The following is a 113,237-nucleotide window of genomic DNA, read 5'->3' as shown; positions in this document are numbered from 1 at the left end:
GCCCACCGCGTGACCGCGGCCGAGTAACCCCCACCTCCATACGGCGCCGGGTTGGGCGGGCGATCCGCTCCGCCCGACCCGGCGCCCACCAGCCCCCGGAGTCCCCTCATGGACCAGAGCCTGATCACCGCCCTGCTCGACGACCTGTGCGGCCTCGTCGGCAAGCCCCTCCCCGAACGTTCCGAGATCCGCGTCTGGGGCATGTCCGGCGTCGAACGCGTCACCTTCCCCGACGGCACCACGGCCGTCTTCAAGTACGCCAAGGAGCCCTTCGACCGCGAGGCCCAGGCCCTGCGAATCGCCCATCAGCGCGGGCTGCCGGTCCCCGAGCTCCACGCCACCGCCATGCGGGACAACTGGCTCGGGATGCTCATGGACGATCTCGGCACCCCCGTACGCGGCGCCGATGACCTCGACGGAGTCGCCGCAGCCGTGATGCTCCACGCCGCCCGCCCGGCGGGGGGCCTGCCGCTCCTCGACAGTGCGGGGCTGGCGGCCCTGCCCGGCCGAGCCATCGATCACCTCCAGCGGCTGCGAAAGGCGGATCGGTGGACGGACTGCGACGACATCGAGACCGGACTGGGGAAGATCTCCGCATCGGCTGAAGCCCGCAGCCAGGGGGCGACGCTGGACCCGTTCGGCTGGGTCCACTCCGAGTTCCACCCCACGAGCGTCCACATCGGGGAGCACGGCTGGCACCTCCTCGACTTCGCCCGCGCCTTCACCGGCCCCGGCCTGATCGACCTTGCCTCGTACCACGGCACCACTGACGCACCGAGCCCCGTCCGGCTGCGGGTGTTCTTGGAGCAGTACGTCACTGCAGGCGGCCACGAGGACGCCCTCGCCGCCCGGGGCGGCCTGGCCGCCGAGGCGTGGGCCCTGGGCTGGCATCGCATGTGGGTGGTGGAGTGGTTCATGGAGCAGGCCATCCGCTGGATCAACGACCCGACCAAGGACCCCGCATACATCTCTGTCGTCCGCCGCCACCTGAATGACGTGGTCCAACTCCTGGAGGTCTAGGTGCTCGCCCAGGTCTCCCCCTGGTACGCCCACGCAACCCAGCGCATTGCCGCTTCCCCCGCCCATGCGCTCACCGCGCCGGCCCGGATGGAGTGGAGCACCCACGCGGGCCTCGGTCCTGGAGCTGAGGTTCTGGGGCGGGGCCTACGCGGCAAGCACCTCCTGGAGCTGGGCTGCGGCCCCGGCCACAACGTGGCCCACCTCGCCAAGTACCACCAGGCCCGCGTCACCGGTGTCGATCTGGTCGGCTTCCAGATACGCCGCGCCCGCTCCCACTACGGACACGTTGGCGGCGCCACCTTCGCTGCCAGCCATGCCCTGCACCACTTGCAGGCCACCGGCCAGACCTTCGACGCGATCTACTCCGTCTTCGGCGCCGTCGGCCTCGTCGCCCCCGAGCTGTTGCTCGCAGCCATTTCCCGGCACCTCAAGCCAGGCGGTGTTCTGGCCTTCTCCGTCCCGCACCCGGCACGGGCCGGAAGACATCCATCCACGGACGACCGTCCGCGCGAGGACTACGTCACTATGCCCGACCGCACCCGACTACCCATCGCCCGATGGGAATTTGACGCTCGGCGCTGGGGCGCCCACCTCGCGCGTACAGGCCTGCGCGTCACCTCAGCCCTGGAGCTGCGTCATCCTCGCCGCGACCCGTGGCCGACCACCCTCCTGATCACCGCCCGCAAACGCTGACCCCGGAGGCACCAATGGCACTGCCCTACCTGCTCCTGGACATCGACGGCGTCTTCATACCCTTTCCCGCCGCAGACGGCAGCACCCCACCCACCCACGTCCGCCACAGCGTCCTGCCCGCCGGGCGGCAGCCGGACGATTCCGTCCCCATCTGGCTCGACCCCAGGCACGGCCAGCTGCTCACCGAGCTCCTGGCCAGTGGCCTGGTCACCCCGGTTTGGTGCACGAGCTGGCGCAAGGACGCCACCACGATCATCGGGCCGCTCCTGGGCCTTCCTGACTTTCCCTACCTTGACCTGCCCCGCCCCCAAATCACCACCAGCCACCCCAACGGCTACCTCTGGAAACGCGATCACGTCGATGCCTGGCTCGGCGCGGCCCCAGTCGTCTGGATCGACGACGACTTCACCGCCCTCGACCACACCTGGGCCGCAGATCGGACAGCCCTAGGTTGCGCAACCGTGCTGATCCAGCCAGACCCCTATATCGGTCTCCAAGCCAGAGATCTCGTATGCGTTCAAAACTTGGTAGCGCGATTGTTCGAGAATGCCGCCACTTTCGATGGATGGCTGTGTGGGCAATCTCCGAGTGGCTGCTGCGGTTTTTGTGACGCCTGTTAACTTGTGTGGTTGCAGTTGCGGGCGATGTTGGCTGGAAGTTCAGGTCGAGTAACGCCGCTTCGAGTGGCACACTCGGCACGTGAATTTAACGGCGACTCGGCTCATCCTCTCTCCGGTCATTAGTTTGAGAGCGCTACGCATGATCCAGAAATCGCGCTGGACCATGACGTTCGACGTGGCCTGGCGGACTTCGCGGGTACTGAGATGCCCCGATGAGCTGGTCTTTCGTGCACACGGGCACCGGGCCCATTCAACTCGAGAGTCCGGGCTCCCTGAGGTGGCGCCCCCGCCTCACGAGTCACAATAGTTGCGCGGCGGTGTCGCTCGAAGGTAATCGAGTATGTTTTCGGAGATCGGCTAGGCGTTCACTTCTGGTCCTATTTGAGCCAGGGTTGTTTGAGTTGGCATACGCCTTCGTCCCGTGAAGGTATGAATAGCTCCTTGTCTCGTTTTTGATGTGTTCAAGTCTGCGAGGGTGGGGCTTCATGCTGGATGGTGCGGATTTTTCGATGGTCGCAAGCAGTGCGCTACCGGCGGCGTTCGCGTTCCTCGGGCAGAGGCTGGACGCGGTCCTGTCGCGTCGCCGCTCTGGCGGAACGGTGGAGGCGGAAGCGGACCCGGAGGTACCCGCCGAACTGGTGGGCGAGCTGGAGCTGCCGCTTCGAGCCGACTCGGAGCGGCTTGAGGCCCGGCTTGAGGTGCTGGAGGCTTATGCGCTCGGAATGGCCCAGTATCAGCGCGACTCCTCCCAACTCACTGTCGAGAATGCTGTGCTTATGCGGACCCTCGGGCAGGTGCGTGTGGCCCTAGAAGACGTCTACGGCCAGCGGTTCACCTTCGCGGGCGAGGCTCGTGAACAGACTGGCCCCGTGAGTGCTCAGCACTACGACACGGTGGCCGGTGAGGTGACGGGTATCGAGGCGGAGGACGCCATTCGCGGCTCCGTGACAAGCACTATCAGGGCGAGGAGCGTGGAGGCCGGGGGAAAGGTCATCGGGATGAAGGCGCCCATCATCGACGGCCGCGCGTGAAGGCCCGATCCCGCCTCTGACTTCCCTCCCCGACCAGCTAAGAGGAGTCCGCGCATGTCCGAGCCCGCTACTGAGTACGTGCAGGAACCGAGCGCCGACGGGCGAGGGAAGACACTCGCGCCCGGCTTGAACGGTGGCACTGTGGATGACACTGCCGTCCCCCCTGCGCCCTCGGATTCGGCAGGCTTGGCGGAGGAGCTGGCATCCAGCACCCCTATCCCTGTCGCAGTCGACGACACCGTGGAACTTCCGGCCTCGCCCTCAGCTACCGACGCAACACCGATCCAAGCCGAAGTCGAAGCGGATCCGGTCCCATCGGCGGCGACTCTCCGTAGCGGCCCGTACGCCAGCGTGCACGCGGATGCCAATCACGGCACCATGATCGGTCAGCTCTTCGAGGCAGTGCAGCGCCACAGCGGTGCGCCCCTGCGCGCAGAATCAGTGGCTCGAGAGCTAGCGGACTACCTACCCATTGGGAATGAAGGGGAGGTCGCGGAGGTCCTGAAGGACAACCGCGTCGCGGTGCTCGTCGCGGACCACCTTGGCAGTGGCCGCTGGACTTCGGCACTGCAGCTGCTGACCAACGTTCAAGGTGAGCCCCTGACTCTGCGGCGGGTCCGTCGAGAAGTCGGGGACAGCTTCAGCATGGAGGGTCTCAGAGGAAACAAGCGCACCGGGTGGATCCTGGACCTGCGTGAGACTGAGGAGAGTGTCCCTGCCAGCTGCGACTTTGGCCTGGAGCTACAGCAAGCCGACGACTTACGTGATGATGACTCCTACCTGATCGTTCTGGTGGGCGCAGAGCTATGGGCTCGGATCGGGAACGGTGCCGGCGGCCTCGCGAAGATTCCCGCGGCGCCGGATGCGATCGAGCTCTTCACGAAGTACCTGGAGACGGCAGGGATTACCGACCCGAAGTCTTGGGCTGAAGACCACCGTCTCTGCAAGGACTTGCCTCAGTTGCGCCCAGGTCAGGTGAAGGAATGGGCCCAGACCTTGGTACGCGCCGAGTCCCAGTACAGGTCCGCCACAGGACGCAGCACTGAACAAGGCTCTGACGGGTTCGACAAGGTCGTGCAGGCCGTCGCAAACGCAGTCGCCGGCTGGATGGATGTCCTGTGGAAATGGCACTCCGAGCCCGGCCGAACCAGCTACGACCGCAACTACTTGCTGCTGGCTTCGGTCTACGACGGCGCACCCATCGAGAACGTCCACGACAGGATCACCTCCCTGGGGCATGCGCTTGGTGAGAAGAACGAAGGTCCCCGGCTGACAGGGCAACAGGGACCCGGTCTGATTCAGCTGGCGCGCCAGATCGATGCGATACCTCTGCCTGACGGCAACCTGCGGTTCCCTGGGCCTGGCTTCGCCGAGGCTGTGGTCCGCTACTTCTGGCGGGACCGGCCAGAACTCATCGGGCGGTTCACAAACTGGACGGCCAAACTCTGCTTGGGCCTCCAGCCGGACCAGCAGGCGCGTCTCGCACAGCGTATGGTCCCGTGGGCCCTCCGCCACGCCCAGGCATCCAGGCAGACGAAGTTGCTGTACCGGGTGGCTGAAGACTGGTCGCAGGACGGCGGCCTCGTTGGGCACGCACACGATCTCTTGGTCGCTGCCATTCTCGACCCAGAGGTTGGCCAGCTCACCCGGAACGCAACTACTAGGTGGGCCTCGAGCGAGGAGAGCAGTGCTCACCTCCTGCGGACACTTGCCCGTGTATTTCAGACTCTCGTTCCTGCTCACCCCGGGCTGATGTTGCGCCGATTGGGTGACCTCGCCGTCTCGCAGAAGGACGGCGTTGCGGAGGCCGTCGGGACGGCCCTCAACGCGCTCTGGGAGGAGGACGAGCTGCGTCCCCAAGTGCGTAAGACCCTCGATTCCTGGTTCGCCAGTGATCAGAACGGCCTACAGCGCTCTGCTGCGAGCGCTTTCATGAATCTGGCACTGCAACATGACGATTCTGGTCAACCAGCTCTGCTGAGCTCCCCGGAGGGAGGGGTTGTTCCAGACTGGGTGATCCGTGGCTGGCGAACCGCTCTGGAGGCGGAGGAGCCCACTGCGCTTGGCCGGCGAGCTTGTGCCGTGTGGTTGGACGCCGCTGCGGCAACGGGAGACGACGCAGCAGATCGGATTGCGGCCACGTTCGTGCGTGCAGTTCACGAGACCCAAGGTGATCATCTGCGGGGCCGACGCGTCCTGAACCTCTATCGACTGGCTGAGCACTGGTTGATTCGGGGGGAGGCGCTGGATTGGGAAGGACGCAGTAGGTTCCGTGCTGCACTGGTACGAAGCGTGGAGGCCGCCGATCCGCGTGCGCCGGGCGGGGAAAGGGAGGGAGAACCGGCGAGTGCTTAGATTCTGGGGTCGGCCAACAAGGCGGGGCGTGTTCTCGGTCAGCTTCACTGTCGCGAGCGCAGATGACGGATTCCGCTTTGATGTCTTCATAGAGGGCCGATGGCAGAGAAGCCGAGTCCGTCACCACAATCCGGAGGCCGTTGCAACGTGCCATGTGATCGGCGAGTTCACACGGCTGGCGGCTGACTGCCCCATCCTTGATTACGCAGAACTCCAACATCGCGCGAACGCGCGCTTCGGTAGGGAAGCGGTGCTGCCCGACGAGGGGGTGCGGGTGCAAGGGGCCACCGTACGCGTACATGTTGCCCCTGAGGACCTGCATGCCGCCCAAGCCCAGATGCACCTCAGGGCACGCGCGCGTACGGACTCGGAGATCAAGCAACTGCGGGTGGTCCAGGCGGTGGCGTACCGCGATCAGCTGCGCACGGACCCGACGCTTCTCCTTGCACAGCTGTTGCTCGAGTCACCGGAGACGGTCAACGCGGAGACGATCAAGATCGTCCGCATCGTTGCTGAGCAGGTGGCTTCGTTCGCCCCGGGTGCTACGTGGGTGCAAACAGCACATCTGCTGGAGGAGTGGTACGGGAAGCTGAAGCCCGATGCCAAGCAGTTTGTCATTGGGCGTTTATGTACTGCGTTAACAGAATTCGAGGGCGAGGCTGCAGCTCAGCGTTTGCGAGAGATCCATGGTCTCCCCTCGCCCGGTGTCGAAGAACACACCTAGTCCGTGCTGAGGAAGACCGACTCGAACAGGTCGGCCGCGTCGACGAGGGGCTCGGTGGGTATCCGGAGCTCACCACTGGTCACCGCGTCGTTGCCGTCCTCGGTAAGTTGCCACGAGACCTCCACCGAACTGGCCTGAGGATCCCTCGCGATGATCACGTAGTCGTCTTGGCCGCTCGTCCAAGGTACGTTCGGGCGGAACGACTCGGGAGTGAGCACAACTTCAGCGTCCTCGCCGTGGGTGCTCCAGGTTACGGGATAGCCCTGTGGGAGGGGCCGGATAGTCGAGTAGTCGAATTTTGGTGAGAACGGATCGTATGACCGCAGCACTGGTTCGACGGTCTTCTCGAAGTCGGCGTCGTCCGGGTCGAGGTATTCCAAAACCTCGCAGTTATGGAACGTCAGGATCAGGTGCGGCTTGGCCACGAAACGATGGCGGCTGACCACCTGGACGCCGGCACCCGGCATCCCGACGCCAAGGAAGTGCTCCCGAGCCTCAGCGATGTGTTCGACCTTCTTGCTCTGCCATGCGGCGAGCGCCTGCTCCCGGTCCTCCATCGACAGCGGCTTCGGCCAGCCGAAGACGGTCGGCGTCAATCTGAACGGCATCGAGGCGACGGTGTCTTCAGCCGGTCTAGGCTGCTTAGTGAACTTCTCTTCTTCGTAGCGGCGCAGTCTCTCCAGGATCTCGTCCACGCGGTCGACCCTGCAGATCGGGCCGATCAGTTGTACCTCGAGGTCAATCGGTGGCTTCCCGCCCCGGCGGACGCGCTCGACGAGAGCGAGGACCTCTCCGGAGCGTGCGGGCCGCGTGTTGCTGATGCCTCGCACATAGATCGCGCCGTCCTCGATGTTGTCGCGGCGGTCCTCACCCTGATAGCTCTTGTGACACGGGAAGATCGTCTGACCATCCTCCGGCGGCTGGGCGATGACGAACAGGACCTCGTGGTCGAAGTCGATGCCGATCCGGCCGAACTCGAAGGCAGGAAACTGGGGCCCGAGGTAGGGGCGGAGCCGGTCCTCGAGCTCGTGGGCCTCGGTTCCGCGCGGTACGCCGGGAGCGCCGTTCTTCTGTGCGCCGATGACCAGGACCGCGTAGCCGTGGAAGTGTCGGGCCGCCTCGCCCGGACGCCGGTTCGCTGCGCCCAGGAGAAACTTTGCGATCTTGGCCGCGGTCGCCTTGCTGTTCATGTCGAGAGGGCTCTTCACCTCGAGGTAGGTCGCCTCGGCCTCGTCGCCGACAGCGACCACGTGGTTAAGAACGCCCCGCAGGGCGCGCTCACCAAGGGGGATGACGCTGGTGTCGAGAGCGAAAGTCCTGGCGTCCGAGTCGTTTGAAGGCGAGAGATCCGGCATGGAACGATTCTCCCATTCATGTAGCTGGCCCCGGACGCGAAAGAGCTGTCTTGCCCTGCCTTTGTTGACGACCGTTTGTTCAGGGCTCGATCGCTACGAACGTCGGTTCTGGCCAGGCCGAACGCGCGCCAGACGCTGGGCTTCGGCCGTGACCTCGGCATCGAGTGGGGCCGACGTCCCGGACGTCACTCATCCTCTGGCTCCGCGAGCCCACCAAGATCCAATGTCAGGCAGGGCCCAGGGGGAGCGGCGCCTACTCACGTCAGCTCAAGGGGGCCGTCGCAGCAGCCAATCTTCGGTGTAGTCGGCAGGCAGCACAATCTCTCAGGGGAGTGGGTGGGCTGCTCAAGGGTGGGTCGGCCGCGACCTTCGGACGGGTATCGCTTCTCTGCTGTGCGCGATGGCCACCAGAACCAGTGGAAGCGTTTTGGGACCGTCAATCCTGACCCCGCGGGCTCAGAGCGCCACAGCGCAGAGTCCCGGAGACGGGCCTGCGAGCCGACAGCGGCATTGCTATGAAGGGCGGATACGAAAGCCGAGGCATCCCGCAATTCAGCGGCCGAAATCAAGGGAGGCCGAGGGATCCACCGACATGCCTCTGAGCTGCGACGATGCGCAATGCGTTCCGAGAAGGCGAGCGGAGCGTTTTCGGCAGCTTCCGCAGAGAGGGCCTGACCTGGGCTTTTAAGGTTTCCGTCAAGCCCCACGAAGGCGGGCCTTGGGTGGGGCGTGGCTGGGTGCTCTGCGTGAGAGTCCGGCTTGCCCCGGCAAGGTCCTGGGCCGCCGCGAGGGCAGCCCAGGACAGGGTAGCGGATCAGTGGGGGGCTCCGCGGCTCAGTTTTGGGCCGATGGCGTGCGGCTCTTCCCGGTGGCGCCGAGGGCGAGGCAGGCGGCCACGATCGAGAGCGAGGCCAGGGCCGCGAAGAGGTGGGGGTAGCCGCCGAGCGGGCCCGCGAGGGCGGCGCCCGCCCAGGGGGCCAGGGCTCCCGCGATGTGGGCCGGGGCGCCGAGGAGCCCGGAGAGGCGGCCGTAGTGGGTGGTGCCCCAGCGGTCGGTGACCGCGGTGGCCTGGAGCAGGGTCAGGTTGCCGCGTACGACGCCTGCCAGCACCGAGAGCGCGATGAGCAGCGGTATCGGGCCGGGGGTCAGGGCGAGTGCTGCCGTGGTCGCGCCGCCCAGGGCGAGCAGGGTGACCGTACGGGTGGTGGTCGAGGTACGGGTGGACAGGCCGGCGTAGAGGGTTCGGCCGAGGGTTTGGCCCGCGCCGCCGAGTCCGAGTGCCCAGGCGGCCGTTGTCGCGTCGGCGCCGCGTTCGGTGAGGAGCGGGATGAGGCCCATGACGACGGCGTACATGGCGAAGCCGGAGAGGGTGAAGGCGACGGCCAGGAGGAGGAAGGGGCGGCTTCGGGCGACCGGCGTGCGGTCGGTCGAGAGCGTCGAGGGTGGGGAGAGTGGGGAGGGCGGGGCCGGGGGCCAGGGGGCTCGTAGGGCGAGGGCGTGGGCGGGGATGGTGACGGCGGCGAGGATCGCGGCAAGGGCGGCGTAGGTGGCGCGCCAGCTGAGGTGTTCGGCCAGGGCTGCGGTCAGCGGGGCGAAGACCGTGGAGGCGAGCCCTCCCGCGAGGGTGACGATCGTCAGGGCCCGGACCCGGTCGGGGCCCCACCAGCGGGTGAGGGCGGCGAAGGCGGGCGGGTAGAAGGTGGCGGCCATGGCCACGCCCGCGAGGATCCACCCGCAGGTGAAGACGGTCAGGTTCGGGGCCGCCGCGATGAGGAGGACGGCCAGGGTGCCGATCACGGAGCCGGTGGTCATCACGGCGCGCGGGCCCCGGCGGTCGAGGATCCGGCCGAGGGGGATGCCGGCGACGGCCGAGACGACGAGGGCGAGGGAGAAGGCGGCGGTCGCGGCGTTGAGGGACCAGCCGGTGTCCGCCGTCAGGCGTGGCAGGAGGACGGGGAAGGCGTAGTAGACGATCCCCCAGCTCGTGATCTGGGTGGCGCAGAGGGCCGGGAGGACGCCGCGTGGCCGCGGCCGGACCCCCGTCCCGGTCGCGGCCACGTCGGCCTGGGTGCCGGTCACCTGGGTCAGCAGCCGCCGGAGGAGGCGGGGGCGCCGATGGTGAGGGTGGCGGGGGCCGCGCAGCAGCCTCCGCCGGCTCCTTCGGGGGAGACTGCCTCGGGGGTGGCTGCCGCGGGCTGCTCGAAGAGGCCGGATCCGCCGCAGACTCCGGTTTCGGGGAGGGTGAGTTCGACGCGTTCCGCGGCCTCGTGGTCGCCTGCGAGGGTGGCGGCGATGGAGCGGACCTGCTCGTAGCCGGTCATGGCGAGGAAGGTCGGGGCGCGGCCGTAGGACTTCATGCCGGCCAGGTAGAGGTCCTTCTCCGGGTGGGAGAGCTCGCTCGCGCCGTGCGGGTAGACGGTGCCGCAGGAGTGCTGGTTGGGGTCGATCAGCGGGGCGAGCGCGGTGGGGGCCTGGAGGCGTTCGTCGAGGCCGAGGCGCAGCTCGTCGAGGAACGTGAGGTCGGGGCGGAGGCCGGTCAGGACGACGACCTCGTCGACCGGGTCCAGGCGGCGGCCGTCCTCGCCGACGAGGATGAGGCGGCCGTCGGAGTCGCGTTCGACGGCTTCGGTGCGGAAGCCGGTGACCGCGTCGGCGTGGCCGTCGTCGACGGCGGCCTTGGCGGCGAGGCCGAGGGCGCCGCGGGCGGGGAGCTGGTCGGCGGTGCCGCCGCCGAAGGTGGAGCCGGAGATGCCGCGGCGCAGGATCCAGGCGGCACGGGTGCCGGGCTCCTCCTTCGCGAGGTCGGCGAGGTGGGCGAGCGCGGTGAAGGCGGAGGCTCCGGAGCCGATGACGGCGGTGCGCTTGCCGGCGTGGCGGGCGCGGACGGCGGGGTCCTTGAGGTCCGGGACGCGGTACGTGATGCGGTCGGCCGCGCTCTTCTCGCCGAGGGCGGGCAGGCCGCTGCCGCCGGCCGGGCTCGGGGTGGACCACGTACCGGAGGCGTCGATGACGGCGCGGGCGAAGACGCGGGCCTCGGTGCCGTCGGCCGCGGTGTAGTGGATGACGAAGGGCTGGGCCTCGCGGTCCGCGTCGACGATCCGGTCCCGGCCGGTGCGGGAGACTCCGGTGACGGTCGCGCCGTAGCGGACGCGCTCGCCGAGGGCGTCGGCCAGGGGCTGGAGGTAGAGCTCGGCCCAGTCGCCGCCGGAGGGGTAGGCGGCGGGGTCGGGCTTGACCCAGCCGGTCGGGGCGAGGAGCTTCTCCGCGGCCGGGTCGATGACCTCGCCCCAGGTGGAGAAGAGGCGTACGTGGGCCCACTCACGGACCGCGGACCCCGCGGCGGGGCCCGCCTCCAGCACGAGGGGCTCGATGTCCCGCTCGACGAGCCGAGCCGCGGCCGCGAGGCCGATCGGACCGGCTCCGATCACGACGACGGGCAGGGCTTCGGTGGATGTGTTCATGGCGGGCTCCCCTGGCTACTTCCGACTACGTCCGACTACGTCCGACTACCTCTGGGTACTTCCGAGTACTTCCGACTACGTCCAGCCGCGTCGTCCAGCTACGCCGTCCAACCACGATGTGCGCTGTTTCGACGTTTGTCGATGTCCTGACGCCTCAAGACTGGCACCTCATATCGACGTTCGTCAACATAGACATCCATCTATTTTCTGGGGATGATGAAGGCATGCCCTCCTCGAAGGTCTTGCCCCTGCTGGAACCGGACGCCGCCGCGCCCTGCTGCCCGCCGCTGACGGAGCGCCCGCTGACGGCCGAGGAGGCCGAGCGGACCGCGGTGATGTTCAAGGCGCTGGGTGATCCCGTGCGCCTGCGGCTGTTCTCGGCCGTCGCCTCGCACGAGGGCGGGGAGGCCTGCGTGTGCGACATCTCCGATGTGGGCGTTTCGCAGCCGACGGTCTCGCACCACCTGAAGAAGTTGAAGGACGCCGGCCTGCTCTCCTCCGAGCGGCGCGGCACCTGGGTCTACTACCGCGTGGAGCCCGCCGTCCTCGCGGCCATGGGCGCCCTGCTGACCCGGGCCGGTGGGGTGTGAGCATGCGCATCGTGCCCCTGACCCGGGCGCACGCGGACGAGGTCCTGGCGATCTACCAAGCCGGGATCGACGAGGGCAATGCCACCTTCGAGACCGAGGCCCCCACCTGGGAGGCCTTCGATGCGGGGAGGCTGCCGGATCACCGCTTCGCGGCAGTCGACGCGGACGGGAAACTGCTCGGCTGGTTGGCCGCTTCCAAGGTCTCCGACCGGTGCGCCTACGCGGGCGTGGTCGAGCACTCCGTCTACGTCCACCCCGGCGCCCGGGGCCGCGGCGTGGCCCGCGCCCTGCTCGACGCCCTGATCGCCTCGACCGAGGCGGCGGGCATCTGGACGATCCAGTCCGGGATCTTCCCCGAGAACACCGCGAGCCTGGCCCTGCACCAGAGGGCCGGTTTCCGCGTCATCGGCACCCGCCAGCGCATCGGCCGCCACCACGGCGTGTGGCGTGACGTCGTCCTGCTGGAGCGCCGCAGCCCGCGGATCGACTGACCGCGCCCCTCCTCGTACAGCCCCAAGACTGAACCCACCCCTCACCGACCGGCAGCACGTCCACGCCGGTGGGACGGCACAGCGATGTCTGCAGGGCCCTGAGGTGCACGACCCGTGAACCAAGTCCTCGAAGTCCTCGCGACGTTCGGCATGATCGCCGGTGAACTCGTCTTGCCCTTCGGCACCCTGCTCATCGCGCACGGCATGCACCGCTTCGGCTTCGCCTCGCAGGTCAAGCGCGTACGGGTCGCCGGCGGCCAGGAGGAGGAGGAGTACGTGCCCACCGACCTGATGGCCGCCGTGGCCGGAGACGGCAAGTGGTACGCCATCCCGCTCGCCGCGCTGATCGCCGTCCCCCTCTACATGCGGGCCGAGACCGCCCTGCCCGTCGGCTTCGCCCTGATGGACCGCCTACGGACCACCCCAACGGCAGAGGGTGTCGCGCGTCAGCGGCCCAGCAGCTCCGCGATCTCGCGGGCCGCGTCGCGGGCGGGACGGCCGACGCCGATGAGGGTGGCGGAGGCGGGGCCGGTCCAGTCGCCGTAGCCGAGCAGGTGGAGGCGGGGCTCGTCGGCGGCGCGCGTGCCGGCGGTGGCGATGTGGCCGTGGCTGCCGCGCAGTCGCAGTGGGGCGAAGGGGGCGAGGGCCGGGCGGAAGCCGGTGCACCAGATGATCGCGTCGGCCTCGGCCCGGGTGCCGTCGGCCCATTCGGCACCGGTGGCGGTGAGGCGGCTGAACATCGGCTCCGCCGCCAGGAGTCCGGCGTCGCGGGCCGCGCGGACCGGGGGCACGGCCACGATGTCGCCGAGCGAGGCGACACCGCCGGTGTCGGTACGGCCCGCGCCGAGCGCCTGGCGGCGGGCGGTCGCGGCATCGAAGAGGGCCCGGCCGTCGATGTCGTCGGGCAGGTAGCGCGGCGGGCGCTGGGTGACCCACGTCAGCTCGGCGACGGACGCGAGGTCGGCGGCGACCTGGGCCCCGGAGTTCCCGCCACCCACCACGATGACGCGCTGACCGGCGAACTCGCCGGGACTGCGGTACTGCACCGTGTGGAGCTGGCGGCCCTGGAACTCCCGCCGTCCGGGGACGGCGGGCAGGAAGGGCCGGGTCCACGTCCCGGTCGCGCCGACGACCGCGCGGGCCCGCCACTCCCCGCAATCCGTCTCCACCCGCAGGAAGCCGCCGTCGCGGTGGACGCCTTCGCGGTGGATGCCGTCGCGGTGGACGCCGTCGCGGTGGACGGCGTCGACCCGCACGCCCCGCCGCACGGGGAGCTCGTAGCGCTTCTCGTAGTCCGCGAGGTACGAGACCACGTGCCCGGCGTCCGGATAGAGCTCGCCCTCCTGGGCGGGCATGAACCGGCCGGGCAGCGAGGAGTGGGCGGCCGGGGAGAAGAGGCGCAGGGAGTCCCAGGTGTGCTGCCAGGCCCCGCCCGCACCCTCCTGGGCGTCGAGGATGACGTGCTCGATACCCAGTCGGCGCAGGTGATAGCCGGCGGCGAGCCCGGACTGACCGCCGCCGATCACCACCACGTCCGTGTGCTGCGTCATGCGGAGGGCGCCCCGCCGTCCGTCTTGCCGCGCATGAAGATGACCGCGACCAGGGCCAGGCCCACGACCGCACCCACGAGCTGCACACCCACGAACGCCGGGACCGAGGCGGGGGCGATGCCCGCGAAGGTGTCGGTGAAGGCGCGGCCGATGGTGACGGCCGGGTTGGCGAAGGAGGTGGAGGAGGTGAACCAGTACGCGGCACCGATGTACGAGGCCACGGCGACGGGCGCGAAGCGCAGCCGGTCCGTGCGCGCCAGGCCGAAGATCAGCAGGATCAGCCCGGCGGTGGCCACGAGCTCGCCGAGCAGGAGGTTCCCGGCGGAGCGGTCGTGGGTGGACCACTTCACCAGCGGCTCACCGAACATCGCGTCGGCGAGGATCGCGCCCGCGATGGCGCCGACGATCTGGGCGGGCACGTAGACGGCCAGCTCGCGGGCGGTGAGTCCGCCGCCGGTGCGGCGGGCCGTCCACCACTCGGCGAGGCTGACCACCGGGTTGAAGTGGGCGCCGGAGACCGGGCCGAGGAGGGCGATGAGGACGCCGAGGCCGAAGACGGTGGCGGTGGAGTTGGCCAGGAGCTGCAGGGCCACGTCCTGGGTGAGCTGCGTGGCCTGGATGCCGGACCCGACGACGACCGCGACCAGCGCGGCCGTCCCGACGAGTTCGGCGGCGGCGCGGGCCACCAGCGGAGCGGCGGGCGGGGTCGTGCCCGGTACGGGCTGGGGCACGTCGGCGGGTATTTCGGTGACCGCTGCGGGTGCGGGGCCGACGGGCTCGGTGGCGGACAAGGCAGGTTCTCCTCGGGCAGGTGAGGGGGAGGCCAAGCGGACTACGGGCAGGACCGCTTGAGGTTCGCTTCGGAAGTGGCACGCGCGGCCTGCGCGAGGCCGGCGAACTGGCCGGCGAGGGCCTCGATGACTTCCGGGCGGAGTCTGTAGTAGATGAAGCGGCCGCACGGTTCGGTCTCCACGACCCCGGCCTCTCTGAGCACCTTCAGGTGGTTGGAGAGGTTGGTCTGCTTGGCACCGGTCTCTTCCACGAGGTGCGTGGTGCACAGCGTCTCGCGGGAGAGCAGGGTCACGATCTGAAGCCTGAGGGGGTCTGCCAGGACTCGGATCAGTTCAGTGTCGACTGACGTCATCATGGACTGATACTGTCACATCAGCTGGGGCTGATACCAGTCCGGGCTGAGTCGTTGCCGCCCGGGCGAGATGGGGCGGCCCCGTCGACCCTGCCGATGAAGGAAGAACCGATGCCCTCCACCCCGCTCGCGTCCGTGCTGTTCGTCTGCATCCACAACGCGGGCCGCTCGCAGATGGCGGCCGGGTTCCTGCGCCACCTCGCCGGCGACCGCGTCGAGGTCCGCTCCGCCGGCTCCGTCCCCGGTGAGCGGATCAACCCCTCCGCCGTCGCCGCCATGGCCGAGCTGGGCATCGACATTTCCGACCAGAAGCCGAAGGTGCTGACCCCCGAGGCCGCGCAGGCGTCGGACTACATCATCACGATGGGCTGCGGCGACGCCTGCCCGTACTTCCCCGGCAAGACCTACCTCGACTGGCAGCTGGAAGACCCGGCCGGTCAGGGCGTGGAGGCCGTGCGCCCCATCCGCGACGAGATCAAGGGCCTCATCGAGGGCCTGATCGCCGAGATCGACGCCAAGAGGCAGGTCTGACCCGGTCGGTAGCCGCCCGGCCCCTCCCCGCCCCGCCCCGCCCCGCCGGTCATTTTGTGGCCGACGAACCCATTGCGGAGCTTCGAGATCGCCCTTTCGATTGAGCAATTGCGGTTCTTGACGGGGTGAGGTTCTGCCGTTGCGGGCAAAGCCCGACATCTTGGAGTCAATCGCGCGCCATGGCCCTCACAACTGTCCCTGGGCGCAGGCTGGTTGATCTGCTCTCGGTTTATGGTGGCCGTGATCGCAAGATGTCCCAGGAGGTCTGCTGTGCCGTTTCGACGGGGTTCATCCGTAGTCGCCCCACTGCGAGGGTCGGCCGCTCTCCTGTTTTCCGGCTGCTCGGATGCAAATCCCCCTTCGTTTTCCGGTTCTGTCTCGCAATCCAGGCGGGGCGCGGGAGCGGTCGATCCGGAGCCGGCCGGCTTTTCCTTCTCGGTGCGGAAGTGCGCTGACGTCTACGCGCCGTCGACCGGCGGGCCGAACGCCGAATGAAGGGCGACATACAGGCCCTCGAACCGGCCGCCGAACGTGCGGGACTCGCGGAACTCGCCGGGGGGTCCGGAGGTGCTGAGCCCTCTGTCGGTCTGTCTCGGCGGCGCCGGTGGGTGGCGGCTGTGGCGGTGGGGGCGGTGCTGCTGTCCGTCGCCGGTGTGGCGGCTTCGTTGGTGGTCAAGTCGCCGGCGCAGGCGGCTGCCGAGGCGGGTCCGCCGCCGATGGACGTGCTCGTCGCGCGGGTCGAGAAGCGTGTGCTGCGTGACACCGTCATCGTGCGCGGGACGGTCACTTCCGCTCAGGCGGTTCCGGTGACCCCGACGGTGGCGGGCGGGGAGGGTTCGGGTCCTGCCGTGGTCACCAAGGTCGCTGTTCGTCCGGGTGATGCGGTGCTGGCGGGCAAGGTGTTCCTGGAGGTGTCGGGGCGTCCGGTCTTCGCGCTTCCGGGTGCGCTGCCGGTGTATCGGGACTTGAAGCCGGGTGCCACCGGTGACGATGTGAAGCAGCTCCAGAAGGCCCTGGCCGGGCTGGGCCACGGCGCGGGGTCCGACAAGGCGGGCACGTTCGGGGCCGGGACGAAGGCGGCGCTGGCCTCCTTCTACAAGTCCATCGGCTACGACCCGCTGCCCGCGGTCGCCGACCGCGGCGAGGCCGTGAAGTCCGCCGAGGACGCGGTCACTTCCGCCGAGCGGTCGCTGGAAGACGCCAAGGCCGCCGCCAAGTCCCGTACGGGTTCCACCGGTACGACGACCGGCGGTACGGGTACCACCGACGGCAAGGGAACTTCGGGGACGGCCGGGGCTGCAGGAACCTCGGGCACCGCTGGCGACAAGGGCGCGGTCCAGGAGGCTGCTCGTGCCGTGGCTCGTGCCCAGGAGGATCTGGTCAAGGCCCGTGAGCGTCTGGCCGAGGCGCGTGCGGCGGCCGGTCCCATGGTTCCGGCCGGTGAGGTCGTCTTCCTGGAGTCCTTCCCCGCCCGCGTCGACACGGTCGGTGTCCGCCCCGGCTCGCCGGTCAGCGGCGCGGCGATGACGCTGTCCGCGGGGGCGCTCGTCGTACGCGGTCAGCTTGCCGAGCATCAGAAGGGCCTGGTCCGGGCCGGGCAGAAGGTTGAGATCCTGTCCGAGGTCAGCGGGGTGACGGTGGCTGCCGAGGTGCTGTCGGTCGCGGACACCCAGTCGGCGCCACCCGCAGCGCCGAACGGCGGTCAGGGCGACGGCCAGGGCCAGCAGGCTCCTGCTCCGGGCGGTCCGAGCGGGTACGAGATGCTCGTACGCCCCCTCGCCGCGCTGGACTCCAAACTCGCGGGCCAGGACGTACGGCTGACCGTGGAGGCCGCCGCGACCGACGGCAACGCGCTGGTCGTTCCGGTGACCGCTGTCTCCGCGGGAACCGACGGCCGTACGAGCGTCACCGTCGTGGACGGCACGGGAACCCAGCGCCGCGTCGAGGTCCGGCCCGGCACGACCGGCGACGGTTACGTGGAGATCCGGCCCACCGGGGATGGCGTGATCGCGGATGGCGACTCGGTCGTCATCGGCGTCAACCCGGGCGTCGCGAACAAGCAGACCGGCGACAAGCCCAACGGCGGCACGGGAGGCGCCGGTTCATGACCCGGACCACCGACGAGACCGCGCCTGAGCCCGTCAGCGAGGCGGAGCCGGAGGCCGTGGCCGAGTCCGTGTCTGTGCCCGTGCCCGTGGCCGAGTCCGTGCCCGTGCCCGTGGCCAAGGCTGAGCTCCTGCCCGTGGTCAAGGCCGAGGTCGTGCCCGCGCCCCTGCCCGAGGCCGCGCCGCCCGTGATCGAGTTCCGGCAGGTGGGCCTCACCTACCCGGGCCCGCCTCCGGTGGCCGCCTTCAAGCCGTGTGATCTCACCATCCAGCGAGGCGAGTTCGTCACCGTCGTCGGACCCTCCGGCTCCGGCAAATCGACGTTCCTCAACATCGCCGGCCTGCTCGACGCACCCACTTCGGGCCACTACCTCATCGACGGCATCGACACCGGCGCCCTCGGCGACAGTGACCGGACCGCGCTGCGCGGGCGCCGCATCGGATTCGTCTTCCAGTCCTTCCACCTCCTGCCCCACCGCTCGGCCCTGGAAAACGTCACCCTCGCCATGCTCTACAACAGCGTCCCCCGCAAACAGCGCCCCGCCCGCGCCCGCGAAGCCCTCACCCGCGTCGGACTCGCCCACCGCCTCGACGCACTCCCCTCCCGCCTCTCCGGCGGCGAACGCCAACGCGTCGCCATCGCCCGAGCCCTGGTCGCCCGCCCCTCGCTCCTGCTGTGCGACGAACCCACCGGAAACCTCGACTCCGCCAACGCCGACACCGTCCTGGCCCTCCTCGACGAACTCCACGCCGACGGAATGACCGTCCTGGTCATCACCCACGACCAGGAAGTCGCCGCACACGGCGGCCGAACCGTCACCATCCGCGACGGCATCCTGCGCGAACAGGCCCCCGCATGAACCAGCCCCAACCCCGCCGACTCACACGACTCACACGACTCACACGGCGACGGCCGTCTCGGGCCGCTGTCCGTATCGAACCCTCCCGCTTCACCGCCCGCGACAACGTCTCCGAAGCCTTCGCCGGAATCCTGCAACGCCCGGCCCGCTCGGCGCTGACCGCACTGGGAACCGTCCTCGGCGTCGGCACCTTCGTCGCCGTCCTCGGCCTCACCGCCACCACCTCCTCCCAGATCGACGCCCGCTTCAACCTCCTCACCGCCACCGAAGTGACCATCGAAGACATCGCCCGGAACAAGAACCCCTTCGCCGGACCCGGATTCCCCGCAGACGCCGACGAACGCGTCGAGCGGCTGGGTGGGGTCCAGCACGCCGGCGTCTTCTACACCGTCCGCCTCGACGCCACGGCCGGCAGCGTCCGCTCCGCACCGGTCGGCGGGGCAGGTGGCGGGGGCGACAGCACCGAGGTGGTCGCCGCGTCACCCGGCGCCCTGCAGGCCGCCGTCCCCAAACTGGCCCAGGGCCGCCTCTACGACGCCTACCACTCCGACACCAAACAACGTGTGGCCGTCCTCGGCTCGTCCGTCGCCGCACGCCTCGGCATCACCACCCTCGACACCCGCCCCGCCGTCTTCATCGGCTCCGAGCCCTTCGCCGTGATCGGAATCATCGAGGACGTGGAACGCAAGCCAGACCTCCTCCTCTCGGTCACCGTCCCCCGCACCACCGCCGAGGACATCTGGGGCCCGCCCGAGAGCGACGGCACCAGCATGCTGATCGCCACCGACATCGGCGCCGCCCAGCAGGTCGCCCACCTCGCCCCCACCGCACTGCGCCCCGACCACCCCGAATACCTGAAAGCCGTACCACCACCCGACCCCCGCACCCTGCGCTCCGGGGTCACCTCCGACCTTCAGCAGCTCTTCCTCATCCTGGCCGGGATCTGCCTGATCATCGGAGCCGTAGGCATCGCCAACACCACCCTCGTCGCCGTCCTCGAACGCACCGGCGAAATCGGCCTACGCCGCGCACTCGGCGCCCGCGGCCGCCACATCACCACCCAATTCCTCGCCGAATCAGGCACCCTCGGCGCCCTCGGCGGACTCGTCGGCACCTCCCTGGGCACCCTCACCGTCCTCACCATCGCCGTCCTCCGCGACTGGACCCCCGTCATCCACCCCACCACCGTCGCCACCGCCCCCCTCCTCGGCCTCCTCACCGGACTCCTCGCCGGCCTCTACCCCGCCTGGCGCGCCGCCCGCATCGAACCCGCAGAAGCACTGAGACGCTGAGACGCTGAGGCGTTGAGGCGCTGAGGCGCCGACCGGAGGGGGCAGGGGCAGCTGGGACGGAGGCGGTCATCGCATCGTCAGCAGCGGTAGCCGTGCGGAACCTGGAGGAGGGCCACGAAGATCCACACCATGGCCGCGGTGCCGATCGTGCCGCCCAGGAGGGCGACCGTGAGGTTCCGGCCTCCTGCGTACCCGACGAGCACCCACCAGTAAACCGTCGCGGCCACGGAGAGCAGGGCTCCGTAGAGGACCAGCGCGAACCCGTTGGCCGCGCCGTTCACTCCTGCGTCGCACGCCCGCCAGGCCGCCGCCAGCAGGCCCGACCCGAGCGCGCCGGTCGCCAGTCCGGCCACTGGGGCGACCACACAGCCCCACTGTCCCCGCTCGTCCATCGCGTCGTCGATCCCTTCGGTAGGAGGGCGGGCGACCGTCACGTCGAGGTCGGGCCCGCCGGTGCGGCCGCGCCGTCCCGGCTCACCGGGTGAGGAACCGCTCCCGCAGCCGCTCCGTCGTGGCCGGGGTGATGCCGACCCCGTCCGCGAGGTAGGCGTGGACCGAGCCGTAGCGGGTGGCGAGATCGGCCAGGGTCAGGCGCAGGATCTCGGCGGGCGCGCGGCCGTACGAGGGCCAGCGCATCGTGCGGCCCGGGTGGGCGGCGTGCCAGTCGGCCGTCAGGCGGGCGGTCGCCAGCTCGGTCAGGGCGAAGTCCGCGAGGATCTGCTCCTCGTCCACACCGAGGAGGGTCAGGACGAGCGCGGCGATCAGGCCGGTGCGGTCCTTGCCGGAGGCGCAGTGGAAGACCGCCGGGCCCGGCCCCTCGGCGAGCAGCTCGATCGCGCCGCGGATCTCCGCCACCCCGTCCTCGGCGACCTCGGCGAACCGGTCCGCGAGGAACCGCCACGGGTCGGTGTCCGGGTCGATCTCGGCCTGTTCGTACGGCCGGTGCTCGATGCTGTGGTTGGCGTACGTGAACCGCTCGGGCTCCGGTACCCGGCCCTTCGCCTCGATCTCCCAGGGGTAGCGCAGGTCGATGACCGTCCGCACGTCGAGCTCCAGGAACCGCTCCCAGTCGGCGCCCGCGAGCTTGCCGAGCGAGTCCGCCCGGTAGAGCGCGCCCCACACGACGGTGGAGCCGTCCTCGGTGCGATAGCCGCCCAGATCACGGAAGTTGTGCAGTCGCTCGAACTCGATGTGGCGGGTCATGCGGATCCCCCTGGATACCGTGCCGGTGATCTTCCTGCGTGACGAGAGGCTGCCACAGGCAGGGCTTCCGCGACCAGGGGATCGCCCGGCCCCGCTCCCGCGGCCTCAGCCCATCCGCAGGGCCGCCGCGAAGTCCATCTTGTCCTCCAGCCGGCTCAGGTTGCGCCCGGTCAGTGCCTCAATGCGGCTGATCCGGTAGCGCAGCGAGTTGACGTGCAGGTGCAGTGCCTCTCCGCAGCGCGCCCAGGAGCCGTCGTGTTCCAGGAAGGAGCGCAGGGTGGGCACCAGGTCGGAGCGGTAGCGCCGGTCGTAGTCGGTCAGCGGGGCCAGCAGCCGGCGGCTGAACTCCCGCCGGACGTCGGCCGGGATCAGCGGCAGCAGCGACATGACGTGCGCGGCGAGATCGTCCGGCCCGCAGGCGGCGACCGCTTCCGAAGGGGCGGCGACCTGCCGGGCGTTACGCGCCTGCGCGAGCGCGTGCCGCAACTCCGCGGCCCCGCCCACCGGGTCGCTGACGCCGAAGGCCAGCCGTTCCCCGGCCCGCAGCCCGCGCGGCAGCGAGCCGCCGGCGACCCGTACGACCGCGTCGGGGGTCAGCAGCGCGTCCGCCCCGACGAGCACGAAGGCGACGGCCTCGGCCCCGTCGCCGGCCGCCGTGACGGCCATCCGCGCTCCGGCGTCCGGCCCCAGGCAGCGCGGGTGCAGCAGGACCTCCTCCAGCAGGTCGCGCACGGACGCCGCTACGGGAAACCCGTGCACCCCCTTCGGGTCCAGCCGGGCCGATACGGCCTGCCAGCGCAGCCGGCCGTCCGGGCCGCCGGGGCCGCCCGGGCCTTCCGCGCCGGAAGCCCCCGCGGCCCCCGCGGTCCCCGAGGCCCCCGCCGTGAGCCGGGCCGCCGCTTCCTCTTCCTCGAACAGCGCCTGCCCGCCCTCCCCGGCGGCGGCCGGGCCGACCAGTGCCAGCAGTCGTTCGGCGGCGCGCCGCCGCATCGTGCGGTCGGTGTCGCGGCCGCCGCGCTCCACCGCGACCAGCCGCGCGAGCCGGTCCAGCAGGTCGACGCGTTCGTCGTTCCAGTCGGAGCTGTCGGCCTCGACGGCGATCAGCCAGTCGGTCAGCGCCGCACCGGGAGCGGACTCCCCTTCCCCGGCCCCCGAGCGCACCGGGAACAGGGAGAAGGCCGTCCCGCGCGCGACCGTGTGGTGCGGGGCCCGCTCGCCCGCCCGTTCGGCGGCGAGGAACCTCCCGGCCAGCGCCGAGGCCGTCTTCTCCGGCAGCGGGGGCGCGCCCGCGATCTGCCGGCCGGTGGGGGAGAGGATGTGCGCGCGCAAGTCCAGCTCGGCCAGCAGCAGTTCGAGGAGGGCGTCGGCCCCCGCCCCGGCCTGCCGGTCGGTGCTGAAGCGCCGGTGCCGGTCCACGAGCGCGGCGAGGCCGCCGATCCGCTCCTCGGTCCGGCCGCGCGCCACGTACTCGGTGACCGAGGTGAACGGCACCTCCACGCCCACCGCGAGCAGCGGCAGCCCGTACCGGGCGCAAGCCTCCACCAGGTCGTCGGGGACGTGGCCGAACCGCGCCTCGCCCGCGCCCAGCGCCACGGCGCCCGCCTCCACGAGGACGCGGACGAACGCGTCGGACGGATCGGCCCCCGCGTCCTGGCGGTGCCGCTGGTGCCAGGCCAGTCCGGACAGCACCAGGTCCCCGGGGGACACGAAGCGCCCCGGGTCGGGCAGGTCGATGGTCACCGTGCCCAGTACGGGCCGGTCCAGGTCCCGCTCGCCGCCGGGCAGGCGCAACAGGCGCAGCAGACACGGGTCCGCAGGCGCCTGGGCCTCTTCGGACGACAGCAGATCACGCAGCCTCATGGCCCCAGCCTGCCATGTGCCGCCCTGCTCACGTTTCCGGCCTTCCCCCGCTGAACCGCAGGTCAGGCCTTTACGTTGGGGTAATTCCACGGAAATCGGGGTGAGTCCGAGGGCCCCGGTTCATGGGATCGGTGACTGCCGGACACCCCTGCAGGGGACCGTACGCGCAGCACTACGGCCGATCGGCACTACCAGCTGGTGTCGAACGGCTCTCATCCCTGCCGTCCGCCACTGCCAGCCTGGAGGGAGACAGCGATGTGAAGGAGAGTGCCGGCCATGGGGATCGCGCTTCCGCGGCCCGCCCCGGACGACGACTGGTGGAAGGAGGCGCGGTGCACCTCCGACGAGGAGTGCGCCGAACTCTTCTACTCCGAGGCCTCGGGCTCCGCCGCCCGGGCCAAGAGGATCTGCTTCTCCTGCCCGGTCCGCAGCGCCTGTCTGGAGTACGCCCAGGAGATCGGCGAGAACTCCGGGATCTGGGGCGGACTCACCGGACACGAACGCCGCGCCCGCAGGCGGTACGGCCGTCCCTGACGGGGGTGCCTGCGCCCTGGCGGATGCCCTGGAGGATGTCCTAGAGCCCCATCGGAGCGTGCAGTTCGACGAGGATCTCCACCTCGACGGGGGAGTCCAGCGGGAGCACGCTCACGCCGACCGCGCTGCGTGCGTGGATGCCCGCGTCGCCGAAGGCGGTGCCCAGCAGCTCGCTCGCGCCGTTGAGCACGCCGGGCTGTCCCGTGAAGTGCGGGTCGCTGGCCACGAAGCCGACCACCTTGACCACGCGCTTCACGGCGGAGAGGTCCCCCGCGACGGAGGTGATGGCGGCCAGCGCGTTGAGCGCGCACTGCTGCGCCAGCTCCTTGGCCTGCTCCGGGGTGACCTCGGCGCCGACCTTCCCGGTGAGGGGGAGTGCGCCGTCGACCATCGGAAGCTGGCCGGAGGTGTACACGTAGTGCCCGCTCTGCACGGCGGGCACGTAGACGGCGACCGGCGAGGGCGTGGGCGGCAGCTTCAGGCCGGCGGCGGCGAGGCGCTCTTCGGGGGTGCTGGTCATGGGCGGATCTCCTTGTGGTCGCGGACGCGGACGCGGACGCTGTCCCTGTCTCTGTCCCTGTGTCTGTTTCTGCCGCTCTAGTTCTCGCTGTCGGGCCGCGGGAAGATGATCACCGGCTTGATCATCCCCGGCTCCTTGGCGGCGAGCCGCCCGAAGGCCTCCCCGACCCGGTGGAACGGGAACTCGTGCGTGGTGATCACCGTAGGGTCCACCAGCCCGTCCCCGATCAGGTGCAGCGCCCGCGCGAGCCGCGCCCCGCTGCTCTGCGGCGGCCTGCAGCGGGCGTACGTGATCTTCCCGCTCCCGGACAGGCCCCTGCGGGCGGCCCTCGCGGCGGCGGGCGCGGCCGTCGCCATGATCGCGCGGTCGGCGCCGGCGCCGCCGGTCAGCTCCAGGATCCGCTCGGCGGTGTCCTCGTAGGCCGGGTCGATCACCACGTCGGCCCCGAACCGCAGGGCGAGGCGCTGGCGCTTCATCTCCGGCTCGACCGCGATGACGCGGGCTCCGCGCAGCCGGCCGGCCGCGATGGTCGCGCTGAGCCCGACCGCGCCCTGGCCGAAGACGACGACGCTGCCGCCCGGGGGCGGCCCGGACTCCTCGGCGGCGGCGAAGCCGGTGGGGAGCGCGCCCGCCGCGTAGAGGGCCTGGTGGTCGGAGATGGTGTCGGGGAGCGGGACCAGCCCGGCTCCGGCCGCCGGGGCGCGGAAGAACTCGGCGAGCCGCCCGTGGCCCTCGACGCCGACGCGCCGGCCGACGTAGGAGGGGCAGACCCCGGGGCCGACGGTCTCGACGACGCCGACGGCCTCGTGGCCGAGCCCGGTGGGCGCCCCGGCGGCGGTGTGCCCGTCCCAGGCGCAGATGAGTGCGGCCGTGGTGCGTACGAGGACCTCGCCCGCCCGGGGGTGGGGGACGGGCCGTTCCAGCACGGCGGGCGGCTCGCCGGTACGGCGCAGCGCGAAGGCCTTCACGGGTCTCCTCAACTCGGCGTTGCACGGCTAGTTCCCAACCATGCGGGTACGGATCCGGCCCGGCGGGGGGCCGTAGGTCGCTTGTAGGCGGGCCGAGCGTCAGCACTTGGAGCCGCTGCTCGTCCCGCCCCACCCGCGGAGCACACCGCTCACCGCTCACCGCTCACCGCTCACGGTCTGGTGACCCGGACCTGATAGCTGCCGTTGCGCAGCTCGCCCACGACCGAGACGCTGATGCCCGACTTCTCGTCGGTGAAGGTCTCGCCCGGCCGGAACGGCGCGTCCGAGAGCTCCGCGTGCACGTTGGACCGCCGGGTGCAGCCGCCGCTCGCGGAGGAGCTGTCGGAGACGGCGACGGGTCCGCGGCCGGTGTCCACCTCGGAGTCCACCCTGTAGATGAGCACTCCGGGCTTGCAGACGGCCTCGTCGTTCCCGGCGCGGGTGCGCACCTCCACCGCGTACCCGGCGCTCTCCGAGACGGGGACGAAGGCCAGCTTCGTGCCGCCCTCCACGGCCAGCGGGCTCAGCACGTGGTCGCTGACCCCGGACTTCCCGGCGCAGCTGATCTGGTTGCTGTCGAGCCAGCCCAGCTTCCACTTGTGCCAGCCCAGCAGGTCGTTGTTGGCGCCCCAGTCCTCGCTCATGATGTCCCAGTGCCCCACCGTGCCGCCGCCGTCGGCGGTGTAGAGGTCGGGCAGGCCGAAGACGTGCCCGTTCTCGTGGGGGAGCACCCGGTAGCCGGTCTCCCGGTAGGTGCCGGAGCCGTCGTCCTGGCGGCTGTAGACGAAGGACGTGTTGGCGAGCGGGACGCCGTCGGCCATCGGGGCCTCGCCGTTGCCGGAGAAGGTGACGGAGAGGACGGTGTCGAGGGCGGAGGGGCCGGCGTTCGGAGTGACGAGGATGTTTATCAGGTCGTACCGGGAGAAATCGACCTCGGCGTCGGAGGTTTTGATGATGTGCTCGACGAGCTGGCGGTAGCCGGGCTCGTACGCGGAACCCCGCTCGATCCCGTACGCCGCGAACGGCATCGGCATCCGCAGCCAGTTCTTTATCGGCGCCTCGGCCCGGTAGGTCAGCCGTCCGTAGGAGCTGACGCGAAACCAGTCGGACGTCTGGGGGAAGAACTCCGCCATCCGGTCGGCCGCCGTGCCCTCGCCCTTGGCGTCGGGGAAGTCGATCATCAGGTTCAGCGCCCGGACCTCGCCGGTGGAGCGCGAGTACCCCGGGGCGGTCGGCAGCCCCTCGGACATCTGCACGCCCATCGCGCCGGAGATCCGGCAGGGCGCGAGCATCGACTCGGCGCTGGTCGCGCCCACCGGCCCGGCCGCCGAATGGCTGCGGCTGGATATGCCCGCGCTCGCCGTCGCCGTGATGCCGAGGGCCAGCGCCGTGACGCCGATGAAGACGCTGGTGCGGTTTGGCTTGCGTATCCGGTGGCGCGTCTGCGGCATGGAGATCGGCCTTCGGGTCCGCGGCAGCCGGCCGGGTCCGGACTGCGCTCTGTGGGCTCACCCTCCGACGGCTGGGGCGGGCTCGCGCGCCGGGAGAGGCCAAACGGGATCAAAGGGCCTGGAGTGATGTGACTCAGGTCACACGGGAGAGTGAAATAAGCGGGGACCCTCTCCCCGTTTGAACCAGAGTCCCCGCGAACCGGGGAGCCGCTCCCCGTTTCGACGGGAACGAGCGGCCCACCCGGACGTACGCACCGCTCCGCCACTCACCCCGCCAGGGAGTCGTTCATGAAGAGCCCCGCCACCACCGATCCGGCGGCCCTGCCCGTACCGGGCCCGGAGGCCGACCTCGACCTCGCGGCTCCGGCCGCCGGTGCGGGCGCGGAGGCGGGCACAGGCGCGGGTGCAGGCACAGGCGCGGGCGCGGGTGCGGGCGCGGGTGCGTGCGTGGGTGTGGGCGTGGCCGCGGCCGTGCGTGCGGCCGCGGGCAAGGTCAAGGCGGCGGGCAAGCGGGCCCGTACCGGCGCGGGCGCGGTCCCGAGGCCGCGCGCCGATGCCGTCCGCAACCGGGAACGCATCCTGACCGCCGCCCGCGACGTGCTCGTGGAGTTCGGCCCCGCCGCCCCCCTCGACGAGATCGCCCGCCGGGCCGGCGTGGGCAACGCCACGCTCTACCGGCACTTCCCCGACCGGCCCGCCCTGGTCCACCACGTCGTGCTCTTCGGCATGGACCGGGTGGCCGGCCTGGCCGTCGACTCCCTCGCCGAGGAGCCGGACGCCTTCGCCGCCCTGTGCCGCTTCACGCACGCGGCCGCGGAGGAGCGGATCGGCGCCCTGTGCCCCGTACTCTCCAGCGACTTCGACCACGACCACCCCGAACTGCTCTCCTCCCGCGAGGCCTTGGAGGAAGCCGTCGAGGCCCTGCTGGCCGCCGGCCGATCCTCCGGGCTCGTGCGCGCGGACATCGGCGTCGGCGATCTGATGATCGCGCTGTCCCAGCTCAGCCGCCCGCTCCCGGGCACCGGCTGCTTCGACGCGGACGTGTTCGTCCACCGTCATCTCCAGCTCTTCCTCGACGGGTTGAGGGCCCCGGCCCGGTCCGAACTGCCGGGCTCGGCGACGACGCTGGCGGATCTGAGGCGGAAGACCATGTGACGCCCCCGGAGCGCGCCCCGGCGCTGTAGAGCCGCCCTGATCACACCCTGATCACGCCCTGATCATCCCTTTTCAGTCATCTCGCACCACGAAGTGGGTACCCCCATGTCAAAAACAGCCGCGAACCCGCCGCTGTCCGTCGCCGGCGCCGACCCCAGTCGCTGGAAGGCCCTGGTCTTCATCGCGCTGGCGCAGCTGATGGTCGTCCTCGACGCCACCATCGTGAACATCGCCCTGCCGTCCGCCCAGACCGACCTCGGCATCTCGGACGGCAACCGCCAGTGGGTCATCACCGCGTACGCCCTGGCCTTCGGCGGACTGCTCCTCTTCGGCGGCCGCATCGCCGACAAGTGGGGCCGCAAGAACGCCTTCATCGTCGGTCTCATCGGCTTCGCCCTGGCCTCCGCGCTGGGCGGCGCCGCACAGGGTGAGGCCATGATGCTGGGCGCCCGCGCCCTCCAGGGAGCCTTCGGCGCACTGCTCGCGCCGGCCGCGCTCTCGCTGCTGGCCGTCATGTTCACCGACGCCAAGGAGCGCGCCAAGGCCTTCGGCATCTACGGTGCGATCGCCGGTGGCGGTGGCGCCGTGGGCCTGATCCTCGGCGGCGTCCTCACCGAGTACCTGAACTGGCGCTGGACCTTCTTCGTCAACATCCCGTTCGCGATCATCGCCGCCGTCGGCGCCTGGATGATCATCCGCGAGCCGGCCGGCGGCCGTAACCGCGCACCGCTCGACATCCCCGGCGTCCTGCTGTCCACCACCGGTCTGGTCGCCCTCGTCTACGGATTCACCCGCGCCGAGTCGGCCGGCTGGTCCGACGGCCTCACCGTGGGCATGTTCATCGCCTCCGTGGTGCTGCTCGGCGCGTTCGTCCTCGTCGAGTCCCGTACGAAGAACCCGCTGCTCCCGCTGCGCGTCCTGCTGGAGCGCAACCGCGGCGGCGTCTACCTCTCGCTGGGCCTCGCCGTCATCGCGATGTTCGGCCTGTTCCTCTTCCTCACCTACTACCTGCAGGTCGTCAAGGGCTTCTCGCCCGTCACGACCGGCTTCGCCTTCCTCCCGATGATCGTGGGCATGATCGCCGGCTCCACGCAGATCGGCGCCCGCCTCATGACGCGGGTCCCGCCGCGCCTGCTGATGGGCCCCGGCTTCATGGTCGCCGCCAGCGGCATGCTGCTGCTGACGCAGCTCGAGGTCGGCTCCTCCTACCCGGCGCTGATCCTGCCGGCGCAGCTGCTGCTGGGCCTCGGCATGGGTACCGCGTTCATGCCCGCCATGTCCCTGGCCACGTACGGGGTGAACCCGGCCGACGCCGGCGTCGCCTCCGCGATGGTCAACACCTCGCAGCAGGTGGGCGGCGCGATCGGCACCGCCCTGCTGAACACGATCGCCGCCTCCGCGACGACCGCGTACCTGACCGACCACGCGGCCGAGGCCGCGGCGGGCGGCCCGGCGGCGAAGCTGATCCAGGCCCAGGCCATGGTGGAGGGCTACTCCTCCGCGATCTGGTGGGCGGTCGGCATCCTGGTCGCCAGCTCGCTCATCGCCCTGACCCTCATCACCACGGGCAAGCCGGGTGCGGGCGACCCGGTCGCCGAGGGCTCGGACGCCGACATGAAGATTCCGGTGATCGCCCACTGACCCCCTCTCCGCAAGCGGGGGAAGGCGCCCGCTCCCCGGTACGGGAATGACTGACGACCCCGCATCGTTCAAATTTGAACGATGCGGGGTTAGTCTGTTCGTGGCGCCCCGCCGCGACGATTCCTGGAGCTCCCGATGCCGACGCCCGAAGCCCTGACCCCCACCCGGATGCCGGCGCTGTACCTGAGCCACGGAGCCCCGCCCCTCGCGGACGACCCGCTCTGGCCCGGCGAACTGGCCGCCTGGTCCGCGGACCTCCCCCGCCCCCGCGCGATCCTGATGGTCTCCGCCCACTGGGAGGAGGCCCCGCTCGCCCTCGGAGCCACCGAGCAGGTCCCGCTGGTCTACGACTTCTGGGGCTTCCCCGAGCACTACTACCAGGTCCGCTACGACGCCCCGGGCGCCCCCGAACTGGCCGCGGCGGTCCGCAAACTCCTCAAGGCCCCCGGCACCCCCGTCCAGGACATCCCCGACCGCGGCCTGGACCACGGCGCGTACGTCCCGCTGGTGGAGATGTTCCCCGGGGCCGACATACCGGTGCTCCAGATATCCATGCCGACCCTCGATCCGCGCCGCCTGATGGAGATCGGCCGCAAACTGGCCCCCCTGCGCGACGAGGGCGTCCTCATCGTCGGCAGCGGCTTCTTCACCCACAACCTGGCCGCCCTGCGCCACACCGGCCCCGGCGTCCCGTCGTGGTCCGCCGAATTCGACGCCTGGGGCCACGAGGCGCTGGCCGCCTCCGACATCGACGCCCTGCTGGACTTCGAAGCCAAGTCCCCGGCGGGCCGCCTGGCCCACCCCCGTACGGAGCACTTCGCCCCCCTCTTCGTCACCCTGGGCGCCGCGGAATCCGAGCTCGCCACCGCCAGCACCCCCGTCTCGGGCTTCTGGATGGGCCTCTCGAAGCGGTCCCTGCAATTTGGCTGACCCCGAGCAGCTCTGGTGCCCCAGCGGCTCCGCGTACGCGCCGGAGTCGCTGGTCCTCGCCGCCCGCGAGGGCCTGGACGGCCCCCCGGTCTACCTCCCCACGCCCCGCCCGACGGCGGAGGCCCTGGCAGAGCTCCCGCCGGGCGTGGAACCGCGCCGCCTGCTGCGCCTGGCATCCCACTGCGTCCCGCACTGCCTCAACCGCGCGGGGGAGTCCTGCACCCTGGCCACCCGCCTGACGGCCACCCCCCGGGCCGGATCCCCGCTCCCGCCCTGCCACCTCCGCCCGCGCTGCAAGTGGTGGACCCAGTCGGGCCCACCTGCCTGCCGCGCCTGTCCCGAGGTCTCCAGCCGCCCTGGTTAGGGGACGCGGGGCGGCCCGGTGATGTCCTCGCCGATGGTGAACCCCTTGGCGGGCCCGCTCGGGATGGTGGCCGTGGCGCCGTAGTCCGCCCGGAGCTCGTCGCCGTAGACGGCCTGGTCGGGATCGGGGGCGGTCAGCACGGTCACGATGCCGCGCTCGTCGTGATCGTCGATGAGGACGTAGACGGCAATGCCCGCCCGCGCGTATTCACGCCGCTTGCGGGTGCGGTCGCGTGTCACGCTGTCGCTGCCGGGAGAGACGACTTCGATGATCAATTGGACGGCGGAGGCCTTGATGCCGATCCCGTCCTCGCTGCTGTGGGCTTCCACGTCCTCGGGTGCCACCAGGACATCGGGGATCCAGGCCTTCCGCCCCTCAATGACATTGGTGTCCTGGAACGCCGCGAACTCGCTGCGGTCCAGGAACTTGTCCAAGGCGCGGCGAAGGCGGTTGGCGACCTGGCTGTGCGACAAGCGACCCGTGGGTGACACCTCGATGAGCCCCTCGATGATTTCGGCGTGGTAGCCCTCGGGGAGTTCGATCGCTTGCCATGCCTGCCACAGGACGTCGTCAAGGCCCGACGGGGGGGTCGCGACCTTCGGCATTACGGCCTCCAGCGTCTCGTGGGCGAGAGCGGTCATGTGCAGCACCTCCTCTGAGTGTGGGCGCCGCCGGCCGGAGGGCACAAGCGACTCTCCGATGCTCGGGGAGCGGCCGGTCATGCCACAGGAATATGCCGCACCTTCACTCGGACGGGTAGGCCATCGCAGGCCGAGGCAACCAGAAGCCGGTGAGGGCCGTCTCTTGGGGTAGGAGCGCAGCCGGTGGCAGCGCCGCGACGGGGCGAAAGCAGCCCTGTCAAGTGTGACGGTGGTCTCATCGCCACCCCGTGCGGCGGGCCCGCCGACCCTCCGGGGACGGCCGTAATCCGCGCCCTGACCTGCGGATCTTCGAGTCCGACGGCGTCGCCCATCCCCTCGAATCGGGGGGTGGCGGGGCAGGATACTGCAAGATCTCGAAAAACAGGGAGCAACGTGGGAATTCTGTCCCGATTCCAGTCGTTGTTTCCTTCGGAAGCGGGCACTCGGGAGAGTGTCCGGGCAGCCGCACCAGGGCAGCCGAACCGCACCACCGCGACCGAACTCATCGCAAGGGAGCACGCATGGCAACCCGCGCCGTCGCCCGTCGTCAGTCCACGAGCAGCGCTCGCGCTGTGGGCGGGGAGATCGCAGACCGCGACCTGGTCGGCATGTACCTGGACGAGATCGCGCGCACTCCGCTGCTCGACGCGGCCAAGGAAGTGGAGCTCTCGCAGATCATCGAGGCGGGCGTGTACGCCCAGCAGATCCTCGACGGCGCGATAGAGCGGAAGGGTAAGAAGCCCTCCCGGGAGGAGCTCGAATTCCTGGCCGCCGAGGGTGAGCGCGCCAAGGAAGTCTTCATCCGCTCCAACCTCCGCCTGGTCGTCGCCGTGGCCCGCCGCTACCCGCGCAGCGGACTGCCGCTCCTCGACCTCATCCAGGAGGGCAACGCCGGCCTGGTCCGCGCGGTGGAGAAGTTCGACTATGCCAAGGGCTTCAAGTTCTCCACGTACGCCACCTGGTGGATCCGCCAGGCGATCACCCGCTCCATCGCCGACCAGTCCCGCACCATCCGCCTGCCCGTCCACCTGGTCGAGGAGCTCGGCCGGATCCGCCGGGTCCAGCGCGAGTTCAACCGCGAGAACGGCCGGGACCCGGAGCACGCGGAGATCGCCGCCGAGCTGGACACGACGGAAAAGCGCGTCGGAGACGTCCTGGACTGGGCGCGCGACCCGGTCAGCCTGAACATGGGCGTGGACGAGGACGGCGACACGCAGTTCGGCGACCTGCTGGAAGACACCTCGGCGATTTCACCCGAGCAGTCCGTCCTCTCCCTGCTGCGCAGCGAGGAGCTGGAGGACCTGCTGGGCAAGCTGGACCAGCGAACCGCGTCGATCATCAAGATGCGTTACGGCATTGAAGACGGTCGAGAGCGTACGCTGACGGAAGTGGGCAAGCAGCACGGCCTGACCCGCGAGCGGATTCGTCAGATCGAGAAGCACGCGCTGCTCGAACTGAAGAAGATGGCCCGCGACACCGGCTTCGACGCGGTGGCCTGACCGGCCCCAGTCGCAGCCCCCCATACGAGCCCCCGGCGCCTATCCCCCCCAGGCGCCGGGGGCTCCCCTTTGCCCAAATCCAGCCCCGCCGGCGTTTGCGGCACGGGGTCCGGGCACATCCAGCCCCGCCGGCGTTTGAGGAGCGGGGTCTGGGGCGGAGCCCCAGGGGGGTCCGGGCGCAGCCCGGTACCCCTTCCAGCCCGTCCGGCGTTTGAGGACCGGGGTCCGGGCAGAGCCCGGGGAACGGTGGAAGGGCGGGTAGGGGACAGCCCCGCAGGGCCACCACCCAGGGGCTACGGCCCCGCCGCCTCGGCCAGCCGCGCCCCCAGCGCCCGCGCGGCCTCCACCAGAACCTCCGGCCCGTGCACGGTGAACGGCACCCCGGCCAGCGCCAGCCGCGCCACCAGCCACTCCGGCGAGTCCGCCGACTCGAACCGCACCCGCACCCCGCCGCCGTCCCCGCCCTCACCCCGGGCCAGGGCCCCGCCCTCACCCCCGGGAACCACATGCTCCCGCACCCACTCGGGCAACCCCCCGCCCACCGCGAAGGTGACGTCGACCCGGTACGTGGACGACGCGGACTCCCCGCCCCGCAGCCCCCGCCGCACGAACTCCTCCGCATCCATCGGCAGCTCCCGCGGAGCGAACCGCGCCCCCGTCGCGCCCGGCTCGCTCATCCGGTCCACCCTGAAGGTCCGCCAGTCCCCGCGCTCCATGTCGTAGGCCACGAGGTACCACCGGCTCCCGGTGCTGACCAGCCGGTACGGCTCCACCAGCCGCCGCGAGGCCACCCCGTCCCGCGCCCGGTAGGCGAACCGCAGCCGCTCCGGCCCCGCCACCGCCGAGGCGATCGCGGTCAGCGTCCGCGGATCCACGCTCGCCCCGTCGCCCCGCGCCACCGCGACCGTCGCCGACTGCAGCGCGCCCACCCGCCGCCGCAGCCGCCCCGGCAGGACCTGTTCCAGCTTCGCGAGGGCGCGTACGGAGGCCTCCTCCACGCCCTCGATCGCGTGCCCGGCCCCCGCCCTCAGCCCCACCGCGATCGCGACGGCCTCCTCGTCGTCCAGGACGAGCGGCGGCATCGCGGCGCCCGCGACCAGCCGGTAGCCGCCCTCCGCACCCAGCGTGGCCTCCACCGGGTACCCCAGCTCCCGCAGCCGTTCGATGTCGCGCCGGATCGTACGGGCGCTCACCCGCAGCCGCTCGGCCAGCTCGCTCCCGGGCCACTCGCGCGGGGTCTGGAGCAGGGAGAGGAGGGAGAGGAGGCGGGCCGGGGTATCGGTCATGGCCCAAAGGTTGCCAGCCAAATAGGACACCAACTGACCTAGATGCCGTCTAGGTTTCTCCTCATGAGCACCGAGACGACCCAGTCATCGCCCGAAGGAAAGAACGGGCCCGTACAAGAAGAGCGGAACGACCTTCCCGTAGAGACCACTTCGATCAGCAAGACCGGCGACGCCGACGCACCCGGCGACACCGCCGCGACCGGCGAGCCCGCGGCCCCCGCCGACCGCCGCCGCTGGATCGCCCTCGCCATCGTGATGACCGCCGCCTTCATGGACCTGGTCGACGTCACGATCGTCAACATCGCGATACCCCGGATGCGCGAGGACCTCGGCGCCTCCACCAGCGCCATCCAGTGGATCACCGCCGGCTACGCCCTCGCCTTCGCCGCCGGCCTGATCACCGGCGGCCGTCTCGGTGACATCTACGGCCGCAAGCGCCTGTTCCTCATCGGCATATCCGGGTTCACCGCGGCCTCGCTGCTCTGTGGCCTCGCTCCCAACCCCGACGTGCTCGTCGCCGCCCGCATCCTCCAGGGCGCCATGGCGGCCATGATGGTCCCGCAGGTGCTCGCGATCATCCACGTCACCTTCCCGCCGCACGAGCGCGGCAAGGTCTTCGGCCTCTTCGGCGCGATCATCGGCCTCGGCGCCGTCTCGGGCCCGATGCTCGGCGCACTGCTCACCGAGTGGAACATCGCCGGTCTCGAATGGCGCCCGATCTTCCTGATCAACCTGCCCGTCGGCATCGCGGGCGTGATCCTGGGCCGCAAGTTCATCTCCGAGTCCAAGGCCCCCAAGGCGCTGCGCCTGGACCTGGTGGGCGTCGTGCTCGCGACCCTCGCCCTGGTCATGCTGATCTTCCCGCTCACCCACGGCCGCGAGAACGACTGGCCCGTGTGGGGCTTCGTCTGCATGATCGCCTCGCCGCTCGTCTTCGGCGCCTTCATCGCCTACGAGAAGTACAAGATCCGCAAGGACGGATCCCCGCTCGTCGAGCTCTCCCTCTTCAAGGTCAAGAGCTTCGCGGGCGGTATCGCCGTCCAGCTGACCTTCGGCCTCGCGACCGGCATCTTCTTCCTGGTGTGGACGCTCTACATGCAGATGGGCCTCGGCTGGGGCGCCCTGAAGGCCGGCTCCACGGGCATCCCGTTCTCGATCGCCGTCTCGGCCGCCGCGGGCGTGTCCGTGCAGAAGCTCGTACCGCGCTTCGGCCGCAAGGTGCTCCAGGCAGGCGCGCTGACCATGGCCGCGGGCGTACTCCTCTACATCTGGGAGTCGGACCGCTACGGCATGACCATCACCTCCTGGCAGATGGCCGCCCCGCTGATCGTCATGGGCATCGGCATGGGCCTGATCGTCGCGCCGCTGACCGACACCGTGCTCTCCGAGGTGCCGCGCGAGCACGCCGGTTCGGCGTCCGGGCTGATCAACACCACCGGCCAGATGGGCAACGCGCTGGGCCTCGGCCTGACCTCCGTCGTCTACTTCGGCTTCATCGAGGACGACCGGGTCTTCGGGCCGCCGTACGTCGACGCGTTCCACAACGCCATGTGGTGGGTCGTGGCCGTCATGGTCTTGATCTTCTCCGTGATGTTCATGCTGCCGCGCAAGGCCATCCCCATCGCCGAGCGCGAGGGCGGCGCGGAGCACGCGGGCTAGTCCGCACCCTCCGCACCCCTCCTCACGGGCATGTCCGCTTCTGTTGGCGGACATGCCCGTTTGTTTTGTTTTCAGCCGCAAACGGGCGTACGATCCAAGAGAACCCACAGAGTCGGGCATCGAACGGATCTGAAACCACATGTACGCACCGGAGCGCCAGCAGGAGATCCTCCGCCTCGCCCGCGAGGCGGGCCGGGTCGACGTCCTGTCCCTGGCCGACCAGTTCCAGGTCACGGCCGAGACCGTGCGCCGCGACCTCAAGGCCCTGGACCGGGCCGGGCTCGTACGCCGGGTGCACGGCGGTGCCATACCGGCCGGCCGCCTCGACTTCGAGCCGGACCTCACCGAGCGCGAGGCCACCGCGGCCGACGAGAAGGACCGCATCGCGGCCGCCGCCCTCGCCGAACTCCCCGACGGCGGCAGCATCGTCCTCGACGCGGGCAGCACGGTGGCCCGCCTCGCGGCCGCCATCCCGGTCGACACCGCGCTCACCGTGGTCACCCACGCGCTGCCCGTCGCCGCCCGGCTCGCCGACCACACCGGCATCGACCTCCACCTCGTCGGAGGACGGGTCCGCCACCGCACCCGCGCCGCGGTCGACGCCTGGGCCCTGCGCGCCTACGCCGAGATCCGCGCGGACGTCCTCTTCCTCGCGACGAACGGCTTCACCGCCGAGGGCGGCCTGACCACCCCCGACCTCGCCGAGGCGGCCGTCAAGCGGGCCGCGATGGCGGCCGCGCGCCGCGTCGTCCTCCTCGCCGACTCCGCGAAGGCGGGCCAGGAGCACTTCGCGTGCTTCGGCACCTTCGCCGACGTCGACCTCCTCATCACGGACAAGGGGCTCAGCCCCGCCCACAAGGCGGCGATCGAGGCCGCCGGTACGGAAGTTGTGCTCGTATGATCCTCACCGTCACCCCCAACCCCTCCCTCGACCGGACCTACGAGGTCCCCTCGCTGGACCGCGGTGAGGTACTGCGCGCCACCGCCGACCGGGTCGACCCCGGCGGCAAGGGGGTCAACGTCTCCCGCGCGGTGGCCGCCGCGGGCGTCCGTACGACGGCGGTCCTGCCGCTCGGCGGCACGCCGGGCACGATGATCGCCGAACTCCTCGGCGCCCAGGGCGTGGACGTCACGGCGGTCTCCATCGCCGGCCGGACCCGCTCCAACATCTCCCTCGCCGAACCGGACGGCACCCTCACCAAGATCAACGCCACCGGCCCGGCACTGACCGCGGCGGAATCGGCGCTCCTCCTGGAAACGGTCCGCACCTGCTCGGGCGGCGCCGACTGGATCGCCTGCTGCGGCAGCCTCCCGCGGGGCCTCGCCCCCGAGTGGTACGCCGACATCGTGACCCGGGCCCACGCCGCGGGCACCCGCATCGCCCTGGACACCTCCGGCCCGGCGCTGCTCGCGGCACTGCCGGCCCGCCCGGACGTGATCAAGCCGAACGCCTCGGAGCTCGCGGCGGCGGTGGGGCGGCCCCTGGCCACCCTCGGCGACGTACTCAAGGCCGCGGAGGAGCTGCGCTCGCTGGGCGCGGGCGCGGTCCTGGCCTCCCTCGGCGCGGACGGCCAGCTCCTGGTCTCCGAGGAGGGCACCTACTACGGCACGGCAGCCGTCTCCTCGGTCCGCAGCAACGTCGGCGCGGGCGACGCCTCCCTCGCCGGCTTCCTGATCGCGGGAGGTGCGGGGCCCGCGGCCCTGGCCTCCGCCCTGGCCCACGGCGCAGCCGCGGTCCAGCTCCCCGGCAGCGCCATGCCGGCCCCCTCTGACCTGCGCCCCGATTCCGTCCACATCACCCAGGACCTGCCCCTGGACCTTCCTCTGTCCGAAATGAGCGACGAGCGATGAGCGAGATGACGCAGAGCCCTCTGCTGGCTCAACTGGTTGACCTCGACCTGTCCGCCGAGTCCAAGGAGGGGGCGGCACGTGCCCTCGCCGAACGGATGGTCGCGCTGGGCCGGGTCACCGACCTGGACGGCTTCCTGGCCGACGTGGCCGCGCGCGAGGCCCAGATGCCGACCGGCCTGGAGGGAGGCATAGGCATCCCCCACTGCCGCTCCACCCACGTGACGACCCCCACCCTGGCCTTCGGCCGCTCGGCCTCCGGGATCGACTTCGGCGCCCCGGACGGCCCGGCGGACCTGATCTTCCTGATAGCCGCCCCCGCCGGCGCGGACGACGCCCACCTGACCATCCTCTCCACCCTGGCCCGCCGCCTGATGCGCCCGGACTTCGTAGCCGCGCTCCGCGCGGCAGGGACCCCGGAGGAAGCCGCGGCCCTGGTCGCGGGCGAGCCCGCGGCTGCCGGGTCCGCTGCGCGGAGCTCCTCCCCCACCCCGCCCCTTCCCGAAACTGGGGCTCCGCCCCAGACCCCGGCAGATCCAGCCTCGCCGGCGGTTGAGGCGCGGGGGTTTGGGGGCGGAGCCCCCGAAGGGGTCGCGGCGCAGCCCGCGACCGGGGGCCTGGGGGCGCAGCCCACAGTTTCGGGAAGGGGCGGGGTGGGGGAGAGCCCCGCAGGGCAGCCGTTCCGGATCGTGGCCGTCACGTCCTGCCCCACCGGCATCGCCCACACCTACATGGCAGCCGAGGCACTCCAACAGGCCGCCGCCGAGGCGGGAATCGAGCTCATGGTGGAAACCCAGGGCTCGGCCGGCTTCACGAAGCTGACCCCCGAAACGATCGCCGCTGCCGACGCGGCAGTCTTCGCCCACGACGTCCCGGTCAGGGAAAGGGCCCGCTTCGCCGGAAAGCCCACCGTCGACGTAGGCGTCAAGGCGGGCATCAACCGCCCGGCGGAACTCCTCCAGGAGGCCCGCGCCAAGGCGGAACGCGGCGAGATCATCACCACCCCGACCCCGGTCGAAGAGGCCGGGGAAGAGCAGGACGGCTACGGCGCGAAGCTCCGCACCTGGCTGATGTCCGGCGTCAGCTACATGGTCCCGTTCGTCGCCGCGGGCGGCCTCCTCATCGCCCTGGCCTTCGCCATCGGCGGGTACGAGATCAACACCGCCCCCTCGGTCGCCGAGCACTTCGTGTGGACCGAGGCCGTGAGCTGGGCCGCGCTGCTCTTCCAGACCGGAGGCCTCGCCTTCGGCTTCCTGGTCCCCGTCCTCGCCGGCTACATCGCCTACGGCATGGCCGACCGGCCCGGCCTGGTCCCCGGCTTCGTCGGCGGCGCCGTGGCCCTCACCATCAACGCCGGCTTCCTCGGCGGTCTGATCGCCGGCCTCATCGCGGGCGGCACCGTCCTCGCCGTCCAGAAGGTGAAGATCCCCGTCGCCCTGCGCGGGATCATGCCGGTGGTCGTCCTGCCGCTGATCGGCTCCGCCGTCACCGCGTTCCTGATGTTCCTGGTCGTCGGCAAGCCCGTCGCCTCGCTCCAGCAGGCCCTCACCGACTGGCTGTCGGGCCTCTCCGGCGCCAACGCGATCATCCTCGGCGTCATCCTCGGCCTGATGATGTGCTTCGACCTCGGCGGCCCGCTCAACAAGGTGGCCTACGCCTTCGCCATCGGCGGCCTCGCCACCCCCAACGAGGGCAGCCTCAAGGTCATGGCCGCCGTGATGGCCGCCGGCATGGTGCCGCCGCTGGCGATGGCGCTGGCCACCACGGTCCGCGGCCGGCTCTTCTCCAAGACCGAGCGAGAGAACGGCAAGGCCGCCTGGTTCCTCGGCGCCTCCTTCATCAGCGAGGGCGCCATCCCGTTCGCCGCGGCCGACCCGCTGCGCGTCATCCCGGCCGCCATGGCCGGCGGCGCGGTCACCGGAGCCCTCTCGATGGCCTTCGAGTGCACCCTGCGGGCCCCGCACGGCGGAATCTTCGTCATCCCGCTGATCGGCAACCCGCTGCTCTACCTGATCGCCATCGCCGCCGGTACGGCCACCAGCGCCGGCCTGGTCATCCTCCTCAAGGGGATGCGCAAGCAGGACGGGACCCCGCAGTCGGCCGGGGCGGCCGAAGCGGCTCCCCTGCCGGAACCGGCGAAGGTCACCGTCGCCGCCTGACCGCCGTCCCCGTCCCGGTCCCCGTCACCTCACCCGCGCGCGGAGCTCCATGGCTCCGCGCGCGGCCGATTCGGTCTCGTAGACCTCGCACATGTGCCGCCCGTCCGGCGTCACCGTGTGCTCGACCTCCCACAGGCTGAACTCGCTCCCGTCCAGCAGGACGAAGGAGTGCTCGTACAGGCTGAAGCCCGCGTCCCGCCCGTCCGCCAGGCACTGCCGGGTGCCGAACACCTGCGTGATCTGGTGCGCGTAGGCCGACCGCAGGAGCAGGGCCACCGGCTCGCCCGGCCGGTCCGGGTTCTCCGCGCGGCGCAGCACCCGGCGGGCGTGGTCCGCGGACTCCTCCACCCCGTACTCGCGGTGCCGCTGGGCCGGGGTCGGATTGGTGAACAGCGCGCTCAGCACGGCGATGTCGCTGTCCGGCTCTTCCTCCACCATCACCTCCACGAGGTCCCGCGCCACCTGCGAGGGGACCTCGCCGAAGAGCCGGGCCGCCGTGAGGCAGGTCTCCGCCTTGCTCGCGAAGACCTCGTACCGTATCGAGCGGTCGGGGTCCTGACGGTGCGCCAGCTCCCACAGGACCACGGAGTCGCCGTCGGACAGCAGGTAGGCGTGCCGGTGTATCTCCCGCCACGGTCCCGCCGACGGGCTGCGGCGGGTGGTGTGCAGCGAGGACCTGTGGGCGAGCGCCGTGCGCAGCCGCTCGATCAACTCATCGGACAGGTCGAAGGAGTTGAGGGCGCGGCCCAGGAGTCGATCGAGGTGCGCCTCGGTTGTCTCGTGTGGATCGCTCAAGGTGGGTCTCCAGGCCGTCGCAGCTTGTCACTTCGCGGAAGCTCAACGTAGCCCCTGGGTCTGACATCACGTCCGGGGTTCGGTAAAACGTCCGGGAAGCGCCAGGGGTTCCAGCCACCCCTTCAGGTCAACCTCCATGTCGATGAGCATGGTTGGGCCGGATAGCGGGCACAAGGGCGGGAGCATGACCGTATGGCAACAAATACCGTGGGCGTCCCCCGCCAGCAGGCCCGGCCCCACAACCGCAAGGACACAGAACCGATCGCAGCCCCCCGCGCGCTGGCCTGGCTGCTGCTGCTCACCGGAGCCGCCGGAGTGCTGGCCGCCTGGGTCATCACCCTGGACAAGTTTCTGCTGCTGGAGAACCCGGACTTCAAGCCCGCGTGCAGCCTCAATCCGGTGGTCTCCTGCGGCAGCGTGATGAAGAGCGAGCAGGCGGCGGCCTTCGGCTTCCCGAACCCGATGCTGGGGCTGGTCGCCTACGGGGCGGTCGTGTGCGTCGGCGCCGGCCTGCTGGCCGGGGCCCGCTACCGCGGCTGGTTCTGGCTCGGTCTGAACGCCGGCATGCTCTTCGGCGTCGGATTCTGCTCCTGGCTCATGGTCCAGTCGCTCTACGAGATCAACGCGCTCTGCCTGTGGTGCTGCCTGACCTGGCTGGCCACCCTGCTGATGTTCTGGGCGGTCACCGCCCACACCGTCCGTACGGGGATCCTCCCGGCACCCGCGCCGGTGCGGAACTTCTTCGCCGAATTCGGCTGGGTCCCGCCGGTCCTGCACACCGGCGTGATCGGGATGCTGATCCTGACCCGGTGGTGGGACTTCTGGACCGGCTGAGGGCGCCGGACGACGCACGAGGGCCCCGGCAGCTGGACGCTGCCGGGGCCCTCGTCACTTCACACCGCTTCTTCGAACGCGTCGCTCCACGGGCGCCAAGCGCCCGGACCGTAGATCGGGAGCGGAGATCAGCTGCCGATGGCGCCGTTGCCCGAGAGGACCGGGATGTTGCTGAGGATGTGCGAGAGCGGCTCGTCACCCTTGGCCTGGGTGGAGTTCTCGGTGCACTGCTGGTTCTGCGGGTTGGACAGGACGTTGATGTCCTGGACACCGACGTTGACCAGGGCCAGGATCGACTGGGCGTTGACCTTCGCCGGCAGACCGATGCAGGGCTTGTTCAGGGTGCCCTGGACGACGCCGAGCTGCGGGCTCATGTCACCGTGGGTCTTCTGGTTGCCGTACGCCTGCACGGCACCGTTCCCGTTGACGGTGTTGATCCCGTTGTCGTTGCCGATCGCCATGGCGGGGGCGGCAGCAGCGGCGCCCGCGCCGACGGCGGCGGCGGTGACCGCGGCAGCAGTCATGATCTTCTTGAACATTTTGATCCTTTTGTCGCACGAGTGCCCGCTAGTGGAGCGCCCTGATCAACTGCCTTCGCAGAGCGTTGGTTCCGCTGCTTCACTCAAACGGCCTGTCTGCGGGCAGGTTTTCCCCGGGTGGGGTGAGCCGCCCCCGGACGCGTGCGCGAAGCCCGTACGCACCCCGCAGCGGCGTACGGGCCCCCGCTCTCGTGTTGCGCTCCGTGGAACCCCTTCGCACGGTGGGTAAGGAAGCGGATCGCTCGGGTCCGCTTCTGATCGACCACCAGAAGGAACACCCATGCACCGCACCAAGGCCTCCCGCATCCGCGTCCTCGTCCCGTCGGCCCTGGCGGTCGTCATACTCACCGGCGCGGCAGCTCCCGCGGGCGCCGCGGAAGGTGCCGGATCCGCCGCGAACCGCGTGGCGGCGGCCCAGGAGGAGATCAGCGAGAGGGTGGCGGCGGCGGGTCCCGTCGAAGACGCCCTCGCCGCGGTCTCCAAGATCCTGGCGGAATTGACCAAGAGCCTGGGCACCCTGCTCCCGGGGATCAAGATCCCCGAGATCAAACTGCCCGCGCTCCCGGCCCTGCCGCAGCTCCCCGCCATCCCCGGGCTCCCGGACCTGCAGCTCCCGGCGATCCCGGCGATCCCGGCGATCCCGGCGATCCCGGCGATCCCGGCGATCCCGGCGGTCCCGGCCGTCCCGGCCGTTCCGGAGATTCCCGACGTCCCGATCCCCGACGTCCCGATCCCCGACGTCCCGATCCCCGAGGTGCCGATCCCCGAGGTACCGGCGCTCCCGGTCTCCGAACCCGCGGCCCCGCCCGCAGCTTCGGTGCCGGCCGTGCCGGCCGTGCCGGCCGTGCCGGCGGTACCCGGGGTACCGACGGGCCTCGTCCCGAAGATCCCGTCGTTCGCCGAGTTCCTCCCGTAGGGACCCGGATCCGTACACGGATCCGCACGCGGTTACGACTATTGGGCTGAACAGGTCTGATCGCGTGCGGAACCGTGTCGTCTGGGAAGGTGGACCGTTTCGCTCGATGTGAGCCCCGGAATCGGGGCAGAACATCGAAGAGAAGGTGCACTTCCCATGAACACTGCCAAGAAGGCCGCCCTGGTCCTGGCCACCGCTGGTCTCGCTGCGGCCGGTGCCGCCGGCTCCGCAATGGCCGACTCCAAGGCCGAGGGCGCGGCCGTGGGTTCCCCCGGTGTCCTCTCGGGCAACCTGGGACAGGTCCCGGTCCACGTTCCGGTCAACGTCTGCGGCAACTCCGTGAACGTGATCGGCGCGCTGAACCCGGCGTTCGGCAACGTCTGCGTCAACGACTGACGTTCGACGCAACACATGACTGTGGGCGCCACCGGCGAGGCCGGGGGCGCCCACAGTCGTGTCGGCAGGAGAACGGGCCGGACCGTCAGTGCTTGGAGCCGCCGTTGAGCTTCACTCCGCCGAGCAGCGGAGAGGCCTGGGTGGCCCCGTTGGCGAGGTTCATCACCTCGGCCGGAGCGTCGTTCTTGACCCCGTTGACCTTCTGGACGGTGGTCACGACCTTCTCGACGCTCTCGCCCTGCTCGGCCAGTCCGTTGCCCACGGTCTGCGGCAGCGCCGCCGATACGGGGTTCACCGAGTCGGTGACCGCCGTCAGCCCGCTCGTCAGGCTCATGGGGACGGCCGGCGCCTCGGTGGCGGCGAAGGCGGGAGAGGCGGCGCCGAGGGCGGCGACGGAGCCGACGACGACTGCGGCGACCTTCGAGAGCTTCATTATCAAAATCCTTTTCCATGGGTGACCGGTGACGACCGGTGGCGACCGTCGCGCCACTTTCGACGTGGTTAACGATTCCCCGGCGCCACGGAAACGCGGAACCGAACACGGCAACGGCCGGAGAATCCGACAAGGGACTCTCCGGCCGATATTTCTTCTGATTACCGGTATTGCCGTCAGGCGGCGCTACGGGACCTGCGGTACAGAATGGCGCCGCCCAGGACGAAGGCCGAGGCTAGGGCCGCGGCGCCTGCGGGCGCTCCGGCGCCGGTCGCCGCCAGCTCCTGCCGCGCGGGGGCCGCCGCGACGGGGACGGCCTCGGGGGCGGGCGCCGGTGCGGGCGCGGGCGCGGGAACCGGGGCCGGGGCGGGTGCCGGTGCGGGCAGCGGTGCCGGGGGGAGCTCGACGGGCAGGTCACCGGCGGGGGCGGCCGGCGGCTGGTCGGCCGGGGGCACTACGGGCGCCGGGTGCTCCACGACCTGGCTGCCGTGCGGGGGCATCGGCGCGGGAGCCTCCTCCGCCGGAGCGGGCGCGGGAGCCGGAGCGGGGAGCGTGTGCGGAGCCTCCTCCACTACGGGCGCGGGCGCGGGGGCCGGCGCCGGAAGCGGCTGCGGGGCCTCCTCGACCGGCTCCGGTACGGGCTCCGGCTGGGGCGCGGGTGGCTGCTCCACGGGCGCGGGAGCGGGCGCGGGCGCCGGAGCGGGCGCCGGGTGCTCCGCCTCGGGTGCGGGCAGCGGCTGCGGCGCGGGAGGCGCCGGCGGCGCGTGCTGCGGGGCCGGGGCCGGGGCCGGGGGCTGCTCGGCGTGCGGAGCCGGCTCGTGCTGCGGCCGCGGCTCGGGACTCTCCGGGGCGGGGTGGTCGTCGCACTCCTCCTCGCCGGACTCGCCCGACTCGCCGGAGTCTCCGTAGCCGCCCTGCTGCCCGGACCCGTGGTCCTCGTGGCCGCCCTGCTGCTCGGGTCCGCGCTCTCCGTAGCCGACCTGCTCCTCGCGCTCCTCGTGCTGGTCGCGCTGGTCGACGTAGCGGCGGACCTGCTCGGCCTGCTGCGGGCTGAGGTAGCGCTCGTAGTCGGGCCCGGCGTCGGAGCCGGTCGTGGTGGCGCAGTTGTTGCCCATGGCGGGGTTGAGGCCCGCCCCGGCGTCCACGGTGTTGCCGCACACGTTCGGCGAGAAGGTGATCGGTACCGAGACGCTGTTGCCGGCCAGCACGCCCGGTGAATGGGAGGCCTCGGCCATCGCCCCGGGTTGCGCGTAGGCCGCGCCGGTCGCGATCGACAGCAGACTCGACGCGGCGGCCGCGGTGAGCACCCCCTTGCCCAGTACCTGTCGGCTCAGTACCTGTCGCATGGGTCCTTCCCTGTCTACCGGCCCTGCGGCCGGTGCTGAATCGAAGGTGGCCTCGGAGTGCACCGCCGTGCACTCCGAGGCCACCCCGAGGAGGTCTGCCCTTGCGGGCACAGGCGCTTCGTCAGGCGTTGACGCAGGTGTTGCCGAACGAGGGGTTCAGCAGCGCGATCACGTTGACGGTGTTGCCGCAGACGTTGACCGGGACGTGGACCGGGACCTGGAGCACGTTGCCGGAGAGGACGCCCGGGGAACCGACGGCCTTGCCGTCCGCCGCCGAGTCGGCCATGGCGGGGGAGGCGGCACCGGCGGCCATGAGAATGCCGGCGGCCAGCACCACTGCCTTCTTGTACGTCATTTGTTTTCGTTTCCTTCCCGCAGAGGTCTATCCGCTGCAGAAATAACAACGAGTGGATCAGGGAAAAGAAACCGGGGATTTTTGTGCGGCTCCGGCCAATTCACTCAGATGCTCGTGCGTCCTGAATTGTGGCCGGATTCTTACCGGCCCCCTATTCGGTTCCCGACATGCGGCGGGGCCGCCGCGACCCGAAGGTGCGACGGCCCCACTGGCGCGGTGCTGTGTCAGCTGCCGGCGGAGCCGTTGCCGGACAGGACCGGGATGTTGCTGAGGATGTGCGAGAGAGCCTCGTCGCCCTTGGCCTGGGTGGAGTTCTCGGTGCACTGCTGGTTCTGCGGGCTGGACAGGACGGGGATGTCCTGGACGCCGACGTTGACCAGAGCCAGCACGGACTGGACGTTGGCCTTGGCGGGCAGGGCGATGCAGGGCTTGTTGAACGAGCCCTGGATCAGCGCCATCTGCGGGCTCATGTTGCCGTAGGTGGCCTGGTTGCCGTAGATCTGCGAGGCCCCGTTGCCGTTCACGGTGTTGATGCCGTGGTCGTTGCCGATGGCCATGGCCTGCGGGGCCATGGCGGCACCCAGACCGACGAACGAGGCGGCAACCGCTGCGCCGGCCGCAAACTTCTTGATCATGATGGTCCCTTTTTTGCAGGATTGCCCGGTACTCAAGCACTCGGATCAACGGCGCAACCGCGGTTTGGGTTGCGTGTCTTCACTCGGATGCCGAAGTTTCGGGCGGCACGGTTGACGTCAGGCGTTGACGCAGGTGTTGCCGAACGAGGGGTTCAGCAGGGCGATCACGTTCACGGTGTTGCCGCAGGCGTTCACCGGGACGTGGACCGGGACCTGGAGCAGGTTGCCGCTCAGGACGCCGGGGGACTCACCGGTGAAGCCGTTCGCCGTCGCGCCGTCGCCACCGTGCGCGGAGGCGAGGCCCGCGCCGCCCATCAGCAGCGCGGTGCTCGCGACCGCCAGGGTGGTGCCGCGCACCAGCCTCTTCTTCATCTCGGCTTTTCCTTTCCGTTCGAACAATGGTGCAAGCCATAACGACCCGCCCGTCTCCAGGGTGCGTGTTATCGCCCAAAAGGCCGTATGAGCGAGTCCGGCGTGATTTCCCTCCGGACTTCTGACAAAGTTCACTCCTGTTTTGTCCCCTTGATCGAAAATGGAGACAGGGTCATGGGTTCCTCCCGCAGAATCCTCGGCACGCTCGGTCTGCTGTCCTGCCTCACGCTTTCGGTGAACCTCCCCGCCGCGAGTGCCGCCGCCGCGCCGCCGGGCGCGGGGATTCCGCTGGTCAAGGAGGCGCCCCGGGTTCCGTTCACCCAGCGTTACCAGGCCGTGCAGCACGGCGGCCTGGTCCGGGCCTCGAACTCGTCCATCGGCTGCCGCACGGTGGAGTCCGAGCAGGCCGAGCCGTGCGCCGCGGTCAACAAGGGTGCGGCCGGGACCAACGGCGACTACGAGATGTTCTACGACGAGGTCGACAAGGACCCGGACACCTACAACTCCACCCGGGCCGAGCTCAAGGTCCCGGCCGGCGCGAAGGTCTCGTACGCCCGGCTGTACTGGGGCGGGAACCTGCGGGTCGGCGAGCAGAAGCCGCCGGAGGACAACGGCCGGGTGCTCGTCGCCGAGCCGGGCGGCGCGTACAAGGAAGTGCTGGCCGATACGGCGATCGGGCATCGCAGCGACGCGGCCGGCGATGCCTACCAGGCCTCCGCCGACGTGACCCCGCTGGTCCGCAAGGGCGGCGCCGGGATGTGGACGGTGGCCCAGCTGAACATCGCCATGGGGCACTCGGACATGGGCGCCTGGGGCGGCTGGACGCTGGTGGTGGCCTACGAGCACCCGCAGGAGCCGGTGCGCAGGGTCTCGATCTGGGACGGCTTCGAAGGGCTGGCCGCGGGGGCCGGCGAGGCGGCGGGCGAGACGGTGGAGCTCACCGGTCTGGACGCGGCGCCCGGGGCGCAGGGGCGGGCCGGGGTGGTCGCGTACGACGGCGACCGCGGAACGCTCGGGGATTCACTCACGGTGACCGCCGACAGCGGGCGCCGGGTCAGTCTCAGTGACGGAGAAAATCCTTTTAATGATGTTATGAATTCCACGATCACGGAATTCGGAGATCACTCGTTCGTGCGACAGCCCGAACATATGAATAACCTCGGATATGACGCGGACGTGTTCGATCTGAGCCCCGCCCTGTCCGGTGGCGCCCGCAGCCTGACCTTCGGGTTCACAGGCGAAAACCAGGGTCATTTCCTCGGTGTGCTCTTCGTTCAGACAGACGCGCGCCGCTGAACGCAGGAGACCGCTCCACGTGCCGAAACAGCCTTCTTCACCCTCTCCTTCTCCCTCCCCCTCTCCCTCGCCTTCACGGCCTCCGGTCGTCCTCCACCTCGTCCAGCCGGTCGAGGGCGGGGTCGCCCGCGTCGTCGTCGACCTCGTACGCGCCCAGTCCGCGGCCGGCCTGCGGACCTACGTCGGCTGCCCGCGCGGCGGGCAGCTCGCGGACGCCGCACGCGAGGCCGGGGCCGAGGTGCTCACCTGGCGCGCCGGGCGGGCCCCCGGGCCGGGCCTGGCCGCCGAAGTCCTCGGCGCGCGCCGCCTGATCGGCCGGGTCCGGCCCGACGTCCTGCACGCCCACAGCGCCAAGGCCGGACTCGCCGGGCGGCTCGCCGTGCGCGGGGCCGTCCCGACCGTCTTCCAGCCGCACGCCTGGTCCTTCGACGCCGTGGGCGGGGCCACCGCCGCGCTCGCGCTGCGCTGGGAGCGCTTCGGGGCCCGTTGGGCCGACCGGGTGCTCTGCGTCAGCGAGGCCGAACGCCGCACCGGCGAGTCCGAGGGGATCACCGCCCGCTGGTCGGTGATCCGCAACGGCGTCGACCTCCGCCACTTCCGCCCCGGCGGCCCCGACCCCGTCCAGGACAAGGCCCGGGCCCGCGCCGAACTCCCGCTGCCCGCCGCCTTCCAGGGGGACGGGCCGCTCGCCGTCTGCGTCGGCCGGCTCTGCCAGCAGAAGGGGCAGGACGTCCTGCTCCGTGCCTGGCCGGAGCTGCTCGGAGCCGTTCCCGGAGCCCGTCTCGTGCTCGTCGGGGACGGCCCCGACATGGAACGGCTGCGCCGCGGGGCCCCGCCCTCGGTCCACTTCGCGGGGGCCGCCTTCGACATCCGGCCGTGGCTTCGGGCCGCCGATCTCGTTGTACTGCCGTCGCGGTGGGAAGGCATGGCGCTCGCCCCGCTCGAAGCCATGGCCTGTGGCCGCCCGGTTCTGGTCTCCGACGTCAGCGGTGCCAGGGAGAGCCTCCCGCCCGGCCAGGGACGGCTGTGCCTGGTGGAACCGGAGGACCCGACGGCGCTGGCCAAGGCCCTGGGCGGGCTGCTCTCCGAGCCGCGGCTGCTCGCCGCACTCGGGGAGCAGGCGGAGCGGCACGCGCGGATGGAATTCGACGTGCGGCGCACCACGGACGCGGTCACCGGTCTGTATCACGAACTGCTGGGCAGGCCCCGGCCCTTGAACCAGGAGCGCATCAGCCGATGACGATGGACAGCGCACCCGCCCGGCACACCGGGCCGGGCGGTACAGGGCCCGGCGGCGGCATCAACGGCATCACCAGTACGACCGTGAGCGCCGCCGGCGCCGCCGCCGCGAGCAGTACGGCCACCAGCACCGCCGCCGGCGTCACCGCCGTCCGCCGTTCCGTGACCGCCATCCACCCCCCGCGCGGACCCAAGGCCGACCGCGCCCGGGCCGCCGTACGGCCGGGGCGGGCGCGCCGCCGGGACGGGATCGCCCCGCTGCTGGCCGCCGACGCGTTCGCGGCGGCGGCGACGGTGGCGGCGCTGCCCGGAGCGGAGCTGCCCCTGGCGGCGGCCGCTCCCCTCGCCCTGGCCCTGGTCGCGCTGCACGCGCAGGCCGGGCTGTACCGGCCGCGGCTCGCCCCCTCCGCCCTCCTCGAACTGCCCGCGCTCGCCGGGCGGGCCGCCGCGCTGTGGTGCGCGGCCGCCGCCGTGCTGGCCGCCGCAGCCCCGGGCGAGGCCCTGGGCTGGAGCGTGCTGCTCGGCGCCGTCTGCGTCCAGGTCGTACTGGCGTGCGCGGGGCGCGGAGCCGTCAACCAGCTCCGCCGCCGCACCCGCGCCCGCCGTCCCGCCTCCGCCCTGGTCGTCGGGCCCGGTGCCGGGGCGAGCGCGGTCGCCGCCGCCCTGCACGGGCGCCCCGAGTACGGGCTGCGCCCCGTGGGGCTCGCGGACACCGGGCCCGACGGCGAGGGGGCCGCGGGAGTTCCCGTACTGGCCACCCACGAGGACATCCGGCGGGCCGTCATCCAGAACTCCGTCCGGCACGCCGTCTTCACCCGCCCGCCCGAGGCGGACGAACGCACGGCCTCCCTGGTCCGGCTCTTCCACGACCACGGCTGCCGGCTCTGGCTCGCCGACCCGGCGGGCACCGCCAAGGTCACCGGGATGCGCGTCGCGCAGCCCGCCGACCAGCTCTGGGGGTACGCCGTCCAGCCGCTGCTGCCGCGTCCGGCCCGGCCGGTCGAGCGGTACGTGAAGCGGGTCATCGACTCCTCGCTCGCCGCGATCGCGCTGCTCGCCGCCGCACCCGTGATGGGAGCCTGCGCGCTGGCCGTACGGGTCTCCGACGGGCCCGGGGTGATCTTCCGGCAGGAGCGGGTCGGCCTGTACGGACGCCCCTTCACCCTGCTGAAGTTCCGCACCCTGCGCGCCGACGCGCACGAGTCCGCCACCCGCTGGACGGTGGCCGGCGACTGCCGGATGAGCCCGATCGGCTCCTTCCTGCGCAAGTCCTCGCTGGACGAGCTGCCGCAGCTGTGGAACGTGGTCCGGGGTGACATGAGCCTGGTCGGTCCGCGCCCCGAACGGCCCTTCTTCGTCGCCAAGTTCAGCAGCGTGCACCCCGGCTACGAGGCCCGGCACCGGATGCCGGTCGGCATCACCGGCCTCGCCCAGATCAACGGGCTGCGCGGGGACACCTCCATCGAGGACCGGGCGCGCTTCGACAACCACTACATCGACACCTGGTCGCTGTGGCAGGACCTGTGGATCCTGGCCCGCACCGCGGCCTCCTTCTTCCGCTTCCGGCTGGGGGGCAGCTAAAGCATGAGCCTTGCCGCACCGACGTCCTGGGCCCGCCCGGACACCGCCGATCTGCTGCGCCGGCACTGGCCGCTGCTGCCGCTCGCCGCGACCGTACTGGCCCTGCTGGTCCCCGTACCGGCGGGTGACGCCACCGCCTCGGGGAAGGTCGGTCCGGCCGACGCCGCCTCGCTGCTGCTCGTGTTCGTCTGCGGGATCCAGGCCCTGCGGGGCCGGGTCCGGCCGCTGAGCCCGCTGGGGGTGTTCGTCCTCGGCCTGCCGGCCGTGGGGCTCGCCGTCGCGACGGTCACCGCGGGGGACCCGTACGCGGCCCTGCCCGGGTTCGTGCGCTACCTCCAGGTGTTCGTGCTGGTCCCGGCGGCGATCGTGCTGCTGGTGCGCAGCGCCTCGGAGTTCCGGCTGGCCGCGGGGTGCTTCGTGGTGCTGGCGCTGGTCCAGGGCGCGGTGGGCGTGGTGCAGTTCGCCACCCACACCGGGGCCTCCTACCAGGGCGAGGACATCCGCGCCGTGGGCACCTTCGGACCCGGGGACGTCATGGGCATGGCCACGGTCGTGGCCTACGGCCTCGTCGTCGCGACGGCCGGCGCGCTCGCGCCGGGGCTGCCGGCGCGGGTCCGGCGGGCCTCGGGAGCGGCGGCGCTGGCCCTGGTGCTCCCGCTGGTGCTGTCCTTCAGCCGGGGCGCCTGGATCGCGACCTTCGCCGCGGCCGGGCTGGTGATGGCCCTGGCCGGGATCCGGCGGGCCCTGAAGGTGCTCCTCGCGCTGGCCGCCGCCGGGGTGGTGCTCGTGGGCGGGTTCGGCGTGGGCTCCGCGATGGTCGCGGAGCGGCTGACCTCGATCACGCAGGTCTCCGACGCCCCCGACCAGTCGGTGACCGACCGCTACACGATGTGGGCCGCGGCCGGGTCGATGTGGCGCGAGCGGCCGGCGGTGGGCGTGGGGCTGAAGGGCTTCCCGGCCAACCGGGACTCGCACTCCGGGCTGGCGCTGTCCTCCGGCAGCGACACCGCGGGCGCGGGCCAGGGGTACATCCGCCAGCCGCTGCTGTCCCCGCACAACATGTACCTGCTGGTGCTGAGCGAGCAGGGGCTCATCGGGCTGATCGCCCTGGCGGGCGGCTGGCTGGCCCTGCTGGTGGCGGGCCTGCGGCGGTGCCTGTCGGGAGCCTCCGCGGTGCGGGACTGCGGACTGGTCGCGATCGGCCTGCTCGTGTGGCAGCTCACCGACTTCCTCTACGCGGACATCGGGGGCCCGTCGACCGTCCTGACCGGAGTGATCATCGGTCTCGCGGCCTGGTGGGCGCTTCCCTCCGGCGGCGCGGCGGGTGACCTCGACTCCGGCGGTCGTGTCCGCGGTCGCGGTCGCGGCGCTGTCCGTGCCCGTGGCCGGGGGCGGGCCGCCGTGGCCGCCCCTGCCCGGGCCGCGGTCCCCGAGGGTGCGGCCGGCCGGTGACGGACACGACGCCCTGGCGGCGGCCCGCAGCCGCGGCGACCGAGGTCGCCGCGGCTGCGGGCCGTCCGCCGCACCCGCACGTACCCCCCGCCGCGCCGGTCACGGGACCGGACGGGACCGCGAGCCGCGTGGCCGCCTCGGGCGGGCCGCTGTCCGCCGGACGCGGCGCCGCGCACGTGGGCGTTCCCGTCCCCGCCGGCGACGCCGGAGCGGGCCGTGTGGTGGCCACCGGCCGCCCCGGCCCGGGACTCGACCGGGGCGCCGCCGCTCCGGGGCCGGGCCCTGCCGGGTCCGGGGCCTTCGGGACCGCCTCCCCGGGCGGGGAGCCGGGCACCGCGGAGGCGGTGCGCGGGCCCGTACTGGGCGCCGCGGCGGCCGGGTCCGTACGGACCGGGCCGGGCCGGGATCCCGGTGCCGCGGCCGGGCGGGACGACGGGGCGCACGCGGCGGCGGGGGGCGGACACCGGGGCGGCGGCCCCGAGGCGGCGGCCGACGGGGCCCGTTCGGGTGGCGGCGCGCTCGCCAAGGCGGCCGCCGTCACCGCCGGACTCACCGCGGCCGGGGCGGTGTTCGGGCTGGTCCGCGACCAGACCATCGCGCACCTCTTCGGAGCCGGGCACGACAGCGACGCCTTCCTCATCGCCTGGACCGTCCCCGAGATGGCCTCGACGCTGCTCATCGAGGACGCCATGGCCCTGCTGATGGTGCCCGCCTTCAGCTACGCCCTGGCCCGCCGGGCCTCCAGCAGGGCCGGGCTCACCCGGCAGGAGGCCCGCGCGCAGGATCCCGTACGCCTCCTCGTGGGGGCCACGCTGCCGCGGCTGCTGGTGCTCCTGGCCGCCGTGGCCTCCGTGCTCATCGTCGCCGCGCCGCTCGTCGTGGGCGTGCTCGCGCCGGGGCTGCCCGACCCCGGGCTCGCCGTCGAATGCACCCGGTGGACCGCCCTGACCGTGCTGTCCTTCGGCGTCGCCGGCTACTTCAGCGCCGCCCTCAGGGCGCACCGCTCCTTCGTGCCGCCCGCCGCCATCTACGTGTCGTACAACGTCGGCATCATCGGGACCATGGTCGCCCTGCACGCCCTGTGGGGGGTGCGCGCCGCCGCCGCCGGGGTCGCCGTCGGCGGAGTGCTGATGGCCCTGGTCCAACTGCCCGCCTTCATCCGCAACGTGGGCTTCGGACCGTCCCGGGCCAAGGGCGCCCCGCGCAGCCAGCGCGACCGCGACCGGCCGACGCTGATCGCCTTCGGGGTCATCGCCCCGGTCATCTTCTTCGCCGTGTTCCGGCAGTCCCAGGTGCTCGTCGAGCGGTTCCTCGCCGCCGGACTGCCGCCCGGCGCCATCTCGCACCTCAACTACGCCCAAAAAGTCGCGCAGATGCCGATGGTGCTCTCCCTGATGATCTGCACCGTCACCTTCCCCGTCGTCGCCCAGGCCATGGCCGGCGGGGAGCGGGAGAAGGCCCGCAGGCGGGTCGAGCAGGACCTCGCGCTCGCCTCGCTCGCCGTCCTCATGGGTACCGCACTCGTCATCGGGTACGCCCCGCAGATCATCCAAGTCCTCTTCGAACGCGGGGCGTTCACCCCCGCCGACACCAAGGCCACCGCCTCCGTCATGCGGATCTACGGCCTCGGCCTGCTCGGCCACTGCCTCGTCGGGGCGCTCTCGCGGCCCTTCTTCTCCACCGCCCGCCCCACCTGGTTCCCCGCCCTCGCCATGGGCGCCGGACTCCTCGTCAACATCGTCGCCGGAGCCTTCGCCGTCGGCTGGTGGGGGACCTACGGGATCGCCGCAGCCAACGCCGCCGGCATCACCACCACCGCCGTACTGCTCCTCACCGGCCTCGGCTCGCGGATCATCGCCATCCAGGTCCGCCGGGTCGCCATCAGCATCGGCCGGCTCTCCGTCGCGGCCCTCGCCGCCTGCGCCACCGGCTGGATCGCCGGGCCAATGATCCCCGACCCGCTGGTCAGCGCCGCCCTCGGCTGCCTGCTGGTCCCGGCCATGTTCGGAGCCACCGGCATGGCCATACGGGCCCTGGAGGTCACCGCCCTGCCGGGCCAGCTCGCCCAGCTCACCGCTCACCTCACCTCCCAGCTCACCCAGAGGTTCCGCAATGTCCGCTGACACCGAACGGGCGCGCCCCGCCGCCGCGGCCCCCGCCCGCCGCACCGGCTCGCCGTGGGTCCTGATGTACCACTCCGTCGCCGAGTTCACCGACCCCGCCGAGGACCCGTACGGCATCACCGTCACCCCGCACGCGCTGGAGGCCCAGCTGCTGTGGCTGCGCTCCCGGGGGCTGCGCGGGGTGTCCGTCGGCGAGCTGCTGTCCGCCCGCGCCGCCGGGCGGGGCGCCGGACTGGTCGGGCTCACCTTCGACGACGGCTACACCGACTTCCTGACCCGCGCGCTGCCGCTGCTGCGCCGCTACGACTGCACCGCCACCCTCTTCGTGCTGCCCGGGCGGCTCGGCGTGGACAACGTCTGGGACCCGCTGGGCCCCCGCAAGCCCCTCCTCACCGCCGAAGGCATCCGCGAAGTCGCCGCCGCCGGACAGGAGATCGGCTCGCACGGGCTGCTCCACCAGGACCTCACCGCGGCCCCCGACGACGTACTGGCGCAGGAGCTGCGCGGCAGCCGCGAGCTGATCCGGGAGCTGACCGGGACGCTGCCCGCCGGATTCTGCTACCCGTACGGGCACCTCGACGCGCGGGTCGTCGCCGCGACCCGGGCCGCCGGATACGGGTACGCCTGCGCCATCGACCCCGGCCGGCTCGCCGGACCCCACGCGATGCCCCGTACGCACATCAGCCAGGCCGACGGCGGCCCCCGCCTGCGGATCAAGCAGGTGCGCCACCAGGTGCGCGAGCTGCGGCGGACGGTGCACCTGTGAGCCCCGGGAAGGTGCTGCACGTCATCACCGGACTCGGAGTCGGCGGAGCCGAACAGCAACTGCGGCTGCTGCTGCGGCACATGCCGATGCGCTGCGACGTCCTGACGCTGACCAACCCCGGACCCGTCGCCGAGGGGCTGCGCGCGGACGGGGTCCGGGTCGTCCACCTCGGGATGCGCGGCAACCGCGACCTGGGGGCCGTACCGAAGCTGGCCAAGTTCATCCGCAGGGGCCGCTACGACCTGGTCCACACGCACCTGTACCGGGCGTGCGTGTACGGGCGCCTCGCGGCCCGGCTCGCGGGCGTACGGGTGAGCGTGGCGACCGAACACTCGCTGGGAGCCGCCGAGATGGAGGGGCGGCCGCTGTCGGGCGGGGTGCGCGCCCTGTACCTGGCGAGCGAGCGGCTGGGAGCCGCGACCGTCGCCGTGTCCGACACCGTGGCGGCCCGCCTGGAGGCCTGGGGGGTGCCGGCCGGGCGGGTGCACGTGGTGCCGAACGGGATCGAAGCCGTGCGGTTCCGCTTCGACGAGGGCGTACGGCGGGCCACCCGGACCCGGACCGGGCTGCCCGAGCGGGCCTTCGTGGTCGGCGGCGTCGGCCGGCTGGTGCCGGGCAAGCGGTTCGACGTCCTGGTCCGGGCGGTGGCGGCGCTGCCCGGCGCGCACCTGCTGCTCGCCGGGGACGGGCCGGAGCGGGCGGCACTGCGCCGGCTCGCCGCGGAGCTGGGGGCGCAGAGCCGGATCCACCTGCTGGGGGAGCGGGATCCGCTGGGCGATTCCGCCGACGGGCGGACCCCGGGGATCCCGGCGCTGCTCGCCGCGATGGACGTGTTCGTGTCCCCCTCGAAGGAGGAGGCCTTCGGGCTCGCGGTGATCGAGGCGCTGGCGGCGGGGCTCCCGGTGCTGCACGGCACCTGCCCGGCGATCGACGACCTGCCCGCGGCGCAGGCGCCGGGGGCGCGGCGGATCGGCACCGGCACGGAGGAGCTCGTCGCTGCGCTGCGGGGGCACATGGAGGCCGGCGTGCGGAGGCTGCCGCCGCCCGGGGTGGTGCGGCGCTACGACATCGGCCGGAGCGCGGAGCAGTTGCTTCGGGTGTACGACCTGGCGATGGCCGCTTCGCCGGCCGGGTCCCGGGGTGCGGCGCCGTTGCCGGGGACCAGTCCCCGGACCCCTGCTCCTCAAACGCCGGAGGGGCTGGATTTGGGCTCGGCCGGGCTGGATCTGGCTCCGGCGCGTTCGGGCCGTGCGGCGCCGTTGCCGGGGACCAGTCCCCGGACCCCTGCTCCTCAAACGCCGGAGGGGCTGAGTTTGCCCGTCGCGGGCCGGGATGTGCCCGTCGCCGGTGGCGACATCGGCTGATCCGTACCCGCAGGGGTCCGCACCGGGCCCCGAAGCAAGCACCCGTCCACCAGGAAAGAGGTACGCACATGGCGGACACCGCCGACCAGAAGAAGTCCACCCACCGGCGCCGGGTGCGGCTGCTGTCGCCGCCCGCGTGGTGGCCGCTGCCCGCCGCCGCGTTGCTGGGGCTCGCCGCCGGCGGGGCGTACGGGGTGCTCAAGGCGCCCGAGTACGCCGCCACCAGCTACGTCGTCGCGGTCCCCGACGACACCACCGAGCCGGCCACCGCCCTCGGCTTCGCCCAGGCCTACGCCCGCATCGCCACCAGCAGTTCGACCCTCGCCTACGCCCAGCCCCGCGCGGGCATCGGCGTGGCGAAGCTGCGGACCCAGGTGCGCGCCGAGACCTCCCCGGAGTCCCCGATGATCGCCATCACCGGCACCGCGAAGAGCGCAGGTGAGGCCGCCGACATCGCCAATGCCGTGGCCGACGCCCTGTCGCTGAGCAGCAACCAGGCCGCCAAGAACACCGGCGTGCAACTGCTCCTCTTCAACCAGGCCGTCGCGCCCAGCGACCCCGCCTCCGCGTCCCCCGCCCTCAGCGGTGCGGTCGGGCTGTGCGCCGGCGGGCTGCTGGGCGGGCTGTGGCTGCTGGCCCGGCCGACGGCCGCCCGGCGGCGCGGCGAGGGTCCCGTCGAGGTGAGCGTCACGGAGACCGCCGCGGACAGCGTCGAGGAGTACGCCTCGCTGCCCGCGCAGGGTGAGCCGGCCGCGGCCAAGGAGAAGGAGTCGGTGCGATGACCTCCGGCTCCGCCGGGGCCCTGTCGGTGACGCTGTGCCGCGATCCCCGGCAGTTCGCCGCGCTGGAGGAGCCGTGGAACCGGCTCGCCCGCGCCTGTCCCACCGCCACTCCGTTCCAAAGCCATGCCTGGCTGCACTCCTGGTGGCTGTCCTACGGCAAGGACGGCCGGCTCCGCATCGTCCTGGTGCGGCGCGGGGAGGAGCTGGTCGGCGCGGCCGCGCTGATGCTCGTACACCGGCCGCTGCCGCTGCTCGTGCCCCTCGGCGGGGGCATCACCGACTACTTCGACGTGCTCGTGGCCGCGGAGTACGCCGACCAGGTCGTCCCGGCCCTGGCCAACGGTCTGCACCGGGCCGCCCGGGGCGCGGTCGTCGACCTGCGCGAGGTGCGGCCCGGGGCCGCCGCCGAGGCCGTGTACGCGGCCTGGCCCGGGATCGGCAGCAAGCTCACCGACTCCACCTGCATGGAGCTGCCGGCCATGCCCTTCGACGAGCTGGTCAAGCGGATGCCGTCCTCCGGCGCCCAGCGGGTGCGGGCCAAGCTCCGCAAGACCGACGCGGCGGGGATCGAGGAGCACGAGGTCACCGAGCAGGAAGTGCCCCGCGCGGTACGGACCTTGCTGCGGCTGCACGAGAAGCAGTGGCGGGGCCGCGGGGTGACCCCCGAACACCTCAAGCCCCGCTTCGCCGAACACCTGACCCGGGCCACGCGGCGGATGGTGCGCGCGGGGGAGGGGCGGCTGGCCGAGTTCCGGCTCGACGGGAAGGTGGTGGCCGCCAACCTCACCCTGCTCTCCGGCGCCCTCAGCGGCGGCTACCTCTACGGAGCCGATCCCGATCTGCGGGACCGGAAGGTGGACGTGGCCACGCTGCTGCTGCGCTACGAGACCACCCGCGCGCTCGCCGAAGGCCGCCCGGTGGTGAGCTTCCTGCGCGGCAACGAGCCGTACAAGAACCACTGGCGGCCGCGGACGGTGGTCAATCAGCGCTTCCTGATGGCCACGGCCGCGCTCGCGCCCCTGCTGCGGCTGCACGAGTCGCAGGTGGCGGGGCGCGAGCGGGCGGTGGACGTACTGCGGGAGGCGTTGCCGGCCGCCAGGGACTGGCGGGCGCGGCTCAACGAACTGCGGGTCCGATGACCCGGACTCCCCGCCTAGAAGGGCCAGAAGCCGGTCTCCTTGCCCCAGTCGACCTTGACGCAGACCGACTGCTTGCCGACCAGCTTGGAGAGCCACTCGCCGAAGTTGATCGGCACGCACCACTCCGTGCTGTTGACGGGCGGTACGGGCGGCACGGGCGTCGTCGGCTTGGGCACCGGCGAAGGCACCACGGGATCCGGCTTGGGCACGACCGGGCTGGGGCTCGGGCTCGGGACCTCCGGGACGACCGGGCTGACCTGGGGGGACGGGACCAGCGGGCTCGGCTCGACGGGGCTGGGCACGGCCGGGCTGGGGACGGCCGGGCTGGGCTCGACCGGGACCTCCGGGCTCGGGACCACGGGCGAGGGAGTCGGGACGACCGGGCTCGGGACCAGCGGACTGGGCTCGACCGGGCTGGGCTCCACGGGGCTCGGGACGGCCGGGCTCGGGACCAGCGGGCTGGGCTCGACGGGGCTGGGCTCGACGGGGCTGGGCTCGACCGGGCTGGGGGTGACCGGGCTCGGGGCGACCGGGCTCGGGACCTCCGGGCTGGGGAGCACGACCGGCGGGGTGACGACGGGCGGGGTGACGACCGGCGTCGGGATCTCCGGCGTGGGGATCTGCGGGGTCGGGACGACCGGCGTGGGCACCACGGGGGTCGGGACGACCGGCGTGGGCACCACGGGGGTCGGGACGACCGGGGTCGGGATCACCGGGTCGGGCCGCTGCTGGGTCAGCGCCTCGCGGAAGACCTTCGTCGAGGCCGGGTTCTGCTTGCACTGCCAGACGCCGTGCGGGCAGTAGTCGGTGATGGTGTGGTAGAGCGGCTTCTGCTTCTGGATCCACTGCAGCATGCGCCGCATGTACTCCGGGTTGTCCCCGTTGCGGAACAGCCCCCACTCCGGGTACGAGATCTCTTTGCCGTGTGCCCGCGCGAAGTCGACGTGCTGCTGGAGCCCGTACGGCTGGCTGATCTGCTCGTCGAAGTTCCGGCCGGGACCCTGGTCGTACGAATCCATCCCGATGATGTCGACCACGTCGTCGCCCGGGTAGCACTTGGTCCAGCCGATCGCGTCCGTGCCGCGGTTCGGGTTGAAATCGAACTTGAACTTCTGGCCGGGCACGGAGCGCATCGTGTTGACGACGCGCTTCCAGTACGCCTTCCAGTTCTCCGGGTCGGGACCGCAGCGGTGGGTGTACGTGGTGCCGTTCATCTCCCAGCCGAGCACGATCACCGTGTCCGGGACGCCCAGCGCCACCAGCCGCTCGGCGAGCTTCTTGAAGTGCCGGTCGTACTGGCCGTCCGCGCCCGCCCGGATCAGCTGGACCACCTGGTAGTCGGGGACCCGGGCTTCGTTCCGCTCCTGCATGGGCACGTTGAGGACGAACAGCCGGTCGTCCCGCTGGCGCCGCCACTGCGCCCAGTCGTCGAGGAAGCTGACGTTGCCCTCGATGCCGGCCCACTGGTCGCCGGGCAGATAGGTGTGCCCGACCCGGATCTCCTTGCCGCCCAGCCAGTTCGACAGGAACGGGATGCGGGCCACTCCGGGCGGCCCGTAGTCGAGGTAGGCACCCATGGCGATGTCGGACCCGGTGCTCTGCTCCTCGGGTGCCGCGAGGGCGGCCCCGGTGGCGAGCAGTCCGGCCGTCACCGTTCCGATGCAGGTGCTCGCCAGTCGGCGGCGTGGTCTGGGCATGGCGTCTCCCGAGCTTTCCTGAATCGGTGTGCTTACCAAAGACGTTAGGCATCACATCTGACGAATGGCCTGTCCGGTGACCTCTTCCTAGGCCATTCGCACGTGCGCACCCTCCCCGCTTGGTCCGACTAGGTGAAAGACACCGTTCCCATGCACGCGCATCCCAGCCAAGTGCCCGCAGTTCTGCTCAGACTCGATCGGAATCCGTTCCACCACGGAACCCTCGGCGCCGTCAGATCCCTTGGGCGCACGGGTGTGGAGGTCCATGCCGTCGTCGAGGCCGGGGGAGGCCCCATGGGGCGTTCGCGCTACCTGCGTGCCGTGCACCCCGGCCCCTCGGGCGGCGTCGACCCCGAAGCGCCCGAGGCGCTGCTGGAATGCCTGACCGGGGTTTCCGCGCGGATCGGCCGCCCGGCGGTGCTCATCGCCATGGACGACCTGAGCGCCATCGCCGTGTCCCGGGTCGGGCCGATGCTGACGGACCGTTTCCGGATTCCCCATCAGCCCGACGACCTGCCCGCGCGGGTGGCGGACAAGGCCGAGCTGTCGCGGCTCTGCGCCCGGTGGGACGTACCGCACCCGGAGACCGTGATCCCGGCGAGCGGGTCCGAGGCGGCGGAGGCCGCGTGGCGGCTGGGGCTCCCGGTGATCGCCAAGTGGAGCCGGCCGTGGCTGCTGCCCGCGGGCACGGGCCTGCGCAGCACCACCCTGCTCCAGTCGGCCGCCGAGGCGCGCCGGCTGTACGAGCGCTCGGCGGAGGCGGGGAGCCGGCTGCTGCTCCAGCGGTTCCTGCCGGCCGGGCCGGACACCGACTGGTTCTTCCACGGCGCGTTCGCCCGGGGCGGGCGTCCGCTGATCACCGGGTCGGGGCGCAAGGAGCTGTCCTGGCCGGTGCGGACGGGGCTGACGGCGGTCGGGCGGTGGCTGCCGGACCCGGCCGTGGAGGAGGCGGGGCTGCGGCTCGCCGAGCGGCTCGGCTACCAGGGGATCCTGGACCTGGACTTCCGCCGGGACGAGCGGGGCGTCCTGCGCCTGGTGGACTTCAACCCGCGTCCGGGGGCGCAGTTCAGGCTCTTCACCGACGCGGGCGGCCTGGACGTGGTCCGGGCGATGTACCTGGATCTGACGGGCCAGCGGGTCCCGGAGCCGTCCGGGGGACCGGGCCGGGTCTTCGTGGCGGAGAACTACGCCCTGCTCGCGGCGGTGCGCGGCCGCTCGCTCCCGCGCCGCCCCCCGGCCCCGCCCGCCGGGGCGGGCGCCGAGCCGGGGAGGTCCGTACGGACGGCCGCGGCGGCCCCCGCGCGCCGGGCCCGGGGCCGGGAGCGGGGGCAGGTGGAGGCGGCGTGGTTCGCGGCCGACGACCCGATGCCGTTCCTGGCGATGCTCGCCGCCTTCCTGGGGCGGGGTGCGGTCAAGGGCCTGCGGGTGCTGCGCGGGGTCCCCGCGCAGGGCCGCCGGACGGCCAGGGCGGTGGTCCGCGCACCGCGCCAGCGGGGCCGGGAGCTGCCCCCGCCCGCCGCGGCCGGGGCATCGGGCGGGTCCGGCTCGCGGACGGCTCCGCCGGAGGCCCCGGCGGAGCCGGACGAGCTGGTGACGCGGTGACGCGGTGGGGGCATAAGCCGTAGGGGCATAAGACGCATAGAGGCACAAGGCGCATGGGGATGTAAGTGCGTAAGCGTGCAAGTGCGCAGGGCGGCGCGGGGCGCAGGTGGCAGGGGACGAACCATGAGGCTGGAGGGACTGCGGTGACACGGATGGACGACCTCGTGGTGGTCGGAGCGGGGCCCTACGGGCTGTCGATCGCCGCCCATGCGGCCGGTGCGGGGCTCGGGGTGCGGATCCTCGGGCGGCCCATGGCCTCCTGGCGGGACCACATGCCCGAGGGCATGTACCTCAAGTCCGAGCCGTGGTCCTCCAACCTCTCGGCTCCCGACGGGCGTTACACGCTGGCCGAGTATTGCGCGGGCCGCGGGATCGCCGCCGAACACGGAACTCCGCTGCCCGTCGGGACGTTCAGCGCGTACGGGCTCTGGTTCGCCCGGCACGCAGCACCCCCGGTGGAGGAGGCGACCGTCACCGAAGTCACCCCGCAGGGCGGGGGTTTCCTGGTCCGCACCGCCGAAGGGCCGCCGCTGCTCGCCCGGACGGTCGCGCTGGCCGTGGGCGTGATGCCGTTCGTCCGGTACCCCGAGGCGCTACGGGAACTGCCCGCGGCCCACTACTCGCACAGCAGCGGCCACCGCGACCTGACCCGCTTCGCCGGCCGCGAGGTCGCCGTGCTCGGCGCCGGGCAGGCGGCCCTGGAGACCGCGGCCCTGCTCGCGGAGAACGGCGCCCGGCCGTGCCTCGTGGCCCGGCGCTCCCGGCTGAACTGGAACACCGTCCCGCAGCCGCTGCGGCGGCCCCCGCTGCGCTCCCTGCGCGATCCGCACAGCGGCCTCGGCACCGGCTGGCGCAGCTGGGCCTGGTCGGAGCTGCCCTGGGCGGTGCGCCGGCTGCCCGCGCCCACCCGGGAGCGGATCGCGGCGACCGCGCTCGGCCCGGCCGGAGCCTGGTGGCTGCGGGAGCGCTTCGAGCGGCGGGTCCCGGTCCTGCTCGGGCACCGGTTGCAGCGGGCGGTCCCGGTGGGCGGGCGGACCCGGCTCGGGCTGTCCACCGCCGCCGGGGAGTCCGTCGTGCTGGACACCTCGCACGTGATCGCGGCGACCGGCTTCACCCCGGACCTGGCCCGGCTGGAGCTGCTCGACGCGGGGCTGCGGGCCGCGCTGGGCACCGTAGGGGCGGGCGGGACGCCGGAGCTGAGCTCCGGCTTCGAGTCCTCGTGGCCGGGACTGTTCTTCGCCGGGCTGCTGACCGCTCCCTCATTCGGCCCCTCCATGCGATTCGTGCACGGCGCCGGCTTCACGGCGGGGAGACTGGTGTCAGGAGTCCGCAAGCGTCTGGGGGCCCGGAGCCCTCTGGCGGGTTCCACCGGTGCGCCCCGGACCGACCGGGCTTCGACTGCGGGGCACAAAGCGTGAGAGCCGGTCACACGACGTGAGAGGGGTCCGCGATGAGCGATGAGCGCGCACAGGGCGGCCGGGGCTGGGTGAGGATCCCGGCCAGCCGTGCGGAGCAGCCCGGCACGACGAGGGAGGCGCCCCCGCAGCCGTACGGGCAGCCGGCGTACGCGCAGGCCCCGTACCCGCAGGCCCCGTACGCGCAGGACTCGTATCCGCAGGACCCGTACCCGCACGGCCGGCACGCGCAGCCCCAGCACGCGCAGGCCCCGTACGACCCCTCGATGATCTACCTCTCTCTCGTCAAGCGCTGGCAGGAGGCCGGACGCACCCTTCCGGGGCATCCTGACGAGGAGTGGGAGCGGCTCATTTCCCAGCCGTGCTGGCCCGGCCGTTAGGTGGTGTGAGTCTCGTGGCAGCGGCGGAGCGACGCGACAAGAGACCGGAGGGTCCCACGAGCACGGGGAGCCCCGGGAGCGCCCGGCACCCCCTATTCGGCCCCGGTGAGCGGCTCGCGCTCAACAGCATGGGCAGCTTCGAGTGGGACCTCGGCGCCGGGACCCTGGACATGGACGAGGCCGGGATGGCCGTCTTCGACCTGGGGCCGGAGGACTTCGACGGCACCCCCGACAGCCTGGGGCTGCGGATCCCGATCGGCGATTCCGCGCGGCTCCGGGACACCGTCCAGGGCGTCCTGGACGCCGGGGAGGAGGCGTACGGCCAGTACTTCACGGTGCAGCGGCGCGACGGCCGCGACCAGTGGACCCACACCCAGGGCCGGGTCCTGCGGGACGCGGAGGGCCGCCCGGTGCGCATCGTCGGCATCGTCCGGGACGCGACGGCCGAGCTCGCCCACCTCACGGTGCTGCGCAAGCTCGAGTCGGCCCGCGCCCAGCAGGCGACCATCGTCCAGCGGACCACGGAGGCCCTGTCGCGGGCGGTGACGGTCGACGACGTGACGGCCACGCTGACGGGCGCCGGCGCGCTGGAACGGCTCGGCGTCGACGGGATGGCGCTGGGGCTGGTCGAGGGCGGCCACATCAAGATCATCGCGCTGAGCGGGGAGTCCCTGGAGATCCTCAGCGAGCGCAAGTTCACCCGGCTGGACGGCACGCTGCCGCTGTCGCAGGCGGTGCTCAGCAGGAAGGCGCGCTTCGTCACCTCGCTGGCGGAGCTGGCCGAAGAATTCCCGCTGCTCTCCGACTACCTGAACCGCATCCAGTACGACGCGGCCGCCTACCTCCCGCTCATCGCGCAGGCCGAGGCCATCGGCGGACTGGTGCTCTTCTACCGCCGCCGCACCGACTTCAGCCCCGAGGAGCAGAACCTCTGCCTGGGCCTGGCGGGCATCGTCGCCCAGTCCCTCCAGCGGGCGCTCCTCTTCGACCAGGAGCGCGAGTTCGCCACCATGCTGCAGGCGGCCATGCTGCCGCGCCGGATCCCCGAGATCACCGGAGGGGAGATCGCCGTGCGCTACCACTCGGCCTGGAGCGGTCGCGAGGTCGGCGGGGACTGGTACGACGTGATCGCGCTGCCCCGCGACCGCGTCGGCATCGTCGTGGGCGACGTCCAGGGCCACGACACGCACGCCGCCGCCATCATGGGCCAGCTCCGCATCGCCCTGCGGGCCTACGCGGGCGAGGGGCATCCGCCCTCCACCGTGCTGGCGCGCGCCTCCCGCTTCCTGGCCGAGCTGGACACCGAACGGTTCGCGACCTGCATGTACGCGCAGGTGGACCTGGAGACCGGAGGCGTACGGGCGGTCCGCGCGGGCCACCTCGGACCGCTGATCCGGCACACGGACGGCCGAACGGGCTGGCCCAACGTGCGCGGCGGCCTGCCGCTCGGCCTGGCCACGGTCTTCGAGCAGGAGGAGTTCCCCGAGACCCGGCTCGACCTGGTCCCCGGGGAGACGCTGGTGCTGTGCACCGACGGGCTCGTGGAAGAGCCCGGCACCGCCATCACCCAGGGCATGGAAGCCCTCGCCCACGCGGTCCGCAGCGGCCCCCAGGAGGCCGGGGCGCTCGCCGACCACCTCTCGGACCGGCTGTGGGAGCGCTGGGGCTCCGGCGACGACGTGGCCCTGCTGGTGCTGCGCCGGGCCCCGGACCCGGGCACCCACCGGGCCCCGCGCATCCACCAGTACGTCCACCAGGCGGACCCGGAGGGGCTCTCCGAGGCCCGCTACGCCCTGCGGCAGGCCCTGCGCGACTGGGGCATGCCGGAACTCGCCGACGACGTGGAGCTGGCGGCGGGAGAGCTGCTGGTCAACGCCCTGCTGCACACCGACGGCGGAGCGGTGCTCACGATGGAGGTGCTGCCGGAGCCGGTCCGGCGGATCCGGCTGTGGGTCAAGGACCGCTCCAGCGTGTGGCCGCGGCGGCGCACCCCGGGGGAGTCGGCGACCACGGGGCGCGGGCTGCTGCTGGTGGACGCGCTGGCCACGCACTGGGGGGTGGAGTCCCGGGGCGACGGCAAGGCGGTGTGGTGCGAGTTCTCCGCGGCGGGCAGCGCGGTACGGAACGCGCCGTGAGGGCGCTCCGTGAGGGCGCTCCGCGAGGGACGGACGGTGCGGGCGCGGTACGTGACCGGTCGCTCACGTCGAGTTGTGGGGCGGTGGGGGCGGGGTGATGATGCCGCCATGGAACGGTTTCTGTGGAATCTGCCGTGCGCCGGCTGAGCAAGCGCGCGGTGACGGGCGTCCTGGCACTGCTGCTGTGCGCGGCCGGGGCGGCGACGGCGGTGGACTGGTCGACCGGGCGTCCGGACACGGACCCGGGGTGTCAGACGGTGGCCTTCATGTCGATGACGGGCGAGGCGCCCGCGTGCCGTTGACGGGCCGGTCCCGCTGACGGGACCTGTCCGGCCGCCGGCACCGGCGCTGCCGCTGCTGCGGCCGCGGCCGACGCCCGGATCCCGGTAGCGGCGGCTACCGGAGGGGCGTGCGCGCGCACCGCGGGCGGCGGCTACCGGTGGTCGATCACTCGGACCGGGCGGGCGTCCTGCGCGACCGTGTCGATCGACCGGGGGAGCAGTCCGCCGCCGAAGCGGATCTCCTGCAGCTCGGCCTTGGCCCGTGCCTCGCCGGCGTGCACGGTCGGGGTGAGACGCAGCGTGCCGTGCGCCGACCAGTCGTGCACCGCGCCGTCGCACTGGGCGTCGCCGCCGCCGATGCTGAGGCGGACGTCGTCCTGCTCGATGGTCGCCTTGATCTGAACCGCTCCCGAGGGTGACGGGGCGGTGCAGTGGTACTCACCGGAAAGGTGGAGCGTGCCGTCGGGAGCGATGTGGGCTTCCGAAGATACGTAAATGTCACTGCCGTACATGTCGCTGCCGTAGGGCGCGGCATTCGCCGGGGCGGTGAATACCGCCGCGGCGCCCAGTGCGGCGAGTGCGGCCAAGGCCATGCGGGGGCCGGTCGTGGCCATCGTCAGTTCCTCCTGTTGGACGAGGGTGCAAGGGGTTGCGGAATTCCGCCGGAACGCATTGTGCTGGCATATGGAGGTCAATGCGTTCCGCGGGATCGTGTCGGTGTGTGCAATTGCCCGCTCGGGCGCGTGAGACTGACCGGAATACACCCCCGAAGATCCCCGAAGGGATCCCGCATGCGTCAGTCCGCTCTTGCCACGGCCGCCCTCCTCCCGCTCCTGCTGTTCGGCGCCACGGCCTGCTCCGGTGCCCCCGAAGGGGCCGCGCTCGCCCCGGCCGCGGTGCCCGCCGTGCCCGTGGACGACGGTGTGCCGGGTGTCGGCGACGATCCCTCGGCGGAGCGGGACGGGGTGGCGCGGGCCGCCTCGAAGGACGCCCGTGTGGGTGACTCCGTACGGGTCAGGGGCAAGGAGGTGGGCCGTCACCTCCAGGTGGTGCTGGCTGCCTACGTCGATCCGGCGGTGAGCGTCGAGAAGAACTTCGCCCCGGCTGCGGGCAAGCGCTGGGTGGCCGCCTCGATGTCGTTCGTCAACGTGGGCGGGGCCTCGTACGGGGCTCTCGGGCGCATGTGGGCGCTCGACGGCGCGGGGCAGCGCCACCCGGTGGTGCCCACCGGGGAGCTCACCACGGGCAAACCGCTCGTCTTCGATTCCCTCGCGGTCGGTGAGCGGGCCGAAGGATGGGTGGTGTTCGAAATTCCGGAAAACGCGCGCGTGGTGCGGCTCCAATACCAGGACGCGAACATGCTGGCGAATTCCGGAGGTGGTTTCTGGACGGTCTAGCCCGCCCGGGTGAAACGGCGTCAAAGGGGCGGGTCGTCGACCACTAAGGTGCGGCGCATGACTTCTACCCAGGCCGAACTCGACCGCTCCAAGCTCGGCACCCTTTCGGTGCTCGCGTGGATCGGCGACCCCGACGAGGCCCACGACATTCCCTATCTCCTCGCCTACATCCTCGGGGACGGTCCCGACGGTCCCGAGGCGAGCGAGGCGGCCGCCCGCGGGCTGCTGGAGGAGATCGGCCTGCCCATCGGCGACGTGGTGATGGACGGCGTCCGCAACCCGGCTTCCTTCCCGGTGCAGATCCTCCTGGAGGGCAACCAGATCGCGCTGACCCTGCCGGGCATGAACGCGAAGTGCATCGCCCCGCCGGAGTGGGTCAAGGCGGCGGACGACAGCGGTCAGGCGTACTTCCTCTTCGCCACCCGCGCCTGGCCCGAGGCGGTTCCCGGCCGGGCGGTCGACGCCGAGACGCTGCAGGCGTTCGCGGGCGACACCGAGGTGCTCAACCACAGCGCCCACGCCGTCCTCGCGGTGCGGCGACTGCAGCGCTAGCGCTTGCCGCAGGCACCCCCTCGCGCGACGCACGCCGCGCGTCGGTCCCCGCTCCGGCCGCCGGGCCCCCAGCCTGCCCGGTGGCCGGTCCGTGTTTCGGGCCGGTCTTCGTGGCCGGCCCCGCTCCGGCCGTCCCGCTCCGGCCGTCCGGCCTACGGCTGTTCGAAGGCGAAGCGCAGCGAGCGGACCCGGTTGTCGAAGCTGGACCCGGCCAGGTCGGGCAGGCCGACCGCGCGCAGGCCGACCGGGCGGGTCAGCAGCTCGCGGAAGAGCGCCTTCATCTCCACCCGCGCCAGGTGCGCGCCGAGGCAGAAGTGCGGTCCGCCGCCGCCGAACCCCAGGTGGGGGTTGGGGGAGCGGGTGATGTCGAAGGCGTCCGGATCGGGGAAGACGGCCTCGTCGCGGTTGGCGGAGGCGTAGTACAGCACCACCTTGTCGCCGGGGGTGAACGCGTGCCCGCCCAGGGTGTGTTCGGCGACGACCGTCCGGCGGAACTGGATGATCGGCGTGGAGTGGCGGATCATCTCGTCCACCGCGCCGTCCGCGTGTGCCTCGAAGTCCGCCAGCAGCAGGTCGCGTTGGTCCGGATGGTCGGTGAGCAGGGTCAGGCCGTGGGTGATGGCATTACGGGTGGTCTCCACCCCTGCAACCATCAACAGGGAGAAGAACGCGCCGAGTTGTCGGGCGCCGAGTGCCTCGCCGTCCACGTTCGCGCAGACCAGGGCCGAGATCAGGTCGTCGGTCGGGTTCTCGCGCCGCTCCCGCCCGATCCCCGCCACCATCCGCTGCATCCGGGCCAGGGCCCGCAGCCCGCGCCCGGGCACCCGCAGCCGGGCCGCCAGGCCCCGCTCGACGCCGATGTTCTCGGAGGCGTGGTTGACGCGGTCGGCGATCTCGGCGCGGTAGCGCTCCGGGATGCCCATCATGTTGCAGATGACCTCCAGGGGCAGCTTCGAGGCCACCGCCTCGACGAACTCGTCCGGCCGCCGGTCCAGTACGTCGTCCACGATGCGTGCCGCCACCGCGTGGATGTCCTCCTCGGCGGCCGCCAGCAGCCGGGGGGTGAAGGCCCGCTGCACGATCTTGCGCAGCTGGGCGTGCTCGGCGCCGTCCAGGTTGACCATCGAGTCCCCGAACAGCGCCCGCACCCACCGGGCCGGCTCGGGCGTCGTCACCCCGGGCGCGCTGGCGAACACCTTGGGCAGCCGGCTCGCCTCCTGCACGTCCGCGTGCCGTACGAGGGCCCAGTGCCCGCCGCTGCCTTCGGGGACGAACACGGGGGAGTCCAGGGCCCGGAGGCGGGCGAAGGCGGCCAGTCGGTGGGCGGGGGGCGCCTGCCAGAAGGCCGGCTCGGCCAATTCCCTGCCGGGGGCTGGGCCAGGGGCTTGGCCGGGGTCTAGGCCGGGGCGTTGTGCGGGGAGTTCCATGGCCTGGAAACGGTGCCGGGGGCGCGGGGGTGACGGTTCGGCGCGGCGCCGTTGCCGGGGGCTCCGCCCCCGGACCCCCGCGCCTCAAACGCCGGCGGGGCTGAAATTGCCCTGCGGGCAATCCAGCCCGCACTTGGTGGAATGGCGTCAGCCCAATCCAGCCTCGCCGGCGTCGCACGGCGCCGCACGGCGTCAACGGTCGGCGCGCGTCGCCAGGGTCAGGCCGACCGCCACCGTCGCCGCCGCGACCAGGCCCGCGTAGAGGACGGCGTACGTGCCCGTCCACGAGCAGGCCAGTACCGCGAGGGCGGAGACGGGCAGGGTCAGCTGCTGGGCCGGGCCCCGCTTGAAGTGGCGGGAGTGCAGCAGCCAGACCATCAGCAGGAAGAGCGCGGCCGGGACGGTGACGGCCGCGTTCGCGGCGAGCTGCGAGACGTGTGCCTTGCCGACCGCGTGCTCGACCGCGACCTCGATGCCCGCGCCGATCGCCGCGCCCGAGGCGAAGATCAGCAGGTGTCCGTACCCCCACGGGATCGCCTCCCGGTTGGAGGTCAGGTGCTCGTGCATCGGCACCGCGAAGTAGATCCACCAGGCGGCGAAGACGATGAGCAGCCCGCCGGCCGCGATGGGCAGCAGTTCGCCCAGGGCCTCGTGCTCGTCGAGCGCCGACTTCACGGCCACCGTGCTCGCCGCGATCGTCTCGCCGAGCACGATGATCGTGAACAGGCCGTAGCGCTCCACGATGTGGTGGGGGTGCCACGGCGTCTGGTGGCCGCGCTCCGCCACCACCGGAACCAGCAGCTCGGCGGCGACCAGGATCAGGAACAGCCAGCGCTTGGACCCGTCCGGGGCGAACAGCAGCGCCACCCAGCCGGCCTGGCACAGGACCAGCCCGGCCGCGTACTTCAGGGCTGCCGTGCGGGCCTCGCCGCTCTCGCCGGAGGCGGCGCGCAGCCACTGGGCGGTGAGCGCGACGCGCATGATCAGGTAGCCGATGACGGCCACCGTCCAGTCGTTCTCGTCGAACGCCCGGCTCACCCCCGCGGCGTAGACGAGCACGCCGCAGATCTGGACGAGCGTCGCGATCCGGTACGGCACGTCGTCGCAGTCGTAGGCGGAGGCGAACCACGTGAAGTTCATCCACGCCCACCACACGCCGAAGAAGACGAAGGAGTAGCTGATCACGCCGGTGCCGGGATGGCCCTCGGCCAGCGCGTGTACGAGGGCCGCGCCCGCCTGCGCGATGGCGACGACGAAGCACAGGTCGAAGAAGAGCTCCAGCGGGGTGGAGGGGCGGTGACCCTCGTCCCGGCTGCGGGCGGTCATGGGTACGTAAGCCAGAGGCATGCCGTCCAGGACAGCAGCCCTACGGGGTTCAGCAGGCGAGGCGCGCGGCCCTCAGGGCCCGTGTGCCCCGGGCGGACTCGTACCGGCCCAGGACGAGCCGGGCGAGACGGGGGTGGTCGGCCAGCGGCTCCGAGACCGTCCAGGCGGCCGAGGCGTTCAGGGTGCGCGTGAAGCGGCCCGGGGCCAGCAGGTGCGCCGCCACCGCGATCCGGCGGTACCCGGCCTCCTCGAAGGCGGCCAGTGCTTCGGGGACGGTCGGCCCGGCGGAGGTGAGGTAGGCGGGGAGCGTGGGGACGGGGGCGGCGCCGTCGTCGTCGTGGTCCAGCAGGGCGGCCAGCTGGGCCGCGCAGGCCTCCGTACCGGCGTTGCCGCCGGGGCGGGAGGAGCCGGCTCCGGCCACCACCACCGCGTCGGCCCGGGTGTACGGGCCGCGGCGCCGCTCGGCCTCGCGCAGGCGGCCGTGCAGGGCGCGGGCGACGTCGCGCTCGCCGCTGAGGCCCTCGGTGAGGACGCAGCCGGTGCCCTCCAGGACGGCGGGGATGTCGACGCGGCGGTGGAATCCGTCGCCGAGCAGCAGCGGGACCACCACCGCGCGCGGGTGCTCCCGTACGACCTCGGCGAGTGAGGGGCGCTGCACGTCGAGGTGCCCGACCAGCGCGTGCACCCCGCTGATGGCCTCGACGGCGGCGACGAGCCGGTCAATGGTCGCGGCGGCCTCCGGGACGGCGCTGCCGTGGACGGCGATGACGAGCATGTGGTCTGCCTCCCTGGTCCACCCCGTGGGTCCCCCTCCCACGCTAGGCGCGGTGCGGCCCCGGGGCAGCCTGGCCAAGGGCCCGTGCGGCGGGCCGGAGGTCCTGTGCGGAAAGGGTCGTTTCCCCGTCCCCAGGGGTCCTTTTCGGGCGTTCGGGGCCGTGGCGCAGATCTACCGTCGAAGAGTCGGAACGCATGCACGCGTGACGTCCTCGCCCGGCCGCCCTGGCCGCCCCGGGACCGCGCGGCACAGGGACACGGAGTGAGATCCATGGGGCAGACGCTGGTTGTCATCGGCCACGGCATGGTGGGGCACCGCCTGCTGGAGGCGCTCGCCGAGCGTGACGCGCTCGCCGACCCGACCCGCCCCGAGCGCGGCGGCTGGCAGGTCACCGTCCTCGCCGAGGAGGAGCGCCCGGCCTACGACCGCGTGCACCTGTCCGCGGCCTTCACCGGCTCCACCGGCGAGGAGCTGTCCCTGGTCGCACCGGGCTTCCTGGAGGCGCACGGCATCGACCTGCGCCTCGGCGACCCGGCGGAGCTCATCGACACCACGGCCCGTACGGTCACCGCCCGCTCCGGCGACGTGCTCCGCTACGACGCGCTCGTGCTGGCCACCGGCTCCTACCCCTTCGTGCCGCCCATCGACGGCGCCGACGCCGAGGGCTGCTTCACGTACCGCACGCTCGACGACGTCGAGGCCCTGACCGCGTACGCCGCGGACGCGGAGGTCCGTACCGGTGTCGTCATCGGCGGCGGGCTCCTCGGCCTGGAGGCGGCGGGCGCCCTGCGCACGCTCGGACTGGCCACGCACGTCGTGGAGTTCGCGCCCCGGCTGATGCCGCTGCAGGTGGACGACGGCGGCGCGGCCGCCCTGCGGGCCACCATCGAATCCATGGGCGTCGCCGTGCACACGGGCGTCGGCGCGGCCGGCGTGCAGATCCACCCCGACGGGCGGGCGCAGGCGCTCCGGCTGACCAGCGGTGAGGAGATCGGCTCCGACGTCGTGGTCTTCTCGGCCGGTGTCCGGCCGCGCGACCGCCTGGCCCGCGAGTGCGGCCTGGCCGTGGGCGACCGCGGCGGGGTCGTCGTGGACGGCCACTGCCGCACCAGCGACCCGTACGTCTACGCGATCGGCGAATGCGCGCAGACCGTCGACGGCAAGGTGTACGGGCTGGTCGCGCCCGGCTACCAGATGGCCGAGACCGTCGCCGAGGCCCTCGCGGGCGCGGGCGAGCTGACCTTCACCGGGGCCGACACCTCCACCAAGCTCAAGCTGATGGGCGCCGACGTGGCCTCCTTCGGTGACCCCTTCGCCCCCGAGGGCCGGGACGGGGCCGTCTCGGTGGTCTTCTCCGACGCCCGCGAGGGCGTCTACAAGAAGCTGCTGCTGGGCCCCGACGGCGCGCTCCTCGGCGGAATCCTGGTCGGCGACGCGGAGGCGTACGGCTCGCTGAAGCCGCACGCCGGCCGGCAGCTGCCGGCCCCGCCGGAGGCCTTCATCCTGCCGTCGGGCGAGGGCGTGACACTGCCCGGCGCGGACGCGCTGCCCGATGACGCGGTGGTGTGCAGCTGCCACAACATCACCAAGGGGCGGGTGCGCGAGGCGGTCGTCGCGGAGTCCCTCACCGACATCGGCGGCATCAAGAAGTGCACCAAGGCCGGTACGGGCTGCGGCGGCTGCATCGGCACGCTGCAGGCGGTCCTGGACGCCGAACTGGCCGCGGCGGGCATAGAGAAGCCCCGCGGACTGTGCGAGCACTTCACCCTGACCCGGGCGGAGATCTACGAGAAGATCCGCACCGAGCGCATCCGCAGCTTCAGCGAACTGCTGGAGTCCTACGGCGAGGGCGGCGAGGGCTGCGCCGTCTGCAAGCCGGTCGTCGCGAACGTCCTGGGCACCCTCGCCCCCGACCTCGGCATCGGACACATCCTCGCGGGCGAGCAGGCGGCCTTGCAGGACTCCAACGACCTCTTCCTCGCCAACCTCCAGAAGGACGGCACCTACTCGGTCATCCCGCGCGTCGCCGGCGGCGAGATCACGGCCGAACAGGTCATCGCGCTGGGCGAGGTGGCCCGGGACTACGGCCTCTACACGAAGATCACCGGAGCCCAGCGCATCGGCCTCTTCGGGGTCAAGAAGGAGCAGCTGCCCGACATCTGGCGGCGCCTGGGCGGCGCCGGATTCGAGTCCGGGCAGGCGTACGGGAAGTCCCTGCGCGCGGTGAAGTCCTGCGTGGGGGCCCGCTTCTGCCGCTTCGGGCAGGGCGACTCCATCCAGCTCGCGATCGACCTGGAGCTGCGCTACCGGGGCCTGCGCACCCCGCACAAGTTCAAGGGCGGCGTCTCGGGCTGCCTGCGCGAGTGCGCCGAGGCCCGGGGCAAGGACATCGGCGTCATCGCCACCGCCAACGGCTGGAACCTGTACGTCAGCGGCAACGGCGGCGCGACCCCGCGCCACGCCGACCTGCTGGCCTCGGACCTGGACACCGCCGAACTCTTCGCGCTGATCGACCGGTTCCTCATGTACTACATCCGCACCGGCGAGCGCCTGGAGCGGACGTCGGCCTGGCTGGAGCGGCTCGGCGGCAGCGGCGCGGGCCTGGACCACCTGAAGGCCGTCCTGATCGAGGACTCGCTCGGCGTCTGCGCGGAGCTGGAGGCGCAGATGGAGCGCCACGTGTCGGCGTACGAGGACGAGTGGTCCGCGGTCCTGGAGGACCCGGCGGCGCTGGAGCGCTTCGGGAGCGTGGACTTCGGGGCGGCCGTCGCGGGCGCCGCGCAGTCCCTGGAGCCGGGCCGCGGGCGGACCGCGGTACTGCCGGACGGCACCGAGGCCGCGGTCTTCAAGGACCGGGCGGGCGAGGTCTACGCCGTCTCCAACCGGGACCCCTTCTCGGGCGCCGACGTGATCGCCAACGGCATCATGGGCTCGCGCGACGGGGTGCCCGTCGTGGCCTCGCCGATGCACAAGCAGGTCTTCGACCTGCGGACCGGCATCTGCCTGGACGACCCCGAGGTGTCGCTGCCGCTGGTGGAGCTCGGGCTCTAAGGCTCTGCGGCCGCCCTACCAACGCACTGTGGGCGACGGGACCTTGTCCTGTCGCCCACACGACGTTCTCCCCTGATGTGAGCCGCCTCCGTAGGCGGACCCTAAGAAGGTCAGGGCTTCTCTCTTCGTTCTCCTCAACCCCTCCGACTCTCAACCCCTCCGAACCTTCAGGCCCCTTCGACCTTCAGGCCCCTTCGACCTTCAGGCCCCTTCGACCTTCAGGCCCCTTCGACCTTCAGGACATGCCATGAGTTCCGCCAAGCAGGAAGCGCGCGCGGCGACCGCCCGAGTGCAGGTGGCCGATCCGGCGCAGTACCGCCCCGGTCGCACGATCACGGAGTGGACGCCGGAGGACCCGTCCTTCTGGCAGACCACCGGCAAGAAGGTCGCCACCCGCAACCTGTGGATCGCGGTGCCGGCCCTGCTGGTGGCCTTCGTGGTCTGGCAGGTCTGGAGCATCACGGCGACCAACCTCAAGGACGTCGGCTTCGGCTTCTCGCAGTCCCAGCTGTTCTGGCTGACGGCCGTCCCCGGCATCACGGGTGGCACCGCCCGCATCCTCTACACCTTCATCGGCCCGATGATCGGCCAGCGCCGCTTCACCGCGCTCTCCACGGTGATCCTGATCGTGCCGCTGCTGTGGCTGGGCTTCGCGGTGCAGGACCCCACCACCTCGTACACCACGCTCGTCGCCATCGCCGCGCTGTGCGGCATCGGCGGCGCCAACTTCTCCTCCTCGCTGGCCAACATCGGCTTCTTCTACCCGAAGCAGGAGAAGGGCAACGCGACCGGCATCAACGGCGGCCTGGGCAACCTGGGCGTCTCCGTGGTCCAGCTGCTCACCCCGATCCTGATCACCACCTCGGTCCTGGCGATCGGCTCGGGCCAGAAGAAGGCCGACGGCTCGGAGATCTACCTCCAGAACGCCGCGTTCGTCTGGGTGCCGGTCCTGATCGTCCTCGCGGCCATCGCCTGGTTCGGCCAGAACGACCTGAAGGTGGCCTCCACCCCCTTCAGCCAGCAGAAGATCATCTTCAAGCGCAAGCACAACTGGCTGATGACCTGGCTCTACGTCGGCACCTTCGGCTCCTTCATCGGCTTCGCGGCGGCCCTCCCGCTCCTGATCAAGACGACCTTCCCGGCGTACTCCGTGGCCACCTACGCCTGGATGGGCCCGGCGCTCGGCGCGCTGGCCCGCTGGGCCGGCGGCTGGATCGCCGACAAGTTCGGCGGCGCGCGGGTGACGATCCTGTCCTTCGTGGGCATGGGCGCCTCCATCATCGGCGTGATCACCTTCCTGCCGGTGGGCTCCGACCAGGGCTCCTTCTACGGCTTCTTCTTCTGCTTCCTGTCGGCGTTCTTCTTCTCGGGCATCGGCAACGGCTCGACCTTCCGCCAGATTCCGGTCATCTTCCGCGGCCAGCACCTCGCGGGCCTGACCGAGGGCACCCCGCAGTACACGAAGGCGCTGAAGCAGGCCGAGATCGAGTCCGGTGCGGTGACCGGCTTCACCGCGGCCATCGCCGCCTACGGCTTCTTCTTCATCCCGGCGATGTTCGCCAACTTCGCCGTGACCAGCGCGATGTGGGGCTTCGTCGCCTTCTACGCCAGCTGCGTCGTCGTGGCCTGGTGGTTCTACGCCCGCAAGGGCGCGGAGGCCCCCAGCTAGGCCGTCCCCTCCGCTTGTCGGCCCGGGTGGGGTGCGGGGTGCTGCGCGAGCGGCGCCCCGCACCCCACCCGGGCTTTCCGGTGCTTCGCCCCCCGTTCCCCGCGTCTCGATCACCGGTGGGGGCTGCTATACGCTGCGGTCAGCTGGCTCATTCACGATGATCCTTAAGCCCGGGGGGGCTCTCAGCATGGTTCTGCACGTTCGTCATGCCCGCATTCGGTTCGGCCTCGCGCTGGCACCCGTTCTCTCGCTGGCGCTCGCCGCGCCGAGCGCCTTCGCGGCGCCCGCGGCAGTCACGCCCGATCCTGATCCCGCTCCGGCGATGTCCCTGGCCGCGACCGCCGCGGCGCCCACGACGCTGGGCCGGTGGGGCTCGGCCGCGGAGGTGCCCGGGTTCGCGGCGGACGTCCTGGACATGAAGTCGGCCAAGGACGGCACCATCGTGGCCCTCCTGAAGCAGCCCGACGGCGAGGGCTACCGGACCGTGGCCTCCGTACGCCCGGCCGGCAGCACGAAGTGGCTGCCCGTCACGCCGGTGTCCGGCACCGAGCTCACCACCCTCGGCGACGGCTCCGTCGCGATGCAGTGGACGGAGAAGACCGCCGACGGCACGGCCGTGGTGATCCGTTTCACCCGGGTCCTGCCCGGCGCCACGGCCTTCTCGGCGCCGGAGACCATCGCCACCGTCCCGGCGGCCACCTGGGTCACCCTCGCGGCGAACGCCTCGGGCCGGCTCGCCGCCGCGTGGGTGGGAGCCGACCGCAAGCTGACCGTCTCCGAGCGTCCGGAGGCGGGCACGGCCTGGTCCGCCCCGGCCGTGCTCGACCAGCTGCCGGAGGCCGTCCACACCGAGGAGCACGACTACGTCTACTACGCCACCGACGTCCGGCTCGCCGTCGCGAAGGACGGCGCCGCGATGGTGATCTGGGGTGGCACCTCCAAGCGCGTCGCCGAAGACGTCGGCTCTGACCCGACTGGCTGGAAGTGGTACTACAAGGCTCTGGAGCGGCCCGCCGGTTCCGACTCCTGGTCCCAGCCGGCCGATCTGCCGCAGCTCGGTGAGCAGCCGGAGGGCGTCGTGCTCGCCGAGCATCCCCAGAGCGGGTTCCACTGGTTCTCGAACGGGAAGTACGCCCACAAGCCGGCGGGCGCCACGGCCTGGAACCCGGTCGAGGCCGTGGGCGTGGGTTCGAGCCGGCGGTCCCGTCCCCAGCTGCTGGCGCTGGCGAACGGCGACATGATGGCGATCAGCCTCGGCACCAGCAGCCCCTATTACGGCGCCGTCGGCAAGCCCGCCTACGCGGTGCGGTCGGCGGCCACCGGGACGTGGACGCCTCCGCAGGAGTTCCCTTCCAGGTACGCCGTGGTCGGCGACTCTTGGGGCTCGCTGCGCGCCGTGCAGGCCGGGAACGGTGCGGTCGTGGTCACCTGGGCCCAGAACCAGCCGGGCGGCGGGGGGCCCACCGACGTGAAGACCTCCACGTACGCGGGCGGCACCTGGTCGACGCCGAAGGTCATCGGCACGGGCGTCAGCAGCTACTACCCGGGCACGGAGCTGGCCACCGACGACAAGGGCCGCCCGGTCGCGCTGTGGAACACCTACGCGAGCGCGGACGGCAAGACCACGTACCGGACCTACACCGCGACGACGGCCACGAGCCGCCCGCTGCCCACGTGGCGGGACTACGACGACAACGGCAAGCCCGAACTGCTCGCCGACTACAACCACGGTGACGTGCCCACATGGGACGCCCTCAGGAGCTTCTCCGTCGGCGCCACCGATCTGGTCGAGGGCCGGCGGGTGGACTGGGCCCAGCAACCGAAGGTGCAGGCCGCGCAGTTCCTGCCGTTCGGTGACCTGGACGGGGACCGCTGCAACGACGTGCTCGTGCGGCTCGTCACCGGTGAGGTGCGGATGTACACCCCGGTCTGCGGCGGGCTGCCCTCGGAGGGATCCGCGTACAAGAAGGTCTCCTCGGACTGGAAGCTGTACGACAGCGTCGTCTCGACCGGGGACCTGACCGGCGACGGCAAGGCCGACCTGCTGGCCCGGTCCTCCGCGAGCGGGTACCTGTACCTGTACGCGAACAACGGGCAGGGCGGTTTCGCCGCCCGCGTCAAGGTCGGCACGGGCTGGAACATCTACAAGAAGATGATCAGCACGGGCGACCTCAACGGCGACGGCAAGGCCGACATGCTCGCCCTCGACGCCTCGGGCGAGCTCTGGCGCTACGACGGCACCGGGATCGGCACCGGCCCCAGTGTCTTCAAGCCGCGCGCGCTGGTCTTCAAGGACTGGGGCGGCAGCTACACGGCGGTCGTCGGTGCGGGCGACCTGACCGGCGACGGCAAGACCGACCTCATCTCCCGCGACACGAAGGGCCTCGCCTGGCTCAACGCAGGCAACGGCACCGGAAGCTTCGCCAGCCGCAAGCAGCTCGGCCCCACCGCCCCGGCCCTGAAGTATTACCGCCCCTTCTGACGGCGCCCTTCCGCCTCCGCGCCCGCCGCCCGGTCCCTGACCAGGCGGCGGGCGCCATCTTTCCAGAATCTTGTGAAAGTTTTCACAAGCGCACGATGGACCTTTGACCTGCCCAAAGTGCCAGGTCAGCCGGGATGGGAGACCCTGAGGGCTGGGGATCAGGGGACTTTCGGGCCCCAGCTCAGGACCAACGCGGCGCCAAATGATCGATCAAAAGGCGTGCAATGGATGCAAGCAATGAGGCGATCGGAAGGTGCGGGCGATGACTGCCACCCCTGCGGAAACCACGAAGAACGGCGAAGCCTGGAACGGCTTCAAGGGCGGCCTGTGGCGCGACGCCGTCGACGTCCGCGACTTCATCCAGCAGAACTACACGCCGTACGAGGGTGACGACACCTTCCTCGCCGGTCCCACCGAGCGCACCACCGCCGTGTGGAAGGCGATCACGGACAAGTTCCCGGAGGAGCGCGAGAAGGGCGTCTACGACGTCTCGTACGACATTCCGTCGTCGATCACCGCGCACGCCCCCGGCTACATCGACCGCGACAAGGACCTGATCGTCGGCCTCCAGACGGACGCCCCGCTCAAGCGCGCGATCATGCCCTACGGCGGCTGGCGCATGGTCGCCGGCGCGCTGGAGACCTACGGCTACCCGGTCTCCGACGACCTGGAGAAGGTCTTCACGGAGTACCGCAAGACCCACAACGCCGGTGTCTTCGACGCGTACACCCCCGACATCCGCGCCGCCCGCAAGGCCGGCATCGTGACCGGCCTGCCGGACGCGTACGGCCGCGGCCGCATCATCGGCGACTACCGCCGCGTGTCCCTCTACGGTGTCGACCGCCTCATCGCCGTCAAGAAGGAGGAGAAGGAGGAGATCAACTCCCTCCCCGCGGGCAACCGCTCGCTGGAGGAGACGATCCGCCTGCGCGAGGAGCTCTCCGAGCAGATCCGCGCCCTCGCCGAGCTCAAGGCGATGGCCGCCTCCTACGGGTACGACATCTCCGGCCCGGCCACCACCGGCCGCGAGGCCATCCAGTGGCTGTACTTCGCGTACCTGGCCGCCGTGAAGGAGCAGAACGGCGCGGCCATGTCGCTCGGCCGCACCTCCACCTTCATCGACGTCTACCTCCAGCGCGACATCGAGGCCGGCATCCTCACCGAGGAGCAGGCCCAGGAGCTGGTCGACGACTTCATCATCAAGCTCCGCATCGTCCGCTTCCTGCGCACCCCGGAGTACGACGAGCTCTTCTCCGGCGACCCCACCTGGGTCACCGAGTCGATCGCCGGCATGGGCGAGGACGGCCGTCCGCTGGTCACCAAGACCTCGTTCCGCTACCTCCACACCCTCTACAACCTCGGCCCGGCCCCCGAGCCGAACATGACCGTCTTCTGGTCGCCCCAGCTGCCGCAGGGCTTCAAGGAGTTCTGCGCCCGGGTCTCGATCGACACCTCCTCGGTGCAGTACGAGTCCGACGAGCTGATGCGCCCGCGCTTCGGCGACGACACCGCCATCGCCTGCTGCGTCTCGGCCATGCCGGTCGGCAAGCAGATGCAGTTCTTCGGCGCCCGCGTGAACCTCGCCAAGACCCTGCTCTACGCGATCAACGGCGGCCGCGACGAGAAGTCCGGCGCCCAGGTCGGCCCGTCCACCGGCGCCCTCACCTCCGAGGTGCTGGACTACGACCAGGTCATGGCCAAGTTCGACGAGCAGATGGAATGGCTCGCCGACACCTACGTCCACGCCCTGAACGTCATCCACTACATGCACGACAAGTACGCCTACGAGCGCATCGAGATGGCGCTCCACGACCGCGACGTGCGCCGCACCATGGCCTGCGGCATCGCCGGCCTCTCGGTCGCCGCCGACTCGCTGGCCGCCATCAAGTACGCCAAGGTCACCGCCGTGCGCGACGAGACCGGCCTCGCCACCGACTACACCATCGAGGGCGAGTACCCGGCCTACGGCAACAACGACGACCGTGTCGACTCGATCGCCGTGTGGCTGGTCGAGGAGTTCATGAAGAAGATCCGCAAGCACCCGACGTACCGCGAGGCCGAGCACACCCAGTCGGTGCTGACCATCACCTCGAACGTGGTCTACGGCAAGAAGACCGGCAACACGCCGGACGGACGCCGCGCCGGCGAGCCCTTCTCCCCGGGTGCCAACCCGATGAACGGCCGCGACACCCACGGCTACGTCACCTCGGCGCTGTCGGTCGCGAAGCTCCCGTACGGGGACGCCGAGGACGGCATCTCGCTGACCAACACCGTCACCCCCGACGGCCTGGGCCGCACCCCCGAGGAGCGGATCAAGAACCTGGCGGGCGTCCTCGACGGCTACATGGCGGTCGACGGCTTCCACATGAACGTGAACGTGCTCAACCGCGACACGCTCATGGACGCCATGGAGCACCCGGAGAACTACCCGCAGCTCACCATCCGCGTCAGCGGATACGCGGTGAACTTCGTCCGCCTCACGCGCGCTCAGCAGCTCGACGTGCTGAACCGCACCTTCCACGGCTCTCTCTGATCCTTCGAGAGACCCACGAGCACGCGCGGCCCGGGGCCGGCCCTCGCCCGGCCCCGGGACCGCGCGTCACCAGATCAGTCCACGGAATCTGGAAGCTGGAGCACCTGCCATGACCGTCCTCTTCGGTACGAGCCTCCCCGTCGGCCACGCCAACGCGATCAGCGTGAGCGCCGGCCAGACTCCCGCCGCCGCCGCGACACAGCGGCCGAGCGAGGGCACGGTGCACTCCTGGGACCTGTCCACCGGGGTCGACGGCCCCGGGACCCGGTTCGTGACCTTCCTGTCCGGCTGCCCGCTGACCTGCCTGTACTGCCACAACCCCGACACCATGCGGATGCGCAACGGCAAGCGCACCTCGGCCGACGACGTCATCGCCGAGGCCCGCAAGTACACCAAGTTCATCTCCGCCTCCGGGGGCGGCGCCACCATCTCGGGCGGCGAGCCGCTGCTCCAGCCCGTCTTCGCCGGCGAACTGCTGCACCGGATGAAGAACGACCTCGGACTGCACACCGCCCTGGACACCTCCGGCTTCCTCGGGGCCCGCGCCACCGACGCGCTGCTGCGCGATGTGGACCTGGTGCTCCTCGACATCAAGTCCTGGGACCGCGAGACGTACAAGAAGGTGACCAGCCGCCCGCTGGAGCCGACCCTGGACTTCGCCCGCCGCCTCGCCGACCTCGGCAAGGAGGTGCACCTGCGGTTCGTGCTGGTGCCGGGACTGACCGACGCCACGGAGAACATCGAGGGCGTCGCCGCCTTCGCCGCCACCCTCGGCAACGTCTCGCGGGTCGACGTACTGCCCTTCCACAAGCTCGGCGAGAGCAAGTGGGAGGCGCTCGACATGAAGTTCACCCTCCACGACACGCCGTCGCCGACCGCCGCACAGGTCGCCGAGGCAAAGGCGATCTTCGCCGCGCAGGGACTGAACGCGGTCTGAGCTCCGGGGCCGGCCTCGGAGCTCCCTCCCGAGCCACCACTCGAACGGCGCACCCGTAAGCTCCACATAACGGGCCGAATCGGTACAGACCACCTAGCGTGGTGCTGTGTCCGAGCCCTCAGATGTCATCGACGCCGCGCCGCCCCCACCGGCGCCCGAGACCCCGCCGCCGGCCGGGCGGTCCGTCACCGCACGGGCCACCCTGGCCGGCACCGTCGTCTCGCTCCTGCTCATCATCGCGATCGTGCTCGGCAGCCGACTGCTGCGGGACTTCGACTCGGCCCTGCTGCCCTACGCCGTGGCCACCGTCTTCCTGGCCTTCGGCGTGGCCTACCGGTACACCGTGTGGGTCTCGGCCCCCGGCGCGCGGCGCCTCTTCAAGAAGGGCATCGGCAGCTTCTGGTCGGTGGACAACTTCCGCAAGGCGCCCACCGCCCTGCCGAAGATGATCGCCACCTACCTCGGCTTCCAGAAGTTCCTCGGCGCCCGCTCGCGCCCCCGCTGGATCGCCCACCAGCTGATGTTCTGGGGCTGCCTCCTCGCCGCGGCGATCACCTTCCCGCTGACCTGGGGCTGGTTCACCTTCACCTCGGACAGCGGCGCGGGCCCCGGCTACGACATGCGGGTCTGGGGCATCAAGGTCCTCGGCTTCGACGCCCTCAGCGTCCTGGGCTGGCTGATGTTCCACGGCCTGGACATCGCCGCCGTCCTCGTCATCCCCGGCGCCTCGTACTTCCTGTACCGGCGGATGAAGGACCGCGGGGCCATGACCGGCCAGCGCTTCGCCTACGACCTGCTGCCGCTGATCTGCCTGATCGTCATCTCCGTGACCGGTCTGCTGCTGACCTTCTCCTCGATCTTCCTGCACGGCGGCGGATACGAGTTCCTCGCGATCCTGCACATGGTGTCGGTGGTGTTCACCCTCATCTACATCCCGTTCGGGAAGTTCTTCCACATCGTCCAGCGCCCGGCCGCCGTCGGCATGCAGCTCTTCAAGTACACGGCCCGCCAGGACGAGCAGGTCTTCCTCTGCAAGCGCTGCGAGGAGCCCATCGACACCACGCCCTACGTGGAGAACCTGCGCGGCACGATGAAGGACCTGAAGCTCGACTTCGACGCCTTCGTTGAATACTGCCCGCGCTGCAAAAGGTTGCTGCGCGGCAGCGTCTACCTGGCCCATGTCAAGAAGGGCTTCAATTGAAACCTCCCGCTCCCGGAGGAGGGGATTCCTGGCTCACGTCGCCTGGGCGGACCAGCGGCCCGTCAGGTCTTCCACGATCAGCGCCAGCCGGGTTGAGACCAGCCCGGAGAACGGCAATGCAAAGGGTGATGCGCGTGCTTGGTTCTCGCTACGCACCGCCCGCAAATCAAGTTACTCGCTTCTGTCGTGGCGCGAGTCCGATTCCTGAAGACGGCGCAATTTCCTGGAGGCTCAAGTGACCGCGACGGACTCCTCGAAGAGGGCCCCGCTGCCCATCGACCCCTCCATCGCCCCGCCCGGCACCCGCAACTTCCGCGACGCCGGCGGCATCCCCGCCGACAAGTGGCACGCCGACCAGAACGGCGAGACCCTCGTCCCCACCCACTGCTGCTTCTGCGGAGTGCAGTGCGGGATGTACCTGCGCGTGGACAAGGGCGGCAAGGTCTTCGGCGTCGAACCCCGCAACCACGACATCAACCGGATGCGGCTGTGTCCCAAGGGCATCAACGCCTACCAGCAGGTCAACCACCCCGACCGGCTGACCGCCCCGCTGATGCGGCGCTCCCGGGACGAGGAGTTCAAGGAGTGCTCCTGGGACGAGGCCCTGGACTTCACCGTCTCCGAGATCCGGCGCATCCAGGAGGCCCACGGCAACGACGCCTTCGGGCTGCTCGGCGGAGCCAGCCTGTTCTCCGAGAAGACCTACCTGGTCGGCAAGTTCGCCCGGGTCGCGCTGAAGACCAAGCACGTCGACTACAACGGCCGCCTGTGCATGGTCAGCGCCGCCGGGGCCAACAAGCTCGCCTTCGGCATCGACCGGGCCGGCAACCCCTTCTCCGACATCCTCCTCACCGACTGCCTGCTCATCGCCGGGTCGAACGTGGGGGAGTGCTTCCCCGTGATGACCCAGTACCTGTGGGGCGCCCGGGACCGCGGCGCCTCGCTGATCGTGATCGACCCGCGCGAGACGGCCATCGCCCGCACCGCCGACATCCACGTCGCGCTCAAGCCCGGCACCGACTCGGCCTTCTTCAACGCCGTGCTGAACGTGGTCATCGCCGAAGGCCTCACCGACGAGGCCTACATCGCCGCGCACACCACCGGCTGGGAAGAGGTCAAGAAGACCGTCGCCGAGTACCCGCCGTCCCGCTCCGCGGAGATCTGCGGGGTACCGGCCTCGCAGATCGTCCAGGTGGCACGCGTCTTCGCCGGCGCGGGCAAGGCCATGGCCTGGCACGCCCGCGGCATCGAGCACCACTCCCAGGGCGTCGAGAACTGCCTGTCCGTCATCAACCTGTGCGTGGCCACCGGCCACATCGGCAAGCCCGGAGCCGGCTACGGCACCATCACCGGCCAGGGCAACGGCCAGGGCGGCCGCGAACACGGTCAGAAGTCCGACATGCTGCCCGGCGGCCGCTCCATCACCAACCCGGAGCACCGCAAGCAGATCTGCCAGATCTGGGGCATCGAGGAGTCCGAACTCCCCACCGCCGGCACCTCCATGATGGAGATGGTCTGGCAGATGCAGCGAAAAGAGATCCGCGGACTCATCGGCATCTGCAACAACCCCTTCGTCTCCCTCCCCAACTACGCGGTGGTCAAGGACGGCTACGACACCGCCGAGTTCCACGCCCAGTTCGACTTCTTCCTCTCCGAGACCGCGGCCAACGCCCACGTGGTCTTCCCCGTCACCACCTGGGCCGAGGACGAGGGCGTGATGGCCAACGCCGAGGCCCGCGTCGTCAAGCACAACAAGGCCCAGGAGCCCCCCGCCGGGGTGCGCACCGACACCTGGGTCATCTGCGAGCTCGCCAGGCGCCTCGGCGCCGGCCGGCACTTCGAGTTCCCCGGCTCCCGCGAGGTGTTCGAGGAGCTGCGCGTCGCCTCCGCCGGCACGGTCAACGACTACTACGGCATCACCTACGACCGTCTCGACGAGACCGGCGGCATCGCCTGGCCCTGCCCCTCCACCGAGCACCCGGGCACCCCCCGGCTGTTCGAGGACGGCCGGACCTACCACCCCGACGGCAAGATCCACCTGCAGGTCGTGGAATGGCACCTGCCCATGGACGCCTACACCGAGGAATTCCCCCTCTCCCTCACCACCGGCCGCACCGTCGCGCACTTCCTCTCCGGCAACCAGACCCGCAGGCTGGGCGCCCTCGTCGAACAGACCCCCCGCCCCTGGGTGGAGGTCCACCCCTCGCACGGCTTCCGCAACGGCGAACCGGTCCGGGTGGTCACCCGGCGCGGCAGCGAGGTGTTCCCGGCCCTGGTCACCGAGGCGATCCGCCCCGACACCGTCTTCATCCCGTACCACTGGCCCGTCCCGACCTCCGCGAACGCCCTGACCATCGACGCCCTCGACCCCCGCTCGAAGATCCCCGAGTACAAGGTCTGCGCCGCCCGGATCGAGGCCGCCGAGCGGGTCGACGAGGTGCCCGCCCCGCCCATGCCGCCGGGTCGCGAGGCCTATCCGGAGACCCAGGTCTCCCGCACCGATCCCCTGCCCCCCACGGCCCCGCAGGGCCGTGGCACGGCGGAGAGGAGCTGACCCGCCATGATGGGCCGCACGATCTTCATCGACCCGGGTCGCTGCATCGGCTGCCAGGCCTGCGTATCGGCCTGCCGTGAGTGCGATTCGCACCGCGGCAAGTCGATGATCCACCTGGACTACACCGAACCCGGCATGTCCGTCGCCTCCCTCCCCAGCGTCTGCATGCACTGCGAGGACCCGGTCGCACCCTGCGCCGAGGTCTGTCCCGCCGACGCGATCCTGGTGACCGCCGACGGGGTGGTCCAGCAGGCCGACACCACCCGCTGCATCGGCTGCTCCAACTGCGTCAACGCCTGCCCCTTCGGCATCCCGAAGATCGACCTCCAGGCGAAGCTGCAGATGAAGTGCAACCTCTGCTACGACCGCACCGCCTACGGCCTCGCCCCCATGTGCGCGACCGTCTGCCCGACCGGTGCCCTCTTCTACGGAACCCTCGAAGAGCTCCAGGCGGAGCGCCCCGGGGTCCAGGTGGCCGACTCCTTCGTCTTCGGCGACGTCGTCGTCCAGACCGGCGTGGCCATGGTCGTCCCCGCCGACAAGGTCCAGTGGCCCGTCCCCGGCGGCCTGCCCGTCGTGGAGATCAACGGAAGGGACGTGGGATGAGCGTCACCGAGCAGCCCCCTCCGCACCCGGGCCCGGCCCCCGACGGGGGAGCGGCCGCCGACGCCGCGATCGAGCAGCTGCGCGACCGGATCAGCGCCGACTCCCTGACGACCCGCCGGGACTACCTGCGGATCGTCGCCACCGTCTCCGGAGGCCTGGCCATCGGCGGTATCGGCGTGGCCGCCGGCATCCTGCACCGGCACGGGGACAACGAGGGCCTGCCCGACCCGAAGAAGGTCGCCGAACGGCTGGCCCCCGGCGAGTCCGTGGCCTTCCGGTTCCCCGGCGAGGACGACCGGGCCCTGGCCGTGCGCCTGGGGGACGGCTCCCTCGTGGGCTACTCCGCCGTCTGCACCCACCTGGCCTGCGGCGTGCTGTGGCGCAAGGACCGGGGCCCCGACGGGGAGCTGTACTGCCCCTGCCACGAGGGTGTCTTCGACGCCCGCACCGGCGAGGTGACGGCCGGTCCGCCGCCGCGCCCGCTGCCGAGGATCTACCTGACCGAGCAGGCCGACGGCAGCGTCTGGGCCGTCGCCACCGCCCGGTCGGGAGAGCCGGCCAAGGACGCGCTCTGCCGGCAGTTCGGCGACACCCACCCGGTGGAGTCCGCCCGCCTGGGCTGCCCCGGCTCGGCCCGGGCGAGCACCACCGAGAGGAGGCCCACATGAGCGAGACACCGCTGCCGCCCCGCCCGGAGTACCACCCGGGCAGTGCCCAGCCCCGGCTCAACCGCCCCGTGCACGAGCGGTACCCGCAGATCCGCTCCACCAGCGGATACGGGGACCCCCGGATCCGGCACACGGGCCCCGGCCCGGGCGCCGGCACCGAGCAGGAGCCCGAGCGCTCCTCACGGCTCAACGCGCGCCTCGTCCTGGCCCTCACGGTCGTGATCGGCCAGCTCTGGGCGCTCACCGTGACCGTCAACGAGTGGATGAAGGGAAACACCGGCACGGCGTGGTGGGGAGCGGGATTCCTGGTCCTGTCCTTCCTCGTAGTGATCGGACTGTGGCTCCTCGACCCGAAGGACCGATGACCATGTCGATGCCCACGCCGACTCCGTCGGCACCCCGCAGCCACCGAGCCGAGAGCTACAAGCCCGGGGCCACCATCGCCGACTGGCGGCCCGAGGACGAGGGCTTCTGGCAGTCCAAGGGCCACCGGGTCGCCCAGCGCAACCTCTGGGTCTCGATCCCGGCCCTGATGCTCGGCTTCGTGGTCTGGCAGGTCTGGTCGGTGACCGTGGTCAAGCTGAACGACGTCGGCTTCGGCTTCTCGAAGTCCCAGCTGTTCTGGCTGACCGCCATCCCCGGCATCACCGGCGGCACCTTCCGGATCCTCTACACCTTCATCGGGCCGATGTTCGGCGAGCGGAAGTTCACCGCCTTCAGCACGATCATCCTGATCGCGCCGATGCTGTGGCTGGGCTTCGCGCTCCAGGACACCGGCACGCCCTACTGGGAACTGGCGCTGATCGCGGCCGTGTGCGGCATCGGCGGCGCGAACTTCGCCTCCTCGATGGCGAACATCGGCTTCTTCTTCCCCAAGCGGGAGAAGGGCAGCGCCAACGGCCTCAACGGCGGCCTCGGCAACCTCGGCGTGAGCGTGGTCCAACTGGTCGCCCCGCTGGTGGTCACCGCCGCCGTCCTGGGCGCCCCGGCGGGCGGCCCGCAGCACGACGCGAAGAAGAACACCGACATCTGGCTGCAGAACGGCGCCTTCCTCTGGGTGCCGCTCCTGGTCATCATGGCGCTGGCCGCCTGGTTCCTGATGAACGACCTGAAGGTGGCCGCGGCCCCCTTCAGCCAGCAGAAGATCATCTTCAAGCGCAAGCACAACTGGCTGATGACCTGGCTGTACGTCGGCACCTTCGGGTCCTTCATCGGCTTCGCGGCCGGACTGCCGCTGCTGATCAAGAACAACTTCGAGGCCCAGGGCTACCAGGCCACCACCTACGCCTGGATCGGCCCGTTCATCGGGGCGCTCACGCGCTGGGGCGGCGGCTGGCTCTCGGACAAGATCGGCGGGGCCAGGGTCACGATCCTGTCCTTCGTCGGCATGGCGGCGGCCCTCGTCGTGGTCATCTTCGCGCTTCCGTCCGGAGGCCAGGAGGGCAACTTCTGGCCCTTCTACATCGGCTTTCTGGTGGCCTTCGCCTTCTCCGGGCTGGGCAACGGATCGACCTTCCGGCAGATCCCGGTGATCTTCCGTGACCAGCACATGAAGGCGGCCGAGGGCAAGGGCCCCGAGGTGCAGGCAGCGGCGCTGAAGCAGTCGGAGATGGAGTCGGGAGCCGTCACCGGCTTCTCCTCGGCCATCGCGGCCTACGGCTTCTTCTTCATCCCCGCGATGTTCGCGGCCATGGCCGTCACCAACGCACTGTGGATCTTCATCGGCTTCTACGTCACGTGCCTGGTGGTGTGCTGGTGGTTCTACGCCCGCAAGGGCGCCGAGGCTCCCAGCTGAGCCGAGCCGGTGGCGGGGGCGGCCGTACCCTGGAGGCATGAGCGACGCCCCCGCCACCGACCCGCACGCCCCGAAGCCCGCCGCACGGCCGGAGTCCGCGGCCCAGCCCCGGCCGAAGGCTCGGCCGAAGCCGCGGCTGGACTTCGCAGACCCGCTGGACCAGCAGTCCTCGGACGACACCGACCGGGGCTGGGGCGAGCGGCCGCCCGCCGGCGGAAGCGCGGCCGACCTGGCCCGCTTCCTCGACGAGAAGCCCCCGCACCACGTCTGACCGGAGACCCCGCTTAGAGCCGGGGGCCCGGAGCGCCGGAGTGGACGTTCCCGCCACCCGCGCCGCGCTGGGCGATCAGCTCGTCGCGGATCTCCTTGAGGACCACCAGCTCGGTGATCTCCATGGTCTCCTGCACGCCTTCCTTCGCCTTGCGGCGCTGCTCCGCCTTGGCGAGGTACTTCGCCATCGGCAGGACCATCAGGAAATAGACGACCGCGGCGGTGATCAGGAACGTGAGCGCCGCGTTGAGCACCGAGCCCCAAAGGAGCTCCACGCCGGTCGACTTGCCGTCCGCGCCGACCGCGCAGGGGTCCTTGATGCAGGTCTTGTAGGCGTCCAGGCTCTGCGTGCCGATGAGTCCGATCACCGGGCTGATCAGGCCCTTCACGACGGAGTTCACGATGTTCGTGAACGCGGCACCGATGACCACGGCTACCGCCAGGTCGACCACGTTGCCGCGCATCAGGAAGGCCTTGAAGCCTGCCAGGATGCTCTCCTTCTTCTTCTCGCTCACCAGTGAGCCTTTCTTCGTATCTGCCGAACATGGAGCCAACGGTTCCGAAAGCTACGGCAGTTTGGGCCGGGCCTGTCCAATCGACCCTCACCCCACGGTGACTTGGCCGCACGTTCGTACGATTCAACACAACGTCACCGCCAGTCGGGACACGGTCCCCGCCCCCACCAGAGCCCGCGCGGTATCCCGGGGGACGGACAGCACCACCAGCGCCCCGCCGTCCCCAACGCCCGCTTCCGGAGCGGGTACTTCGGCGACCCGGGCCCCCGCCGCCACCACCCGGGGCGGCCCGCCGCGCTCCGCCGCGACCACGTCCACCCGGTCCCCGGGCCGGAGCAGCCGCACCGTCGCCGCGTCCGCGATGCGCACCGGCGCCGACACCAGCCGCACCGCCGCCGGAGGAGGCTGCGCCGCGGGCGGTGCGGAGCCCCGCGAGGCCCGCGCCTCGGTGCCGCCCACCGCCAGTACGGCCGCCACGACGGCCAGCCCGGCCGCGGCCCCGCGCCGCCGGCGCCGCACCGCCCTGCGCAGCCGGTCCCCGGCCCGCCCCACGCGGAGCGGGGCGAAGAGGGGAACGGAGCGCGCGGGAGGACACGTAGCGGAAGAGGGGTGCCGGGGGACGGGGGAGGGGCGCACCGGGGTGTGGGCGTGGGGCGTGGAGAGGGTCGAGGGGAAAGGGACGCGGGAGTTCGCGGTCATGACGGCCACCACCAGAGGGAGCGAGTCCGGATCCGGGACCCGGAGTCCGGACCCAGCGCCCGGACGTCCCTCACGATCCGCCGTCCCGCCGGATCCCGCTCGGCCCTGTGGATGATCCCCAGCCTGTGGATATCCTCGTCACCGTGCCTAACAGGCGGGATGGACTGGTCAGGAGCAGCTACAGCAGCAGACGGTCGCGGACCGGGCGACGTTGCGCCGAACAGCTACCGGGATTATCGCTGCGCATCGGGCTTCAGCCCGGTTGTGAGGCCGTTCTGGTCGGTCCTCTGACGTGCAGGCCGGCGCGGACGATTCTGTTGCATCCGTGTCGGCGAACATCCGGTGCCGGTATTTCGTCATGAAATCCCAGTGACATCTCTCGGGCAGGCCAATGTCGGTCATTTTGCGTATCGGGATATGCCGGTTGTCTCTCGTCGGCACGATGAGTGTGTGAAAGCGGACTTGGGGCGCAAGTATCGTGCGTACCCCACCGAGGATCAGGGCGAGGTCCTGACCAGTTGGGGTCATACGGCACGCGCTCTGTGGAATGTGGCGCTGGAACAGCGGGTGTACCTGTGGGTGCAGCGCCGGTACACCCTGAGGTCTGTAGAGCAATGCAGACATCTGACGGCCGCCCGCGCGGATCTCGACTGGATCGGCGACCTGCCCGCGCAGACGGGACAGCAGATCCTGCGTCATCTGGACAGCGCTTACGACAACTTCTGGAACCCTGAGCACCCGGCCCAGTTTCCGATACGGAAGAAGCGCGGACATCGCCTGGCGATTCCGTTTCCTGGACAGGCGGTCAAAGTCCGAAAGCTCAACCGGCATTGGGCTGAGGCGCGTCTGCCGAAACTCGGCTGGTTGCGGTTCCGCCTCTCGCGCGCCATCGGGGGCGTGGTCCGCAACGCCACCGTGTCCCAGGACGGCACCGGCTGGCACATCTCCTTCGGTGTCCACACCGGCCGGAAGCCGGACGCGCCGAATGGAAAACCCGGATGTGGTGTGGACTTCGGGATCGCCGCGTCCGCGTTCGTGTCCACCGAGGCCACACCCCGCCTCATGCCTCAGACGCTCACCGCCAGCGAAAAGAAGCGACTCAAGGCTCTGGAGCAGCGCAAGGCCCGCCAGATCACCTACGCGAAGAAGTGCAGCGGAGGGAAGTTCAGCCGTCGTCTGCGCACGACGATCGCCCAGATCGCGAAGCTCACCACCCGTCGGGCAAACCGACGTCAGGACTTCACGCACAAGCTCACCACCGATCTCGCCAAAAGCCACGGCCTGATCGGTATCGAGGACCTTCGCGTGAAGAACATGACTGCCTCAGCGAAGGGCAGCGCCGAGAGGCCAGGCAACAACGTCCGGGCCAAGGCCGGAGTCAACCGGTCCATCCTTGACAACACACCCGGTGAACGACGGCGCCAGCTGGAGTACAAAACCCGAATGTACGGGTCCGTACTTGTAGCCGTCCCGCCGTTCCACACTTCTCAGACCTGCGCCAAGTGCGGCCAGGTCGATTCTGAATCCCGCAAGGGATGCGGTCGGTTGTTCGCCTGCGCCCGGTGTGGGCACGAGGACGACGCCGACCACAACGCCTCGGTCGAGATCGAGGCCCGAGCCCGCCGGACGGGTGGCTCGGATATCAACAGCACGCGCAGCGCCCCCAGGGTGCGAGTCCCGGCCACAGGCCGGAGGCGGATGCGTGAAGCCCCGAAGCCCGCTCACGCGAGCTGAAGGGAATCGCCCTCACTCATGAGGGCGAGGATCGTCAAGGCAGCTCGATGCCCAGGTCCCAGCCGTCGTGGGCGTGGGTGCACAGGCAGGCGCGGGATTCCGTCGGGGGCAGGGCGGCCACCGCGTCGAAGAGGACCTCGCGCAGGCGGCCGACGTTCTCGCCGAAGACCTTGAGGACCTCCGTGTGCGAGACGCCCTCGCCCGTCTCCGCGCCCGCGTCCAGGTCGGTGACCAGGGCCATCGAGGTGTAGCAGAGCCCCAGCTCGCGCGCGAGGACGGCCTCCGGGTGGCCCGTCATGCCGACGACCGACCAGCCGGCCGCGGCGTGCCAGCGGGACTCGGCGCGCGTGGAGAAGCGCGGCCCCTCGATGACGACCATGGTGCCGCCGTCGACCGGCTCCCACTCCCGCCCGCGCGCCGCCGACAGCGCCACCGAGCGGCCCACCGGGCAGTACGGGTCGGCGAAGGTGGTGTGCACGACGTTGGGGACCGAGCCGTCGGGGAGCGGCTCCCCGTCGAAGAAGGTCTGGGCACGGGACTTCGTACGGTCGACCAGCTGGTCGGGGACGAGCAGGGTGCCCGGGCCGTACTCGGGGCGCAGGCCGCCGACCGCGCAGGGGCCCAGCACCTGGCGGACGCCCACGGAACGCAGCGCCCACAGGTTGGCCCGGTAGTTGATCTTGTGCGGGGGGACGGTGTGGCTGCGGCCGTGCCGGGGCAGGAAGGCCACGGTGCGGCCGGCGAGCTCGCCGAGGTAGAGGGAGTCGCTGGGGGGTCCGTAAGGCGTCTCCACCTGGATCTCGGAGACGTCCTCCAGGAAGGAGTAGAAGCCCGATCCGCCGATGACACCGATCTCTGCATTCGCCATGCGGTCACCCTAACGGGGCACGCCGAAGGCCCCGCTGTCCGGTGGGGACGGCAGGGCCTCGGATGAAGCTGTTACGGCCGGTGAGGCCTTGGAGCGCGTCAGGCGGCCGACGAGCTCGACGACGACGAGGAGGTCGAGGTCGAGGACGAAGACGACGAAGCCGTCGAGGACGCGGCCGGGGTGGCGGCCGGCGTCGACGCGGGCTTCGAGGCAGGGGTGCTGCTCGACGAAGCGCCGCGGCTGTCGTTCCGGTAGAAACCGGATCCCTTGAAGACGATGCCGACCGCTGAGAACACCTTCTTCAGGCGTCCGTCGCAGCTCGGGCACACGGTCAGTGCGTCATCGGTGAACTTCTGCACGGCCTCAAGGCCCTCACCGCACTCGGTGCACTGGTACTGGTAGGTCGGCACGAATTTCCTCCTGGCACTCTGACTCAATGAGTGCTAACGACGCTCCATGGTGACGTATTCCGGCGGATCAGTCCACCGTCACCGGCACGCGGTGACCGAGACCACGCTCGTTCACACCCGCGGCGGGTGCCGCGGAGGTGGCCGAGGCGGCCGGCTTGGACGAGCTGACGATCCGGCTCGGGGCCTTCGGGGCAAGCTTCGCACGCAGCGCCAGCAGGATCGCCAGAGCGAGCACGGTGGCCACCATCGGCACGAGGAACCCGTACGAGGACCCGTGCGCGTCCGTCAGGCGGCCGGCCAGGGTCACTGCGCCGGCCTGCCCGAAGGCGACGCCGCCGGTGAGCCAGGTGAAGGCCTCGGTCCGCGAGGTGGCCGGGACCAGCTGCTCGATCATGGTGTAGCCGGTGATCAGCGCGGGGGCGATGCACAGACCGACGACCAGGCCGAGCGCGCCGAGCAGGATCATCGAGTTCGCGGCCCACAGGACCGAGGCGGCCGCGGTGAGTCCGATGTAGCCGAGGATCAGGCGGCGGCGGGGGCCGATCTTCCAGGCGATCGCGCCGCAGGCGATGCCGGCGATCATGTTGCCCGCGGCGAAGACGCCGTAGAGCAGACCGTTGGCGCCCGGGTTGCCGATCTCCTCGGAGAAGGCGGCGAGCGAGACCTGCATGCCGCCGAAGACGGCGCCGATGCCGATGAAGGCGACGATCAGGACGCGCAGGCCGTGGAACGACAGGGCCGGGGCGTGCTTCTCACCGTGCGCCGGGCGGGCGACGGGCTTGGGCTGCGTGGCGCGCTGGGCGGCGAAGAGCAGGCCGCCGATCAGGGTCAGCGCGGCCTCGGTGACCAGACCGGCCGCCGGGTTGATGCCGGTGCACAGCGCGGTGGCGAGCACCGGGCCGACGACGAAGGTGAACTCGTCGGTGACGGACTCGAATGCCGCGGCCGTGGGCAGCAGCGGGGAGCCCTCGAGCTTGGCCGCCCAGCGGGACCGGACCATGGGTCCGACCTGCGGGACGGATGCACCGGCGGGGACGGCCGCCAGTGCGAGCGCCCAGATGGGCGCACCCAGCAGCGCGAACGCCACCAGGGAGCTGACTGCGGTGGCGTGGGCGAGGGCCACCGGGACCAGGACGGCGCTCTGGCCGTGGCGGTCGATGAGCTTGCCCATGACCGGGGCGAACACGGCCATGGAGATACCGGTGAAGGCGGCGACGATGCCGGCGCTGCCGTAGGAACCGGTGGTGTGCTGGACCAGCAGCAGGATGCTGATCGTCAGCATGCCGAAGGGGAGTCGCGCGGCGAATCCCGGGAGAACGAAGCCGAGGGCGCCGGGCGTGCGCAGGAGCTGCCCGTAGCCGGGTCGGGTGGACGTGGCGGACTTGTCGGTCGTGACCGCGGATGTCACGGCCTGGCCTTTCCGCTGCCTGGTAGAACTCCCCGTCTGCGGACGATGCGGCGCCTTGTGAGCGATCGCACCCGTACATGTGGGAGCCCCGAGAGCTGTCCTCTTGCGCAAAACCGAGTGATACCTGGGCGCCCACTGCGGGAGGGTGCCACGGCCGCTTTGCGGTCGCGCCAGCTCTGCGTCAGACAGAGTTGGTTCGATGTGTTGTTCCTTAATCGTACAGGCAGATCCCCCGATACGCCCTGTGATTCTGGCTACAGGGCGTGTCTTCACCTGCGATTAACTGGAGCTTCGCATTCAGGTCCCATGTAAACAGGGTCGAATGCGGACAGAAAGCATCGAAATCGATGAATTAGAGCGTCGCTCTAACTCTTGGCGGGCCTCTTCGAGGCCCCTTTGCCAGACCCCTTGCCGGCCCCTTTGGCCTTCCCGCCGCCGCTGCGGCTGCCGCCGCCCCCGCCGCCGTCCCCGCCGGTCCCCAGCCAGCCCGCCAGCTTGCCGCCCCGGGCCACCGCACGCAGCCGTGCCTCCGCCGCGTCCCGTACCGGGTCCGTGGCCACCACCAGCAGCTCGTCCCCGCGCCGCAGCACCGTCGACGGCGCCGGTACGAAGCTCCGCGCGTCCCGTACGACCAGCGTGACGGAGGCCCCCGGCGGCAGCCGGAGCTCGCTCACCTCGACGCCGTGCATCCGCGAGGCGGGCGGGATCGCGAAGGACAGCAGGTGCCCGCGCAGCTTCTCCAGCGGCGCCGACTCGATCCCCAGGTCGGAGGCGGCCTCGTCGCTGTTGCCCAGCTTCAGCTTGCGCGCGAGCCAGGGCAGGGTCGGGCCCTGGACCAGGGTGTAGACGACGACCAGGACGAAGACGATGTTGAAGACGCGCTCGCTGCCCTCGATCCCGGACACCATCGGGATGGTCGCCAGGATGATGGGCACGGCCCCGCGCAGGCCCGCCCAGGACATGAGCGCCTGCTCCTGCCAGGGCAGCCGGAAGGGCAGCAGCGAGACGAAGACCTCCAGCGGCCGGGCCACCATCGTCAGGACCAGCCCGATGATCACCGCCGGCCAGAAGTCGTGGATCAGCTCGTGCGGGGTGACCAGCAGGCCCAGCAGTACGAACATGCCGATCTGGGCGATCCAGCCGAGCCCGTCCGCGAATCCCCGGGTGGCGGGCCAGTGGGGGAGCTTCGCGTTCCCGAGCACCATCGCCGCCAGGTACACCGCGAGGAAGCCGGAGCCGTGCGCCATCGCGCCGGCCGCGTAGGCGGTGATCGCGATCGCCATCACGGCGATCGGGTAGAGGCCCGAGGCGGGCAGGGCCACGTGCCGCAGCCCGTACGAGCCCAGGAAGCCCACCGAGAGGCCGATCGCGACGCCGATCGCGAGCTCCAGCGCGATCTTCCCCAGGAGGACGTACCACTGGTCGACCGGTCCGACGGTCGCGAAGGCCACGACCAGGATGACGACGGGGGCGTCGTTGAAGCCGGACTCGGCCTCCAGCACGCCCGTCACCCGGGAGGGGAGCGGGACCTTGCGCAGGACCGAGAAGACCGCCGCCGCGTCGGTCGAGGAGACGACCGCGCCGATCAGCAGGGCTTGCCGCCATTCGAGGCCGACCAGATAGTGCGCGCCCGCCGCGGTCACGCTCACGCTGACGGCGACGCCGACCAGCGACAGCACGATCGCGGCCGGCAGGGCCGGCTTGATCTCTTTCCACTTCGTGCCCAGACCACCCTCGGCGAGGATCACCACGAGGGCGGCATAGCCGATCACCTGGGTCAGCTCGGCGTTGTCGAATACGACGTTGCCGATGCCGTCCTGGCCTATCGCGATGCCTATGCCGAGGTAAATGAGCAGGCTGGGGAGTCCGCTGCGCGAAGAGACGCGTACCGCCGCCACGGCGACGAGAAGCACGAGCGAGCAGACCAGCATCAGCTCATTGAGCGTGTGGACAGTCAGCGGGCGGCCCTTTCCTCGATGTGCCAGGCGACGGCGGAACGGCGGACGTCGGGCTGACGGATCGTTCCGGCGCGGGCACGGACGGCAAGTACTTCGTTACCTTACCTAATCTTTGGCGCGCCCTTTACTCGTTAGCCACATTGTGAAACGCCTGCGGGCCCCTGTCCTCGTGACCCCTCGTCACGAGCCGTCGGCAAGGGGCGGACCACGAGCTCGACCCCTGGCGGATCAACGGGGGTGGTCCTGCGCCTATGGTTGCTCCCAGCACTCCCAGGACCACCCTGCCCCTCTAAGGACAGCGATGCCCGCCAACGAAACCGCCCCTTCCGTCAAGAAGAAGGGACGACGCGCCCGTCTGATCGTGCTCGTCCTGGTGCTGGCGCTCTTCGCTGGCCTCGGGTACGGGGCGTACTGGAGCGTGGACAGCGTGCGGGCCTCGTTCCCGCAGACCACCGGCTCCCTCAAGGTGCCCGGCCTGACCGGGACCGTCGACGTCAAGCGCGACGCCAACGGAATCCCCCAGCTGTACGCCGACTCCGACGACGACCTCTTCCGCGCGCAGGGCTTCGTGCACGCGCAGGACCGGTTCTGGGAGATGGACGTACGCCGCCACATGACCTCCGGGCGGCTCTCCGAGATGTTCGGCTCCGGCCAGGTCGAGACGGACGCCTTCCTGCGCACGCTCGGCTGGCGCCAGGTCGCGCAGCAGGAGTACGACACCAAGCTGTCGCCGGGGACGAAGAAGTACCTGCAGGCCTACGCCGACGGGGTCAACGCGTACCTGAAGGGGAAGTCCGGCAAGGACCTCTCCGTCGAGCACGCCGCCCTCAAGCTCAGCGAGGACTACGCGCCCGAGCAGTGGACCCCGGTCGACTCGGTGGCGTGGCTCAAGGCGATGGCCTGGGACCTGCGCGGCAACATGCAGGACGAGATCGACCGCGCGCTGATGACGGGCAAGCTCTCGCAGGCGCAGATCAACGACCTCTACCCGCCGTACCCCTTCGACCGGAACCGTCCGATCGTCGAGGGCGGCACCGTCAAGGGCGGGAAGTACGCCCCCGCGGCCGGTCCCGGCTCCGGCAGCCCCGTGGGCTCCGGCACCGGCGGGCAGGGCGGCGCCACCGGCTCCCAGGTCTCCACCGGGACCACCGGCGAGACCGGTCTGGCCGGCAACGCCACCGCCCAGGGCGCCACCGTGGGCCTGCGCACCTCGCTGAGCGCGCTGGCCGACACCCTCGACACGATCCCCGCGATCCTCGGCCCCGCCGGCAGCGGCATCGGCTCGAACTCCTGGGTCGTCGCCGGCAAGTACACGACCACCGGCAAGCCGCTGCTCGCGAACGACCCGCACCTCTCCCCGCAGCTGCCCTCGGTCTGGTACCAGATGGGCCTGCACTGCCGGGCGGCCTCGGCCTCGTGCCAGTACGACGTGGCCGGCTACACCTTCTCCGGCATGCCGGGCGTGATCATCGGCCACAACACCGACATCGCCTGGGGCATGACCAACCTCGGCGCCGACGTCACCGACCTCTACCTGGAGCAGGTCAGGCCCGAGGGCTACGTCTACGACAACAAGGTGCTCCCCTTCACCACCCGCGAAGAGGTCATCAAGATCGCCGGTGGCGGCGAGAAGAAGATCACCGTCCGGTCCACCAACAACGGCCCGCTGATCTCCGACCGCAGCGACGAGATCACCACGGTCGGCGCCCGCGCCCCCGTGACCAGCGCCGCCCCGGACCGCGGCAACGGCTACGGGGTCTCCCTGCGGTGGACCGCGCTGGACCCCGGCAAGTCGATGGACGCGGTCTTCTCGATCAACCGGGCCAAGAACTTCCAGGAGTTCCGCACCGCGGCCCGCGACTTCGAGGTCCCCTCGCAGAACCTGATCTACGCGGACAGCAAGGGCGCCAACGGCAACATCGGCTACCAGGCCCCCGGCCGCATCCCGATCCGCGGCGGCGGCGCCGACGGCAGGATGCCGACCCCGGGCTGGGACTCCAAGTACGCCTGGAAGGGCGGCAAGGACGGCAACGCCGGCTACGTCCCGCAGGACGAGATGCCGTGGGTGCTCAACCCCGAACGCGGCTTCATCGTGACCGCCAACCAGGCCGTCACCGAGAGCGGCACCGGCCCGGGCAAGTACCCGTACCTGCTGACCACCGACTGGGGCTACGGCGCCCGCAGCCAGCGGATCAACGACCTCATCGAGGCGAAGACCAAGGACAGCGGGAAGATCTCCACCGACGACATGCGCACCATGCAGATGGACAACAGCAGCGAGATCGCCGCGCTGCTGACCCCGATGCTGGCCAAGATCGACGTCTCGGACCCGGACGTCCGCTCCGCCCAGAAGCTGCTGGAGGGCTGGAACTACACCCAGGAGCCCGACTCGGCGGCCGCCGCGTACTTCAACGCGGTCTGGCGCAACATCCTCAAGCTGGCCTTCGGCGACAAGATGCCCAAGGAGCTCCGGGTCGAGGGCAGTTGCATGAACGTCCCCGAGCAGACCACCGGACCGGCCGACGACCTCGCCAAGATGGTCCGCGAATGCGGTGAGCGCAGCTCCGACTCGGCGCAGCCGGACGGCGGGGACCGCTGGTTCGAGGTGGTCCGCCGCCTGGTCAAGGACGAGAAGTCGCAGTGGTGGCAGGCACCCGCCGTGGGCCGCACCGTGGCCGCCACCACCAACCGCGACCAGCTCTTCGCGCGGGCCATGAAGGACGCCCGCTGGGAGCTGACCGCCAAGCTCGGCAAGGACCAGTCGACCTGGAGCTGGGGCCGGCTGCACCAGCTGATGCTGAAGAACCAGACGATCGGCACCGAGGGCCCCGGCTACCTCCAGTGGCTCCTCAACCGCGGCCCCTGGAACCTGGGCGGCGGCGAGGCCACCGTCAACGCGACCGGCTGGAACGCCTCCAGCGGGTACGGGGTCACCTGGGTGCCGTCGATGCGTATGGTCGTGAACCTCGCCGACTTCGACAAGTCCCGCTGGATCAACCTGACGGGCGCCTCAGGGCACGCGTACCACGACCACTACACGGACCAGACGACGATGTGGGCCAAGGGCGAACTGCTGGACTGGCCCTTCGGCAAGGACGCCGTGGCCAAGGCCACGGTCGACACCCTGACCCTCCAGCCCGAGGGTTCGTGACCGAGGGGACCGCGGGGACCGCAGGGTCTACGCGCTGAAGCGGAGCACCCCCGACGGGGTGGCCACCGCTCGTACGGGGTGGTCGTGCGGTTCCTCCGGGACCCGCGCGACCACCTCGTCGTCGTAGAGCAGCACGACCAGCGCGGGATGCGCCCCGGCGCGCTCCAGCCGTTCCAGCACCCGGTCGTACGAGCCTCCGCCCCGCCCGAGCCGCATCCCCCGCCGGTCCACGGCCAGTCCGGGCAGCAGTACGGCGTCGGCGCCGGTCACCGCGTCCGGGCCGAGGCGGGGGCCGGCCGGCTCCAGGAGCCGCATCTTCCCCGGGTGCGCGGCCTCGGCCAGGCTCCCGGGGCCTTCGTACGCCGCCCAGTCGAGGTCGTTGTCGGGCAGCAGGACGGGCAGCAGCACGCGGGTGCCGGCTGCCCGGAGGGCGTCGAGCAGCTCGCGGGTGCCCGGTTCGGAGCCGATGGAGACGTAGGCGGCCACGGTGCGGGCGGAGCTGATCTCGGGCAGCTCCAGGGCGGAGCGGGAGAGGGCGCGGGCCGCTGCGCGCAGGGTGTCGGCGGACAGGGCGCGCCGGGCCGCGAGGAGTTCACGGCGCAGATCCGTCTTGGCCGTTGACGGCCGGTTCTCTGTCACGGTTGGCTCGTATCCCTTTCTATGGGGGTAAACCTGATCATGTTCATCTGAATCTCACTCGGGCCTCATGACGAAGCACTATCGTTCCGCCCATGACTCAGTTGCACCCCGTGATCAAAAAGGCCGTCATCCCGGCCGCGGGCCTCGGCACTCGGTTCCTTCCCGCAACCAAGGCGACGCCCAAGGAAATGCTTCCTGTGGTGGACAAGCCGGCCATCCAGTACGTCGTCGAGGAGGCCGTGTCGGCCGGCCTCGACGACATTCTCATGATCACGGGCCGTAACAAGCGCGCTCTCGAAGACCACTTCGACCGCAATTACGAGCTCGAGTCCGCACTCATCGCCAAGGGCGACGACGACAAGCTGAAGAAGGTCCAGGAGTCCAGCGACCTGGCCACCATGCACTACGTCCGCCAGGGCGACCCCCGGGGCCTGGGCCACGCCGTGCTGTGCGCCGAGCCGCACGTCGGCGACGAACCCTTCGCCGTCCTGCTCGGCGACGACCTCATCGACCCCCGCGACCCGCTGCTGCGCCGGATGACGGAGATCCAGCAGCGCGCGGGCGGCACCGTGGTCGCGCTGATGGAGGTCGACCCCTCCCAGGTGCACCTCTACGGCTGCGCCGCGGTCGAGCGCACCGGCGAGTCGGACGTGGTCCGCATCACCGGTCTCGTGGAGAAGCCGGACGCCGCGGACGCGCCCAGCAATTACGCGGTCATCGGACGATACGTCCTCGATCCGGCGATCTTCGGCATACTGCGTGAGACCGAGCCGGGCCGCGGCGGTGAGATCCAGCTGACCGACGCCCTGCAGAAGCTGGCCGCCGACGAGACCGTCGGCGGCCCGGTGCACGGCGTGGTCTTCCGGGGCCGCCGCTACGACACCGGGGACCGCGGGGACTACCTGCGGGCCATCGTCCGACTCGCGTGCGAGCGTGAGGACCTGGGCCCGGAGTTCCGTGCCTGGCTTCACCATTACGTCACGGAGGAGATGTAGGACCTTGAGCAAGCCCGAAGCACCGCAGGACCACCAGCCGGCCGGGACTCCCCAGCGACTCTGGTCGGTGGACGAACACCTGGCGGACGTCCTCGGCACGGTCCGGCCGCTGGAGCCCATCGAGCTCCAGCTGCTGGACGCCCAGGGCTGTGTCCTCGTCGAGGACGTCACCGTGCCCGTCGCCCTGCCGCCCTTCGACAACAGCTCGATGGACGGCTATGCCGTCCGGACCGCCGATGTCCAGGGTGCCAGCGAGGAGTTCCCGGCGGTGCTGACGGTCATCGGGGACGTGGCGGCCGGCGACGGCGAGCTGCCGACCGTGGGCCCCGGCCAGGCCGCCCGCATCATGACCGGCGCCCCGCTGCCCCCCGGCGCGGAAGCCGTCGTACCGGTCGAGTGGACCGACGGCGGCACGGGCGGCGGCGCCGCCACGGGAATGACCCCCGCCAGCGAGTCGCCCGAGGGCGCCGCCGGCGAGGTACGGGTCCACCGCCCCGCCGAGGCGCGGGCGCACGTCCGCGCACGCGGCAGCGACGTACAGGCCGGGGACCTCGCGCTCGCCGCGGGCACCGTCCTCGGGCCGCCGCAGATCGCACTGCTGGCGGCCATCGGGCGCGGCACCGTACGGGTGCGCCCGCGCCCGCGCGTGGTCGTCCTGTCCACCGGCAGCGAACTGGTCCAGCCCGGCGAGGCCCTGACGGCCGGCACGATCTACGACTCCAACAGCTTCGCCCTGGCCGCCGCCGCACGGGACGCCGGGGCCATCGCCTACCGGGTCGGAGCCGTCGCCGACGACGCCGACACCCTGCGCTCCACCATCGAGGACCAGCTCATCCGGGCCGACCTGCTGGTCACCACGGGCGGGGTCAGCGTCGGCGCGTACGACGTGGTCAAGGAGGCCCTCACGGACCTCTCCACGGGCGACGACGACGTGGACGGCGCCGGGATCGACTTCCGCAAGCTCGCCATGCAGCCCGGCAAGCCCCAGGGCTTCGGCACCATCGGCCCCGACCACACCCCGCTGCTGGCCCTGCCCGGCAACCCGGTCTCCTCCTACGTCTCCTTCGAGCTGTTCGTGCGCCCCGCGATCCGCGCCCTCATGGGCCTGCCCGCCTCGGAGGTCAGCCGGCCGAGCGTGCGCGCGGTGCTCGAGGCCGACAAGGCGATCGGCTCCCCGGCGGGCCGCCGGCAGTTCCTGCGCGGCAAGTACGACGCGGAGTCCGGCACGGTCAGCCCGGTCGGCGGATCGGGCTCGCACCTGATCGCCGCGCTGGCGCACGCCGACTCGCTGATGGTCGTACCGGAGGACGTGACCTCGGTGGAGCCCGGGGCCGAGCTGGAAGTGGTCCTGCTCGGCTGAGGTCCGGCGGATGCGGGTAGCGTGTTGCACCACACAGGCCCTTGCGGGGCCCGGACGGGAGCGGCACGCAGATATGAGTACGCAGAGCAGCGCCGGCGGCGCCGCCGGCACCAGGCTGACGCACATCGACGAGGCCGGCGCGGCCCGGATGGTCGACGTCTCGGCGAAGGACGTCACCACCCGGACGGCGCGGGCCAGCGGCCGCGTGCTCGTCTCCCCCCGGGTCATCGAACTGCTGCGGGGCGAGGGCGTGCCCAAGGGCGATGCCCTCGCCACCGCGCGGATCGCCGGGATCATGGGGGCGAAGAAGACCCCCGACCTGATCCCGCTGTGCCACCCGCTGGCCGTCTCCGGGGTGAAGGTGGACCTGAAGGTCACCGACGACGCCGTCGAGATCCTCGCCACCGTCAAGACCACCGACCGTACGGGCGTCGAGATGGAGGCGCTGACCGCCGTCGCGGTCGCCGGGCTCACCGTCATCGACATGGTCAAGGCCGTCGACAAGGGCGCGGTCATCACCGACGTGCGGGTCGAGGAGAAGACGGGCGGCAAGTCCGGCGACTGGGCGCGCTCGTGAACGCCCCCCGCGGCGGCGAGGTCCACAGCCACGCCCACGCCCAGGAGGCGGAGCCGGCGACGCCCGGAGCCCCCTCGCTGCGCGCGCTGGTGGTCACGGCTTCGAACCGGGCCTCGCAGGGCGTGTACGCGGACAAGGGCGGCCCGGTGCTCGCCGAGGGCCTGCGCGCGCTCGGCTTCGCGGTGGACGGCCCGCGCGTGGTCCCCGACGGGGACCCCGTGGAGGCGGCCCTGCGCGAGGGCGTGGCCGCCGCGTACGACGTCATCCTGACCACCGGCGGCACCGGCATCTCGCCGACCGACCGGACCCCCGACGCCACCGCCCGGGTACTGGACTACGAGATCCCGGGCATCCCGCAGGCGATTCGCGCCGAGTCCCTGGCGAAGGTGCCCACCGCGGCCCTGTCCCGGGGGCTGGCGGGCGTGGCCGGGCGCACCCTGATCGTGAACCTGCCCGGTTCCACGGGCGGCGTCCGCGACGGGATCGCGGTCCTGTCCCGCGTCCTGCTGCACGCCGTCGACCAGATCCGCGGCGGCGACCACCCTCGCCCCGGGGGCAGACCGCCGGGGAGCCCGAGCTGAACGGCCCCTCCTGGCCGGTGGTGCTGGCGGACGGCGATGTCTCGCTCCGGCCGATAAAGCTGCGGGACCAGGCCGCCTGGCGCGAGGTCAACCGCCGCAACCGCGACTGGCTCCGGCCGTGGGAGGCGACGATCCCGCCGCCCGCGCCCTGGGGGCCGGTGATCCAGCGGCCGACGTACCGCCAGATGGTGCGCCACCTGCGGGCGGAGGCGAACGCGGGGCGCATGCTGCCCTTCGTCATCGAGTACCAGGGCCGCCTGGTGGGCCAGCTGACGGTCGCCGGGATCACCTGGGGCTCGATGTGCGCGGGCCACGTCGGCTACTGGGTGGACCGGGACGTGGCGGGCCGCGGCGTGATGCCGACGGCGGTCGCGCTGGCGGTGGACCACTGCTTCGCCAAGGTCGGGCTGCACCGCATCGAGGTCTGCATCCGGCCGGAGAACGGTCCGAGCCGTCGGGTGGTGGAGAAGCTCGGCTTCCGCGAGGAGGGACTGCGCCCGCGGTACCTGCACATCGACGGGGCCTGGCGCGACCACCTCGTGTACGCGCTGACGGCGGAGGAAGTGCGCGAGGGGCTGCTGCGCCGCTGGCACCGCGAACGTCATCCGCACGGTCCCGCCACGCCGCCCGGACAATAGAAATCCGATATCTGTTCGAATTCTTTCGCTCAATGACCGATTCGCCCATAACCTGATCCGAAGAATCACAAAAAAAGTCCGTGATATCAGCGAGATCGTGCGACACGCCGTCCCAATTGGCGGATCCGCCCGGCCGCGCCCCTCTACGGTGTGGGGTGTGAGCAGCAGCGGCCTCATCTACGCAGTCATTGTCGGGGCCTGGGCCGCCTACTTGGTGCCCATGTGGCTCCGGAGGCAGGACGAGCTGAACGAAGCTCGTCCGACGGAACGCTTCTCCACCGCCATCCGGCTGCTTTCCGGCCGGGCGGGAATGGAGCGCCGTTACGCCAAGGGCCTGCGTGAGCGCGGTGACGAGGAGGCGCAGCCCCAGCCCCCCGCGGACCCGGACGCCGCGACGGAAACGGTGAAACCCGTGGACGTCGCCGACGCCCGGGCCGTCGTCGTGCCCCCGCCGACCCGTGCCGAGCCGAGATCGGCCGCCTCCGAGCGGGCCGACCGCGTGGAGCGGGCCCGCCGCGAGCAGCGCCTGGTCGTCCTGGCACGCCGCCGGCGCACCACCGCGCTGCTCTTCCTGATCTTCACCCTCGGCGCGGTCGCCGCCGCCGTCGGCGGACTCCAGTACCTGTGGGCGCCGGCCGTCCCCGCCCTGCTGCTGAGCACGTACATCGTGCACCTGCGGGTCCAGGAGCGGCGCCGCTACGAGTTCACCATGGACCGGCGGCGCGCCGAGGCGGCCGCCCGCCACCTGCGCGAGAACCGCCCGCGGCGCCGCCACTCCGAAGATGCCGCCGCGGCGGGCTCCGACCCGGACCCCGCGCCACCCGTCTCCCCGCAGGAGGCCGGCCGGCGCGCCCTGGTCGAACAGACCGACCACGCGGAGTGGGTGGACCAGCAGCGCGAACGCGAGCGCGGACCCGCCCGCGGTGACAGCTGGGAGCCCGTCCCGGTGCCGCTGCCGACGTACGTGACGGCCCCGGTCGCCCCGCGCGCCACCGGCCCGGCCACCCCGGACCCCTGGAGCGCGACCCGCTCCAGCACGGCCGAGCCGACCGAACCCCGCCTGCGCGCCCAGCCGTCGCCCCCGTCGCCGCGGACCCGCCCGCGCGACGCGGCCCGTACGCCGCTCTTCGACCAGTACGAGGGCGACGAGCGCCCGCGCGCCGCGAACGAGTGATCGATGACCTGCGCGGACGCTCCCCGAATCCGGTTTTGGAGCACCCGCGAGGGGATGCTAATGTTTCACACGTCGCAAGGGCCTGTGGCGCAGTCTGGTAGCGCACCTCGTTCGCATCGAGGGGGTCTGGGGTTCAAATCCCCACAGGTCCACAAACGACAGTTCACGGGTTGCTCCCGAGAACGTCACGAGATCCCGTCCGGTCGGAAGACCGGGCGGGATCTTTTGCGTTCGGGTCAGGAATCGCTGCCGGAGCCGCCGCCGCCGAAGCCGCTGAAGTCGCCACCGCTGCCGCAGCTTCCGCTGCCGTCGCGGTCTAGGGCCGGAGGGCGGCGTTTGAGGCGGTCCAGGACCGTCGGGGTGCGGGTGCCGGTGATCAGGCCGCGCAGGAGGCGGTCCTCGATGGCGGACGGGCCCTGGAAGACGTGGGCCGGGTGCGTGCCCGCAGACTCGGCCTTCGCGAGCAGTCGGCGGCCGGCGCGGGTGGGGCGGTGGCCGAAGCGGGCGAGGAGGCCGAGGGTGTGGAGCCGGTGTCCGATCTCCGCGGTTTCCGGGGCCTCGCGCACGACCGCGATCGCGTCCGCGACGCCGCGTCCGCGCGAGCAGAACGCCGTGAGCACCGCTTCGACCGGGTGAGGGGCGGGCGGGGTGGGCGAGGTCGCGCGGACGCGGGGGCCGGTGATGGTCAGCGCGCCGAGGTCGCGCAGGGCGATCAGGGCGGTTTCGGCGACGCGTTGGGGGCCGCCGGCCAGGTGGGCCAGTTCGTAGACGCTCGGATCGGTGTGCACGGTCCCCCCGCTGGGTCGTGGTGACGTCCTCGGCCCAGTGTGGGCGCGGTGGCCGGGGGGGCGACCCCGGCGGTGGGGAGTTCAGAGGCCGATCTGAGGTTCGGGGGAGGGCCCGGGCCGGCTACGCCGGGTTCAGCCGCTTCGTCATGCAGCGGCTGGAGTCGTGGAAGCGGTAGTGACCGAATTTGGCGTCCGTCAGGGTGTAGCCCTCGGAGAGGTAGAGGGCGATGGCCTCGGGCTGCTGGTCGCCGGTTTCCAGGGCCATCCGCACGCGGCCGGCCACGCGGGCGTCCGCCTCGAGGGCGGCGAGGATGCGGCGGGCCAGGCCCAGGCCGCGGGCCTCGGGGACCACGTACATGCGCTTCAGCTCGGCGTCGCCGTCCGCGTAGCCCTCGTCGTTCGCCTCGTGGCTGCGCCAGCCGCCGCTGGCGACCGGGGTGCCCGAAGCGTCGTAGGCGAGGAGGTAGAGGCCCTTCGGCGGGTCGAACATCGCCGGGTCGAGGAAGGTTTCGTCGCCCTCGCCCTCGTAGCGCTCCTGGTATTCGATCTGTACTTGGTCATTGAGCTTGACCGCGTCCGGGTGGTCGTACGACACGGCGCGGAGCTGGATCTCCTGAGACATCCGAACAGCGTACGGAACGCTCCGGCTATCGTGCAGGGATGTTCTCTGTGACCTCTGTGAATGTGAACGGAATCCGCGCCGCCGCCAAGAAGGGGTTCTCCCCGTGGCTCGCCGGGTCCGATGCCGACGTCGTCTGCCTGCAGGAAGTGCGGGCCGAGGAGGGGCAGATTCCGGACGAGGTGCGGGCGCCCGAGGGGTGGCACACCGTGTTCGCGCCGGCCGCCGCCAAGGGGCGGGCCGGGGTCGCGGTGTACACGCGGCGGGAGCCGGAGCGGGTGCAGGTCGGATTCGGGAGCGAAGAGTTCGACAGTAGTGGGCGGTACCTGGAGGTCGACCTGCCCGGTGTGACCGTCGCCAGCCTCTACCTGCCCTCCGGGGAGGCCGGGACCGAGAAGCAGGACGAGAAGTACCGGTTCATGGGGGAGTTCCTCACCTACCTGCAGGCGCTCAAGGTGCGGGCGGCCGAGGACGGGCGGGAGGTCGTCGTGTGCGGTGACTGGAACATCTGCCACCAGGAAGCCGACCTGAAGAACTGGAAGACCAACCGGAAGAACGCCGGCTTCCTCCCCGAGGAGCGCGAGTGGCTCGGGCAGGTCTACGGCACCGCCGGGTACGTGGACGTGGTGCGGAGCCTGCACCCGGACACCGAGGGGCCCTACTCCTGGTGGTCCTACCGCGGGCGGGCCTTCGACAACGACGCCGGCTGGCGGATCGATCTGCAGGTGGCGACGCCGGGGCTGGCCGCGAAGGCCGTCAAGGCGTTCGTGGAGCGGGCCGAGACGCATCCCGAGCGGTGGTCCGACCATGCGCCCGTGACCGTGGTCTACGAGCTCGGCGTCTGAGGCGACGAGGGCGGCGAGGGCAGCGAGGGGCTCGGCGCCGGCGGGCGGAGGCGGTCCATGGACATCGTGAGTTCCGCCTCGACCACGCTCTTGGCCAGGGGGCGCAGGCGCGGGACCGCTTCCTCCGAGATGTGCGTGGAGATGAGCTCGGTGAACAGGGCCGCCATCGCGTCCGTGTGCTCGCGGACCCGGCGGCCCGCCTCCAGGACGGCCGCGAGCGGTACGCCCTCGCGGACCAGCGCCGAGGAGACGTCCAGGAGCCGGCGGCTGACGTGCACGATCTCCTCGCCGTCGGTGGCCAGGTAGCCGAGGTCGAGGGAGGTCGCCAGGTTCTCCGGGGTGACCTCGCCCTCGAAGTAGTCGGCGAGGGCCTCGGGCGTCAGGCGGACCGGGGTCTCCTCGGACCAGCCGATGCCGAGCAGCTCACCCAGCTGGCCGACGTCGCGGCCGTTTTCGAAGGCGACGGTCAGCTCGGCTATCCCGCCGAGGGTGTGGCCGCGCTCCAGCAGGGCGGCGATGGTGCGCAGCCGGGCCAGGTGGTGGTCGTCGTACCAGGCGATGCGGCCCTCGCGGCGGGGCGGCGGCAGGAGCTTGCGCTCACGGTAGAAGCGCAGGGTGCGTACGGGTATGCCGGCGGCCTCGGCCAGCTCTTCCGTGCGGTATTCGCGCACTGTGGTCCTTGCTTCTGTCGCGGAGGTGGCTTCGATCGGGGTGCACGGCGTCCTGTGTCGCATTGTGCGGCACGTGGGAAGCCTAGGGCGTACTCCCGGTAACTTTCCCGGCGCGACCCCTACCCATGAGTACGGGGCTGCTCTACTCTCCCGATTGTGCCAGTGATTGCTGGCAGCATCTGAATGGGCGTTGGCATCGGCATCCGAAGGTGGCTGGCATGGGCGGTGGCATGGACGGGCGCGAGCAGGAACGCGAACACGTACGCGTGGCGGTGATCGGGTCCGGGTTCGGCGGGCTGGGCGCCGCGGTGCGGCTGCGGCGCGAGGGGATCACGGACTTCGTCGTGCTGGAGCGCGCGGACTCCGTCGGCGGCACCTGGCGGGACAACAACTACCCCGGGTGCGCCTGCGACGTGCCCTCCCACCTGTACTCCTTCTCCTTCGCACCGAATCCCGACTGGCCCCGCACCTTCTCGGGGCAGCCCGCGATCAGGGAGTACCTGGAGCACGTGGCCGACACCTTCGGGCTGCGCCGCCACATCCGGCTGAACCACGAGGTCCGGATGATGCGCTGGGACGCGGACGCGATGCGGTGGGAGATAGAGACCTCGGGCGGGGACCTCACCGCCGACGTGGTCGTCTCCGCCACCGGGCCGCTGTCGGACCCGAAGATGCCGGAGATACCCGGACTGGCCGGCTTCCCGGGCAAGGTCTTCCACTCCGCCCGCTGGGACCACGACTACGACCTGCGCGGCAAGCGCGTCGCCATGATCGGTACGGGCGCCTCCGCCATCCAGATCGTGCCCGCCATCGCGCCCGAGGTGGAGCGGCTCACCCTCTTCCAGCGCACCCCGCCGTGGGTGATGCCGCGCACCGACCGGGCGATCACCTCCGTGGAGCGCTGGCTGCACCGCCAGCTCCCCTTCACCCGGGCGGCCCGCCGCGGGCTGCTGTGGGGGATACGGGAACTCCAGGTCAGTGCCTTCACCAAGAGGCCCAACCAGCTCGGGCTGATCGAATCGCTCGCCAAGGCGAACATGGGCCGCTCGATCAAGGACCCGGAGCTGCGGGCCAAGCTGACGCCCTCGTACCGCATCGGCTGCAAGCGGATCCTGCTGTCGAGCGAGTACTACCCGGCGCTCGCCCGGCCCAACGTGGACCTCGTCGCCTCCGGGCTGAAGGAGATCCGGGGCTCGGTGCTGGTCGCGGCCGACGGGACCGAGACCGAGGTCGACGCGATCGTCTTCGGCACCGGCTTCCACGTGACGGACATGCCGATCGCGGACCGGGTGGTGGGCGTGGACGGCAAGACCCTCGCGGAGGTCTGGAAGGACGGGATGCAGTCGCTGCGCGGGGCCACCGCGGCGGGCTTTCCGAACTGGATGACGATCATCGGGCCGAACACCGGGCTCGGGAACAGCTCGATGATCCTGATGATCGAATCGCAGCTGAACTACATGGCGGACTACATGCGCCAGCTGGCCCTCCTCGGTGGAAGCAGTCTGGGCGGGAAGGTGGCCCTCGCCGCGCGGCCGTCCGCGATCAACGCCTGGAACCGGCAGGTCCAGGCCCGCATGGAGCGGACCGTGTGGAACACCGGCGGCTGCACCAGCTGGTACCTGGACGCGCAGGGCCGCAACACCACGGTCTGGCCGGGCACCACCGGGGAGTTCCGCCGGGAGACGCTGGGTGTGGACCTGCGCGAGTACGAGGTCGTACGGGGCCGCGAGCGCGAGCGGGTCCCGGTGGCCGGTGCGGCCGGTGCGGCCGGTGCGGCCGAAGCGGCGCCGGAGGGGGCCGCGTGAGCCGCCTGACGCACGTGACCGCGGGGCCCTACGCCCCGCCGGCCGCGCGCCGGGAGCTGGTCGTCACCTCCGCCGACGGTTCGCGCCTGCACGTCGAGGTGCACGGCGAGGACGGGGCTCCGGCCATCGTGCTCGCGCACGGCTGGACCTGTTCCACCGCCTTCTGGGCCGCGCAGGTACGGGCCCTGTCCACCGGGCACCGGGTCATCGCCTACGACCAGCGGGGTCACGGCCGCAGCCCGGCCGGCGTCCGCTCCGGTTACGGCACCGCCGCCCTCGCCGACGACCTGGTCGCCGTCCTGGAGGCCACCCTCGCCCCCGGCGAGAAGGCCGTCGTCGCGGGCCACTCCATGGGCGGGATGACGGTCATGGCCGCCGCCGCCCGGCCGGAGTTCGCCGAGCACGCCGCGGCCGCGCTGCTGTGCAGCACCGGCAGTGCCCGGCTGGTCGAGGAGGCGCAGGTCCTGCCGTGGCGCGCCGGCCGCGCGAGGACCCGTATCACCGGGGCGGTCCTCGGATCCCGGGCTCCGCTCGGGCCCGTCACGCCCGTCGCCCGCAAGGTGCTCAGGTACGCCACGATGGGCCCCGGCTCCGCGCCGGACAAGGTCGAGGCCTGCGCGCGCATCGTCCACGCGTGCCCCACTCCGGTGCGGCACGCCTGGTCAGGGGTGCTGGCCACCCTGGACCTGGACGCTCAACTCGCCTCGCTCACCGTGCCCACCGCCGTCCTCGGCGGCAAGAGCGACCGGCTGACCCCGATCGTGCACGCCCGGGGGCTGGCGGCCGCGCTGCCGAACTGCGTGGGGCTCACCGAACTGACCGGGGTGGGGCACATGAGCCCGATCGAGGCCCCGGAGGCCGTCACCGCCGCGGTGCGCGAGCTCGCCGAGGTGTACCTCGCCGCGGACGTCGCCGACACCGCCGCCGCCCCGAACTCCCCGCACCACAAGCCCGCCAAGGAGAAGACGCCGTGAGCGCTCGCAGGAGTCTGGAAGGCCAGGTCGCCGTCGTCACGGGGGCCGCGCGCGGGGTCGGTGAACTGCTCGCCCGCAAACTGTCCGCACGCGGCGCGAAGGTCGCCCTCGTGGGCCTGGAGCCCGAGGCGCTCAAGGAGGTCTCCGAGCGGCTGCACACCGACAGCGACCACTGGTACGCCGACGTCACCGACCACGAGGCCATGGCCCGGGTCGCGCAGGAGGTCAAGCAGCGCTTCGGCAAGGTGGACATAGTCGTCGCCAACGCCGGCGTCGCCTCCGGCGGGCCCTTCGTGGACTCCGACCCCGACGCCTGGCGCCGGGTCATCGAGGTCAACCTCATCGGCGGCGCCGTCACCGCCCGCGCCTTCCTGCCCGTGCTGATGGAGAGCCGCGGCTACTTCCTGCAGATCGCCTCCCTCGCGGCGATCACCCCGGCGCCGATGATGACCGCCTACTGCGCCTCCAAGTCCGGGGTCGAGGCCTTCGCGCACTGCCTGAGCGCCGAGGTCGGCTACAAGGGGGTCAAGGTGGGCGTCGGCTACCTGTCCTGGACCGACACCGACATGGTGCGCGGCGCCGACCAGGACGAGGTGATGCGCGAACTGCGCCAGCGGCTGCCGTGGCCGTCGAACCGGACCTACCCGCTGGGGCCGGCCGTCGACCGGATCGTGGCGGGCATCGAGCGCCGCTCGGCGCACGTCTACGCGCAGTGGTGGCTGCGCGGCATGCAGGGGATCCGCGGGTACCTGCCCGCGGTCATCTCGTCAGTCGGACAGCGCGAGATGAAGCGGTTCGAACCGCGACTGGCCAGTGTTTCCAAGGGGCTTGTGGGAGCCGGCGGGGCCGCGGACGAGCAGGAGCGCAGTCCGAGCCGCTGACCGGAATGCGAGTGATGTCCACCTGGGTGAGACTGGTCGGGTTCCCCTTACCGAACACCGCTACAGGAGTGAGGACACATGGGCATCAGGGACCAGTTCCAGGACAAGGCCAAGGAACTCGCGGAGAAGGCGAAGGCCTCCGGCAAGCAGGACGAGGTCTCCGAGCGCGCCTCGCAGGCCGCCGACCAGGCCAAGGACAAGGCCCGCGACACCTTCGACGAGAATTTCGACAAGTAGCGGAATCCGTATAACGCACTGAGGGGTGCGACCCGCCGTTCCCGGGTCGCACCCCTTTCGCATGCCCTACGGTCGCCCGCCCCGCGCAGTCACCCCCGCCCGGTCACTCCCGCGGCGGCAGCTTCGGCCGGCGCCGGTCCGGTACGTCCGTGTAGCCGGGCGGTACCGCCGCCGGGTCCTGTTCCAGCAGCTCCAGTGCCAGGTGCACGGCGTCGTCGAGCTGCGCGTGCCGGCCCTCCGCCCAGTCGAGCGGGGTGCGCAGGATGGGGAGGTCGGGCTCCACGCCCTGGTTCTCCACGGACCAGCCGTACTCGGGGAACCAGGCCGCGTTCATCGGCACCGTGATCACCGTGCCGTCGCCGAGGGTGTGCCGGCCGGTCATGCCGACCACCCCGCCCCAGGTGCGCTGGCCGACGACCGGGCCGAGCCCCAGCAGCTTGAAGGCGGCCGTGATCATGTCCCCGTCGGAGGAGGTCGCCTCGTCGGCCAGGGCCACGATCGGGCCCCGGGGCGCGTTGGAGGCGTAGGAGACGGGCTGCGCGTTGCGGGTGAGGTCCCAGCCGAGGATCGAGCGGGTGAGCTTCTCCACCACGAGCTCGCTGATGTGCCCGCCGGCGTTGCCGCGCACGTCCACGAGCAGGGCCGGCTTGGACATCTCGGCGCGCAGGTCGCGGTTGAACTGCGCCCAGCCCGAGCCGCCCATGTCGGGGATGTGCAGGTAGCCGCAGCGGCCTTCGCTGACCTCCTTGACCACCTCGCGGCGTTTGGCCACCCAGTCCTGGTAGCGCAGCGGGCGGTCGTCGATCAGCGGGACGACCGCCACGCGGCGGGCGCGGCCCTGTCCCTCGGCGGGTTCGAAGGTGAGCTCCACGGTGGTGCCGCCGGCCGCCGACAGCAGCGGGTACGGCCCGGTGATTGGGTCCACCGGCCGGCCGTCCACGTGGGTGAGGACCGCGCCCTCGCGGATGCCGGTGCCCGCGAGCGGGGAGCGGGCCTTGGAGTCGGAGGATTCGCCGGGCAGGATCCGGCCGACGACCCAGGCCCCGTCGCGGGG

At 71.5% G+C, this 113,237-nt stretch carries 104 protein-coding genes, 1 tRNA gene and 1 pseudogene (2 of these 106 running past the window's edge); 69 read left to right on the top strand and 37 right to left on the bottom strand.

The window, feature by feature from the left end:
* From ACODT5_RS34260 to ACODT5_RS34230, 7 genes are all read left to right on the top strand, one after another.
* Window positions 1-27 carry the 3' portion of a hypothetical protein gene (locus tag ACODT5_RS34260; RefSeq protein WP_422522968.1) on the top strand. The gene continues 723 nt to the left of window position 1, outside the view, so 27 of the gene's 750 nt are visible here — the last part of the coding sequence; its start codon lies beyond the left edge, outside the window; its stop codon occupies window positions 25-27.
* 81 nt (window positions 28-108) lie between these two features.
* On the top strand, window positions 109-1,020 hold the full coding sequence (locus tag ACODT5_RS34255; RefSeq protein WP_422522967.1) for a phosphotransferase family protein: 912 nt from the start codon (window positions 109-111) through the stop codon (window positions 1,018-1,020).
* Window positions 1,021-1,713 carry a class I SAM-dependent methyltransferase gene (locus ACODT5_RS34250; protein WP_422522966.1) on the top strand — a complete coding sequence of 231 codons (693 nt, stop codon included), beginning with the start codon at window positions 1,021-1,023 and terminating at the stop codon, window positions 1,711-1,713.
* A gap of 14 nt (window positions 1,714-1,727) precedes the next feature.
* Window positions 1,728-2,333, top strand: coding sequence for an HAD domain-containing protein (locus ACODT5_RS34245; RefSeq protein ID WP_422522965.1), 606 nt, complete (start codon window positions 1,728-1,730; stop codon window positions 2,331-2,333).
* Between the two features lie 485 nt (window positions 2,334-2,818).
* Window positions 2,819-3,364: a hypothetical protein gene (locus ACODT5_RS34240; RefSeq protein WP_422522964.1), complete on the top strand. Its 546-nt coding sequence runs from the start codon at window positions 2,819-2,821 to the stop codon at window positions 3,362-3,364.
* A gap of 54 nt (window positions 3,365-3,418) precedes the next feature.
* Window positions 3,419-5,719 (top strand): hypothetical protein, encoded by a 2,301-nt coding sequence (locus ACODT5_RS34235; protein ID WP_422522963.1) that lies wholly within the window; start codon window positions 3,419-3,421, stop codon window positions 5,717-5,719.
* A 28-nt stretch (window positions 5,720-5,747) separates the two neighbouring features.
* Window positions 5,748-6,443 (top strand): hypothetical protein, encoded by a 696-nt coding sequence (locus ACODT5_RS34230; RefSeq protein WP_422522962.1) that lies wholly within the window; start codon window positions 5,748-5,750, stop codon window positions 6,441-6,443.
* Here the strand turns inward: ACODT5_RS34230 and ACODT5_RS34225 are convergent.
* The 3 genes from ACODT5_RS34225 to ACODT5_RS34215 all read right to left on the bottom strand — a co-directional run bounded on the left by ACODT5_RS34225 (window position 6,440) and on the right by ACODT5_RS34215 (window position 11,259).
* Window positions 6,440-7,798, bottom strand: coding sequence for a hypothetical protein (locus ACODT5_RS34225; RefSeq protein ID WP_422522961.1), 1,359 nt, complete (start codon window positions 7,796-7,798; stop codon window positions 6,440-6,442). The genes ACODT5_RS34230 and ACODT5_RS34225 overlap by 4 nt on opposite strands.
* 834 nt (window positions 7,799-8,632) lie before the next feature.
* Entirely contained in the window at window positions 8,633-9,877 is a 1,245-nt protein-coding gene (locus tag ACODT5_RS34220) for an MFS transporter (protein ID WP_422522960.1), read from the bottom strand.
* A gap of 5 nt (window positions 9,878-9,882) precedes the next feature.
* Window positions 9,883-11,259 carry an NAD(P)-binding domain-containing protein gene (locus ACODT5_RS34215; RefSeq protein WP_422522959.1) on the bottom strand — a complete coding sequence of 459 codons (1,377 nt, stop codon included), beginning with the start codon at window positions 11,257-11,259 and terminating at the stop codon, window positions 9,883-9,885.
* Window positions 11,260-11,483: 224 nt separating this feature from the next.
* Here ACODT5_RS34215 and ACODT5_RS34210 point away from each other — a divergent pair, with 224 nt between their 5' ends.
* The 3 genes from ACODT5_RS34210 to ACODT5_RS34200 all read left to right on the top strand — a co-directional run bounded on the left by ACODT5_RS34210 (window position 11,484) and on the right by ACODT5_RS34200 (window position 12,886).
* The gene (locus ACODT5_RS34210) at window positions 11,484-11,849 is read left to right on the top strand and encodes an ArsR/SmtB family transcription factor (protein ID WP_422522958.1); all 366 of its coding nucleotides are present in this window, start codon (window positions 11,484-11,486) and stop codon (window positions 11,847-11,849) included.
* A gap of 2 nt (window positions 11,850-11,851) precedes the next feature.
* Window positions 11,852-12,340, top strand: a complete 489-nt coding sequence (locus ACODT5_RS34205) for a GNAT family N-acetyltransferase (RefSeq protein WP_422522957.1) — start codon at window positions 11,852-11,854, stop codon at window positions 12,338-12,340.
* Between the two features lie 114 nt (window positions 12,341-12,454).
* On the top strand, window positions 12,455-12,886 hold the full coding sequence (locus ACODT5_RS34200; RefSeq protein ID WP_422522956.1) for a hypothetical protein: 432 nt from the start codon (window positions 12,455-12,457) through the stop codon (window positions 12,884-12,886).
* On the opposite strand, the gene ACODT5_RS34195 is transcribed toward ACODT5_RS34200, so the two are convergent.
* Genes ACODT5_RS34195 through ACODT5_RS34185 form a run of 3 tightly spaced genes read right to left on the bottom strand, consistent with a single transcriptional unit; the run spans window position 12,787 to window position 15,037 of the window.
* Window positions 12,787-13,890, bottom strand: a complete 1,104-nt coding sequence (locus ACODT5_RS34195; protein WP_422522955.1) for an ArsO family NAD(P)H-dependent flavin-containing monooxygenase — start codon at window positions 13,888-13,890, stop codon at window positions 12,787-12,789. The genes ACODT5_RS34200 and ACODT5_RS34195 overlap by 100 nt on opposite strands.
* The gene (locus ACODT5_RS34190) at window positions 13,887-14,681 is read right to left on the bottom strand and encodes an aquaporin (protein ID WP_422522954.1); all 795 of its coding nucleotides are present in this window, start codon (window positions 14,679-14,681) and stop codon (window positions 13,887-13,889) included. Before ACODT5_RS34190 ends, ACODT5_RS34195 begins: the two co-directional genes overlap by 4 nt.
* 41 nt (window positions 14,682-14,722) lie before the next feature.
* Window positions 14,723-15,037, bottom strand: a complete 315-nt coding sequence (locus tag ACODT5_RS34185; RefSeq protein ID WP_422522953.1) for an ArsR/SmtB family transcription factor — start codon at window positions 15,035-15,037, stop codon at window positions 14,723-14,725.
* Between the two features lie 108 nt (window positions 15,038-15,145).
* Between ACODT5_RS34185 and ACODT5_RS34180 the strand changes: the two genes are divergently transcribed.
* The 4 genes from ACODT5_RS34180 to ACODT5_RS34165 all read left to right on the top strand — a co-directional run bounded on the left by ACODT5_RS34180 (window position 15,146) and on the right by ACODT5_RS34165 (window position 19,822).
* Window positions 15,146-15,565 (top strand): arsenate reductase ArsC, encoded by a 420-nt coding sequence (locus ACODT5_RS34180; RefSeq protein ID WP_422522952.1) that lies wholly within the window; start codon window positions 15,146-15,148, stop codon window positions 15,563-15,565.
* A gap of 608 nt (window positions 15,566-16,173) precedes the next feature.
* A complete protein-coding gene (locus ACODT5_RS34175) occupies window positions 16,174-17,673 on the top strand; it encodes a peptidoglycan-binding protein (RefSeq protein ID WP_422522951.1) in 1,500 nt (499 codons plus the stop codon).
* Entirely contained in the window at window positions 17,670-18,530 is an 861-nt protein-coding gene (locus tag ACODT5_RS34170) for an ABC transporter ATP-binding protein (protein ID WP_422522950.1), read from the top strand. The genes ACODT5_RS34175 and ACODT5_RS34170 overlap by 4 nt, the downstream gene beginning before the upstream one ends.
* On the top strand, window positions 18,527-19,822 hold the full coding sequence (locus tag ACODT5_RS34165) for an ABC transporter permease (protein ID WP_422522949.1): 1,296 nt from the start codon (window positions 18,527-18,529) through the stop codon (window positions 19,820-19,822). The genes ACODT5_RS34170 and ACODT5_RS34165 overlap by 4 nt, the downstream gene beginning before the upstream one ends.
* A gap of 77 nt (window positions 19,823-19,899) precedes the next feature.
* Here the strand turns inward: ACODT5_RS34165 and ACODT5_RS34160 are convergent, their stop codons facing one another.
* The 3 genes from ACODT5_RS34160 to ACODT5_RS34150 form a co-directional block, all read right to left on the bottom strand.
* Window positions 19,900-20,214, bottom strand: a complete 315-nt coding sequence (locus ACODT5_RS34160) for a hypothetical protein (RefSeq protein WP_422522948.1) — start codon at window positions 20,212-20,214, stop codon at window positions 19,900-19,902.
* A gap of 82 nt (window positions 20,215-20,296) precedes the next feature.
* Window positions 20,297-21,025, bottom strand: coding sequence for a tyrosine-protein phosphatase (locus ACODT5_RS34155; RefSeq protein ID WP_422522947.1), 729 nt, complete (start codon window positions 21,023-21,025; stop codon window positions 20,297-20,299).
* A gap of 105 nt (window positions 21,026-21,130) precedes the next feature.
* On the bottom strand, window positions 21,131-22,885 hold the full coding sequence (locus ACODT5_RS34150) for a PucR family transcriptional regulator (protein ID WP_422522946.1): 1,755 nt from the start codon (window positions 22,883-22,885) through the stop codon (window positions 21,131-21,133).
* 276 nt (window positions 22,886-23,161) lie between these two features.
* On the opposite strand from ACODT5_RS34150, the gene ACODT5_RS34145 reads away from it, so the two are divergent.
* A complete protein-coding gene (locus tag ACODT5_RS34145) occupies window positions 23,162-23,419 on the top strand; it encodes a WhiB family transcriptional regulator (protein ID WP_385374238.1) in 258 nt (85 codons plus the stop codon).
* Between the two features lie 40 nt (window positions 23,420-23,459).
* Here ACODT5_RS34145 and ACODT5_RS34140 read toward each other — a convergent pair whose 3' ends face one another.
* The 3 genes from ACODT5_RS34140 to ACODT5_RS34130 all read right to left on the bottom strand — a co-directional run bounded on the left by ACODT5_RS34140 (window position 23,460) and on the right by ACODT5_RS34130 (window position 26,358).
* Window positions 23,460-23,939, bottom strand: a complete 480-nt coding sequence (locus tag ACODT5_RS34140) for a RidA family protein (protein ID WP_385374236.1) — start codon at window positions 23,937-23,939, stop codon at window positions 23,460-23,462.
* Between the two features lie 77 nt (window positions 23,940-24,016).
* Complete coding sequence (locus ACODT5_RS34135; protein WP_422522945.1) at window positions 24,017-24,907, bottom strand: zinc-binding dehydrogenase; 891 nt, start codon at window positions 24,905-24,907, stop codon at window positions 24,017-24,019.
* Window positions 24,908-25,077: 170 nt separating this feature from the next.
* Window positions 25,078-26,358 (bottom strand): M6 family metalloprotease domain-containing protein, encoded by a 1,281-nt coding sequence (locus tag ACODT5_RS34130; RefSeq protein WP_422522944.1) that lies wholly within the window; start codon window positions 26,356-26,358, stop codon window positions 25,078-25,080.
* A 471-nt stretch (window positions 26,359-26,829) separates the two neighbouring features.
* On the opposite strand from ACODT5_RS34130, the gene ACODT5_RS34125 reads away from it, so the two are divergent.
* The 4 genes from ACODT5_RS34125 (at window position 26,830) to ACODT5_RS34110 (ending at window position 30,448) form a co-directional block, all read left to right on the top strand.
* Entirely contained in the window at window positions 26,830-27,513 is a 684-nt protein-coding gene (locus ACODT5_RS34125; RefSeq protein WP_422525127.1) for a TetR/AcrR family transcriptional regulator, read from the top strand.
* Window positions 27,514-27,618: 105 nt separating this feature from the next.
* Window positions 27,619-29,154 (top strand): MFS transporter, encoded by a 1,536-nt coding sequence (locus tag ACODT5_RS34120; protein ID WP_422522943.1) that lies wholly within the window; start codon window positions 27,619-27,621, stop codon window positions 29,152-29,154.
* Between the two features lie 135 nt (window positions 29,155-29,289).
* The gene (locus ACODT5_RS34115; RefSeq protein ID WP_422522942.1) at window positions 29,290-30,084 is read left to right on the top strand and encodes a dioxygenase family protein; all 795 of its coding nucleotides are present in this window, start codon (window positions 29,290-29,292) and stop codon (window positions 30,082-30,084) included.
* A complete protein-coding gene (locus ACODT5_RS34110) occupies window positions 30,077-30,448 on the top strand; it encodes a hypothetical protein (protein ID WP_422522941.1) in 372 nt (123 codons plus the stop codon). The genes ACODT5_RS34115 and ACODT5_RS34110 overlap by 8 nt, the downstream gene beginning before the upstream one ends.
* Here ACODT5_RS34110 and ACODT5_RS34105 read toward each other — a convergent pair.
* Window positions 30,445-31,089 carry a Uma2 family endonuclease gene (locus ACODT5_RS34105; protein WP_422522940.1) on the bottom strand — a complete coding sequence of 215 codons (645 nt, stop codon included), beginning with the start codon at window positions 31,087-31,089 and terminating at the stop codon, window positions 30,445-30,447. The two genes, ACODT5_RS34110 and ACODT5_RS34105, sit on opposite strands and share 4 nt — an antisense overlap.
* 521 nt (window positions 31,090-31,610) lie before the next feature.
* Here ACODT5_RS34105 and ACODT5_RS34100 point away from each other — a divergent pair.
* The gene (locus ACODT5_RS34100; protein WP_327253246.1) at window positions 31,611-32,588 is read left to right on the top strand and encodes a sigma-70 family RNA polymerase sigma factor; all 978 of its coding nucleotides are present in this window, start codon (window positions 31,611-31,613) and stop codon (window positions 32,586-32,588) included.
* 293 nt (window positions 32,589-32,881) lie between these two features.
* Here the strand turns inward: ACODT5_RS34100 and ACODT5_RS34095 are convergent, their stop codons facing one another.
* A complete protein-coding gene (locus tag ACODT5_RS34095; RefSeq protein WP_422522939.1) occupies window positions 32,882-33,874 on the bottom strand; it encodes a helix-turn-helix transcriptional regulator in 993 nt (330 codons plus the stop codon).
* Window positions 33,875-33,937: 63 nt separating this feature from the next.
* Between ACODT5_RS34095 and ACODT5_RS34090 the strand changes: the two genes are divergently transcribed.
* From ACODT5_RS34090 to ACODT5_RS34075, 4 genes are all read left to right on the top strand, one after another.
* Window positions 33,938-35,533, top strand: a complete 1,596-nt coding sequence (locus ACODT5_RS34090; RefSeq protein ID WP_422522938.1) for an MFS transporter — start codon at window positions 33,938-33,940, stop codon at window positions 35,531-35,533.
* 139 nt (window positions 35,534-35,672) lie between these two features.
* Entirely contained in the window at window positions 35,673-36,434 is a 762-nt protein-coding gene (locus ACODT5_RS34085) for a DeoR/GlpR family DNA-binding transcription regulator (protein WP_422522937.1), read from the top strand.
* Window positions 36,431-37,384, top strand: a complete 954-nt coding sequence (gene pfkB / locus ACODT5_RS34080; RefSeq protein ID WP_422522936.1) for a 1-phosphofructokinase — start codon at window positions 36,431-36,433, stop codon at window positions 37,382-37,384. Before ACODT5_RS34085 ends, pfkB begins: the two co-directional genes overlap by 4 nt.
* Window positions 37,381-39,540, top strand: a complete 2,160-nt coding sequence (locus tag ACODT5_RS34075) for a PTS fructose transporter subunit IIABC (RefSeq protein WP_422522935.1) — start codon at window positions 37,381-37,383, stop codon at window positions 39,538-39,540. Before pfkB ends, ACODT5_RS34075 begins: the two co-directional genes overlap by 4 nt.
* A 24-nt stretch (window positions 39,541-39,564) precedes the next feature.
* Here ACODT5_RS34075 and ACODT5_RS34070 read toward each other — a convergent pair whose 3' ends face one another.
* Complete coding sequence (locus ACODT5_RS34070; protein WP_422522934.1) at window positions 39,565-40,335, bottom strand: DUF6227 family protein; 771 nt, start codon at window positions 40,333-40,335, stop codon at window positions 39,565-39,567.
* Window positions 40,336-40,527: 192 nt separating this feature from the next.
* On the opposite strand from ACODT5_RS34070, the gene ACODT5_RS34065 reads away from it, so the two are divergent.
* Window positions 40,528-41,169 carry a vitamin K epoxide reductase family protein gene (locus tag ACODT5_RS34065; protein WP_422522933.1) on the top strand — a complete coding sequence of 214 codons (642 nt, stop codon included), beginning with the start codon at window positions 40,528-40,530 and terminating at the stop codon, window positions 41,167-41,169.
* Between the two features lie 128 nt (window positions 41,170-41,297).
* On the opposite strand, the gene ACODT5_RS34060 is transcribed toward ACODT5_RS34065, so the two are convergent.
* Entirely contained in the window at window positions 41,298-41,708 is a 411-nt protein-coding gene (locus tag ACODT5_RS34060) for a rodlin (protein WP_422522932.1), read from the bottom strand.
* Window positions 41,709-41,988: 280 nt separating this feature from the next.
* Between ACODT5_RS34060 and ACODT5_RS34055 the strand changes: the two genes are divergently transcribed.
* Together ACODT5_RS34055 and ACODT5_RS34050 are read left to right on the top strand one after the other, a co-directional pair.
* The gene (locus tag ACODT5_RS34055) at window positions 41,989-42,624 is read left to right on the top strand and encodes a hypothetical protein (protein WP_422522931.1); all 636 of its coding nucleotides are present in this window, start codon (window positions 41,989-41,991) and stop codon (window positions 42,622-42,624) included.
* A gap of 156 nt (window positions 42,625-42,780) precedes the next feature.
* On the top strand, window positions 42,781-43,020 hold the full coding sequence (locus ACODT5_RS34050; RefSeq protein WP_250737633.1) for a chaplin: 240 nt from the start codon (window positions 42,781-42,783) through the stop codon (window positions 43,018-43,020).
* A gap of 85 nt (window positions 43,021-43,105) precedes the next feature.
* Here the strand turns inward: ACODT5_RS34050 and ACODT5_RS34045 are convergent, their stop codons facing one another.
* From ACODT5_RS34045 to ACODT5_RS34025, 5 genes are all read right to left on the bottom strand, one after another.
* Complete coding sequence (locus ACODT5_RS34045) at window positions 43,106-43,453, bottom strand: hypothetical protein (RefSeq protein ID WP_422522930.1); 348 nt, start codon at window positions 43,451-43,453, stop codon at window positions 43,106-43,108.
* Between the two features lie 176 nt (window positions 43,454-43,629).
* Window positions 43,630-44,799, bottom strand: coding sequence for a chaplin (locus ACODT5_RS34040; RefSeq protein ID WP_422522929.1), 1,170 nt, complete (start codon window positions 44,797-44,799; stop codon window positions 43,630-43,632).
* A 121-nt stretch (window positions 44,800-44,920) separates the two neighbouring features.
* Window positions 44,921-45,154 (bottom strand): chaplin, encoded by a 234-nt coding sequence (locus tag ACODT5_RS34035; RefSeq protein WP_388498117.1) that lies wholly within the window; start codon window positions 45,152-45,154, stop codon window positions 44,921-44,923.
* Window positions 45,155-45,378: 224 nt separating this feature from the next.
* Window positions 45,379-45,789 carry a rodlin gene (locus ACODT5_RS34030; RefSeq protein WP_383956745.1) on the bottom strand — a complete coding sequence of 137 codons (411 nt, stop codon included), beginning with the start codon at window positions 45,787-45,789 and terminating at the stop codon, window positions 45,379-45,381.
* Between the two features lie 117 nt (window positions 45,790-45,906).
* Window positions 45,907-46,161, bottom strand: coding sequence for a chaplin (locus ACODT5_RS34025; RefSeq protein ID WP_422522928.1), 255 nt, complete (start codon window positions 46,159-46,161; stop codon window positions 45,907-45,909).
* A gap of 174 nt (window positions 46,162-46,335) precedes the next feature.
* Between ACODT5_RS34025 and ACODT5_RS34020 the strand changes: the two genes are divergently transcribed.
* The 9 genes from ACODT5_RS34020 to ACODT5_RS33980 all read left to right on the top strand — a co-directional run bounded on the left by ACODT5_RS34020 (window position 46,336) and on the right by ACODT5_RS33980 (window position 57,903).
* Window positions 46,336-47,457 carry a DUF3344 domain-containing protein gene (locus ACODT5_RS34020; protein WP_422522927.1) on the top strand — a complete coding sequence of 374 codons (1,122 nt, stop codon included), beginning with the start codon at window positions 46,336-46,338 and terminating at the stop codon, window positions 47,455-47,457.
* A gap of 19 nt (window positions 47,458-47,476) precedes the next feature.
* Complete coding sequence (locus tag ACODT5_RS34015; RefSeq protein ID WP_422522926.1) at window positions 47,477-48,697, top strand: glycosyltransferase; 1,221 nt, start codon at window positions 47,477-47,479, stop codon at window positions 48,695-48,697.
* Window positions 48,698-48,699: 2 nt separating this feature from the next.
* On the top strand, window positions 48,700-50,277 hold the full coding sequence (locus ACODT5_RS34010; protein WP_422525126.1) for an exopolysaccharide biosynthesis polyprenyl glycosylphosphotransferase: 1,578 nt from the start codon (window positions 48,700-48,702) through the stop codon (window positions 50,275-50,277).
* Window positions 50,278-50,280: 3 nt separating this feature from the next.
* Entirely contained in the window at window positions 50,281-51,729 is a 1,449-nt protein-coding gene (locus ACODT5_RS34005) for an O-antigen ligase family protein (protein ID WP_422522925.1), read from the top strand.
* Window positions 51,730-52,073: 344 nt separating this feature from the next.
* The gene (gene murJ, locus ACODT5_RS34000; protein ID WP_422525125.1) at window positions 52,074-53,852 is read left to right on the top strand and encodes a murein biosynthesis integral membrane protein MurJ; all 1,779 of its coding nucleotides are present in this window, start codon (window positions 52,074-52,076) and stop codon (window positions 53,850-53,852) included.
* On the top strand, window positions 53,842-54,618 hold the full coding sequence (locus tag ACODT5_RS33995) for a polysaccharide deacetylase family protein (protein WP_422522924.1): 777 nt from the start codon (window positions 53,842-53,844) through the stop codon (window positions 54,616-54,618). The genes murJ and ACODT5_RS33995 overlap by 11 nt, the downstream gene beginning before the upstream one ends.
* Window positions 54,615-55,982, top strand: coding sequence for a glycosyltransferase (locus tag ACODT5_RS33990; RefSeq protein WP_422522923.1), 1,368 nt, complete (start codon window positions 54,615-54,617; stop codon window positions 55,980-55,982). Before ACODT5_RS33995 ends, ACODT5_RS33990 begins: the two co-directional genes overlap by 4 nt.
* Window positions 55,983-56,050: 68 nt before the next feature.
* Window positions 56,051-56,764, top strand: a complete 714-nt coding sequence (locus ACODT5_RS33985; protein ID WP_422522922.1) for a YveK family protein — start codon at window positions 56,051-56,053, stop codon at window positions 56,762-56,764.
* Window positions 56,761-57,903, top strand: coding sequence for a GNAT family N-acetyltransferase (locus ACODT5_RS33980; protein ID WP_422522921.1), 1,143 nt, complete (start codon window positions 56,761-56,763; stop codon window positions 57,901-57,903). Before ACODT5_RS33985 ends, ACODT5_RS33980 begins: the two co-directional genes overlap by 4 nt.
* A gap of 14 nt (window positions 57,904-57,917) precedes the next feature.
* Here ACODT5_RS33980 and ACODT5_RS33975 read toward each other — a convergent pair whose 3' ends face one another.
* Window positions 57,918-59,600: a glycoside hydrolase family 26 protein gene (locus tag ACODT5_RS33975; RefSeq protein WP_422522920.1), complete on the bottom strand. Its 1,683-nt coding sequence runs from the start codon at window positions 59,598-59,600 to the stop codon at window positions 57,918-57,920.
* Window positions 59,601-59,894: 294 nt separating this feature from the next.
* On the opposite strand from ACODT5_RS33975, the gene ACODT5_RS33970 reads away from it, so the two are divergent.
* The 5 genes from ACODT5_RS33970 (at window position 59,895) to ACODT5_RS33950 (ending at window position 65,434) form a co-directional block, all read left to right on the top strand.
* Complete coding sequence (locus ACODT5_RS33970; RefSeq protein WP_422522919.1) at window positions 59,895-61,202, top strand: carboxylate--amine ligase; 1,308 nt, start codon at window positions 59,895-59,897, stop codon at window positions 61,200-61,202.
* A 152-nt stretch (window positions 61,203-61,354) separates the two neighbouring features.
* Window positions 61,355-62,620 (top strand): NAD(P)-binding domain-containing protein, encoded by a 1,266-nt coding sequence (locus ACODT5_RS33965; RefSeq protein ID WP_422525124.1) that lies wholly within the window; start codon window positions 61,355-61,357, stop codon window positions 62,618-62,620.
* Between the two features lie 32 nt (window positions 62,621-62,652).
* Complete coding sequence (locus tag ACODT5_RS33960) at window positions 62,653-62,997, top strand: hypothetical protein (protein ID WP_422522918.1); 345 nt, start codon at window positions 62,653-62,655, stop codon at window positions 62,995-62,997.
* Entirely contained in the window at window positions 62,979-65,132 is a 2,154-nt protein-coding gene (locus ACODT5_RS33955; RefSeq protein WP_422522917.1) for a SpoIIE family protein phosphatase, read from the top strand. Before ACODT5_RS33960 ends, ACODT5_RS33955 begins: the two co-directional genes overlap by 19 nt.
* Window positions 65,133-65,254: 122 nt before the next feature.
* A complete protein-coding gene (locus ACODT5_RS33950; protein WP_422522916.1) occupies window positions 65,255-65,434 on the top strand; it encodes a hypothetical protein in 180 nt (59 codons plus the stop codon).
* A gap of 131 nt (window positions 65,435-65,565) precedes the next feature.
* Here the strand turns inward: ACODT5_RS33950 and ACODT5_RS33945 are convergent, their stop codons facing one another.
* Window positions 65,566-66,027, bottom strand: a complete 462-nt coding sequence (locus tag ACODT5_RS33945; RefSeq protein ID WP_422522915.1) for a DUF6299 family protein — start codon at window positions 66,025-66,027, stop codon at window positions 65,566-65,568.
* A gap of 177 nt (window positions 66,028-66,204) precedes the next feature.
* Between ACODT5_RS33945 and ACODT5_RS33940 the strand changes: the two genes are divergently transcribed.
* Together ACODT5_RS33940 and ACODT5_RS33935 are read left to right on the top strand one after the other, a co-directional pair.
* A complete protein-coding gene (locus ACODT5_RS33940; RefSeq protein WP_422522914.1) occupies window positions 66,205-66,810 on the top strand; it encodes a DUF4352 domain-containing protein in 606 nt (201 codons plus the stop codon).
* A 57-nt stretch (window positions 66,811-66,867) separates the two neighbouring features.
* Window positions 66,868-67,362 (top strand): DUF5949 family protein, encoded by a 495-nt coding sequence (locus tag ACODT5_RS33935; RefSeq protein WP_422522913.1) that lies wholly within the window; start codon window positions 66,868-66,870, stop codon window positions 67,360-67,362.
* Window positions 67,363-67,514: 152 nt separating this feature from the next.
* Here the strand turns inward: ACODT5_RS33935 and ACODT5_RS33930 are convergent, their stop codons facing one another.
* The 3 genes from ACODT5_RS33930 to ACODT5_RS33920 all read right to left on the bottom strand — a co-directional run bounded on the left by ACODT5_RS33930 (window position 67,515) and on the right by ACODT5_RS33920 (window position 70,890).
* Window positions 67,515-68,789 carry a cytochrome P450 gene (locus tag ACODT5_RS33930; RefSeq protein ID WP_422522912.1) on the bottom strand — a complete coding sequence of 425 codons (1,275 nt, stop codon included), beginning with the start codon at window positions 68,787-68,789 and terminating at the stop codon, window positions 67,515-67,517.
* A 192-nt stretch (window positions 68,790-68,981) separates the two neighbouring features.
* Window positions 68,982-70,136 (bottom strand): low temperature requirement protein A, encoded by a 1,155-nt coding sequence (locus ACODT5_RS33925; RefSeq protein WP_422522911.1) that lies wholly within the window; start codon window positions 70,134-70,136, stop codon window positions 68,982-68,984.
* Between the two features lie 28 nt (window positions 70,137-70,164).
* A complete protein-coding gene (locus tag ACODT5_RS33920; protein ID WP_422522910.1) occupies window positions 70,165-70,890 on the bottom strand; it encodes a sirohydrochlorin chelatase in 726 nt (241 codons plus the stop codon).
* A gap of 270 nt (window positions 70,891-71,160) precedes the next feature.
* On the opposite strand from ACODT5_RS33920, the gene nirB reads away from it, so the two are divergent.
* The 12 genes from nirB to ACODT5_RS33860 all read left to right on the top strand — a co-directional run bounded on the left by nirB (window position 71,161) and on the right by ACODT5_RS33860 (window position 88,657).
* A complete protein-coding gene (gene nirB, locus ACODT5_RS33915) occupies window positions 71,161-73,941 on the top strand; it encodes a nitrite reductase large subunit NirB (protein ID WP_422522909.1) in 2,781 nt (926 codons plus the stop codon).
* A gap of 247 nt (window positions 73,942-74,188) precedes the next feature.
* Window positions 74,189-75,610 (top strand): MFS transporter, encoded by a 1,422-nt coding sequence (locus ACODT5_RS33910; protein WP_422522908.1) that lies wholly within the window; start codon window positions 74,189-74,191, stop codon window positions 75,608-75,610.
* Between the two features lie 187 nt (window positions 75,611-75,797).
* Entirely contained in the window at window positions 75,798-78,092 is a 2,295-nt protein-coding gene (locus ACODT5_RS33905; protein ID WP_422522907.1) for an FG-GAP repeat domain-containing protein, read from the top strand.
* A 262-nt stretch (window positions 78,093-78,354) separates the two neighbouring features.
* The gene (gene pflB / locus ACODT5_RS33900) at window positions 78,355-80,625 is read left to right on the top strand and encodes a formate C-acetyltransferase (protein ID WP_422522906.1); all 2,271 of its coding nucleotides are present in this window, start codon (window positions 78,355-78,357) and stop codon (window positions 80,623-80,625) included.
* Window positions 80,626-80,734: 109 nt separating this feature from the next.
* Window positions 80,735-81,562 carry a pyruvate formate-lyase-activating protein gene (gene pflA / locus ACODT5_RS33895; protein WP_422522905.1) on the top strand — a complete coding sequence of 276 codons (828 nt, stop codon included), beginning with the start codon at window positions 80,735-80,737 and terminating at the stop codon, window positions 81,560-81,562.
* Between the two features lie 106 nt (window positions 81,563-81,668).
* Window positions 81,669-82,763 (top strand): MFS transporter, encoded by a 1,095-nt coding sequence (locus tag ACODT5_RS33890; protein WP_422522904.1) that lies wholly within the window; start codon window positions 81,669-81,671, stop codon window positions 82,761-82,763.
* Between the two features lie 235 nt (window positions 82,764-82,998).
* Complete coding sequence (locus ACODT5_RS33885) at window positions 82,999-85,317, top strand: molybdopterin oxidoreductase family protein (RefSeq protein WP_422522903.1); 2,319 nt, start codon at window positions 82,999-83,001, stop codon at window positions 85,315-85,317.
* Window positions 85,318-85,323: 6 nt separating this feature from the next.
* On the top strand, window positions 85,324-85,923 hold the full coding sequence (locus ACODT5_RS33880) for a 4Fe-4S dicluster domain-containing protein (protein ID WP_422522902.1): 600 nt from the start codon (window positions 85,324-85,326) through the stop codon (window positions 85,921-85,923).
* Window positions 85,920-86,591, top strand: a complete 672-nt coding sequence (locus ACODT5_RS33875; RefSeq protein ID WP_422522901.1) for a QcrA and Rieske domain-containing protein — start codon at window positions 85,920-85,922, stop codon at window positions 86,589-86,591. Before ACODT5_RS33880 ends, ACODT5_RS33875 begins: the two co-directional genes overlap by 4 nt.
* Window positions 86,588-86,956 carry a hypothetical protein gene (locus ACODT5_RS33870; RefSeq protein ID WP_422522900.1) on the top strand — a complete coding sequence of 123 codons (369 nt, stop codon included), beginning with the start codon at window positions 86,588-86,590 and terminating at the stop codon, window positions 86,954-86,956. Before ACODT5_RS33875 ends, ACODT5_RS33870 begins: the two co-directional genes overlap by 4 nt.
* A gap of 2 nt (window positions 86,957-86,958) precedes the next feature.
* Window positions 86,959-88,386: a NarK family nitrate/nitrite MFS transporter gene (locus tag ACODT5_RS33865; protein WP_422522899.1), complete on the top strand. Its 1,428-nt coding sequence runs from the start codon at window positions 86,959-86,961 to the stop codon at window positions 88,384-88,386.
* 37 nt (window positions 88,387-88,423) lie between these two features.
* The gene (locus tag ACODT5_RS33860; RefSeq protein WP_422522898.1) at window positions 88,424-88,657 is read left to right on the top strand and encodes a hypothetical protein; all 234 of its coding nucleotides are present in this window, start codon (window positions 88,424-88,426) and stop codon (window positions 88,655-88,657) included.
* A 13-nt stretch (window positions 88,658-88,670) separates the two neighbouring features.
* On the opposite strand, the gene mscL is transcribed toward ACODT5_RS33860, so the two are convergent.
* Window positions 88,671-89,174, bottom strand: coding sequence for a large conductance mechanosensitive channel protein MscL (mscL, locus tag ACODT5_RS33855; RefSeq protein ID WP_422525123.1), 504 nt, complete (start codon window positions 89,172-89,174; stop codon window positions 88,671-88,673).
* A gap of 120 nt (window positions 89,175-89,294) precedes the next feature.
* Window positions 89,295-89,870, bottom strand: coding sequence for a hypothetical protein (locus ACODT5_RS33850; RefSeq protein ID WP_422522897.1), 576 nt, complete (start codon window positions 89,868-89,870; stop codon window positions 89,295-89,297).
* 450 nt (window positions 89,871-90,320) lie between these two features.
* Here ACODT5_RS33850 and ACODT5_RS33845 point away from each other — a divergent pair, with 450 nt between their 5' ends.
* On the top strand, window positions 90,321-91,604 hold the full coding sequence (locus ACODT5_RS33845; RefSeq protein WP_422522896.1) for an RNA-guided endonuclease InsQ/TnpB family protein: 1,284 nt from the start codon (window positions 90,321-90,323) through the stop codon (window positions 91,602-91,604).
* Window positions 91,605-91,638: 34 nt separating this feature from the next.
* On the opposite strand, the gene ACODT5_RS33840 is transcribed toward ACODT5_RS33845, so the two are convergent.
* The 4 genes from ACODT5_RS33840 to ACODT5_RS33825 form a co-directional block, all read right to left on the bottom strand.
* Window positions 91,639-92,472 (bottom strand): S-methyl-5'-thioadenosine phosphorylase, encoded by an 834-nt coding sequence (locus ACODT5_RS33840; RefSeq protein ID WP_422522895.1) that lies wholly within the window; start codon window positions 92,470-92,472, stop codon window positions 91,639-91,641.
* Between the two features lie 98 nt (window positions 92,473-92,570).
* Window positions 92,571-92,882: an FmdB family zinc ribbon protein gene (locus ACODT5_RS33835; RefSeq protein WP_422522894.1), complete on the bottom strand. Its 312-nt coding sequence runs from the start codon at window positions 92,880-92,882 to the stop codon at window positions 92,571-92,573.
* 67 nt (window positions 92,883-92,949) lie between these two features.
* Entirely contained in the window at window positions 92,950-94,290 is a 1,341-nt protein-coding gene (locus tag ACODT5_RS33830) for an MFS transporter (RefSeq protein ID WP_422522893.1), read from the bottom strand.
* Between the two features lie 365 nt (window positions 94,291-94,655).
* A complete protein-coding gene (locus tag ACODT5_RS33825) occupies window positions 94,656-96,221 on the bottom strand; it encodes a potassium/proton antiporter (RefSeq protein ID WP_422522892.1) in 1,566 nt (521 codons plus the stop codon).
* Window positions 96,222-96,549: 328 nt separating this feature from the next.
* Here ACODT5_RS33825 and ACODT5_RS33820 point away from each other — a divergent pair, with 328 nt between their 5' ends.
* Window positions 96,550-99,399 (top strand): penicillin acylase family protein, encoded by a 2,850-nt coding sequence (locus tag ACODT5_RS33820; protein WP_422522891.1) that lies wholly within the window; start codon window positions 96,550-96,552, stop codon window positions 99,397-99,399.
* Between the two features lie 27 nt (window positions 99,400-99,426).
* On the opposite strand, the gene ACODT5_RS33815 is transcribed toward ACODT5_RS33820, so the two are convergent.
* Entirely contained in the window at window positions 99,427-100,038 is a 612-nt protein-coding gene (locus tag ACODT5_RS33815) for a 5-formyltetrahydrofolate cyclo-ligase (protein ID WP_422522890.1), read from the bottom strand.
* Window positions 100,039-100,130: 92 nt separating this feature from the next.
* Between ACODT5_RS33815 and galU the strand changes: the two genes are divergently transcribed.
* From galU to ACODT5_RS33780, 7 genes are all read left to right on the top strand, one after another.
* Window positions 100,131-101,033: a UTP--glucose-1-phosphate uridylyltransferase GalU gene (gene galU, locus ACODT5_RS33810; RefSeq protein WP_385377871.1), complete on the top strand. Its 903-nt coding sequence runs from the start codon at window positions 100,131-100,133 to the stop codon at window positions 101,031-101,033.
* Between the two features lie 4 nt (window positions 101,034-101,037).
* On the top strand, window positions 101,038-102,393 hold the full coding sequence (glp, locus tag ACODT5_RS33805; RefSeq protein ID WP_422522889.1) for a molybdotransferase-like divisome protein Glp: 1,356 nt from the start codon (window positions 101,038-101,040) through the stop codon (window positions 102,391-102,393).
* A gap of 73 nt (window positions 102,394-102,466) precedes the next feature.
* Window positions 102,467-102,970 (top strand): cyclic pyranopterin monophosphate synthase MoaC, encoded by a 504-nt coding sequence (gene moaC, locus ACODT5_RS33800; protein WP_243335354.1) that lies wholly within the window; start codon window positions 102,467-102,469, stop codon window positions 102,968-102,970.
* A gap of 77 nt (window positions 102,971-103,047) precedes the next feature.
* Complete coding sequence (locus ACODT5_RS33795) at window positions 103,048-103,551, top strand: MogA/MoaB family molybdenum cofactor biosynthesis protein (RefSeq protein ID WP_422525122.1); 504 nt, start codon at window positions 103,048-103,050, stop codon at window positions 103,549-103,551.
* Window positions 103,552-103,568: 17 nt separating this feature from the next.
* On the top strand, window positions 103,569-104,189 hold the full coding sequence (locus ACODT5_RS33790; protein WP_422522888.1) for a GNAT family N-acetyltransferase: 621 nt from the start codon (window positions 103,569-103,571) through the stop codon (window positions 104,187-104,189).
* 157 nt (window positions 104,190-104,346) lie between these two features.
* On the top strand, window positions 104,347-105,363 hold the full coding sequence (gene sepX, locus ACODT5_RS33785; protein ID WP_422522887.1) for a divisome protein SepX/GlpR: 1,017 nt from the start codon (window positions 104,347-104,349) through the stop codon (window positions 105,361-105,363).
* Between the two features lie 78 nt (window positions 105,364-105,441).
* A tRNA-Ala gene (locus tag ACODT5_RS33780) sits at window positions 105,442-105,515 on the top strand.
* Window positions 105,516-105,599: 84 nt separating this feature from the next.
* Here ACODT5_RS33780 and ACODT5_RS33775 read toward each other — a convergent pair.
* A pseudogene (locus ACODT5_RS33775) lies at window positions 105,600-106,181 on the bottom strand (TIGR04222 domain-containing membrane protein); the annotation flags it as partial.
* Between the two features lie 91 nt (window positions 106,182-106,272).
* The gene (locus ACODT5_RS33770) at window positions 106,273-106,773 is read right to left on the bottom strand and encodes a GNAT family N-acetyltransferase (protein ID WP_422522886.1); all 501 of its coding nucleotides are present in this window, start codon (window positions 106,771-106,773) and stop codon (window positions 106,273-106,275) included.
* Window positions 106,774-106,811: 38 nt separating this feature from the next.
* Between ACODT5_RS33770 and ACODT5_RS33765 the strand changes: the two genes are divergently transcribed.
* Complete coding sequence (locus tag ACODT5_RS33765) at window positions 106,812-107,615, top strand: exodeoxyribonuclease III (protein ID WP_422522885.1); 804 nt, start codon at window positions 106,812-106,814, stop codon at window positions 107,613-107,615.
* Here the strand turns inward: ACODT5_RS33765 and ACODT5_RS33760 are convergent.
* A complete protein-coding gene (locus ACODT5_RS33760) occupies window positions 107,597-108,349 on the bottom strand; it encodes a MerR family transcriptional regulator (protein ID WP_422522884.1) in 753 nt (250 codons plus the stop codon). The genes ACODT5_RS33765 and ACODT5_RS33760 overlap by 19 nt on opposite strands.
* Before the next feature lie 155 nt (window positions 108,350-108,504).
* Here ACODT5_RS33760 and ACODT5_RS33755 point away from each other — a divergent pair, with 155 nt between their 5' ends.
* From ACODT5_RS33755 to ACODT5_RS33740, 4 genes are all read left to right on the top strand, one after another.
* Window positions 108,505-110,091, top strand: a complete 1,587-nt coding sequence (locus ACODT5_RS33755) for a flavin-containing monooxygenase (RefSeq protein ID WP_422522883.1) — start codon at window positions 108,505-108,507, stop codon at window positions 110,089-110,091.
* Window positions 110,088-111,065: an alpha/beta fold hydrolase gene (locus ACODT5_RS33750; RefSeq protein WP_422522882.1), complete on the top strand. Its 978-nt coding sequence runs from the start codon at window positions 110,088-110,090 to the stop codon at window positions 111,063-111,065. Before ACODT5_RS33755 ends, ACODT5_RS33750 begins: the two co-directional genes overlap by 4 nt.
* Window positions 111,062-111,946: an SDR family oxidoreductase gene (locus ACODT5_RS33745; RefSeq protein WP_385377840.1), complete on the top strand. Its 885-nt coding sequence runs from the start codon at window positions 111,062-111,064 to the stop codon at window positions 111,944-111,946. Before ACODT5_RS33750 ends, ACODT5_RS33745 begins: the two co-directional genes overlap by 4 nt.
* A gap of 78 nt (window positions 111,947-112,024) precedes the next feature.
* The gene (locus ACODT5_RS33740; RefSeq protein WP_422522881.1) at window positions 112,025-112,183 is read left to right on the top strand and encodes a hypothetical protein; all 159 of its coding nucleotides are present in this window, start codon (window positions 112,025-112,027) and stop codon (window positions 112,181-112,183) included.
* A 103-nt stretch (window positions 112,184-112,286) separates the two neighbouring features.
* Here the strand turns inward: ACODT5_RS33740 and ACODT5_RS33735 are convergent, their stop codons facing one another.
* Window positions 112,287-113,237: the final stretch of a S41 family peptidase gene (locus ACODT5_RS33735; RefSeq protein WP_422522880.1), read on the bottom strand. Its footprint extends 2,346 nt past the window's final position; only the last 951 of its 3,297 coding nucleotides appear in the window; the start codon falls outside the window, past its right edge — the gene reads right to left on this strand; it ends in the stop codon at window positions 112,287-112,289.

Origin of the sequence: Streptomyces tatrensis (assembly GCF_049310065.1) — a bacterium.
In the GTDB taxonomy this organism is placed as follows: domain Bacteria; phylum Actinomycetota; class Actinomycetes; order Streptomycetales; family Streptomycetaceae; genus Streptomyces.
Note: the sequence above shows the minus strand (reverse complement) of the source record. Positions and strands in the feature narration are given on the sequence as shown.

Coding starts and splice junctions, on each gene's coding strand:
- ACODT5_RS34255 (WP_422522967.1), top strand. CDS start 109: ATGGACCAGAGCCTGATCACCGCCCTGCTCGACGACCTGTGCGGCCTC.
- ACODT5_RS34245 (WP_422522965.1), top strand. CDS start 1,728: ATGGCACTGCCCTACCTGCTCCTGGACATCGACGGCGTCTTCATACCC.
- ACODT5_RS34240 (WP_422522964.1), top strand. CDS start 2,819: ATGCTGGATGGTGCGGATTTTTCGATGGTCGCAAGCAGTGCGCTACCG.
- ACODT5_RS34235 (WP_422522963.1), top strand. CDS start 3,419: ATGTCCGAGCCCGCTACTGAGTACGTGCAGGAACCGAGCGCCGACGGG.
- ACODT5_RS34225 (WP_422522961.1), bottom strand. CDS start 7,798: ATGCCGGATCTCTCGCCTTCAAACGACTCGGACGCCAGGACTTTCGCT.
- ACODT5_RS34215 (WP_422522959.1), bottom strand. CDS start 11,259: ATGAACACATCCACCGAAGCCCTGCCCGTCGTCGTGATCGGAGCCGGT.
- ACODT5_RS34210 (WP_422522958.1), top strand. CDS start 11,484: ATGCCCTCCTCGAAGGTCTTGCCCCTGCTGGAACCGGACGCCGCCGCG.
- ACODT5_RS34205 (WP_422522957.1), top strand. CDS start 11,852: ATGCGCATCGTGCCCCTGACCCGGGCGCACGCGGACGAGGTCCTGGCG.
- ACODT5_RS34195 (WP_422522955.1), bottom strand. CDS start 13,890: ATGACGCAGCACACGGACGTGGTGGTGATCGGCGGCGGTCAGTCCGGG.
- ACODT5_RS34185 (WP_422522953.1), bottom strand. CDS start 15,037: ATGATGACGTCAGTCGACACTGAACTGATCCGAGTCCTGGCAGACCCC.
- ACODT5_RS34180 (WP_422522952.1), top strand. CDS start 15,146: ATGCCCTCCACCCCGCTCGCGTCCGTGCTGTTCGTCTGCATCCACAAC.
- ACODT5_RS34170 (WP_422522950.1), top strand. CDS start 17,670: ATGACCCGGACCACCGACGAGACCGCGCCTGAGCCCGTCAGCGAGGCG.
- ACODT5_RS34165 (WP_422522949.1), top strand. CDS start 18,527: ATGAACCAGCCCCAACCCCGCCGACTCACACGACTCACACGACTCACA.
- ACODT5_RS34160 (WP_422522948.1), bottom strand. CDS start 20,214: ATGGACGAGCGGGGACAGTGGGGCTGTGTGGTCGCCCCAGTGGCCGGA.
- ACODT5_RS34155 (WP_422522947.1), bottom strand. CDS start 21,025: ATGACCCGCCACATCGAGTTCGAGCGACTGCACAACTTCCGTGATCTG.
- ACODT5_RS34150 (WP_422522946.1), bottom strand. CDS start 22,885: ATGAGGCTGCGTGATCTGCTGTCGTCCGAAGAGGCCCAGGCGCCTGCG.
- ACODT5_RS34145 (WP_385374238.1), top strand. CDS start 23,162: ATGGGGATCGCGCTTCCGCGGCCCGCCCCGGACGACGACTGGTGGAAG.
- ACODT5_RS34140 (WP_385374236.1), bottom strand. CDS start 23,939: ATGACCAGCACCCCCGAAGAGCGCCTCGCCGCCGCCGGCCTGAAGCTG.
- ACODT5_RS34130 (WP_422522944.1), bottom strand. CDS start 26,358: ATGCCGCAGACGCGCCACCGGATACGCAAGCCAAACCGCACCAGCGTC.
- ACODT5_RS34120 (WP_422522943.1), top strand. CDS start 27,619: ATGTCAAAAACAGCCGCGAACCCGCCGCTGTCCGTCGCCGGCGCCGAC.
- ACODT5_RS34115 (WP_422522942.1), top strand. CDS start 29,290: ATGCCGACGCCCGAAGCCCTGACCCCCACCCGGATGCCGGCGCTGTAC.
- ACODT5_RS34105 (WP_422522940.1), bottom strand. CDS start 31,089: ATGACCGCTCTCGCCCACGAGACGCTGGAGGCCGTAATGCCGAAGGTC.
- ACODT5_RS34100 (WP_327253246.1), top strand. CDS start 31,611: ATGGCAACCCGCGCCGTCGCCCGTCGTCAGTCCACGAGCAGCGCTCGC.
- ACODT5_RS34095 (WP_422522939.1), bottom strand. CDS start 33,874: ATGACCGATACCCCGGCCCGCCTCCTCTCCCTCCTCTCCCTGCTCCAG.
- ACODT5_RS34090 (WP_422522938.1), top strand. CDS start 33,938: ATGAGCACCGAGACGACCCAGTCATCGCCCGAAGGAAAGAACGGGCCC.
- ACODT5_RS34085 (WP_422522937.1), top strand. CDS start 35,673: ATGTACGCACCGGAGCGCCAGCAGGAGATCCTCCGCCTCGCCCGCGAG.
- pfkB (WP_422522936.1), top strand. CDS start 36,431: ATGATCCTCACCGTCACCCCCAACCCCTCCCTCGACCGGACCTACGAG.
- ACODT5_RS34075 (WP_422522935.1), top strand. CDS start 37,381: ATGAGCGAGATGACGCAGAGCCCTCTGCTGGCTCAACTGGTTGACCTC.
- ACODT5_RS34065 (WP_422522933.1), top strand. CDS start 40,528: ATGGCAACAAATACCGTGGGCGTCCCCCGCCAGCAGGCCCGGCCCCAC.
- ACODT5_RS34060 (WP_422522932.1), bottom strand. CDS start 41,708: ATGTTCAAGAAGATCATGACTGCTGCCGCGGTCACCGCCGCCGCCGTC.
- ACODT5_RS34055 (WP_422522931.1), top strand. CDS start 41,989: ATGCACCGCACCAAGGCCTCCCGCATCCGCGTCCTCGTCCCGTCGGCC.
- ACODT5_RS34050 (WP_250737633.1), top strand. CDS start 42,781: ATGAACACTGCCAAGAAGGCCGCCCTGGTCCTGGCCACCGCTGGTCTC.
- ACODT5_RS34045 (WP_422522930.1), bottom strand. CDS start 43,453: ATGAAGCTCTCGAAGGTCGCCGCAGTCGTCGTCGGCTCCGTCGCCGCC.
- ACODT5_RS34040 (WP_422522929.1), bottom strand. CDS start 44,799: ATGCGACAGGTACTGAGCCGACAGGTACTGGGCAAGGGGGTGCTCACC.
- ACODT5_RS34035 (WP_388498117.1), bottom strand. CDS start 45,154: ATGACGTACAAGAAGGCAGTGGTGCTGGCCGCCGGCATTCTCATGGCC.
- ACODT5_RS34030 (WP_383956745.1), bottom strand. CDS start 45,789: ATGATCAAGAAGTTTGCGGCCGGCGCAGCGGTTGCCGCCTCGTTCGTC.
- ACODT5_RS34025 (WP_422522928.1), bottom strand. CDS start 46,161: ATGAAGAAGAGGCTGGTGCGCGGCACCACCCTGGCGGTCGCGAGCACC.
- ACODT5_RS34020 (WP_422522927.1), top strand. CDS start 46,336: ATGGGTTCCTCCCGCAGAATCCTCGGCACGCTCGGTCTGCTGTCCTGC.
- ACODT5_RS34010 (WP_422525126.1), top strand. CDS start 48,700: ATGGACAGCGCACCCGCCCGGCACACCGGGCCGGGCGGTACAGGGCCC.
- ACODT5_RS34005 (WP_422522925.1), top strand. CDS start 50,281: ATGAGCCTTGCCGCACCGACGTCCTGGGCCCGCCCGGACACCGCCGAT.
- ACODT5_RS33995 (WP_422522924.1), top strand. CDS start 53,842: ATGTCCGCTGACACCGAACGGGCGCGCCCCGCCGCCGCGGCCCCCGCC.
- ACODT5_RS33985 (WP_422522922.1), top strand. CDS start 56,051: ATGGCGGACACCGCCGACCAGAAGAAGTCCACCCACCGGCGCCGGGTG.
- ACODT5_RS33980 (WP_422522921.1), top strand. CDS start 56,761: ATGACCTCCGGCTCCGCCGGGGCCCTGTCGGTGACGCTGTGCCGCGAT.
- ACODT5_RS33975 (WP_422522920.1), bottom strand. CDS start 59,600: ATGCCCAGACCACGCCGCCGACTGGCGAGCACCTGCATCGGAACGGTG.
- ACODT5_RS33970 (WP_422522919.1), top strand. CDS start 59,895: ATGGGGCGTTCGCGCTACCTGCGTGCCGTGCACCCCGGCCCCTCGGGC.
- ACODT5_RS33965 (WP_422525124.1), top strand. CDS start 61,355: ATGGACGACCTCGTGGTGGTCGGAGCGGGGCCCTACGGGCTGTCGATC.
- ACODT5_RS33960 (WP_422522918.1), top strand. CDS start 62,653: ATGAGCGATGAGCGCGCACAGGGCGGCCGGGGCTGGGTGAGGATCCCG.
- ACODT5_RS33945 (WP_422522915.1), bottom strand. CDS start 66,027: ATGGCCACGACCGGCCCCCGCATGGCCTTGGCCGCACTCGCCGCACTG.
- ACODT5_RS33940 (WP_422522914.1), top strand. CDS start 66,205: ATGCGTCAGTCCGCTCTTGCCACGGCCGCCCTCCTCCCGCTCCTGCTG.
- ACODT5_RS33935 (WP_422522913.1), top strand. CDS start 66,868: ATGACTTCTACCCAGGCCGAACTCGACCGCTCCAAGCTCGGCACCCTT.
- ACODT5_RS33930 (WP_422522912.1), bottom strand. CDS start 68,789: ATGGAACTCCCCGCACAACGCCCCGGCCTAGACCCCGGCCAAGCCCCT.
- ACODT5_RS33925 (WP_422522911.1), bottom strand. CDS start 70,136: ATGCCTCTGGCTTACGTACCCATGACCGCCCGCAGCCGGGACGAGGGT.
- ACODT5_RS33920 (WP_422522910.1), bottom strand. CDS start 70,890: ATGCTCGTCATCGCCGTCCACGGCAGCGCCGTCCCGGAGGCCGCCGCG.
- nirB (WP_422522909.1), top strand. CDS start 71,161: ATGGGGCAGACGCTGGTTGTCATCGGCCACGGCATGGTGGGGCACCGC.
- ACODT5_RS33910 (WP_422522908.1), top strand. CDS start 74,189: ATGAGTTCCGCCAAGCAGGAAGCGCGCGCGGCGACCGCCCGAGTGCAG.
- ACODT5_RS33905 (WP_422522907.1), top strand. CDS start 75,798: ATGGTTCTGCACGTTCGTCATGCCCGCATTCGGTTCGGCCTCGCGCTG.
- pflB (WP_422522906.1), top strand. CDS start 78,355: ATGACTGCCACCCCTGCGGAAACCACGAAGAACGGCGAAGCCTGGAAC.
- pflA (WP_422522905.1), top strand. CDS start 80,735: ATGACCGTCCTCTTCGGTACGAGCCTCCCCGTCGGCCACGCCAACGCG.
- ACODT5_RS33880 (WP_422522902.1), top strand. CDS start 85,324: ATGATGGGCCGCACGATCTTCATCGACCCGGGTCGCTGCATCGGCTGC.
- ACODT5_RS33875 (WP_422522901.1), top strand. CDS start 85,920: ATGAGCGTCACCGAGCAGCCCCCTCCGCACCCGGGCCCGGCCCCCGAC.
- ACODT5_RS33870 (WP_422522900.1), top strand. CDS start 86,588: ATGAGCGAGACACCGCTGCCGCCCCGCCCGGAGTACCACCCGGGCAGT.
- ACODT5_RS33865 (WP_422522899.1), top strand. CDS start 86,959: ATGTCGATGCCCACGCCGACTCCGTCGGCACCCCGCAGCCACCGAGCC.
- ACODT5_RS33860 (WP_422522898.1), top strand. CDS start 88,424: ATGAGCGACGCCCCCGCCACCGACCCGCACGCCCCGAAGCCCGCCGCA.
- ACODT5_RS33850 (WP_422522897.1), bottom strand. CDS start 89,870: ATGACCGCGAACTCCCGCGTCCCTTTCCCCTCGACCCTCTCCACGCCC.
- ACODT5_RS33840 (WP_422522895.1), bottom strand. CDS start 92,472: ATGGCGAATGCAGAGATCGGTGTCATCGGCGGATCGGGCTTCTACTCC.
- ACODT5_RS33825 (WP_422522892.1), bottom strand. CDS start 96,221: ATGCTGGTCTGCTCGCTCGTGCTTCTCGTCGCCGTGGCGGCGGTACGC.
- ACODT5_RS33820 (WP_422522891.1), top strand. CDS start 96,550: ATGCCCGCCAACGAAACCGCCCCTTCCGTCAAGAAGAAGGGACGACGC.
- galU (WP_385377871.1), top strand. CDS start 100,131: ATGACTCAGTTGCACCCCGTGATCAAAAAGGCCGTCATCCCGGCCGCG.
- moaC (WP_243335354.1), top strand. CDS start 102,467: ATGAGTACGCAGAGCAGCGCCGGCGGCGCCGCCGGCACCAGGCTGACG.
- ACODT5_RS33770 (WP_422522886.1), bottom strand. CDS start 106,773: ATGTCTCAGGAGATCCAGCTCCGCGCCGTGTCGTACGACCACCCGGAC.
- ACODT5_RS33765 (WP_422522885.1), top strand. CDS start 106,812: ATGTTCTCTGTGACCTCTGTGAATGTGAACGGAATCCGCGCCGCCGCC.
- ACODT5_RS33760 (WP_422522884.1), bottom strand. CDS start 108,349: ATGCGACACAGGACGCCGTGCACCCCGATCGAAGCCACCTCCGCGACA.
- ACODT5_RS33755 (WP_422522883.1), top strand. CDS start 108,505: ATGGGCGGTGGCATGGACGGGCGCGAGCAGGAACGCGAACACGTACGC.
- ACODT5_RS33740 (WP_422522881.1), top strand. CDS start 112,025: ATGGGCATCAGGGACCAGTTCCAGGACAAGGCCAAGGAACTCGCGGAG.